Below are 115343 nucleotides of genomic sequence, written 5' to 3'. Positions count from 1 at the left end.
CCATCGAGGAGGCCGCCGAGGCCGCGATCGCGGGCGGCTGGGCGCGCATCCCGTGGGCGGACCTGCGCCCCGAGGGCGAGGCCAAGCTGGGCGAGCAGGCCGTCTCCGTGCGCTGCCTGATCGCCGAGGACGGGTCGGTTCCGGTGGCGGACGACGCCCCCGGTACCCTCGCGATCGTCGCGCGCTCGTACTGATGACTCCACGCCCCCGGTGTGCGGCCCCTGCCGCGCGCCGGGGGCGTTAGTCATCGTTACGTACCGACTCCTCCTGGGATCGGCGCACCCGTCCTCGTCAGGACGCATGAGACTGAACTGACTGGTACGTGCAAAAAATTTGGAATGGCCCGGAATCGGAACACCGGGGCACTCCGGCTCGTTGTCACGACGTGAGCACGACACCACCTGTTCTCGCCGCAGAGCTGGCGCAGGCGTGGGCCGACATTCAGCGGTACCACCCCGAGCTGCCTGACCTTGCCGCGCCAGAGTCCCTGATCGGAGAGTCCTCGTCCGCCTGTGGCGCCGAGCTCTCCTTCGAGCGACTGCTGCACGAGGCAGTCCACGGAATCGCCGCCGCCCGCGGGGTCCGAGACACCTCGCGCGCCGGCCGCTACCACAACCGCAGATTCCTCGCGATCGCCGAGGAGATGGGGCTGGACCACTCCGAAGAGCCGCACGCGAGCAGCGGCTTCTCGCTGGTCACGCTCAACCCCGAGGCGAAGCGCCGCTACCGCCCCACCATGGAGCGCCTCCAGCGGGCGCTGAAGGCGCACACGGCCGCCACGGCCGCCGACACCAAGCGCAGCTTCCGCGGACCGGCCGCCCGGCACGGGTCCTCCGGCGGCGGTGTGCGGGTCAAGGCGGTCTGCGACTGCGGGCGCAACGTACGGGTGGTCCCCTCCGTGCTCGCCCAGGCGCCGATCGTGTGCGGTGGCTGCATGAAGCCGTTCCGCATCCCCGAGGTCGCCGTCTCGGCCGCCGCCTCCTGACGCGACGGCGCGATGTCACTCCCGCTCCGGAGACCCCGGGCCGGGTGCGACGCGGCGTGGGCCACGGCTGCCGGGCGGTGATCCCCGATGGCTGAGCCCGCCGCAGGCGTATGGCACAATGGTCAGCTGTACTCGACAGTCGCATAGGACCCCTCTCTCCTCCGGCTGACGCGTCCATCGGGCACCCGAGTACCGCAACCCCACGTGGCATCTCATGTGCCCAACCACGTCAAGTTCAGGAGACACCACTCCAGTGGCAGTCAAGATCAAGCTCAAGCGCCTCGGCAAGATTCGCCAGCCGCACTACCGCATCGTCGTCGCCGACGCCCGCACCCGCCGGGACGGTCGCGCGATCGAGGAGATCGGTATCTACCACCCGACCTACAACCCGTCGCGCATCGAGGTCAACGCCGAGCGTGCGCAGTACTGGCTGTCCGTCGGCGCCCAGCCCACCGAGGCCGTGCTCGCCATCCTGAAGCTGACCGGTGACTGGCAGGCCCACAAGGGCCTCCCCGCCCCCGCGCCGCTGCTGCAGCCGGCGACGAAGGAAGACAAGCGTCGTTCCTTCGACGAGTTCGCCAAGGCCCTGGAGGGTGGCGACGCCAAGGGCGAGGCCATCACCCAGAAGGCGAAGAAGGCCGACAAGAAGGCGGACGAGGCTGAGGCCGCCGCCGAGTCGACCGAGGCCTGAGCATGCTCGAGGAGGCTCTTGAGCACCTCGTAAAGGGCATTGTGGACAACCCCGACGATGTGCAGGTCGCCTCGCGCAACCTGCGCCGCGGGCAGGTGCTCGAGGTCAGGGTTCACCCCGACGACCTCGGCAAGGTGATCGGCCGCAACGGCCGCACCGCGCGTGCTCTGCGTACCGTCGTGGGCGCCATCGGCGGCCGGGGGATCCGCGTCGACCTCGTCGACGTGGACCAGGTCCGCTGAGCAGTTGAATCACCGGCACGGGCCGGGGAGGGCGTTCGTTGCCCACCCCGGCCCGAGTCGTTTGTGCCCAAGGCCAGAGCAACCATTGATTGAGTAACCACGACGGCGAGGTACCACCTCCGCGAGAGCGGCGGCGGTTTAGCCGCAAAAGGGGAAGTAGTGGAGCTGGTTGTCGCGCGGATCGGCCGCGCCCACGGGATCAAGGGTGAGGTCACCGTCGAGGTGCGGACGGACGAGCCGGAACTGCGGCTCAGCCCCGGTGCCGTACTCCGGACGGAACCCGCGTCGGCGGGCCCGCTGACCATCGAGACGGGCCGGGTGCACAGCGGGAGGCTGCTCCTGCGCTTCGCGGGCGTCAAGGACCGCACGGGCGCCGAGGCGCTGCGCAACACCCTCCTCATCGCCGACGTGGACCCGGCGGAGCTGCCCGAGGAGGAGGACGAGTACTACGACCACCAGCTGATGGACCTCGACGTCGTCCTGGAGGACGGCACCGAGGTCGGCCGGATCACCGAGATCTCGCACCTGCCCTCGCAGGACCTCTTCATCGTCGAGCGGCCGGACGGCTCCGAGGTGATGATCCCCTTCGTCGAGGAGATCGTCGCCGAGATCGACCTGGAGGAGCAGCGCTGCGTCATCACCCCGCCGCCCGGGCTGATCGACGACCGCGCTGAGATCGTCTCCACGCGGGACAACGGGGAAGAGGCCTGATGCGTCTCGACGTCGTCACGATCTTCCCCGAGTACCTGGAACCGCTGAACGTGTCCCTCGTCGGCAAGGCCCGCGCCCGCGGCCAGCTCGACGTACACGTCCACGACCTGCGGAACTGGACGTACGACCGGCACAACACGGTCGACGACACCCCGTACGGCGGCGGTCCCGGCATGGTCATGAAGACAGAGCCGTGGGGTGAGGCCCTGGACGAGGCGTTGGCCGACGGCTACGAGGCGGGCGCCCGCGGGCCCGTCATGGTCGTCCCCACGCCCAGCGGCCGCCCCTTCACCCAGGAACTGGCCGTCGAGCTGTCCGAGCGGCCCTGGCTGATCTTCACGCCGGCCCGCTACGAGGGCATCGACCGCCGGGTCATGGACGAGTACGCCACGCGCATGCCGGTGTACGAGGTCTCCATCGGCGACTACGTGCTGGCGGGCGGCGAGGCCGCCGTCCTGGTGGTCACCGAGGCCGTGGCCCGGCTGCTCCCCGGAGTGCTCGGCAACGCCGAATCGCACCGCGACGACTCCTTCGCGCCCGGCGAGATGGCGAACCTGCTGGAGGGGCCCGTCTACACCAAGCCCCCCGTGTGGCGCGGCCGGGACATCCCCGACGTGCTGCTCAGCGGCCACCACGGCAGGATCGCCCGCTGGCGCCGGGACGAGGCCTTCCGCCGGACCGCGCAGAACCGTCCGGACCTGATCGAGCGCTGCGAGGCGTCCGCCTTCGACAAGAAGGACCGGGAGATCCTCTCCATCCTCGGCTGGGCGCCGTCCCCCGACGGTCGATTTTGGCTCCGGCCGCGGGCCGTGGAAGAATAGGCGGCTGCTGTGTGCTCGCGGACGCCCCTGCCACAGGGGGACCGTCGTCCGCCGGGTGGCACGGCTCCCGAATTCTCTACGGAAACCCGCACTGGCGACCTGTGGCGTCATGCGAAGAAAGCAGACGAAGAACATGTCTCACCTGCTCGATGGCGTCAACGCCGCCGCGCTCCGCTCGGACGTCCCGGCCTTCCGCCCGGGTGACACGATCAACGTGCACGTCCGCGTGATCGAGGGCAACCGCTCCCGTATCCAGCAGTTCAAGGGCGTAGTCATCCGCCGCCAGGGCGCCGGTGTCTCCGAGACCTTCACGGTCCGCAAGGTCTCCTTCAGCGTCGGCGTGGAGCGTACCTTCCCGGTCCACTCCCCGATCTTCGAGAAGATCGAGCTCGTCACCCGCGGTGACGTGCGCCGCGCCAAGCTGTACTACCTCCGTGAGCTCCGCGGCAAGGCCGCGAAGATCAAGGAGAAGCGCGACAACTGAGGTCCCCTTAGGGGTCCCGGGATGGCCGGATAGGCTCGCTCCCGATGGACACCGAAGCACCTCACACGGAACGCGACCACTCTTCCCCCCGCGCGGGGGAGGGGCGGTCGCGTTTCTCGTTTTCGCTGCGGCGGGCCGGAGTGCTCGGCGTGGTCCTCACCGCCTTCCTGCTGCTGCTCAGCAATTTCGTGGTCCAGCCCTTCCTGATCCCGAGCCGTTCGATGGAGCCCACGCTCCGGGTCGGCGACCGGGTGCTGGTCAACAAGCTGGCGTACCGTTTCGGCGATCAGCCGCGCCGCGGGGACGTGGTGGTCTTCGACGGCGCGGGATCCTTCGTGCGGGAGCGGCCCGAGGGCCATCCGATCGGTACGGTCCTGCACGGCGCGGCCTCGGCGCTCGGCCTCGCGGAGCCCTCCGACACCGACTTCGTGAAACGGGTCGTGGGCGTCGGTGGGGACGACGTGGTGTGCTGCGACGCCGGCGGCCGGGTCGAGGTCAACGGGGTTCCGGTGGAGGAGCCGTACCTGTACCCCGGCGACGCTCCCTCGAAGGTGCCCTTCCGGATCGTCGTACCACTGGGGACCCTGTGGGTGATGGGTGATCACCGGGCCCAGTCCCGGGACTCGCGGGACCACCTGGGGGAGCCGGGCGGGGGGATGGTGCCGGTGGACAAGGTGATCGGGCGCGCCGACTGGATCGGCTGGCCCGTCCCGCGCTGGGGTGCCGTCGGCGGTGGCCATGGGTAGCCGGGGGAGGCCGCGGCGCGAGCGCGAGCCGGAACCGGAGCCGGATCCCGTACCGAAGGCGGAACAGGTCCCGGCGGCGGGCGGCCGGGCCGAGCGGCGCCGGCTGGCCCGCAGGGTGCGGCGGCGCCGCCGCACGCGCCGTGCGGGCGAGGTGCCGCTGCTGGTGGCGGTGGCCCTGTGCATCGCCCTGCTCCTCAAGACCTTCCTGGTGCAGGCGTTCTTCATCCCGTCGGGCTCCATGGAGCAGACCATCCGGATCGGCGACCGGGTCCTGGTGGACAAGCTGACCCCGTGGTTCGGCTCCAAGGTCGAGCGCGGCGACATCGTCGTCTTCAAGGACCCCGGAGGCTGGCTCAAGGGCGAGGCGGCCAGGCCCGCCCCGGATCCCGTCGGCGTCAAACAGATCAAGCAGGCCCTGACCTTCATCGGTCTGCTGCCCTCGGCCGACGAGCAGGACCTGATCAAGCGCGTCATCGGCGTGGGCGGGGACACCGTCAAGTGCTGCGACGCCAGGGGCCGGGTCTCCGTCAACGGCTCGCCGCTCGATGAGCCGTACGTGAACGCGGGCAACGCCCCGTCGGAGATCCGCTTCGAAGTGCGGGTGCCCGCGGGCCGGCTCTTCGTGATGGGCGACCACCGGGCGAACTCGGCCGACTCCCGCTACCACCTCGACGAGGCCTTCGAGGGCACCATCGACGAGAACGGGGTCGTGGGCGAGGCCGTCGTGATCGCATGGCCGTACGACCACTGGCGCCGGCTGGAGCAGCCCGCGACCTTCCGGATGGTGCCCGATCAGTTACGGCGCGAGGGACGCGCCCGTCGGCGGCGGCGTAGTGACGCGCCGGTCGCATAGTGTGTCCTGGGTCTCCCGACCCCTGGGGAACTCCCGCTCGTTAGGGGAGGGGAGGGCCCGTATCCGATTCGGCGCGGGCGGCGAATTCCGAGTGAGGAGTGGATGTGGGGGACGTGGCGGTAGGCGCACGATCCGGACGCGACGAAGGCGACGAGCGGCCGGACGATGCCGTCAAGCGCGAGGCCGAGGAGGACGGCGGCACCAAGGCGCACCCGCACCGCTCCTTCTGGAAGGAGCTCCCGCTCCTCGTCGGCATCGCCCTGCTGCTGGCCCTGCTGATCAAGACCTTCCTGGTGCAGGCGTTCTCCATCCCGTCCGACTCGATGCAGGACACCCTGCAGCGCGGGGACCGGGTCCTGGTGGACAAGCTGACCCCGTGGTTCGGCTCCGAGCCCGAGCGCGGTGAGGTCGTGGTCTTCCACGACCCGGCGGACTGGCTCGCCGGGGAGCCCACCCCCGAGCCGAACTTCATGCAGACGATCCTCAGCAAGATCGGTCTGATGCCGGACGCCGCCGAGAAGGACCTGATCAAGCGGACCATCGCCATCGGCGGGGACACGGTCGAGTGCAAGAAGGGGGGACCGGTCGTCGTCAACGGCAAGGAGCTCGTCGAGCCGTACATCTTCCCCGGGAACACCCCGTGCGACGACGCCCCCTTCGGTCCGATCACCGTGCCCAAGGGCAAGATCTGGGTGATGGGCGACCACCGGCAGAACTCCCAGGACTCCCGCTACCACATGCAGGACTCCACCCAGGGCTTCGTCCCGGTCGACAAGGTCGTCGGGCGGGCCGTGGTCGTCGCCTGGCCGATCACCCGCTGGGCGACCCTGCCGATCCCGGACACCTTCGACCAGCCGGGCATCGGCAAGCAGAACAAGGCCGCCGCGCTCGCTCCGGTCGGGCTGGGTCCGGCCGCACTGGGGCTCACGGGGGCCGTGCCGCTCGTCATGTGGCGCCGGCGGAGGCTGACTCGGGGCCGTACCGCCGGGTAGGGTGCCGCCCAGGTCGACGATCTCCGAGTGTGGGGGCGCTGCAATGGGCGGAAAACAAGAGATACGCGGTAGCGGGGATGGCCGCGGCGGACTCGGCAACGTGCTGTCGGGTATCGCCGTGGCCATCGGTTTTGCGCTCTTCCTCGGCGGCTTCGTGTGGGGAGCGGTGGTCTACCAGCCCTACACGGTGCCGACGGACTCGATGATGCCCACGGTGCGCCCCGGGGACCGGGTGCTGGCCCAGCGCATCGACGGCGGTGAGGTGCGCCGCGGGGACGTGGTCATCTTTACTGATTCCATGTGGAGCGATTCGCCCATGGTCAAGCGGGTCGTCGGCATCGGCGGCGACACCGTGAAGTGCTGCGGCCCGGCCGGCGAGCTGACCGTGAACGGCACGCCCCTGGACGAGCCCTACATCGACGCCACCAAGCCCGACTCGGGCCTGGCCATGCCCGTCGGGGAGCCACCGGCGCCCGGGACCCCCTTCGAGGTGAAGGTGCCCGAGGACAACCTCTTCCTGCTGGGCGACCGGCGCGGCGCCTCCCTGGACTCCCGGGCGCACCTCCAGGAGGCCGGGCAGGGCACCGTCCCCCGGTCGACGGTCAGCGCCCGCGTCGACGCCCTGGCCTGGCCCTCCCAGGCCATGCTGGAGCGGCCGCGGACGTACGCGGGCCTGCCGGGCGGAGTCTCCCGGCCCGGGCCCCTGCGCCTCCAGGTGGCGGCGGTGGTCGCCGGGGCCGCGCTGGTGCTGCTGGGCGCCGCGTACGGCCCCCTCGTACGCGTCCTCGGGCGCGGGCGGCGGCAGGAGCGGGCCGGTGTCCGCTGAGGCGGCCGCCGACGGCGGCCCCCGCAAGGTGTCACGGGTGATCCTGCTCGACCCGGCGGACCGGATCCTGCTGCTGCACGGCTTCGAACCGGCCGACCCCGAGGACGACTGGTGGTTCACCCCGGGAGGCGGGGTGGAGGGCACCGAGAGCCGGGAGCAGGCCGCGCTGCGGGAGCTGGCCGAGGAGACGGGGATCACAGAGGTCGAGCTGGGGCCGGTGCTGTGGCACCGGTACTGCTCCTTCCCCTTCGACGGGCGGCGCTGGGAGCAGGACGAGTGGTACTTCCTGGCACGTACCGCCCAGACGGTGACCCGGATGAGCGGGCTCACGGAACTGGAGCGGCGCAGCGTCACCGGAGCCAGGTGGTGGACCTCCGAGGAACTTCTCTCGGCCCATGAGACGGTGTACCCGACCAGACTCGCCGAGCTGCTCCGAACGCTGCTCGACGACGGTCCTCCGGGTGCGCCGGTGGTCCTGGCTCCGGAAATCGTTTAGGGGCGCACGAGCCTGGCGCACAATAGGGGGACGCACGGCTGAAGGGGAACATGCCATGAGTGCCGAGGACCTCGAAAAGTACGAGACCGAGATGGAGCTGAAGCTCTATCGGGAGTACCGCGACGTCGTCGGGCTGTTCAAGTATGTGATCGAGACCGAACGCCGTTTCTACCTCACCAACGACTACGAGATGCAGGTGCACTCGGTCCAGGGCGAGGTCTTCTTCGAGGTCTCGATGGCCGACGCGTGGGTCTGGGACATGTACCGGCCGGCCCGGTTCGTGAAGCAGGTGCGGGTGCTGACCTTCAAGGACGTGAACATCGAGGAGCTCAACAAGAGCGACCTCGAACTGCCCGGCAGCTGAGTTCCCTCCCGGTCGCTCCCTCGTGTGGGTGACCGGGTTGTCCACAACGGCGGGGTTGTCCACCAAGATCCACGGGGTGGGCGGGGGCGCGGGATCGTCGGTACCGGAGGTGGTGCCGAATGAACGCGAAGGACGTGGCCGCGACGGACGTGGCACGGCAGGCATTGGGGCGGTACGGCGAGGAGCTCGCCGCGCGGCGACTGGCCGAGGCCGGGATGACCGTGATCGCCCGGAACTGGCGGTGCCGGGGCGGGGAGATCGACATCGTCGCCCGGGACGGTGACGCCCTCGTCGTGTGCGAGGTCAAGACCCGCCGGGCGGGAGACTTCGAACATCCCATGGCCGCCCTGCGGACCGTCAAGGCCGAGCGCTTACGGGGACTCGCCGGGCGCTGGCTCGCCGACCACGGGGGACCACCCCCGGGCGGGGTCCGCATCGACCTGGTCGGGGTCCTGTTGCCGCGGCGCGGTGCGCCCGTGGTGGAGCACGTCAGGGGGGTGGCCTGATGGGTTTCGCGCGAGCCTGTTCGGTCGCCCTGGTGGGCGTCGAAGGCGTGGTGGTGGAGGTCCAGGCCGACCTGGAGCCCGGGGTCGCGGCCTTCACGCTGGTGGGCCTGCCCGACAAGACCCTCGTCGAGAGCCGGGACCGGGTGCGGGCCGCAGTGGTCAATTCGGGCGCGGCCTGGCCGCAGAAGAAGCTCACGGTCGGCCTCAGCCCGGCCTCCGTACCGAAGTCCGGTGCCGGTTTCGACCTGGCCGTCGCGGCGGCCGTCCTGGGCGCCGCCGAGGTGGTCGCCCCCGGCGCGATCGCCGATCTCGTCCTGATCGGGGAGCTGGGGCTGGACGGCCGGGTGCGCCCGGTCCGGGGGATCCTGCCGGCCGTCCTCGCCGCGGCGGACGCCGGGTACCGGCAGGTGGTGGTCCCGCAGCAGTGTGCCGCAGAGGCGGCGCTCGTACCGGACGTCGCGGTGCTGGGCGTGCGCAGCCTGCGCCAGCTGATCGCGGTCCTGACCGACGGGGTCGTCCCGGAGGAGGCCCCCGATCCGCCGGGCCGCCCGGATCCGATACTGGCCGGGCTGGCCCTGCCGGGGGCGGGCCTGGGCACGGGCCTGGCAGCCGGCCGCTCCGGGCAGGGCGATGCCGGGGACTTCCCCGACCTCGCCGACGTGGCCGGCCAGCACACCGCCCGCCGGGCCCTGGAGGTGGCGGCCAGTGGGGGCCACCACCTCTTCCTCAGCGGGCCGCCCGGGGCGGGCAAGACCATGCTCGCCGAGCGGCTGCCCTGGATCCTGCCGCCGCTCACCCGCCAGGACTCCGTGGAGGTCACGGCCGTCCACTCGGTGGCGGGCATCCTCCCGCCCGGCGAGCCCCTCGTCGCCAGACCGCCCTACTGCGCCCCGCACCACTCGGCGACCATGCAGTCCCTGGTGGGCGGCGGCAACGGGGTCCCGAGGCCCGGAGCAGTGTCCCTCGCCCACCGGGGCGTGCTCTTCCTCGACGAGGCCGCCGAGTTCCACAGCCAGGCGCTGGACGCCCTGCGGCAACCCCTCGAATCCGGGCACGTGGTCATCGCCCGTGCGGCCGGGGTGGTCCGGCTGCCCGCCAGATTCCTCATGGTGCTCGCGGCGAACCCCTGCCCGTGCGGGCGCCACACCCTGCAGGGAGCCGGCTGCGAGTGCCCGCCCTCGGTGATCCGGCGCTACCAGGGGAGGCTGTCCGGGCCGCTGCTCGACCGGGTGGACCTGAGGGTGGAGGTCGAGCCCGTGACCCGCTCCGACCTGCTGGGGCAGGGCGGCCGCGGGGAGCCCACCGCCGCGGTCGCCGAGCGGGTGCGGGAGGCCAGGGAGCGCGCCGCCGCCCGGCTCGCCGACACCCCCTGGCGGCTCAACTCCGAGGTGCCCGGGCAGGAGCTGCGCACCCGCTGGCAGCCTGCCCCCGGAGCCCTGGCACAGGCCGAGCGGGACCTGGAGCGCGGACTGCTCACCGCCCGCGGGCTGGACCGGGTGCTGCGCGTCGCCTGGACCGTCGCCGACCTGCGGGGGCGGGACCGGCCCGACGCGCTGGACGTGGCCGTCGCCCTGGAACTGCGGACCGGCATCGCCCGCGGGGCGACCCTGGCGGCAGGGGCCGGGCCGTGACCCCGGAGGAGTTGGCGCGGGCCGCGCTGACGCGGGTGCTGGAGCCCGGGGACGAGCACGGCGGGCGCTGGCTGAGGGAGTACGGCGCCGTCGGGCTGATGCGGCTGCTGACGGCGCCGGATGCGGAGCCGGGTGTTCCGGGCGGGGTGGGGGAGGAGCGGCTCGCCGGGTACCGCAGGCGGGCCGCGCTGGCCGACCCCCGGCGGGACCTGGAGCTGGCCGCCGAGTCGGGGGGCCGGTTCGTGTGCCCCGGGTCGGCGGAGTGGCCGACCCAGCTCGACGACCTCGGCGACGCCCGGCCCGTCGGCCTGTGGCTCCGGGGCAGACCGAGCCTGCGTACCTGGGCGCTGCGCTCGGTCGCCGTGGTCGGGGCCCGCGCCTGCACCCCGTACGGGGCCCACATGGCTCAGACCCTGGCCGCCGGGCTCGCCGAGCGGGGCTGGGTCGTGGTCTCCGGGGCCGCCTTCGGGATCGACGGCGCCGCCCACCGGGGGGCGCTGGCCTCGGGCGGCGCCACCGCGGCGGTGCTGGCCTGCGGGGCGGACGTCGCCTACCCGCGGGGACACGCCGGGCTCCTCGGCCGGATCGCCGGCCAGGGCCTCGTCCTGGGGGAGCTGCCGCCGGGCAGCCACCCCACGCCCAGCCGCTTCGTCCTGCGCAACCGGGTCATCGCCGCCCTCACCCGGGGAACGGTCGTGGTGGAGGCCGCCCACCGCAGCGGTTCACTCGTCACGGCCCGGCGGGCCCGGCAGCTCGGGCGGATCACCATGGGGGTCCCCGGGCCCGCCACCAGCGGGCTCTCGGCCGGGGTGCACGAGCTACTCCGGGGTGAGGCGGCCCTCGTGACCGACGCGGACGAGGTGATCGAGCTGGTCGGTTCCATCGGCGAGCTGGCCCCCGAGCGCCGCGGCCCGGTCGTCGCGCGGGACCTGCTGGACCGGGAGACCGCCCGGGTGCTCGAAGCGCTGCCCGCCGGCAGACCGGCGGACGTGGAGCAAGTGGCACTTGCCTCCGGCACCGGCACCGATGAAGTCATCGGCAGACTGTACGAACTTCACTCTCTGGGGTTCGTCGAACGGCAGGGCGACGGCTGGCAGTTGACAAGGCAGACACCTGGAGGAGGCACACAAACCGGGGCCACCCGGCGAGGCGGTCATTGACCTGGGGCGTTCCGGTGAAAGAGTGAAACCGATGAGAGACGCGGTCTTCCCGGTGGCAGCCGCCGGGACCGTGCGCACGGCGCCGGTCCCGGGTTGCCCGCGCGAGTCGGAACGCCCCTGCGCCCCCGCGCCATCCCGTACTCTTCGCGCACCGCGACACTTCCGTCACGCTACGCTCCCAAGGAATCCGGCTCCGGCAAAGGCGAAGCATGCCCCAGCACACCTCAGGGTCCGACCGCGCTGCTGTGCCCCCCGCTGCCCGCGGCAGCGTGCGGTCCACCGCGCCCTCGTCCCTGGAGGTGCTCTGGCGCGCGTACAAGGACTCCGGTGACGAACGGCTCCGGGAGCAGCTGATCCTGCACTACTCGCCGCTGGTCAAGTACGTCGCCGGCCGCGTCAGCGTGGGCCTGCCGCCCAATGTGGAACAGGCCGACTTCGTCTCCTCCGGGGTCTTCGGACTCATCGACGCCATCGAGAAGTTCGACATCGACCGGTCGATCAAGTTCGAGACCTACGCCATCACCCGGATCCGCGGCGCGATGATCGACGAACTGCGGGCCCTGGACTGGATCCCGCGCTCGGTGCGGCAGAAGGCGCGGGCCGTGGAGCGGGCCTACGCCACGCTGGAGGCCCAGCTCCGGCGCACGCCGACGGAGGGCGAGGTCGCCGGGGAGATGGGGATCGCGGTGGACGACCTCCATGCCGTCTTCAGCCAGCTGTCCCTGGCCAACGTGGTCGCCCTGGAGGAACTGCTGCACGTCGGCGGCGAGGGCGGCGACCGGCTCTCGCTGATGGACACCCTGGAGGACACCGCCGCCGACGATCCGGTGGAGGTGGCCGAGGACCGGGAGCTTCGGCGGCTGCTGGCGCGGGCCATCAACACCCTGCCGGAGCGGGAGAAGACGGTGGTGACCCTCTACTACTACGAGGGGCTCACGCTGGCCGAGATCGGCAACGTGCTGGGCGTCACCGAGAGCCGGGTCAGCCAGATCCACACCAAGTCGGTGCTGCAACTGCGGGCGAAGCTGGCGGATGTGGGGCGGTGACCTTGCGGGACCTCCGTAGAGTGGACACGTGCCCAGGATTCGAGCGGCCTCCGTGGCCGAGCACCGGTCGATGCAGCGCGGCGCCCTCTTGGACGCCGCGCGTTCCCTGTTGTCCGAAGGCGGGACGGAGGCGCTGACCTTCCCCGCCCTCGCGGAGCGGACCGGGCTCGCCCGGTCCTCCGTCTACGAGTACTTCCGGTCCCGCGCGGCCGTGGTCGAAGAGCTGTGCGCGGTGGACTTCCCCGTGTGGGCGGCCGAGATCGAGGCGGCCATGCAGGAGGCGGAGTCGCCGGAGGCGAAGATCGAGGCCTACGTGCGGAGCCAGTTGGGGCTGGTGGGGGACCGGCGGCACCGGGCGGTGGTGGCGATCTCGGCGAGCGAGCTGGACGCCGGGGCGCGGGAGAAGATCCGCGCCGCCCACGGGGGGCTGGTGGCGATGATCGTCGAGGCGTTGGCCGCCCTTGGGCAGCCGGAGCCCCGGCTTTCGGCGATGTTGCTGCAGGGCGTGGTCGACGCGGCCGTACGGCGGATCGAGCTCGGAGCTGCCGAGGTTCCCGAGGTCGTCACGGAGACCGCCGTCGCCATGGCCCTGCGGGGCGTCCGGGGCTGAGGCCCCCGGGGCTCCGCCCCGGACCCCGCGCCTCAAACGCCGGCGGGCTGGGCGATGGCAGCAGCCGGGGAGTCGGGCGGGGGAGGAGGGTGAGGGGGTTGAGGTACACCTCGCCCGCCAGGAGGCCCCAGTGGAGGCACGGGGTCGGGCAGTGGGAGCCCGGCGTCAGGGTCGCGACCGCCTGGCCCGCCGTGACCTCCTCGCCCTCCGAGACCAGGGGGCGGACCGGCTCGTAGGTCGTGCGCAGGCCGTTCGGGAGGGTGAGGGAGAGGACCCCGCGGCCCGCGACCTGCCCGGCGTAGTGCACCCGCCCCGGACCGACCGCGCGGAGCTCCGCGCCCACCGGCGCGGACAGGTCCACACCGCGGTGGCCGGCCGCGTACGGGGTCGGGGGCGGGTCCCACCAGCGGGTCACCGTCAGGGGCGGCGGCAGCGGGCGGACCCCGGGGAGGGCCGCCTGGGCCAGAGCCAGCAGCAGGCTGAGCAGCAGTGTCGTCATGGGGCACAGCCTCCCCGCAGGCGCCGGGATCGCGGGCGGGCCTGTGGACGGCCCGGCGCATGGGGACAACGCCGTCACCCGGCATACCGCCGGGTCCCGTACACTTCTTGTGGCGATCCGGGTCACCGGGTCGACTTCGCACGCCCCGGCACCAGCCCGAAAGGGCCAGGTGACAGCGTCTCTCGGTCCCTCATGGGGGCAGGGCGCGGTGGGGCGTCAGGAACCAAACCGAGAAACCAAGGAGATGGCCATGGCCGTCGTCACGATGCGGGAGCTGCTGGAAAGCGGCGTCCACTTCGGTCACCAGACCCGCCGCTGGAACCCGAAGATGAAGCGCTTCATCTTCACGGAGCGCAACGGCATCTACATCATCGACCTGCTCCAGTCGCTGTCGTACATCGACCGCGCCTACGAGTTCGTGAAGGAGACCGTCGCCCACGGCGGTTCCATCATGTTCGTCGGTACCAAGAAGCAGGCCCAGGAGGCCATCGCCGAGCAGGCGACCCGCGTTGGCATGCCGTACGTCAACCAGCGCTGGCTGGGTGGCATGCTCACCAACTTCTCCACCGTCTACAAGCGCCTCCAGCGTCTGAAGGAGCTTGAGGCGATCGACTTCGAGGACGTCGCCGCCTCGGGTCTCACCAAGAAGGAGCTCCTGGTCCTCTCCCGCGAGAAGGCCAAGCTGGAGAAGACCCTCGGTGGTATCCGCGAGATGTCGAAGGTCCCCAGCGCCGTCTGGATCGTCGACACCAAGAAGGAGCACATCGCCGTCGGTGAGGCGCGCAAGCTCCACATCCCGGTCGTCGCGATCCTCGACACCAACTGCGACCCCGACGAGGTCGACTACAAGATCCCGGGCAACGACGACGCGATCCGCTCCGTCACCCTGCTCACCCGCGTGATCGCCGACGCCGTCGCCGAGGGCCTCATCGCCCGTTCCGGTGCCGCGACCGGTGACTCGAAGCCGGGCGAGAAGGCCGCCGCCGAGCCGCTCGCCGAGTGGGAGCGCGACCTGCTCGAGGGCGACAAGAAGGCCGACGACGCCGCTGAGGCCGCTCCGGCCGAGGCCGCCGCCGAGGCCCCGGCCGCCGAGGCCGAGGCCCCGGCCGCCGACGCCGAGCAGGCCTGACCCACTGAGAGCGCCCGGCGTTCACGCGCCGGGCACTCGCAGCACGGACGATGACGGCGGGGGAGCCGCGCCACAAGCGCGGCGCCTCCGCCGTTCACCCGTAGATCTACGACTTCGAGAGAGAATCACAGACTCATGGCGAACTACACCGCCGCTGACGTCAAGAAGCTCCGCGAGCTCACCGGCGCCGGCATGCTGGACTGCAAGAACGCGCTCGTGGACGCCGACGGCGACGTCGACAAGGCCCAGGAGGCCCTCCGCATCAAGGGTCAGAAGGGCGTCGCCAAGCGCGAGGGCCGTTCTGCCGAGAACGGCGCGGTCGTCTCCCTCATCGCCGACGACAACACCTCCGGTGTCATCGTCGAGCTGAAGTGCGAGACCGACTTCGTCGCCAAGGGCGAGAAGTTCCTGGCCGTCGCCAACCAGCTGGCCGCGCACGTCGCCGCGACCTCCCCGGCCGACATCGAGGCGCTGCTCGCGTCCGAGATCGAGCCCGGCAAGACCGTCACGGCCTTCGTGGACGAGGCGAACGCCAACCTCGGCGAGAAGATCGTCCTGGACCGCTTCGCGCAGTTCACCGGCGGTTACGTGACCGCGTACATGCACCGCACGATGCCCGACCTGCCGTTCCAGATCGGCGTCCTGGTCGAGCTCGACAAGGAGAACGCCGAGGTCGCCCGCGGCGTGGCGCAGCACATCGCCGCGTTCGCCCCGCAGTGGCTGTCCGCCGAGGACGTCCCGGCCGAGAAGGTCGAGTCCGAGCGTCGCATCGCCGAAGAGGTCACCCGCGCGGAGGGCAAGCCCGAGGCTGCCATCGCGAAGATCGTCGAGGGTCGCGTCAACGGCTTCTTCAAGGACGCCACGCTGCTCGGCCAGGCCTACGCCCTGGACAACAAGAAGTCCGTCCAGAAGGTTCTGGACGAGGCCGGTGTCACCCTGAAGCGCTTCACCCGCATCAAGGTCGGCATCTGAGTCCGTCCGTACGCGACGGACACCCGGACCCCGGTAGGGTCTGAGGCAGTCGTCCGCGCTCGCGCAGGACGACCGCAGATCTGACGAGGAGGCCATTGCCGCAGAGGGAACCGCAAGGACCCACCGGCAATGGCCTTCTTCGTATGTGCACGAGGAGATCTCCATGAATCAGGGCGTGGACCCCCACACCGCTTCCGACGACAAGAGCGACCAGGACAAGAAGGGCCGCCGCTTCATGCTGAAGCTGTCGGGCGAGGCCTTCTCGGGTGGCAGAGGACTGGGCGTCGACCCCGACGTCGTGCACGCCATCGCGCGCGAGATCGCCGCCGTGGTCCGTGACGGCGCGGAGATCGCCGTCGTGATCGGCGGCGGAAACTTCTTCCGCGGCGCCGAACTCCAGCAGCGCGGCATGGACCGGGCCCGCTCCGACTACATGGGCATGCTCGGCACGGTCATGAACTGCCTCGCCCTCCAGGACTTCCTGGAGAAGGAGGGCATCGACTCCCGCGTGCAGACCGCCATCACCATGGGCCAGGTCGCGGAGCCGTACATCCCGCTGCGCGCAGTGCGCCACCTGGAGAAGGGCCGCGTCGTCATCTTCGGCGCCGGCATGGGCATGCCGTACTTCTCCACCGACACCACGGCCGCCCAGCGCGCCCTGGAGATCGACGCCGAGGCCCTGCTCATGGGCAAGAACGGTGTCGACGGGGTCTACGACTCCGACCCCAAGAAGAACCCCGACGCGGTGAAGTTCGACGCACTGGAGTACGGCGAGGTCCTCTCCCGGGACCTCAAGGTCGCCGACGCGACGGCGATCACGCTGTGCCGCGACAACAAGCTGCCGATCCTCGTCTTCGAACTGCTCGCCGAGGGCAATATCGCGCGCGCCGTCAAGGGTGAGAAGATCGGCACGCTTGTCAGCGACCAGGGAACCCGGGCCTGAGCTGTCCGCCGCCGGGCCGGGCCCTGCCGGGCCCGCCCGTCCCGCCCGCCTGAACCATCCAATCAAGACATGCAGGAGCACGTGGTGATCGAAGAAATCCTCCTCGAGGCCGAGGAGAAGATGGAGAAGGCCGTCGTCGTCGCCAAGGAGGACTTCGCCGCGATTCGCACCGGCCGTGCGCACCCGGCGATGTTCAACAAGATCGTGGCGGACTACTACGGCGCCATCACGCCCATCAACCAGCTCGCCTCCTTCTCGGTGCCCGAGCCGCGCATGGCGATCGTGACCCCGTTCGACAAGAGCGCGCTGCGCAACATCGAGCAGGCCATCCGCGACTCCGACCTCGGTGTCAACCCGAGCAACGACGGCAACATCATCCGGGTGACCTTCCCCGAGCTGACGCAGGACCGCCGCAAGGAGTACATCAAGGTCGCCAAGAACAAGGCCGAGGACTCCAAGGTCTCGATCCGCTCCGTGCGCCGCAAGGCGAAGGACGCCCTCGACAAGCTCGTCAAGGACAAGGAAGCCGGCGAGGACGAGGTGCGCCGCGCGGAGAAGGAGCTCGACGACACCACCGCGAAGTACGTCGCGCAGGTGGACGAGCTCCTCAAGCACAAGGAAGCCGAGCTCCTCGAAGTCTGATGAACGACTCTTCCTGGCAGCCGGAGCCGGTTCCGGCGGGTCCCGCATACGATGCGCAGGTGGGCCCGCACACTCGGCCCATGCCCATCGTGCCCGATGCCGCCGGCCGTGACTTCGACGACCGGGAAGCACGCGATCGGGGGGCCGCACCGGACAGCGGCCCCCTCTTCCGCGACGAGACGCCGCCGCAGGAGCCCATGCCCAGCCCCCCGCCCCCGCCCTCGCAGGTACCGCAGGACGCCTCGCCCCCGCCGCAGAAGAAGCGCGCCGGGCGGGACCTGCGTGCCGCCATAGGGGTCGGCGTCGGCCTCGGCGCGGTGATCTTCGCTTCGCTGTTCATCGTCAAGGCGGTCTTCGTCGGCGTCATCGTCGTCGCGGTCGTCGTGGGCCTGTGGGAGCTCACCTCCCGGCTCCAGGAGAAGAAGGGCATCAAGGCCCCGCTGGTACCGCTCGCGGTCGGTGGCGCGGCCATGGTCATCGCCGGGTACGTCCGGGGAGCCGAGGGTGCCTGGGTCGCCATGGCCCTGACCGCGCTGGCGGTCCTGGTCTGGCGGATGACCGAACCGCCCGAGGACTACCTCAAGGACGTCACGGCGGGCGTCTTCGCGGCCTTCTACGTGCCGTTCCTGGCCACTTTCGTCGCGATGCTGCTCACCGCCGACGACGGGCCCCAGCGCGTGGTCACCTTCCTGCTGCTGACCGTGGTCAGCGACACCGGGGCCTACGCGGTCGGCTGGCGCTTCGGCAAGACCAAGCTCGCGCCCCGCATCAGCCCCGGCAAGACCCGCGAGGGGCTCTTCGGCGCGGTGGCCTTCGCCATGGCGGCCGGCGCGCTGTGCATGGAGTTCCTGATCGACGACGGCTCCTGGTGGCAGGGCTTGCTGCTGGGGCTGGCGGTCGCGGTCAGCGCCACCCTGGGCGACCTCGGCGAGTCGATGATCAAGCGTGACCTGGGCATCAAGGACATGGGCACCCTGCTCCCCGGCCACGGCGGCATCATGGACCGCCTGGACTCCCTGCTGCCGACGGCCCCGGTGGTCTGGCTGCTGCTGGCGGCCTTCGTCGGCACCGGCTGACCTGCGAAAAGGGGTCGCAACACGCCGGGCGGTTACTCTTGAAAGGCGCGCTGCTTCTGCGGCGCGCCTTTCGTCTTACAAGGAGTACCTGCCATGGCCCGCCCCGTTCCGGGAGAGCTCACCTTCGTCGCCCCTCGCGGGGCCAAGAAGCCGCCCCGGCACCTCGCCGACATGACCCCGGCCGAGCGCCGCGAGGCGGTCGCCGCGATCGGTGAGAAGCCGTTCCGGGCCAAGCAGCTCTCCCAGCACTACTTCGCCCGGTACGCGCACGACCCGGCCGAGTGGACCGACATCCCGGCGGGCTCCCGCGAGAAGCTCCAGCAGGAGCTGCTGCCGGAGCTGATGAACGTCGTCCGGCACATCAGCTGCGATGACGACACCACCCGCAAGACCCTGTGGAAGCTGCACGACGGCACGCTCGTCGAGTCCGTGCTGATGCGCTACCCCGACCGGGTCACCATGTGCATCTCCTCGCAGGCCGGCTGCGGCATGAACTGTCCGTTCTGCGCCACCGGCCAGGCAGGCCTGGACCGCAACCTGTCCACCGCCGAGATCGTGCACCAGATCGTCGACGGCATGCGCGCCCTGCGCGACGGCGAGGTCCCCGGCGGCCCGGCCCGCCTGTCGAACATCGTCTTCATGGGCATGGGCGAGCCGCTGGCCAACTACAACCGCGTGGTCGGCGCCATCCGCCGCCTCACCGACCCGGAGCCCGACGGCCTGGGCCTGTCGCAGCGCGGCATCACGGTCTCCACCGTCGGCCTGGTCCCGGCCATGCTGCGCTTCGCCGACGAGGGCTTCAAGTGCCGCCTCGCCGTCTCGCTGCACGCGCCCGACGACGAGCTGCGCGACACCCTGGTCCCCGTGAACACCCGCTGGAAGGTCCGCGAGGTCCTCGACGCGGCGTGGGAGTACGCCGAGAAGTCCGGCCGCCGGATCTCGATCGAGTACGCGCTGATCCGCGACATCAACGACCAGGCCTGGCGCGGCGACCTCCTGGGCAGGCTGCTCAAGGGCAAGCGCGTCCACGTCAACCTGATCCCGCTGAACCCGACGCCGGGCTCCAAGTGGACCGCCTCGCGGCCCGAGGACGAACGCGCCTTCGTGGAGGCCATCGCCCGGCACGGCGTGCCCGTGACCGTACGGGACACCCGCGGCCAGGAGATCGACGGCGCCTGCGGCCAGCTGGCGGCGAGCGAGCGGTAGGCTGGCCCGCGTACATCTGCATATTCCGACAGGGGAGCGCCACAGCGCTGAGAGTGCGGTAACCGTCAGGCCGCAGACCCTCTGAACCTTGCCCAGGTCATTCTGGGTAGGAAGTTCGGTCATCACCTCAAGCTGTTGCGCCCTGCCCCGGGCGCCCCGCTCGACAGAGCGCCCGGGGCAGGGCCGCGTCTTCTCCTGGTCACCCCAGGAGGAATGTTTACGTGAGCACCAAGAAGATCGTGGGGGCGGCGCTGGCCGCCGCCCTCGGCGTCACCACACTGGCCGCGTGCGGCGACGGCGGCAAGGACAAGACCGCGGGCGCGAGCGAAGCCCCGAAGTCCAAGACCGTCACCCTCGTCTCCCACGACTCCTTCAACGTGACCGAGGCGGTCCTCAAGGAGTTCGAGCAGCAGAGCGGCTACACCGTCAAGGTGCTGAAGTCCGGGGACGCGGGCGCCGCCCTGAACCAGGAGATCCTCACCAAGGGCTCCCCGCGCGGCGACGTCTTCTTCGGTGTGGACAACACCCTCCTCTCGCGCGCCCTCGACAACGGAATCTTCACGCCGTACGAGGCCAAGGGCCTGGCCGGGGTGAAGCCCGAGTACGTGCTCGACAAGGAGCACCGGGTCACCCCGATCGACTCCGGCGACATCTGCGTCAACTACGACAAGGCGTACTTCGCCGACAAGAAGATCGCCCCGCCGCAGACGCTGGACGACCTGGTCAAGCCGGAGTACAAGAACCTGCTGGTCACCGAGAACGCCGCGACCTCCTCGCCCGGCCTCGGCTTCCTGCTCGCCTCCGTCGGCAAGTACGGCGAGGACGGCTGGAAGGACTACTGGAGCAAGCTCAAGGCCAACGGCGTCGAGGTCGTCGACGGCTGGGAGCAGGCCTACAACGAGCGCTTCTCCGGCTCCGCGGGCGGCAAGAAGGCCAAGGGCGACCGCCCGCTGGTCGTCTCCTACGCCTCCAGCCCGCCGGTCGAGGTGCTCTACGCCGACCCGCAGCCGGCCGAGGCCCCGACGGGCGTCGCCACCGGCACCTGCTTCCGCCAGATCGAGTTCGCCGGTCTGCTGAAGGGCGCGAAGAACGAGGAGGGCGGCAAGGCCCTGATCGACTTCCTGATCGGCAAGAAGTTCCAGGAGGACATGCCGCTCCAGATGTTCGTGAACCCCGTGACGAAGGACGCTGCCCTGCCGGAGCTGTTCACGAAGCACGGCGTGGTGGTCGAGAAGCCCGAGAACGTGGCTCCGGAGACCATCGCCAAGAACCGTGAGCAGTGGGTCAAGGCATGGACCTCGCTCGTCGTGAAGTAGGCGGTACGCAGGAGTCGGGCGCGGCGTCGGGGGGCGCCGCGCCGGACCCCGGCCCCCGCGAGGGCGTCCGGGCGACGGCCGTGCGGCTCGCCCTGATGGCCGTGCCCCTGGCCTTCTTCGGGCTGTTCTTCGCCTACCCCGTCACGGCGATCGTCGGGCGGGGACTCAAGACCGACGCCGGCTGGCAGTTCGGCCGGATCGGCGAGGTGATCACCCGGCCCGACATCGCCGACGTGCTGTGGTTCACCACCTGGCAGGCGCTCGCCTCCACCGCGCTCACGCTGCTGATCGCACTCCCCGGCGCGTACGTGTTCGCGCGCTTCGAGTTCCCCGGCAAACAACTGCTGCGGGCCCTGGTGACCGTTCCCTTCGTGCTGCCGACCGTGGTGGTCGGCAGCGCCTTCCTCGCGCTGGTCGGCCGGGGCGGGCTGCTGGACGAACTGTGGGGCGTCCGGCTCGACACCACCGTGTGGGCGATCCTGCTCGCGCACGTCTTCTTCAACTACGCCGTCGTCGTACGGACCGTCGGCGGGCTCTGGGCGCAGCTGGACCCGCGCCAGGAGGAAGCCGCCCGGGTACTGGGCGCGGGCCGGTTCGCCGCCTGGCGGCGGGTGACGCTGCCCGCGCTGGGCCCGGCGGTGGCAGCCGCCTCGCTGATGGTGTTCCTGTTCACCTTCAGCTCCTTCGGCGTCGTGCAGATCCTCGGCGGACCCTCGTACGCCACCCTGGAGGTGGAGGTCTACCGGCAGACCGCGCAGCTCCTGGACCTGCCCACGGCCGCCGTGCTGACGATGGTGCAGTTCGCCGCGGTGATGCTGATCCTCGGCGTGCACGCCTGGACCGTGCGCAAGCGGGAGACCGCGCTGCGGCTGGTGGACCCTGGGCGGACCGCGCACCGGCCGCGCGGGACCGGGCAGTGGCTGCTGCTCGCGGGCGTGCTCCTGACGGTGGCCCTGCTCGTCGTGGCGCCGCTGGGCGTCCTGGTGGAGCGGTCCTTCGACGCGCCCGGCGGGTACGGCCTCGGCTTCTACCGGGCGTTGCAGGACGCGGGCGCCGGTGGCGGAACGTTCCTGGTGCCGCCGCTGGAGGCGATCTGGAACTCCCTGGGGTACGCCGCCACCGCCACCGCCATCGCCCTGGTCATCGGCGGGCTCGCGGCCGCGGCGCTGACCCGGCGCGGAGGCCGCTTCGTACGGGGCTTCGACGCGCTGCTGATGCTCCCGCTGGGCGTCTCCGCGGTGACCGTGGGCTTCGGCTTCCTGATCACCCTGGACAAGCCGCCGCTGGACCTGCGGACTTCGTGGATCCTGGTGCCGCTCGCCCAGGCACTGGTGGGCGTGCCTTTCGTCGTACGGACCATGCTGCCGGTGCTGCGTGCCGTGGACGCGCGGCTTCGGGAGGCCGCCGCCGTGCTCGGCGCCTCCCCGCTGCGGGCCTGGCGGGAGGTGGACCTGCCGCTGGTGCGGCGGGCGCTGCTGATCGCGGCCGGGTTCGCCTTCGCGGTCTCGCTGGGGGAGTTCGGCGCGACCGTGTTCATCGCGCGGCCGGACCGGCCGACGCTGCCGGTGGCCGTGGCGCGGCTGCTGGGGCGGGCCGGTGAGCTGAACTACGGGCAGGCGATGGCCCTGAGCACGATCCTGATGCTGGTGTGCGCGGTGTCCCTGCTGGTGCTGGAGCGACTGCGACCCGACAAGACCTCCGGAGAATTCTGATGACACTGCTTCAACTGGAAGGGGTGTCGGTCCGCTTCGGTGAACGAGCCGTTGGGTACGCCCTGGATCGCGTGGACCTCGCGGTCGCCGAGCACGAGATCGTGTGCGTGCTGGGGCCGAGCGGAAGCGGCAAGTCCACGCTGCTGCGGGTCGTCGCGGGGCTCCAGCCGGTGTCCGGGGGACGGGTGGTGCTGGGCGGGGCGGACCAGGCCGGCGTGCCCGTGCACCGGCGGGGCGTGGGCCTCATGTTCCAGGACCACCAGCTCTTCCCGCACCGCGACGTCGGCGGGAACGTCGCCTTCGGGCTGCGCATGCGGGGCCTTGCGCGCACCTCGTACGAGGCCCAGGTCGCGGAGCTGCTGGAGCTGGTCGGGCTCCCCGGAGCCCAGCGCCGGGCGGTGGCCTCCCTGTCGGGCGGCGAGCAGCAGCGGGTGGCGCTGGCCCGGGCGCTGGCCCCGTCGCCGCGGCTGCTGATGCTGGACGAACCGCTGGGACAGCTGGACCGCGGGCTGCGGGAGCGGCTGGTGGTGGAGCTCCAGGGGCTGTTCTCCCGGCTGGGCACGACGGTGCTCGCCGTCACGCACGACCAGGGGGAGGCCTTCGCGCTGGCCGACCGGGTGGTGGTGATGCGGGACGGGCGGATCGCGCAGACGGGGACGCCGCTGGAGGTGTGGCAGCGCCCGGCCTCGGAGTTCGTGGCGCGGTTCCTCGGCTTCGAGAACGTGGTCCCGGCGACGGTGTCCGGCCGTGCCGCGGCGACCGCGTGGGGCCGGATCCCGGTCCCGGAGGGCTCCCCCGAGGGGCCGCACCAGCTGCTGGTCCGCCCCTCCGGGGTGGTGCTCGCGGCGGCCGGCCTGCCCTGCGAGGTGGTCGCGCGGACCTTCCGCGGCACGCACGTCTCCCTCCGGCTGCGGCCGGAGGCGGGGCCGCAGCTGGAAGCCGAATGCGGGCTGGCCGGGGCGCCGGCGGTGGGCGACCGGGTCGCGGTCACCTTCAGCCCGGCCGAGGTCGTCGTCCTGAAGGCGGACACCCGCCGGGACACCCCCTAGGCGGGGAGGATCTTGTCGCAGCCGATCGGCAGGTGGCGCGGGCCGCGCAGGACCGCGTTCTGGCGGTAGGGCGGCGGGTCCTCCAGCAGCCGGGGGTTCTCCAGCCTGCGGGCCAGCTCGCTCAGGGCCAGCGCGGCCTCCAGCCGGGCCAGCGGCGCGCCGAAGCAGCTGTGGATGCCGCTGCCGAGGCCCAGGTGCTGGACGTCCGGGCGGTCCGGGTCGAAGCGGTCCGGGTCCTTGAACCGCCGGGGGTCGCGGTTGCCGGAGGCCAGGATCAGCCAGAGCGAGGAGCCCTTGGGGATGGTCACGCCCTCCATCTCGATGTCGGCCAGGGGAGTGCGCTGCGGCAGCAGCTGCACCGGGGGCTCGTAGCGCAGCAGCTCCTCCACGATCGGGACGGACAGCGCCGGATCGGCGCGCAGCCGGTCCAGGACCTCCGGATGGCGCAGCAGGGTGAGCATGCCGTTGGTGATCAGGTTGACGGTGGTCTCGTGCCCGGCGATCAGCAGCAGCGCCGCGGTGCTGAGCACTTCCATCGTGCTCATGGCGCCGTCCGGCCCCTGCCCGGTCGACAGCTCCGAGAGCATGTCCCCGGTGGGGTTCTTGTGCCGCTCCTCGATCAGCCCGGCCAGGTACATGCCGAGTTCCATGCGGGCGCCCTGCGTCTTCTTGACGCGTTCGGTGGGATCGGCGTCCGGATCGGGGTCCAGGCTCGCGGCGAGCGTGTCGGCCCAGACGTGGAAGCGGGCCTCGTCCTCGCTCGGCACGCCCAGCAGCCGGCAGATCACCGTGACCGGGAAGGGGTACGAGAACTCCTCGACCAGGTCGATCCGCCCCGGGTCGCCCCGCTCGGCGATCGCGTCGATCAGACCGGTGACGATGCCGCCCAGCTCGCCGCGCATGTCGTGGACGCGGTGCGGGGAGTGCGGCGGCCCGAAGGGGCGGTTCGTCATCCGGCGCAGCCGGTCGTGGTCGGGCGGGTCCAGCTTCAGGAAGGACGGGGGCAGGGCCGTCTGGCCTTCCTCCTCGTCCCCCTCGTTCAGCAGGTCGCCGGCGGTCGATGCCAGGTTGCGGGAGTCGGAGCTGATCCGCGGATCGTGCAGCAGGCTCTTGATCTCGTGATAGGTGCTGACGACGTACGGTCCGTCCCCGTCGTGGAACACCGGCCCGGTCTTGCGGAGCTCCTCGTACAGGGGATACGGGTTGGCCCGGCTGGAGTAGTCGAGGATCTGCCGCAGGATGCCTTCAGTCATGAGAGGTCCTCGTGCTCAGTTGTGCGCCGGCGTGAAGGTCATCCGCCGGTCGGCCGGCGAGTAACCGCTCAGGGTGATGGTCGGGCCGTGCGTCGGCACCGACGGGTCGGGGAAGTCCGGGTCCAGCGGCTTGTTCCCCTCGCTCCTGCGGTCCACCGTCGCGTAGGGCGGCGGGAACGGAGCGGTCTGCTCGATCTGCCGCTCGTAGAAGTCCAGCCAGCGGCACTGGTCGAAGGTGACGGCGCCGATGACGCGCCCCTGGTAGCCGTAGACGCCGACGAACCTGCGCTCGGCGCGCGACCCCTGCGCGATGAGGATCTCGGTCCCCATCGAGGGCACCCCGACCGACTTGATGTTCACCCCGAACTGGGAGGACCAGAAGGCCGGCACCCACACGTGGGGGCGGCGGTCCACGCCTTCGCTGAGCATGTTGTGCGCCGCCGTCTCGGCCTGGGCGACGGCGTTGCCCCAGTGCTCCAGGGAGAGGAACTGGTACCCGAACAGCGCGTGCGGGGAGCGTGCCACGTCACCCGCCACATAGATGTCGTCGGTGACGATGCCCCAGATGTTGAAGGCCCGGCAGCCCGCGTCGCAGGCGATGCCCCGCGGGCCCGCGCCCAGTCCGGATCCGGCCAGCCACTCGGTGTTGCGCTGGGCGCCGAGCCCCACGATCACGACGTCGGTCTCCAGGACGGTGCCGTCCGAGATGTGGGCGGCGCGCACCTGGCCCGAGGAGTCGCCCTCCAGCCCGGTGACCATGATCCCGGTCCGCAGATCCACCCCGTTCTCGCGGTGCATCTCGGCCGCGACCTCGCCGACCACCCCGCCCAGGGCCCCGACCAGGGGCGCGGCGCCCCGCTCGGCGACGGTGACCGCGAGATCCCGCTCCCGGCAGGCGGAGGCGATCTCGGAGCCGGTGAACCCGGCGCCGATGACCAGCACCCGGCGCGGTCCGGCCGCGAGCCGCCGCTCCAGGGCGGTGCCGTCGTCCCGGGTACGCAGGGTGAAGACGCCTTCGAGGGCCGCCTCCTCCTCGTTCGGCCACGGCCGGGCCCGTACCCCGGTGGCGATCAGCAAGCGGTCGTACTCCACCTCGTCCCCGTCGGCGAGCTTGACCCGTCTGCCCGCCATGTCCAGACCGGTGGCGGGTACGCCGAGCCGCCACTTGGCGTCGATGTCACGGCGGCGGGGGAGGGCCGTACGGTCCGCGGTCGCCTTGCCCAGCAGGACCTGCTTGGACAGCGGAGGGCGGTCGTACGGCTCGTAGGGCTCGTCGCCGATCATCGTGAGAGATCCGGCGAACCCCTTCTCGCGCATGGTCTCGGCGGCCCGCAGGCCGGCGAGGGAAGCGCCCACGACCACGATGCGGCCTTCGCGCTTGAGCCGCTCCAGGGCTGAGTCACCGCTCACCACTCGCCTCCGCGGTCGACAGGGAACCGTTCATCGCGTCCATCAGGATGGCCCTCACGGGGCAGGCGTGGACGGCGCGGACGACGTTCTCGCGGTGCTCCTCATCGGGCTGCGGGTTGTACAGCAGCGACTCGTCGCCGTGCATGGCGAACACGTCCGGGGCGAGGAACGCGCACTGGGCATAGCCCTGACAGCGGTTGAGGTCCACGACAAGTCTCATGAGGCGTCAGCCCTTCCGTGACCTGGTCACCCCCGCTACCGACCGGCCCCGAGACCCCCGAGCCCCGCCCCTGACTCTCCTTCTTCCAGCATGCGCGCGACGGCCAACCGGCGCCCGTCGGGACGCGGGCCCGGCAGCGGCGGGGCTCAGGCGGGCCGGTTCAGGCTCGTCCGCAGCACGTGGAGGCTCACGGCCAGCACCCAGAACGGGAAGACCAGCTCGGACCAGGGCACGCCGGGGGCGACGACCAGGAGCGCCAGCCCGCAGGCGAAGCCGAAGGCGGAGAGCGGGCGCGGGAAGACCCCGAGGCGGCGCCCGATGGTGGAGGTCGTGAAGACGAACACGGCGGCCATCCGCATCGCGTAGGTCGTGAGGACGGTGTACGCGAAGGGACGGCCGAAACCGGAAGGCGGTGTGGCCTCCCCCAGTACCGTCCCGGCCGCCGCGGCGGCGACGAACAGGGTGGCGGTGAAGACGAACCCGCTGCCCAGGAAGACCGTCGCGACGAACCGGTCCTCCCTCTCGCCCGCGTGCGCGCGCAGCGCCCCCATGAACCACAGGAAGAAGATCCCGGCGAACGGGACGATCTCCAGCGCCGTGCGGACCGCCCAGCGGTCCCCCTCGTCGACGGGGGCGTCGGCCGGGCTCCCCGAGGGGATGGCGATCCGCATGAGCACAATGGCCGCGGTCAGCAGGACCGCGAAGACGACCCCGGCCATCCCCGCGGCCCGGGGCGTCCGCATCCGCGTCGTGGTGGAGGAGTCCATGCCTCCAGCAGGGGGCAGCCGCCGCGCCCCCGCCACCCCGCGGACCCGGGGGAGTGAACCGGCGCGCCGACCGGATCGGGACGCGCGGGGCGGGGAGGCCGGGTCAGGAGACCGGGACCGGCTCCGGTGCTTCCTCCTGCGCTCCCTCGTGCTTGCCGTACCAGGCGACCGCCACCGCGCCCGTGACGGCCAGGACGAAGCCGAGGACCGCCAGCCAGGCCAGGCCCGGGCGGGAGGCGTCGCCGAGCCACAGGACGCCGATCGCGCCCGGCAGGACCGTCTCGCCGACGACCAGGGCCGCCGTCGCCCCGTTCACCGAGCCGATCTGGAGGGCGACCGTGTGCAGGTACATGCCGCCGATGCCCGCCAGCAGGATGGCGTAGAGGGCCGGGTCGGAGAGCAGGGTGCCGAGGTCGAAGGGGTCGACGCCGTCCAGGATCCGCACGCCGACGCCCAGCGCGCCGAAGCCCAGGCCGGACAGCAGACCCGCCAGGATCGCCGCCCCGCCGCCGAGGAGGCGTACGGCGACCGTGCCGCCCACCATCAGCAGCAGCGTGATCCCCAGTAGCCACCAGTGCGTGGACATCGGCGCGTGGTGGCCGCCCTCGTGGCCCGCCGCCGTCGCCAGCAGCACCAGCGCGGTGCAGACGACCCCGATCGAGGTCCACTCCTTGCGGCTCAGCCGGATGCCCAGCATCTTCACGCTCAGCACGGCCGTGATCACCAGGTTGGCGCTGATCACCGTCTGGGACAGGAACAGCGGAAGGAGCCGGGCCGCCAGCGCGCCGAGGCCGAAGCCCACGAAGTCCAGGATGGTGCCGACGATGAACTCCCAGGTCATGGCGGCTTTGGCGGTGGACGACAGGTTCGGTCCGCCATGTGCCGTCACCCCGGCCGAGGGCGGGGACTTCCGGGCGGCGCGCCGCGATCCGACGGCTTGCAGCACGGATCCCGTGCCGTAGCAGAGGGACGCCGCGACAGCGGTCAGCAGGCCTATGAGCACCGAGGGCTCCGTTCACGTCTGGCAGGTTTTGCGTACCTCTGCCAGACGTGTGAACGGGCCGGGAAGTTGCCTCCGGACGTCAGGCCATTGCGGCGAGGGCGTCCGGGACCTCGTCCACGGAGTCCACCAGGGCGATCCGGGACTCCATCGCCCGGCCGCGCGCCAGAGCCTGGAGCAGCGGCCACGTGGGGAGGTGCTCGGTCCAATGGGCCCGGTCGACCAGGACCATCGGCGCGGGCTCGCCCCGCGACTCGTAGTAGTTCGGCGTCGCGCTGTCGAAGATCTCCTGCACGGTGCCCGCCGCGCCCGGCAGGAACACCACGCCCGCGGTGGACCGGGCCAGCAACCCGTCCTCCCGGGTGGCGTTCGCGAAGTACTTGCCGATGTGCCCCGCGAAGGCGTTCGGCGGCTCGTGCCCGTAGAACCAGGTCGGGATGCCCACCGAATCGCCGCCGTCGGGCCAGCGCTCCCGTACGGCGAAGGCCGCCCGAGCCCAGTCGGACACCGACGGCGCGAAGGACGGGGCCTTGGCCAGCAGCTCCAAGGCCTCCGGAAGGGCCGCGTCCGGGGCCGGGGCCAGGTAGGCGCCGAGGTTGGCGGCCTCCATCGCGCCGGGGCCGCCGCCGGTGGCCACCGTGAGCCCGGACCGGGCCAGCACCCGCCCCAGCCGCGCCGCGCCGAGGTACTCCGTACCGCCGCGGGCCATGGCGTGGCCACCCATCACGCCCACCACCCGGGCGCCGGCGAGGTGCTCGTCGAGGGCGTCGGAGATGGCGTCGTCGTGGATGGAGCGGAGCATCGAGGAGAAGATGTCGCCGTCGGCCTTGGTCTCCTGGAACCAGGCGTAGGCCTGCGCGTCCGGAGTGGCCTCGTAGCCGCCCGACAGCCCCGCGAACAGCTCCTCGGGCGTGTAGAGCAGACCGCGGTACGGGTTGAACGGCAGGTCGGGGACCGGCGGGAAGACCAGCGCACCGTCCGCGCGGACCTTCACCGAGGCGTCGGGCTCCATCGCGCAGCCCAGGAACACGGCCGCCGAGGTGTCGGCGGACAGCAGCGCGAAGGTCCGCTCCAGCAGGTTGACCGACTGGATCCGGTAGCCGCTCAGCGAGCCCCGGGCCACGACCCGGTCGAACTCGGCGAGCGTCTCGATCTCGATGTCTGCGTTGACCATTCGGCCCACCCTAAGCGCTGCCCGCGTCAGCGGGTCAGCGCCAGGGACGTCAGCTGCGCCACACCCCAGCTGAGCGGTACGCACACGGCCGCCAGCGCGGTCGCCTCCAGACCCGCCGCCGTACGCAGGACCCTGGCCGGAGCGCCCATGCCGAGCAGCGCCTCACGGCCGGCGGCACGGACCTGCCGGGCCTCCACCGCGGATGTGAGAAGGGTCGCGGCGGCGCACAGGGCCACCAGGACCGCGGCCGGTCCGGTCAGCGGACCCAGCGGGACGAGCGGCCCGCCCCGGTCGCGCAGGGTCAGCGCGGTCAGGGCCCCCGCGCCGACCGCGCACAGCACCCCGAGGGGCGGGCCGAGGCGGGGCGCCTCCTCCTGGAGGGCCCGGCCGGCCAGCAGCCGGAGCGCGCCCGGACGGACCGCCTGCACCAGCGCCCCGCAGGCGTACGCCACGCCCGGCCCGGCGAGGGCGAGGCCGATCGCGGTGAGCGACCAGCCGGCGAGCATGCCGGGGCCGCCGCGTCCCGCGTAGGCCTCCACCGCGAGCCCGCAGGCGGTCAGTGCGATGCCCCAGGGCAGCCCGGTCTGCGGGGCGGGCGCGGTGCGCCGGCGCAGCGTGCAGGCGGTGGCGGCCGAGGCGGCCAGCGGGATCAGGGCCAACAGGGTGAGGGCGGCCGCCACGGGCAGCGGCCGGTCGGCGTGGAGGAGCCGGGCCCCGGCGCCGTCGAAGGGCAGCCCGGTGAGGTCGCCGCGCAGGTGGAGGAAGGCGGCCAGGGCCAGGGCGCTGCCCAGGGCGCACGCGACGGCGGTGGAGATCGCCGCGACCAGGGTGAGCCGTACGGGGCCCAGCCCGGCGGCGTCCAGCCCGTCCCGGGATCGGGCCGCCGGGTCGGTCCGGGCCACGGCGGCGGCGAACCGCACGGTGAAGGCGAGCGGGACCAGGGCCCACAGCAGGCGAGGGAACGATCCGGCGGGCTGCGCCACCGCCCCCGCGAGCACGTACAGGAGCAGGAACCCGGTACCGGCCGAGGCTGCGGCGACGAGCAGCCGGCGCAGCTGGACCAGCGGCCGGGAGCCGCGGGCTAGGCGGATAGCGAGCACGCGGCCTGGCCCTCCGTGGTGTCGGGGGCGGAGGCGGCGAGGGCGCTCGCGGCGGCGGCGGGGCGGCCGTCGAGCAGGGCCAGCTGCCGGTCGGCGACGGCCACGGTCTCCTCGTCGTGGGTGGCGACCAGCACGGTGATCGCGTGGGAGCGGGCCGCGGTGGTCAGCGTACGGAGCAGCAGGGCGCGCTCGGTCCGGTGCAGGGGAGCGGTGGGCTCGTCGGCGAAGAGCACGGCGGGCTCGTTGGCCAGGGCCCGGGCCAGGGCCACCCGCTGGCACTCGGCCCGGGTGAGGGCGGAGGGGCGCTTGCGGGCGAAGGCGCCGATGTCGAGGCGGTCCAGCCATTCGCAGGCGGCGTGCTTGGCGGCGCGGTGGGAGGCGCCTGCGAGCAGCAGGGGCAGGGCGGCGTTCTCCCAGACCTTCAGCTCGGGGAGCAGCTGCGGCTCGGGGCCGATCCAGCCGAACCGGTCACGGCGCAGCCGTTCCCGGGCCAGGGCGCCCATCCTGTGCACGGGCACGCTGTTGAACCAGACCTCGCCCTGCTCGGGCAGGAGCCGCCCGGACAGGCAGCGCAGCAGGGTGGTCTTGCCGCTCCCGCGGGGGCCGGTGAGGGCCAGGATCTCGCCCTGGCGGACTCCGACGGAGATCCCGATCAGGCCGGGGGAACCTCCGTGGGAGTAGTGAAGGGACCGTGCCCAGAGAACGTCATTGTCAGGCGGGGCAGTGTCCGGTGGAGCCACCATGGCGTACACCTCCGTCCGGGGGAACGAAGCGGAGCCCGTCGAAGTCACTGGCGCCGCACTGAGATGTAAAGAGATGAACGTCTTGGATGGTGACAGCACACGGCCCGGACCCCCGCGTTCTCACTCGAACGGAGGCTCCGGGCCGTGGGATGGGACGATTTAAAGCCTGGTCCCGGGGCTCTTTAGAGCTTGGTCCACGCCTCGGTGAGCACCGAGCGCAGGATGCCTTCGATCTCGTCGAAGGTGCTCTGGTCGGCGATCAGCGGCGGGGCCAGCTGGATGACCGGGTCGCCTCGGTCGTCGGCCCGGCAGTACAGACCGTTGTCGAAGAGCGCCTTGGAGAGGAAGCCGTAGAGCACGCGCTCCGTCTCCTCGTCCGTGAAGGACTCCTTGGTGACCTTGTCCTTGACGAGCTCGATGCCGTAGAAGTAGCCGTTGCCGCGGACGTCGCCGACGATCGGCAGGTCGTGCAGCTTCTGCAGCGTCGAGAAGAAGGCGCCCTCGTTGTCCAGCACGTGCTGGTTGAGGCCTTCCTTGTCGAAGATGTCGAGGTTGGCCAGCGCCACCGCGGAGGAGACCGGGTGGCCGCCGAAGGTGTAGCCGTGCAGGAAGGTGTTGTCGCCCTTGTAGAACGGCTCGGCGATGCGGTCCGAGACGATGCAGGCACCGATCGGGGAGTAGCCCGAGGTCATGCCCTTGGCGCAGGTGATCATGTCCGGGACGTAGCCGAACTTGTCACAGGCGAACATCGTGCCGAGGCGGCCGAACGCGCAGATCGTCTCGTCGGAGACGAGCAGGACGTCGTACTCGTCGCAGATCTCGCGGACCCGCTGGAAGTACCCGGGCGGCGGCGGGAAGCAGCCACCGGCGTTCTGCACCGGCTCCAGGAAGACGGCGGCGACGGTGTCGGCGCCCTCGAACAGGATCTCCTGCTCGATCTGGTCGGCGCACCAGCGGCCGAAGGCCTCGGGGTCGTCGCCGTAGATCGGGGCGCGGTAGATGTTGGTGTTCGGCACCTTGTGCGTACCGGGGACGAGCGGCTCGAAGGGGGCCTTCAGGGCCGGCAGGCCGGTGATGGACAGGGCGCCCTGCGGGGTGCCGTGGTAGGCGACCGCACGCGAGATGACCTTGTACTTGGTGTGCTTGCCCTGCAGCTTGAAGTACTGCTTGGCCAGCTTCCAGGCGGTCTCGACCGCTTCGCCGCCACCGGTGGTGAAGAAGACCTTGTTCAGGTCGCCCGGGGCGTAGTCGGCGAGGCGCTCGGCGAGCTCCACGGCCTTGGGGTGCGCGTACGACCAGACGGGGAAGAACGCGAGTTCCTGGGCCTGCTTGTAGGCGACCTCGGCCAGCTCCTTGCGGCCGTGGCCCGCGTTGACCACGAACAGTCCGGCGAGACCGTCGAGGTAGCGCTTGCCCTTGTCGTCGAAGATGTAGGTGCCCTCACCACGCACGATGGTGGGGACGGGCGCGTTCTCGTACGACGACATGCGGGTGAAGTGCATCCACAGGTGGTCATACGCGGTTTTGGAGAGGTCCTGGCTCACGGGCTATCGAGTTCCCCACATGTAGGTCTGCTTCTTCAGCTTCAGGTAAACGAAGCTTTCGGTTGATCGCACGCCGGGGAGCGTGCGGATCTTCTTGTTGATCGTCTCGAGCAGGTGGTCGTCGTCCTCACAGACGATCTCCACCATCAGGTCGAACGATCCTGCGGTCATCACCACGTATTCGCACTCCGCCATTGCGGTGAGTGCGTCGGCGACCGGGTCGAGGTCTCCCTCGACGTTGATGCCGACCATTGCCTGGCGTCGCAGGCCCACGGTGAGCGGGTCGGTGACGGCGACGATCTGCATGACGCCCTGGTCGAGCAGCTTCTGCACGCGCTGGCGTACGGCCGCTTCGGACAGGCCGACGGCCTTGCCGATCGCTGCGTAGGGACGGCGACCGTCCTCCTGCAGTTGCTCGATGATCGCCAGGGACACAGCATCGACCGAAGGGGACGGTTGTCTGTTCCTGGAATCTGCGCTTCGACTGACCACGACCTCACTGTGCACGAGGAGTCGTCTGTTCCGCAAGACGGAATCAATGAAATCCGTTGTTTGGCGTCGTGGATCTCACTGATTTCGTAGTTCACCGTGTCTGGCTCTGTCGAAAGCGTCCGCCGAGGGGCTACGCTTGGGTGGCAGTCTCAATCGATGGACATGTGATCAGGAGTGTGGCTGGAGTGACCACGGAACTGCGTCGTCTGCGCAACTACATCGGCGGGGAGTTCAAGGACGCCGCTGACGGGCGGACCACCGAGGTGGTCAACCCCGCCACCGGCGAGGTGTACGCCACCGCCCCGCTGTCGGGCCAGGCCGATGTCGACGCCGCCATGGCCGCCGCCGCGGCCGCGTTCCCGGGCTGGCGCGACACCACGCCCTCGGAGCGCCAGAAGGCCCTGCTGAAGATCGCGGACGCCTTCGAGGCGCGCGCGGACGAGCTCGTCGCCGCCGAGTCCGAGAACACCGGCAAGCCGCTGGGCCTGACGGCCAGCGAGGAGCTGCCGCCGATGGTGGACCAGATCCGCTTCTTCGCGGGTGCCGCCCGGCTGCTCGAGGGCCGCTCGGCCGGCGAGTACATGGAGGGGATGACCTCGATCATCCGCCGTGAGCCGGTCGGCGTATGCGCCCAGGTCGCGCCCTGGAACTACCCGATGATGATGGCCGTGTGGAAGTTCGCCCCGGCGATCGCCGCGGGCAACACCGTGGTCCTCAAGCCCTCGGACACCACCCCGGCCTCCACCGTCCTGATGGCGGAGATCATCGACTCGATCCTGCCCAAGGGCGTCTTCAACGTCGTCTGCGGCGACCGCGAGACCGGCAAGGCGATGGTCGAGCACTCCACCCCGGCGATGGCCTCCATCACCGGCTCGGTGCGCGCGGGCATGCAGGTCGCCGAGAGCGCCTCGAAGGACGTCAAGCGCGTCCACCTGGAGCTCGGCGGCAAGGCCCCGGTCGTGGTCTTCGAGGACGCCGACATCGCCAAGGCCGTCGAGGACATCGCGGTCGCCGGCTACTTCAACGCGGGCCAGGACTGCACCGCCGCCACCCGTGTGCTCGTGCACGAGTCGATCCACGACGAGTTCGTGACCGCGCTCGCCAAGGCCGCCGCCGACACCAAGACCGGCCAGCCGGACGACGAGGACGTGCTGTACGGCCCGCTGAACAACCCGAACCAGCTCAAGCAGGTCGCGGGCTTCATCGAGCGCCTCCCCGCCCACGCCAAGGTCGAGGCGGGCGGCCACCAGGTCGGCGACAAGGGCTACTTCTACGCCCCGACCGTCGTCTCCGGCCTCAAGCAGGACGACGAGATCATCCAGAACGAGGTCTTCGGCCCCGTCATCACCGTCCAGTCCTTCTCCAGCGAGTCCCAGGCCGTGGAGTACGCGAACGGCGTCGAGTTCGCCCTCGCCTCCTCGGTGTGGACCAAGGACCACGGCCGCGCGATGCGGATGTCCAAGAACCTCGACTTCGGCTGCGTGTGGATCAACACCCACATCCCGCTCGTCGCCGAGATGCCGCACGGCGGCTTCAAGAAGTCCGGCTACGGCAAGGACCTCTCCGCCTACGGCTTCGAGGACTACACGCGCATCAAGCACGTGATGACCTCGCTCGACGGCTGATCGGTCGCATCGATCACAGCAGAGCCTTGAAGGGGCGGGCAGTAGACAACATGTCTATTGCCCGCCTCTTCGCGTTCCCCGAGGCTGAGGCCATGCCTGAACTCGCCTTTTCCCGCCGCGCCGCGCTCCGCGGCCTCGGTGCCACGGGCCTCCTGGCCGCCCTCGCCGGCTGCGGGGTGCCCGCCGCCTACGTCCCCGAGGAACGGCGTCAGGGCGCCGACCGCTCCAGGCGGGACCGCAGCGTCGCCTTCTCCAACTGGCCGCTGTACATCGACACCGACGAGGCGGACGAGGAGCGCCGTCCGACCCTGGACGCCTTCTCGGAGCGCACCGGCATCGAGGTCCGGTACACCGAGGAGATCAACGACAACGACGAGTTCTTCGGCAAGATCAGCCCCGCCCTGATGAACCACCAGGAGACGGGCCACGACCTGGTGGTCGTCAGCGACTGGATGGCCGCCCGCTTCGTCCACCTGGGCTGGGCCCAGAAGATGGACCGCTCGGCGCAGTCCAACGTGGCCCGGTACCTGGACCCGCAGCTGCGTTCCCCCGCCTTCGACGAGGGCCGGCTGCACACCGTCCCCTGGCAGTCGGGAATCACCGGCATCGCCTACAACCGCAAGGCCCTGGGCCGGGAGATCAAGTCGGTCGCCGACCTGTGGCGACCGGACCTGGCGGGCAAGGTCACCCTCTTCTCCGGCCTCGACGAGTCCTTCGCCCTGCTGATGCAGGGCAACGGCGTGGACGTCACCCGCTGGACCGAATCCGACTTCCACCGGACGTGCGACCAGGTCGAGGCGCTGGTGCGCAAGAAGCACGTCCGCCGCTTCACCGGCAACGACTACACCTCCGATCTGAGCAAGGGCGATGTCCTGGCCTGCCAGGCCTACTCCGGCGACGCCATCCAGCTCCAGGCCGACAACCCGGACATCGAGTTCGTGATCCCGGAGGAGGGAGCCGAACTCTGGGCGGAGAGCCTGCTCGTCCCCAACCTCGCCCGCCACAAGGCCAATGCCGAGGCCCTGATCGACCACTACTACGCCCCCGAGGTGGCCGCGGAACTCGCCGCCTCCGTCAACTACGTCTGCCCGGTGCCGGCCGCCCGCGAAGTCCTGGCCGCCTCCGGCGACAAGGAGACCGCCGAACTCGCCGAGAATCCGCTGATCTTCCCGGACGGCGCGATGCGCGAACGGCTCGTCGTGGCCCGGGACATCTCCTCCGCCGAACGCCGGTCCCTCGCACAGCGCTGGAACGCGATCGTCGGACTGTGATCACGGTCCGGCCACAGAACTGAACATGTTCAGCATTTGTGCTGAACATGTTCAGAAATCTGCATAGGCTTCCTCCCATGAGCGAGAGAAGCGCCCTTCAGCGGCGGATCCGTGCCTGGCTGGTCCTGTTCATCGTCTGCCTGGTCCTCAGCGGGCTCACCGCCTTCCCCCTGGTCAGCGAACTCCACTGGGCCAACGCCCTGGTGGACAACGTCTGGCTGCGGCGGGTCGGCGACGGACTGGACCGGGCCGACGCGGACTACCCCTTCCTCCTCTACGGCACCGACTGGCTCGCCTTCGCCCACCTCGTCGTCGCCGTCTTCTTCTACGGGGTCCACCGCGATCCGGTCCGCAACATCTGGATCGTCGAAGCCGGCATGATCGCCTGCGCCGGCGTGATCCCCCTGGCCCTCATCTGCGGCCCGATCCGGGGCATCCCCTTCTGGTGGTCGGTCATCGACATGTCCTTCGGAGTCTTCGGCGTGATCCCCCTGCTGGTGCTCCGCCGCATGATCAAGCGGCTGGAGGCCCTGCCGGCCTGAGGCCCGCGCGCTACTTGGCGAAGGCCGCCGCCACGATGCCGAGGGTCACCGGGTTCATGTCCCGGCCCTTGGCGTCCGTGGAGTTCACCGAGTACACGAGGGTGCGGGACAGGTCGCGGGTGCCGCCGATCACCGTGCTGTAGCCGTGCCGGGAACCGGTCTTGCCGTAGGCCACCGTGCCGTCCGGCAGGACGAACTCCTTCATCCCGGCCGTCTGTACGGCGTGCTCACCGCTCTCGGCGTCCAGCACGTCGGGCACGGTGAACATCTCCCCCAGTTGTGCCTTCGGCACGACCCTGCCGCCGAACAGCGCCATCGTGAAGCGCTGCAGGTCCGCCGTGGTCGATATCAGGTCCCCGGCAGCCCAGTTGGACGAGGAGTTCCACTCGGTGACATCCACCAGCGAGCTGCTCCCGTCGGCCTGCTTCACCCTCTGGTAGCCGTGGTGGTGCGGGCCCGATATGCGGTTCTGGGTCCGGGACGGGAAGGAGGTGTGGCGCAGGCCCAGAGGCTTGATGATGCGGTTCTCGACGGCCTTCTCGTACGTCGAGCCCGTCACCTTCTCGATCAGCAGGCCCAGCACCGTGTAGTGGATGTTGCTGTAGCGCTGCTTGCTGCCCGGGTCGAACTCGGGCCCCTTGGCCACCGCATTGGAGACCAGCGCCCGCGGGTCGACCACGTCGAACCGGTGCGCGTACTCGTCCTCGAAGGTGTCCCCGGGGCCGTCGGCCGACTTCAGGCCGCTCGTGTAGTTCAGCAACTCCCGCACCTTGACCGGCGCGAAGCCGGGCAGCAGTCCGGGGAGGTAGTCCTGCACCGGCCGGTCCAGATCCAGCCTGCCCTCGGAGGCCAGCTGGAGCACCACCGCCGCGGTGAAGGTCTTCGTCACCGACCCGGCCCGGAAGCGGGCCTCCTCGATCGCCCCGCGCCCGCTGCGGATGTCCGCGACCCCGGAACTGCCCTGCCAGCTGCCGCTCTTACCGCCCACCCGGACCAGCGCGGCCGTCGCGTACTTGTGCTGCGCTCCGAGGCCGGCGATCGCCTTCTCCAGCGCCGCCGCGTTGGGCGGCGTGGAGACGGCCGGCGGGGCGACCCCCACCGAGACCGGCGCTGCGGCGGCGGGTGCGGCGTGGGCGGCGACCGCCGGGCCGGACGCGATGCCCAGGACCAGAGCAGCGGCGATCAGTGTGCGCGTCGTGGCGTTCATGATGTCTTCCCCCTGTGAGAACCCTCGGGGCCGCGTGCCCCGATGACCTCAATGCTGCTGGTCAGAGGAGTAGTCGTGGATCACCACAGAGAGGGGTCTTTGCCGGTACGACAACTCACCGGCCAGAGGGAGGCGACACGCCGCCCCTCACTCCTCAGAGGGAGATACCCCAGCGGACCCGGCCGCGATCAGCCCCGTCTCGTACGCGCAGATCACCGCCTGGATCCGGTCCCGCAGCCCCAGCTTCGCCAGCACGTTCCCCACATGCGACTTCACGGTGTGCTCGCTCACCACCAGCGCCGCCGCGATCTCCGCGTTCGACAGCCCCCGCCCCAGGTGCAGCAGCGTCTCCCGCTCCCGCGCCGTCAGCACATCCAGCCGGTCCGCCGGAAGAGTAGAGGAGGGGCGCGCCGTCGCCGCCGTGTACTCCTCGATCAGCCGCCGTGCCACCGACGGCGCCAGCAGCGACTCGCCCGCCGCCACCACCCGTACCGCGTGCACCAGGTCGTCCCGGCGCACGTCCTTGAGCAGGAACCCGCTCGCCCCCGCGTGCAGCGCCTCGTACACGTACTCGTCCGAGTCGAAGGTCGTCAGCATCACCGTCCGGCACGCACCCTGCGCGGCGATCTCCCGGCAGGCCTCGATCCCGTCCAGCACTGGCATCCGGATGTCCAGCAGCGCCACGTCCGGCGCCAGCCGGCGGACCGCCTCCACCGCCGCCGCGCCGTCCCCGACCTCCGCCACGACCTCGATGTCCTCCTGGACGTCGAGGATCATCGCGAATCCGCTGCGCACCAGCTCCTGGTCGTCGGCCACCACCACACGGATCGTCAACTTCCCACCTCCAGCGGCGAGGTTACAAGCACCACCCGCACCGAGAACCCCCGGCCGTCCGGCCCCGGACCCGCCTGCGCCGTCCCGCCGTGCGCCGTCGCCCGCTCCTGGATCCCGATCAGTCCGTGTCCCCCCGAGGCCTGCCCCGGGCCCCGCCCGTCGTCCGTCACCGTCACCGCGAGCTCCCGCGGCCCGTACTCCAGCCGCACCTCCACCGCCACGGCCCCGGCGTGCTTCACCACGTTCGTCAGTGCCTCCTGCACCACCCGGTACGCCGTCGCCTCCAGGGCCGCCGGCAGCTCGCGGACCTCTCCCGTCCGCTCGTACGACACCCGCAGCCCACCGCCCCGCACCCGGTCCAGGAGCGCGGGCAGCGCCCCGATCCCCGGCTGCGGAGTACGCGGAGCCACCTCGTCCGCAGGACTGCGGAGCACCCCCAGCATCGTCCGCAGCTGCGTCATCGCGTCCCGCCCGGTCTCGGCGATCGCCTCGAAGGCCGCCTCCGCCCGGGCCGGGGCCCGGCGCACCGCCACCGGACCCGCCTCCGCCTGCACGATCATGATGCTCACGGCGTGCGAGAGGATGTCGTGCATCTCCCGGGCGATCCTGGCCCGTTCGCGCGCCGCCGCCTGCTCCGCCTCGATCCGGTTCGCCCGCTCCAGCTGCGCCGCCCGGTCCTCCACCGCGGCCGTGTACGCCTGCCGGGTGGCCTGGAGCCGCCCCAGCACGAACGCCGCGGCGAACACGAACAGCGAGAACAACAGCTCCCTGGCCGTCTGGGTGTTGAGCGCGACGGAGGCGACGATCACCACGGCCAGGAGCACACCCATGACGAGCCGCACCCGCGCCGAGCACAGCAGCGCGATCGTGTAGACACCGATCAGCGGGGCGTACGGCAGCGGCTGTCCGGGACCGTCCAGCACCCGGTAGAGCGAGCCCACCACGATCATGCCGAGGACCACCAGGACCGGCGCCCGCCGCCGCCACACCAGAGGCGCGTTGCCCAGCGTGGTCAGCAGGTAGGCCGGCCAGGTGGCCGGTGAGTCCAGCGGGTCGCGGGGCACGACGAACGGAATGGTCGTCGCCACTTGCACCAGCAGTGTCAGCCCGAGGTCCTGCCAGCCCGGATCCGCCCGGCGGACGCGTTCGCCCAGCTCGCGTATCACCGGCCGAGCTCGGCCCGTACGGCGGCCAGCGCGTCCACCCGGTTCGTCGTGATCGAGTCCACCCCGGCCTCGACCAGTGCGCGCATCGTCCGCCTCGTGTCCGCCGTCCAGGCCGACACCAGCAGGCCGTCCCGGTGGAGCGCGTCCGTCAGCCCCCGGTCCACCAGCCCGAAGCGGTAGTTGAGCCAGCGCGGGGCAACCGCGTCGATCAGCACCCGGCGCGGCGGCGAGAGCGTGGTCCAGGTCAGCGCGATCTCCGCGTCCGGATCGGCGGCGCGCACCGCCAGCATGGTGTTCGGGCCCGCGCAGTAGTACGCGCGCTCGCGCGCCCCGCACTCGCGGACCAGGTCCACGACCGTCCGCACCGACTCGGCGCTCGCGCCCGGCAGGTCGAGCATCACCCGGCCCGCCCCGGCCGCCATCAGGGCGTCGCGCAGCGTCGGAACCCCACCCTCCGTCAACTCCTTCAGCTGTGGGGCCGTGACGGCGTCGAGCCGCACGTCATGGCCCCACAGTCGCTGGAGCGTCTCGTCGTGGAGGAGGACCGGCACCCCGTCGCGGGTCAGCCGTACGTCGATCTCCACCGCGTCCGCGCCGCGTGCGAAGGCGGAGCGGATCGAGAAGAGGGTGTTCTCACGGACACGGTAGGGATCGCCGCGGTGGCCGACGGCAGTCAGGGTGCGCATGGCCCCATTCTCAGGGCCGGAGGGACCGGCGGAAGGTCAGCGCGCGAGCCATTCGGCCGTGTACGTGTCGATCTCCTCGGTCAGCTTCGCCTTGCCCGCCGGGTCCAGGAAGGAGGCCTCGACCGCGTTCTTGGCGAGCTGCGCCAGACCGCGCTCGTCGAGGTCCAGCAGACGGGCGGCCACCGCGTACTCGTTGTTGAGGTCGGAGCCGAACATCGGCGGGTCGTCGCTGTTGATGGTGACGAGCACGCCCGCGGCCACCATCTCCTTGACCGGGTGCCGGTCGAGGTCCGTCACGGCACGGGTGGCGATGTTGGAGGTCGGGCAGACCTCCAGCGCGATGCGGTGCTCGGCGAGGTAGGCGAGGAGCTCGGGGTCCTGGGTGGAGCTGGTGCCGTGGCCGATGCGCTCGGCGCCCAGCTCGCGGATGGCGTCCCAGACCGTCTCGGGACCGGTGGTCTCGCCGGCGTGCGGCACGCTGTGCAGGCCGGCCGCGCGGGCCCGGTCGAAGTACGGCTTGAACTGCGGGCGCGGCACGCCGATCTCGGGGCCGCCGAGGCCGAAGGAGACCAGGCCCTCGGGGCGCAGGTCGACGGCGAGGCGGGCGGTCTCGGCCGCGGCCTCCAGGCCGGCCTCGCCGGGAATGTCGAAGCACCAGCGCAGGATGACGCCCAGTTCGGCCTCGGCGGCCTTGCGGGCGTCCTCGATGGCCTCCATGAAGGCGTGCTCGTCGATGCCGCGGCGGGTGGAGGAGTACGGGGTGATGGTCAGCTCGGCGTAGCGGATGTTCTGCCGGGCCATGTCGCGGGCGACCTCGAAGGTCAGGGTGCGTACGTCGTCGGGGGTGCGGACCAGGTCGACGACCGACAGGTAGACCTCGATGAAGTGCGCGAAGTCGGTGAAGGTGAAGTAGTCGGCGAGCGCTTCGGGGTCGGTGGGGACCTTCGAGTCGGGGTGCCGGGAGGCGAGCTCGGCGACGATGCGCGGCGATGCCGAGCCGACGTGGTGGACGTGGAGTTCCGCCTTGGGCAGCCCCGCGATGAAGGGGTGCAGGTCGGTCATGAGGGTGCCTCCGGGAGGACGTGCGTACGGGCAGGTCGGCTTCATCGTAGGCACGACGGTGACTGTCGGTGGCAGCGCTTAGCATGGCTGTACGAGAGGGGGGCGCCGCATGACCGAGAACAGTCCCGAGCAGCGAGACCCGTGGGCGCCGCCGGAGCGGCCGGTGGTCGATCTGGGCAAGCAGCGGGGCACCTCGGGGGAGCCCGGCGTGTCGGGTCCGCCGTCCGTGCACGACCAGCCGACGCTCGCGGGGATACCGGGCGACACCACGCCGACCCCGTCCGTGCCGCTCGCGTCGCCGCTCGCGTCGCCGGTCACCGAGCCCGCCCCGGCCGCCTACGGGTACCCCGGCCCGGCGACGCCGCCGCCCCTGCCGGGCTACGGATACCCCGGCGACGCGGGCTATCCCGGATACCCCGGCCAGCCGGGATACCCGGGTCAGCCCGCCTACCAGGGCTACCCGGGATACGCCGGATACCCGCCGTACGGAGCCCAGCCGAGCAACGGCTTCGGCATCACCGCCCTCGTCCTCGGCATCATCGGCGTGATCACCTGCTACCTGGGCCTCCTGTTCGGAGTCCCGGCGGTCATCTTCGGCGTCCTGGGCCGCGGCAAGGCCCAGCGAGGCGAGGCCGACAACGGTTCGATGGCACTGGCCGGCATCATCCTGGGCGCGATAGGCATCGTGATCAGCATCCTGATGATCGCGCTCGTCATAGCCGGTGTCATGCTCGGCGACCGGGGGAGCGATTCGGACTTCGACTCCCCGCCCTCGCGCACGCACGTCCGCGAGAAGGTCTGACCCCTACGGCATCCAGGGCCAGTCGGCGTTCCGGCCGCCCTCGATCAGGGACACCATGCGGAAGGCCGCGTCGGTGAGCCCGCCGAAGGTGTGCCGGTGCCCCGAGCCCGACGGCCCGTGCCCGACCCGGTAGCCGGCCAGGTTCCACGTGTACACCGGGACGGTGTCCGGGACCGCGGCCGTCGGATCGCCTCCGAACGAGGCGGTGGTCTGCTCGTCGGTGACGATCAGCACCCGGTCGTGGCCCCGGTAGTGCTCCTTCACGGCCTTGGCCGTGTAGGTACCGCCGAGGTCCCCGAACCGCTCCAGCACCTTCAGCACGGACTCGCCCCGGGTGTACGGGACGACGTGGCTGTCCGAGCCGAACTGCACCAGGTCGCCGTGGTCCGCGCGGAGCGCCAGCGCCGCCCCGAAGACGGCGGCCGCGTCCGCCCGGTTGAGCTGCGAGCGCTCCGAGAGCGGGGACCACATCGACCCGGAACGGTCGACGAGGACCAGCGTCCGCCCGGGCAGCGCCGGTACGTTCGCCAGCGAGTGGCCGAGGGCCCGCTCCAGCGGGTACGCCCAGCGCAGCGAGGGAGCGTGCTGGTAGGCGGCCAGGTAGCGGAAGGGGAACTGCCGGGACCGGGCCACGACTTCCGGGTCGGAGACCTTCGCCGCGACCCGCGCAGCCACCTCGTCCGAGACCCCGGCGTGGTCGAAGTTGCGCAGGTTGCGCAGCAGCGCCATCGGCCCCATGGACGGGATGACCGCCTCCCAGGCGGCCGCGTCCATCGGTCCCTGAAGCCATCCGGCCAGCGCCTCCCAGGTCATGCCCGCCTCGGCGAGGCGCTCGGCGCCGTCCGGCGCGGTGACGACCCCGCGCCGCTCGGAGACCGGCAGCTCCATCAGCGCCCGGTGCGCGGCCAGGGTCCGGTTGCCGTCCGGGACCTGCGCGGTCTCCGGGTTGTGCCGGCGGTCGAGGGCGTAGCGGAACAGCTCGCCCTGCCAGGGCTTGGCCGGGTCGGGGGAGGCGTGCACGAGGTTGAGGACGTCGCCGAAGCGGTAGCCCTTGGAGGCGGTGTCGTACTTCAGCAGCGAGGTGCCGGAGTAGAGGCGGCGTACGGCATCGGCGATGCCGCGCTTTACGGGCTTGGGCACGTTCCGCCCGTAGGTCTCCGTCCAGTAGGCCAGCAGCTCGCCGGGCTCGTCCGCCCGCCGCAGTACGGAGTCCACGACCTGGCGGTTCGACGGCCCGTCGGTGGCGCCCGCGTCGAGCCGGGCCTTGACGTACTCGGCGGCGCCGACGAGCGAGGCGGTCCGCATGTTCGCGTCCCCGCGGAGCCAGCCGAGCAGGCCCGCGGTCCACGCGGGATCCTCCACCGCGAGCCGGCGTACGAGGGCGCCGAAGCGGTCGTCGCGGGAGCCGCCGCTCTCGTAGAAGGTCTGCTGCGTCACGAAGTTGGCGACGGCGAGCAGGAACAGCTCGGAGCGGGGGTCGCGTTCGTGGCCCGCTCCACCCCCGTGGGTGCGGGCACGGCGGGACGAGCGCACGGGCGAAGTGGGCGAGGCGGGCGTGGACTTGAGCGCGCGCAGGTTGAAACGAGCCATGGTGGATCCCCCGAGGTGAAAGAAGACGGGGGAGGCGTGGCGTGAGGGATGCCCGAGATCGGGGTCGGCGGCGGACTGTAGCCCGGCGAGCTTCCTGACTGCTCCACCGGCCGTCGCCCTCGCGGGCGGGGCCGGGTGGGATTCGAACCCACGACCTCCGGGTCCGGGAAGTAACCGCTGCCTGCGCACCGGGCATCCCCCACGCACGGCCTCCCGAGATCAAGGTGGCGGCGGCCTGGTGTCTTGGCAAAAGAAGGAGCCGCAGCCTGCGCACCGGGAGGTGCGTGACGTAGGTGTCCAGAGATCGAGTTCGGCGAAACCACGTGGTGCTCTGCCAACTGAGCTACACCGGCCCGAGCCGGTGGCGGGACTCGAACCCGCGACCTCCCCATTAACAGTGGAAGTAGGTCTCGCCTTCGCACCTGGACAAGGATCACGTTAGGCGGCGGGCCGGGGCGCCGCCACGCAATTAGCTGCCCGTCAGACCCTCGCCGCCATCAGCAGCGTCGGCACCATGACCTCGCCGTCGGCGTTCCCGCGCGACAGCGGGACCCAGATGAGCCCGACCATCCGCGGGCAGTCGCACTCCATGTCCGGGTCGACACCGAGGACGGGCTCGCCGGGCTCGACGTCCACGCGGAAGCAGGAGGTCCAGCCCGACGGGTACGGCGAGTCGTACGCGTACCGCACGCCCAGGGCACGCAGCCCCACCTCCTCGGCCACCTCCCGCCGCACCGCATCCTCCGGCTGTTCGCCGGCTTCGAGCCCGCCACCCGGCAGGGTCCAGTACTCCGGCCCGTCGTGCCGACCCGTGGGCCCCCGCCCGCGCTCGCGCACCATGAGCACGCAGCCGTCCCGGACGATCACGGCGGCCACCCTGCGCCGCTCCGTCACTCCCCGCCCTCGCGCAACCGCTCGCGGGCCTCCATCAGCGCGAAGCCCAGGAGGTTCAGGCCGCGCCAGCTCGCCGGGTCCAGGGTGCGGTCGTCGTCGGGGGCCAGGCCGATGCCCCAGATGCGGTCCACCGGGCTGGCCTCCACCAGGACCCGGTCTCCGGTGGTCAGGAGGTACGAGCGCAGGGCCGGGTCGGAGGCGAACTTGTGCACGCTGCCCTCCACCACGATCCCGAAGCGCTCGCGCTGCCACACCGCCTCGTCGAAGCCGCGCACCAGGCGCCCGGCCTTCTTCGCCTCGGCCGGGGTCCGGGCCGCCAGGGCCGCCCGCTCCGCCTCCGCGTCCTCGAACAACCGAGCCTTCCCGGCCATCATCCAGTGCTCGGCCGTGGCGTATTCGACGTCACCCACAGTGAAAGCCGACGGCCACCACTGGCTGAGGCAGCTCGGCCCGAGCGTCCCGTCCGGCCTCGGCCGGTGTCCCCAGAACGGCAGGAACTTCACCCGCTCACCACGGCTGACCTGCTTGATCAGGTTGTCGATCATCTCCATGCACGCGAGTCTGACAGTCGCCACTGACACTTCGTACGGGATTTCGGGTGTGCCTCGACACATGGTCGACCGATTCCGTCGCGTAATCAAAAGGCAACAACGGAATCACTTGGCCGAGGGAATGTCCTCTGTCAGGATCGGCACTCAATTCGAGCTGTAGCTCGAACTGTAGCTACGGAGAGCGTGAGAGCGTGATGGGCAACCGCTTCCAGGTCAAAGACCGCTTCGCAGACGGCGCGCAGTACATCGACGGGCAGCTGAGGTCCGGCACGTCCGGGCAGTCACACACGGTGGTCGATCCCGCCACCGGCGACGAGGTCCTCACCTACGAACTCGCGAGCACCGCGGACGTCGACGAGGCCGTCGCCGCCGCCGAGAGGGCCTTCGCGGGCTGGTCCGCCGCGACCCCCGGGGAGCGGTCGGACGCCCTGCACCGGCTGGCCGCCGTACTGGCCGAGCAGGCCGAGGACTTCGCGTACGCCGAGTCCCTGCAGTGCGGCAAGCCGATCAAGCTGTCCACGGAGTTCGACGTACCGGGGACGATCGACAACACCGCCTTCTTCGCCGGCGCCGCCCGTCACCTCCAGGGGCAGGCGGCGGCCGAGTACTCCGGCGACCACACCTCCTACGTGCGACGCGAGCCCATCGGGGTCGTCGGCTCCATCGCGCCCTGGAACTACCCGCTCCAGATGGCTGCCTGGAAGATCCTCCCGGCCATCGCCGCCGGCAACACCATCGTCCTCAAGCCCGCCGAGCTCACCCCGCTGACCTCGCTCATGTTCGCGCAGGCGGCCAAGGACGCGGGCATCCCCGACGGCGTGATCAACATCGTCACCGGCGCCGGCCGCGACGCCGGCGAGCACCTGGTGGGCCACCCGGACGTGGTCATGACCTCCTTCACCGGCTCCACCGCCGTCGGCAAGCGGGTCGCCGAGATCGCCACCGCCACCGTCAAGCGGCTCCACCTGGAGCTCGGCGGCAAGGCCCCCTTCCTCGTCTTCGACGACGCCGACCTGGAGGCCGCCGCGCACGGCGCCGTCGCCGCCTCCCTCATCAACACCGGTCAGGACTGCACCGCCGCCACCCGCGCCTACGTCCAGCGCCCCCTCCACGACGCCTTCGTCGCCCGCGTCGCCGAGCTGATGGAGAGCGTCCGCCTCGGCGACCCCTTCGCCGCCACCACCGACCTCGGCCCCCTGGTCTCGCACGCCCAGCGCGACCGGGTCGCCGGTTTCGTCGAGCGCGCCCGTACGTACGCCACCGTCGTCACCGGCGGCGAGATCCCGGGCGGCGAGCTCGCCGAAGGCGCGTACTACCGGCCCACCCTCATCTCCGGCGCCGCCCAGGACAGCGAGGTGGTCCAGTCCGAGATCTTCGGGCCGGTCCTCGTCGTCCTGCCCTTCGACACCGACGACGAGGGCATCGCGCTGGCCAACGACACCCCCTACGGACTCGCCGCCTCCGCCTGGAGCCGGGACGTCTACCGCACCAACCGGGCCACCCGCGAGATCAAGGCGGGCTGCGTCTGGGTCAACGACCACATTCCGATCATCAGCGAGATGCCCCACGGCGGCTACAAGGCCAGTGGCTTCGGCAAGGACATGTCCGCCTACTCCTTCGAGGAGTACACGCAGGTCAAGCACGTGATGTACGACAACACGGCGGTGGCGGCCAAGGACTGGCACCGCACGATCTTCGGGGACCGATAACAAAACCACCGCCTGACCAGCGGTACACCTCCCGAAAGGGCACAGCGCATGGAGCAGTTCGAGCCCGACCGCCTCTCGGCGGCGCAACTCGCCGCGATGCGGCGCAGCCTCACCAGCGGGCGCGGCGCCCTCACCCGCCGCTCGCTGCTGCGCGCCTCCGGAGTCGGGGCGCTCACCCTCGGCGGCCTGTCCACCCTCGCCGGGTGCGGTATTCCGCCCGCCAAGCGCGCGGGCGACTCGGCGGCGGCCTCCGACGACCACTCGGCGCAGGAGAAGGAGATCAACTTCTCCAACTGGACCGAGTACATGGACACCAGTGACGACGAGAAGACCCGTCCCACCCTGGAGGAGTTCACCAAACGGACCGGGATCAAGGTCAAGTACACCGAGGACATCAACGACAACGTCGAGTTCTTCGGGAAGATCCGTCCGCAGCTCGCCGCAGGCCAGGACACCGGCCGCGACCTGATCGTCGTCACCGACTGGCTCGCCGCCCGCATCATCCGCCTCGGCTGGGCGCAGAAGCTGGACCCCTCGCACCTGCCGCACGCCTACGCCAACCTGATCCCGCAGTTCCGCACCCCCGACTGGGACCCGGGCCGCGCGTACAGCTACCCGTGGACCGGCATCGACACCGTCATCGCCTACAACACCAAGGCCACCGACGGGAAGAAGGTCGACTCCGTCACCCAGATGCTCGACGACCCCAGCCTCAAGGGCCGCGTCGGCTTCCTGACCGAGATGCGCGACAGCGTCGGCATGACCCTGCTCGACCAGGGCAAGGACCCCGCGAACTTCACCACCGCGGACTTCGACGGGGCGATCGGCCGCCTCCAGAAGGGCGTGGACACCAAGCAGATCCGCCGCTTCACCGGCAACGACTACACCGCCGACCTCGACAAGGGGGACCTGGCCGCCTGCCTCGCCTGGGCCGGCGACGTCATCCAGCTCCAGGCCGGCAACCCGGACATCCAGTACGCGATCCCGGCCCCCGGATACATCACCTCCAGCGACAACCTGCTGGTGCCCGCCAAGGCCCGCCACAAGGGCAACGCCGAGAAGCTCATCGACTACTACTACGAGCCCCCGGTCGCCGCCCAGCTGGCCGCCTTCATCAGCTACGTCTGCCCGGTCGACGGCGTCAAGGACGAGTTGGCCAAGATCGATCCCGCGCTCGCGGACAACCCCCTGATCGTCCCGGACAAGGCGATGGCCGCCAGGGCACACGCCTTCCGCTCGCTCACCAGCGAGGAAGAGACGGCCTACGAAGAGAAGTTCGCCAAGCTCATCGGAGCCTGACGCCTCGCGGCGAGCGCCCAGCCACTTGACCCTTCCCCCACCCAACCCCGGGACCCACCCATGACTGACAAGACCGCGGGCGGCGACGTCCGCCTCGCCGGGATCGGCAAGCACTACGGCACCTTCACCGCCGTGCACCCGCTGGATCTCACCATCCCCCAGGGCTCCTTCTTCGCCCTGCTCGGCGCCTCGGGCTGCGGCAAGACCACCACCCTGCGCATGATCGCCGGCCTGGAGGAGCCCTCCACCGGCACGGTGCACCTCGGCGACACGGAGGTGACCCACCTGCCGCCGTACAAGCGCCCGGTGAACACGGTCTTCCAGAGCTACGCGCTCTTCCCGCACCTGAACATCTACGAGAACGTCGCCTTCGGCCTGCGCCGCCGCGGCATCAAGTCGGTCAAGAAGCAGGTCGACGACATGCTGGAGCTGGTGCAGCTCGGCGAGCAGGCCGGCAAGAAGCCGCACCAGCTCTCCGGCGGTCAGCAGCAGCGCGTCGCCGTGGCCCGCGCCCTGATCAACCACCCCCAGGTGCTCCTCCTCGACGAGCCCCTCGGCGCCCTCGACCTCAAGCTGCGCCGCCAGATGCAGCTGGAGCTCAAGCGGATCCAGACCGAGGTCGGCATCACCTTCGTGCACGTCACGCACGACCAGGAGGAGGCCATGACCATGGCCGACACGGTCGCCGTGATGAACGGCGGGCGCGTCGAGCAGCTGGGCGCCCCCGCCGAGCTGTACGAGAACCCGGCGACCACCTTCGTCGCCAACTTCCTCGGCACCTCCAACCTCATCGAGGCGTCCGTGGAGTCCGCGGGCACCGAGGTGGTGGTCTCCGCCTCCGGCACGAAACTGCACCTGCCCGCGGCCCGATGTTCGACCACCCCCCGCGCCGGCGGGAAGCTGCTGGTCGGGGTGCGCCCGGAGAAGATCTCCCTGGTCCACGCCGATGAGGAGCACGCCATCGCGGCCGGCCGCAACACGGTCCGCGGCCGCATCGCCGACTCCTCCTTCATCGGCGTCTCCACCCAGTACGTCATCGACAGCCCGGTCTGCCCCGAGCTGGAGGTGTACGCCCAGAACATCGAGCGCGACGCCCGCCTGGTCCCGGGCGCCGAGGTGATCCTGCACTGGAACCCGGAGCACACCTTCGGCCTCGACGCCGCCCAGTCCATGCTTGCAGGGACGATGGGCGACGCGGGCATCGAGACGGTCGAGGAGAGCGCGTGACCGCCACCGCCGCGCCGCCCCAGGCGCCCGCCCCCGCCGAACCCCCGGTGCACAAGGCGTCGGTGCGCAAGCGGCTGGTCCCGTACTGGCTGCTGCTCCCCGGCATCCTGTGGCTGCTGGTCTTCTTCGTGCTGCCGATGGTCTACCAGGCCTCCACCTCGGTGCAGACCGGCTCCCTCGAAGAGGGCTTCAAGGTCACCTGGCACTTCCAGACCTACTGGGACGCCTTCACCGAGTACCTGCCGCAGTTCCTGCGCTCCCTGCTCTACGCGGGCACCGCCACCGTGCTCTGCCTGCTGCTCGGATACCCGCTGGCCTACCTGATCGCCTTCAAGGCGGGCCGCTGGCGCAACCTGCTGCTCGTGCTGGTCATCGCCCCGTTCTTCACCAGCTTCCTGATCCGCACGCTGGCCTGGAAGACGATCCTGGCCGACGGCGGCCCGGTCGTCGCCGTCCTGGGCAAGATCGGCTTCCTCGACGTCACCGGCTGGCTCGGCATCACCCAGGGCGACCGGGTGCTGGCCACGCCGCTCGCGGTCGTCTGCGGTCTGACGTACAACTTCCTCCCCTTCATGATCCTGCCGCTGTACTCCTCGCTGGAGCGCATCGACACCCGCCTCCACGAGGCGGCCGGGGACCTGTACGCGAAGCCCGCCACGGTCTTCCGGAAGGTGACCTTCCCGCTCTCCATGCCGGGCGTGGTCTCCGGGACCCTGCTGACCTTCATCCCGGCGAGCGGCGACTACGTCAACGCCGAGCTGCTCGGCTCCACGGACACCCGGATGATCGGCAACGTCATCCAGTCGCAGTACCTGCGCATCCTCGACTATCCGACGGCGGCCGCGCTGTCCTTCATCCTCATGGCCATCGTGCTGATCATGGTCACCATCTACATCCGCCGGGCGGGGACGGAGGACCTGGTCTGATGCGCACTCTCACCGGCTGGCTGCGGCGCAATCTCGTCGTCATCTTCGGCCTCGGCACGCTCGCGTACATGATCCTGCCGAACGTGGTCGTGACCGTCTTCTCCTTCAACAACCCCACCGGGCGGTTCAACTACGCCTGGCAGGAGTTCTCGCTCGACGCGTGGAAGGACCCCTGCGGGGTCGCCGACCTGTGCGGCTCCCTCTCGCTGTCGCTGCAGATCGCCCTGTGGGCCACCCTGGCCGCCACCGCCCTGGGCACCGCGATCGCCTTCGCGCTGGTCCGCTACCGCTTCCGGGCGCGCGGCGCGGTCAACTCGCTGATCTTCCTGCCCATGGCCATGCCCGAGATCGTGATGGCGGCCTCGCTGCTCGCGCTCTTCCTCAACATGGGCATCCAGCTGGGCTTCTGGACGATCCTGATCGCCCACATCATGTTCTGCCTCAGCTTCGTCGTCGCCGCCGTCAAGGCGCGCGTCCTGTCCATGGACCCGCGGCTGGAGGAGGCCGCCCGCGACCTCTACGCGGGCCCGGTGCAGACCTTCGTACGGGTCACGCTGCCGATCGCCGCGCCCGGAATCGCGGCGGGCGCGCTGCTCTCCTTCGCGCTCTCGTTCGACGACTTCATCATCACCAACTTCAACTCGGGCAACACCGTCACCTTCCCCATGTTCGTGTGGGGATCGGCCCAGCGCGGTACGCCTGTGCAGATCAACGTCATCGGCACGGCGATGTTCGTCATCGCGGTGCTGGTGGTCCTCGCCGGCCAGATGGTCGGCAGCCGCCGCAAGAAGGCACAGTCCAAGTAACACCCTGTAGGGAGTTGGAAGCCATGGCCCCAGTCGCCATGCGTAGTGTTGCGAAATCCCTTTCCGAAGCGAAGCCGGTCTCGTACTGGCTGGACGACCCCGGCAAGCCCGCCCCCCAGCCGGCGCTCACCTCCGACGAGCGCTGCGACCTGCTGGTCATCGGCGGCGGCTACAGCGGGCTGTGGACCGCGCTGCTCGCCAAGGAGCGCGACCCCGAGCGGGACGTCGTCCTGATCGAGAGCAAGGAGGCGGGCTGGGCCGCCTCCGGCCGCAATGGCGGTTTCTGCGCGGCCTCCCTCACCCACGGCCTCGCCAACGGCCTGGCCCGCTGGCCGGACGAGCTCGCCAAGCTGGAGGAGCTGGGCGCGCGCAACCTCGACGCCATCGAGGAGGCGGTCGCCCGCTACGGCATCGACTGCGACTTCGAGCGCACCGGCGAGATCGACGTGGCCACCGCGCCGCACCAGGTCGAGGAGCTCCGGGAACTGCACCAGGAGGCCGAGCGCCTCGGCCTGGGCGGCGGCGCCGAGTTCCTCGACGGCGACGCGGTGCGCGCCGAGGTGGACTCGCCGACCTTCCTCGCGGGCATGTGGGACCGCGACGGCGTGGCCATGCTCCACCCGGCGAAGCTGGCCTGGGGGCTCAAGCGGGCCTGCCTGGACCTCGGGGTGCGGATCTACGAGAACACCCGCGGCCTGAAGATGGCCTCGGCCGGCCGCGGGATGACCGTCCAGACCCCGTACGGCACGATCCTGGCGCGCCGGGTCGCCCTGGGCACGAACATCTTCCCGTCGCTGGTCAAGCGGATCCGCCCGTTCACCGTCCCGGTCTACGACTACGCGCTGATGACCGAGCCGCTGACCGAGGAGCAGCTGGCCGCCATCGGCTGGAAGAACCGGCAGGGGCTCGGCGACAGCGCCAACCAGTTCCACTACTTCCGGATCACCAAGGACAACCGGATCCTGTGGGGCGGCTACGACGCGATCTACCCCTACCGGGGGAAGCTCGACTCCGAGTACGACCACCGCCCCGAGACCTACCTCAAGCTCGCCGAGCACTTCTTCACCTGCTTCCCGCAGCTGGAGGGCCTGAAGTTCAGCCATGCCTGGGGCGGTGCGATCGACACCTGCTCGCGCTTCTCCGCCTTCTTCGGCACCGCGCACTCGGGCAAGGTCGCCTACGCGGCCGGCTACACCGGGCTCGGCGTGGGCGCCACGCGCTTCGGCGCGGACGTGATGCTGGACCTGCTGGACGGACTCTCCACCGAGCGCACGCGGCTGGAGATGGTCAGGTCCAAGCCGATGCCCTTCCCGCCGGAGCCCTTCGCGTGGACCGGGATCGCGCTCACCAAGTGGTCGCTGGCCCGCGCCGACGAACGCGGCGGCCACCGGAACCTGTGGCTGAGGACGCTGGACCGCTTCGGGCTCGGCTTCGACAGCTGACCGCCGCCGCACACGCCCCCGGCGCACGCCCGCCCGTCATCGTGTGACCCGCTTCACCCCGTCGGACCAACGGAACCCGCGTAATGGCCGCGCCCGGCCGCGCTCTCTCCCGGTGAGAAACCCTCACCGCTACGAGACGAACGGAGGCCGGGCGATGGCGGACCCGGAAACCAAGACGGCAGTGGAATGGCTGGTATCGGTGGCACCGGACCCCGAAGCCTGCCGGTGGGAGTGGGAGCGCAACCCCCTCGGGGTCGCCCTGCTGCCCGCCGGCCGGCGCTGGGACGTGCTGATCCTGCCCGGGGAGCTGGGGCAGGCCACCCTCGACGTGCTGAACCTGCTCCTCGCCCGGCCCGGCCCGGTGCTCGCCGATTTCGGCGACTCGCGGCTGGGCTTCTTCGTGCCCCCGGGCACGGCGTCCCGCTGGCTCGGGACGGGCGTACGGGGAGCCGGACGCGGGACCTGGATCGTGGTTCCGTACCCCGGCCGGTCCACGGGCGGGGTGCGCTGGCTGGTGCTCCCGGACGGGCAGGGGACGCTCACCGATCCGGCGGTGCTGGAGCTCGCGATGCACGAGGCGGCCGCGCGCGTGCTGGCGGAGGAGGGCCGGAAGTCTTGACAAGGGCATTGGTCTGGACCATCTTGGGCGCCTCCCCCAGCTACCGCTGGGAGGTGCCCCCAGACCCCCTCCATCCCCCCACGCACCGGAGGCAGTTGTGCGCAGAGCCAGGTCCCTCCTCACGGCCGCCGCACTCGCGGCGGCCGGCTTCCTCGCCGCGGGCCCGCCCGCCGCGGCGGCCGACGCCGACCTCGTACGCAACGGCGGCTTCGAGTCGGGCCTCACCGGCTGGAGCTGCTCGGCAGGCAGCGGAGCCACCGTCACCACCCCCGTCCACGGCGGCGGTTCCGCCCTCAAGGCCACCCCGGCCGGGCAGGACAACGCCCGCTGCTCCCAGACCGTCACCGTCAAGCCCGACTCCACGTACACGCTCGCTGCCTGGGTGCAGGGCGCGTACGTCTACCTCGGCGCGACCGGGACCGGCACCACCGACGTGTCGACCTGGACGCAGACCCCGGGCGCGTGGAAGCAGCTCACCACCAGCTTCCGCACCGGTCCGTCGACCACCTCGGTGACCGTCTACACCCACGGCTGGTACGGCCAGCCCGCGCACTTCACCGACGACCTCACCCTCCTCGGCCCCGACCCGGGCGGCCCCGTCGACCCCCGGCCCCCGGCCGCCCCCACCGGCCTGACGACGTCCGGCGCCACGGCGAGCACCCTGGACCTCTCCTGGTCGGCGGTCTCCGGAGCCACCGGCTACAAGGTCCACCGCGACGGAGCCGCGCCCCTGACCGTCACCGGAACCTCGGCGACGGTCACCGGGCTCGCCGCCTCCACGACGTACACCTTCCAGGTCAGCGCGGTGAACGCGGCGGGCGAGTCCGCCAGGAGCGCCCCCGTCTCCGGGACCACGACGAGCGGCGGCGGTGGCGGCGGTGGCGGCCTCCCCGCGCACGCGCTGGTCGGCTACCTGCACGCGAGCTTCGCCAACGGCTCCGGCTACACCCGGATGGCCGATGTGCCCGCCTCCTGGGACGTCATCAACCTCGCCTTCGGCGAACCGACTTCGGTGACCTCCGGAGACATACGCTTCCGGCTCTGCCCGGTCGCGGAGTGCCCGAACGTCGAATCCCCGGCCGAGTTCAAGGCGGCCGTCAAGGCCAAGCAGGCCGCCGGCAAGAAGGTCCTGATCTCGATCGGCGGCCAGAACGGCCAGGTCCAGCTCGGGACCACCGCCGCCCGCGATGCCTTCGTCTCCTCCGTCAGCGCGATCATCGACGAATACGGCCTCAACGGCCTCGACATCGACTTCGAGGGCCACTCCCTCTCCCTGGCCACCGGCGACACCGACTTCCGCGCCCCCACCACGCCGGTGATCGTCAACCTGATCTCCGCCGTGAAGACCCTCAAGGCCAAGTACGGCCCGGACTTCGTCCTGACCATGGCCCCCGAGACCTTCTTCGTCCAACTGGGCTACCAGTACTACGGATCCGGCCCCTGGGGCGGCCAGGACCCGCGCGCCGGAGCGTACCTCCCGGTCATCCACGCCCTGCGCGACGACCTGACCCTGCTCCACGTCCAGGACTACAACTCGGGCTCCATCATGGGCCTCGACAACCAGTACCACTCCATGGGCGGCGCGGACTTCCACATCGCCATGACCGACATGCTGCTGGCCGGCTTCCCGGTGGCGGGCGACACCGCCCGCGTCTTCCCGGCGCTGCGCCCCGACCAGGTCGCCATCGGCCTGCCCGCCACGACGAACGCGGGCAACGGCCACACCCCGCCCGCGGAGGTGAACAAGGCCCTGGACTGCCTGACGAAGAAGACGAACTGCGGCACGTACCAGACCCACGGCACCTGGCCCGCCCTGCGCGGCCTGATGACCTGGTCGATCAACTGGGACCGCTTCGGAGGCTGGGAGTTCAGCCGGAACTTCGACGGATACTTCGGCGGCTGAACCACCGCACCGCGAGGAGCAGCGGGGCGCACAGGAACAGGCTGGCCAGCACGTCCAGCGGCCAGTGCCAGCCCCGCAGGACCAGCCCGACGGCCGTCGCCCCCGTGAGCACGAGGGCGACGGCCGCCGGCCATGCCCGGCGCGTGTACGGGGCGACGAGCAGGGCCGCGCCGACGTAGGCGACGGCAGAGGTGGCGGTGTGGCCCGAGGGGTAGTACCCGGCGGCCCAGGGCTCCAGCGGGCCCGGGCGGGCCGTCCACTCCTTGAGCGGGATGATCAGGGCCGGCACCAGGGCCATGGCCAGGGCCGCGGCCGCAGCGCCGAGGCGATTGCCGTGCCAGGCGGCGTACGCGATCGCGAGGACCAGGACCGGGAGCGCGACCGGGACGTTGCCGAGGTCCGCCAGGCGCTCGGTGACGGAGTCCGGGACGGTGCGGACGACGGCGCGGCTGATGCGCTCGTCCGGGGCCAACAGGGGGCCCGCGACCAGGACCTGCCAGGTCATCAGGGCGAAGGCGGTCAGACAGAGCGCGGCCCGGATGATGGCCGGCCGTCCCGGAACAGGGGGGATGGTTCCGGGACGGCCGCCCGGATCGGGTTGCCGTGCGCCCCGGGGGGTTTGGGGCGGACGGCCGTCCGATCGGTGAGGAGTGTGCGCGAACGCATGCCCAATACGGCGCTGGGGAAGCCCGGTACTGGTGTCGCCCCCGATTTCCCGGGAGCGGGGTGTCTCACTCATCTGCAGAAACCGTACGGCAGAGAAAAGGGGACCGACAGCGGGAACGCGCTCCCGCCATCGGCCCCCCACACCTTCTTCACAGCGCCCGCCCGTTACCGCGGGTACCGGACGAGCGCTGCGATCAGGCGTTCCCGACGTTCGATCAGATGTCCGTGCCGATGGCCGCGAACGCGGCCTCGATGAGGTCCAGGCCCTCGTTCAGCAGGTCCTCGCCGATGACGATCGGCGGGAGGAAGCGGAGCACGTTGCCGTAGGTGCCGCAGGTGAGGACGAGCAGGCCCTCGGCGTGGCAGGCCTTGGCGAGCGCGCCGGCCGCCTCCGGGAAGGGGGTCTTGGAGACCGGGTCCTTGACGAGCTCGATCGCGATCATGGCGCCGCGGCCGCGGATGTCGCCGATGATCTCGTACTTCTCCTGCATGGCGGAGAGACGGGTCTTCATGATGGACTCGATCTTCTTCGCCGCGGCGTTGAGGTCGAGCTCCTTCATGGTCTCGATGGAGCCGAGCGCACCGGCGCACGCCACCGGGTTGCCGCCGTAGGTGCCGCCCAGGCCGCCCGCGTGGGCGGAGTCCATGATCTCGGCGCGGCCGGTCACGGCGGCGAGCGGCAGACCGCCCGCGATGCCCTTGGCGGTGGTGATCAGGTCCGGGACGATGCCCTCGTCCTCGCACGCGAACCACTGGCCGGTGCGGCAGAAGCCGGACTGGATCTCGTCGGCGACGAAGACGATGCCGTTGTCGTTGGCGAACTTCACGATCGCCGGGAGGAAGCCCTTGGCCGGCTCGATGAAGCCGCCCTCGCCGAGGACCGGCTCGATGATGATCGCGGCGACGTTCTCGGCGCCGATCTGCTTGGTGATGTTGTCGATCGCCTGGGCGGCGGCCTCGGGGCCGCAGTTCTCGGCGCCGGTGGGCCAGCGGTAGCCGTAGGCGACCGGGACGCGGTAGACCTCGGGGGCGAACGGACCGAAGCCCTGCTTGTACGGCATGTTCTTCGAGGTCAGCGCCATCGTGAGGTTCGTACGGCCGTGGTAGCCGTGGTCGAAGACGACGACGGCCTGGCGCTTGGTGTACGCACGGGCGATCTTGACGGCGTTCTCGACGGCCTCGGCGCCGGAGTTGAACAGGGCCGACTTCTTGGCGTGGTTACCCGGCGTCAGCTCGGCGAGGGCCTCGCAGACCTCGACGTAGCCCTCGTAGGGGGTGACCATGAAACAGGTGTGGGTGAAGTCGGCGAGCTGCGCGGAGGCGCGGCGCACGACGGCCTCGGCGGAGGCGCCGACGGAGGTCACGGCGATGCCGGAGCCGAAGTCGATCAGGCGGTTGCCGTCGACGTCCTCGATGATGCCGCCGCCCGCGCGGGCCGTGAAGACGGGAAGCACGGAGCCCACGCCACCGGCCACCGTCTCGAGGCGGCGGGCCTGCAGCTCCTGCGACTTGGGGCCGGGGATCGCGGTGACGATGCGGCGCTCCTGCGGGACAGCGGTCATAGAGGGCTCCTGGGGGGTGTTTTCGGACGCACTTGTGTCTTTGTCCGCAGGCTAGGCCCGGGAGAGGGGGTAGGGCATGCTCCATCCGGGAGTGGTGCCCGCGTGTCCTTGTCCGTGACGGCCATAGGAAGGAATCCGCGGCCCGTCCCGTGGATCACGACCGGGGAGGGGGCGACGGGTGGGTCGGGCCACTAGATTGAGCGCGCAGCACAGTGCGGCAACGGGCAGGGGGCACGGGTTACATGGACACCGACGGCACGCACGAGACGCGCCCGTCCAGCACCGGGCACATCCCCCGGCCGGCCTCTCCGCCGCCTCCCGGCCTCCCCCCGAAGCCGGCCCACGCGCCGACGGCGGGGTCCACCCTCGGGGACTGGCTGCGCGTCCCGCGCTCCTCGGACGGGCCGGGCGTCTGGTCGTACGGTCACGTGCCGCGCCCCGCGGAAGAGCCCGAGGTGACCCCGGTCCGCCAACTGCTCAGCGGGGCGCTGATCGCTCTGCTGGCCGGGCTGCTGCTGTGGTCCCTGTTGTGGAACGGCTACCTCGGCGGCTTCTGGCTCTGGCCGCTCTACATGTTCACGCCCGACTCCTGGGCCCACACCGACGCGTCGGTCGCGGCCGCCTACGTCTGGTACGCCATCGTCATCGGAGCCCTGGTCTTCGGCTTCGGGCGCCTCGGCCGCTGGCCCGAGCTGGCCCGCCGCATCATCGGCAGCCGCGCGGGACGGGCCGTACAGGCAGCGGTACCGGCCGCCCGGCCCGAACAGGGCGGCCCCGAGGACCCCGTGCGGTGGCCGCAGTTGCGGGCCGTCGGGCTTGGGGAGGTTGCCGATCGGCTGGGGGACGAGGTCGGGGGTGGGCGGATGAATGATGTGGACTATGCGCGGATTCGGCGGGCGTGGGAGTCCGTGACCGTTGATCCGTCGCGGCTGCGGGCCTTCACCGAGGCCGTGCGGGACAAGGGGGCCGGGGCCTGCGTGCACCCGTCCGGGGCGCGGGACCTGCCCGTGCGGGCCGCGCGGCACGATCTGCTCGCCCGTCAGGTGCTGCTGGGTACCGTCGAGGACGGGCCGCGCAATCCGTATGCCCGTCGGGGCACTTCCCTCGCGCTCGACCCCGACGTGCTCGGGACCTCCCTGCTCGCCGTCGGCCCCTCCGGCAGCGGGAAGACCGGCCGGCTCGTGCGGCCCGTCGTCGAGTCGCTCGCGCTGCAGGCGCTCGCCGGGCAGGCCGCCGTCGTCGCCGTCGGGGCGGCCGGGGCCGGGCTCGGGCCCGATGCCGCCTTCGACGTCGTGGTGCGGGTAGGCGATCCCGCCTCCGTCTACGACCTCGACCTCTACGGTGGCACCACCGACCCCGACGAGGCCGCCACCCTCCTCGCCGAGGCCTTCGTCGGAGACGTGCAGGGGATCGAGGTGCGCCGGGCCGCGACCGCCCTCGCCCAGCTGCTGGGGCCCTTCCGGGCCGCGTACGACCGCTTCCCCGCCGTGCCCGAGCTCCGCGAACTGCTCGACCAGGTCCCGGACGTGCTCGACGCGCTGCGCCGGGCACTGGCCGACGCCGGACAGCACGCGATGCTCCGCGAGCTGGACGCCCGGGAACGGCAGCACGGCGCCCACGGCGACCCCGGACCCGTCCTCGCCGACCGGGTGGCCCTCCTCGACCGGCCGGCCTTCGCCGGGTTCTTCGACACCACCGGCCAGGGCAGGCCCTTCTCGCTGCGCGCGCTGGAGCACCCGCTCCGCGTCCGCGTCGACCTCCCCGAGCGCGGCCACGCGGACGCCTCCCGCATGCTGGCCCGGCTGCTGCTCGCCCAGTTCAACGCCGCCGCGGCCGCCCGCACCGACCGCTCCCTCTTCGCCTTCCTCGCCTTCGACGACGCCTCCCACACCCTCACCCCCGAGACCGTCCGCGGCGTCCAGCGGCTGCGCTCCGCCAACGCCGGGGTCCTGCTCACGCTGCGCACCCTGGACGACGTACCGGAGGCGCTGCGGACCCCGCTGCTCGGCGCCGTCGGCTGCCGCATGGCCTTCTCCGGGGTCACCACCTGGGACGGCAAGCGCTTCGCCGAGACCTGGGGCACCGAGTGGGTGGAGACCCGCGACGTCACCCACCGCACCGTCTTCGCCGACCAGCCGCTGACCCGGGCCATCCACGCCTTCCGCAAGCTCGTCACCGGCAAGGCCGTCACCACGGACGCGGTCACCGTGCGACAGGTGGAGCGCGAGCGCTGGTCCGCCTCCGACCTGGCGCACGCCGTACCGCCGGGGCACGCGGTGCTGTCGCTGACCTCGGTCCGCGGGGAGCGGGCGGCTCCGCTGCTGGTCCGGCTGGCGGGAGCGGCAACGGCCTGATCCGGGCTGAGTCGACCCGTACGAGGTGGCAGAATCGAGGGGAGCCGTTCATACGACACGGCGAAAAGCGTCGGCGGCTCCTCTGCTGCTCTTCTCCCGCGGCGCTTTTCGGCCGCGCCCCCCTCTCCCCGCCCCCTCCCGCTAAGGCCCCTGGTACCCGATGCCGCTCACCCTCGCCTCGCTCGTCCAGCACTCGGCGCTCAAGCTCAGCGTCCGGGCGGGGGAGAGCCGCCTCGACACCCCCGTGCGCTGGGCCCACGTCAGCGAGCTCGCCGACCCCGTCCCCTACATGGAGGGCGGGGAGCTGCTCCTGATCACCGCGATGAAGCTGGACGCGGAGGATCCGCAGGAGATGAGCGCCTACGTACGGCGGCTCGCGGCGGCCGGGGTCGTCGGCATCGGCTTCGCGGTCGGCGTCAACTACGACGCGATCCCCGAGGCCCTGGTCGAGGCCGCGCGGGCCGAGGACATGCCGCTGCTGGAGGTCCCCCGGCGGACCCCGTTCCTCGCGATCAGCAAGGCCGTCTCCGCCGCGCTGGCGGCCGACCAGTACCGGGCGGTGACCGCCGGGTTCGAGGCGCAGCGGGAGCTGACCCGCGCCGCGCTCTCCGCCGACGGGCCCGCCGAGCTGCTGGCGAAGCTGGCGGCGCACGTGCACGGCTGGGCCGCGCTGTACGACACCTCGGGCGCGGTCGTCGCGGCGGCCCCCGACTGGGCCGCGCGCCGGGCCGCCCGGCTCACCCCCGACGTGGAGCGGCTGCGGGAGCGGCCCGCGCCGGCGAGCGCCGTGGTCGGCGGCTCGGAGGACCGGGTCGAGCTCCAGTCCCTGGGTACGGGCCGCCGGGCGCGGGGCGCCCTCGCGGTCGGCACCGGGGCCCCGCTGGGCACGGCCGAGCGGTACGCCGTCCACTCCGCGGTCGCCCTCCTCACCCTCACCACCGAGCGGTCGCGCTCGCTGCACGACGCCGAGTCCCGGCTGGGGGCGGCGGTGCTGCGGATGCTGCTGGCGGGGGAGGACGAGCACGCGCGGGAGGTCGCCGGGGACCTGTACGGGGCCCTGCTGGAGGCACCGTTCCGGCTGATCACGGCCGAGCCGGCACTGCCGGGGACGGCGCAGCCGGAGGGACTGGCGCTGCTGGCCGACGCGGTGGAGTCGGCGGCGGCCCGTACGGGCGAGACGCTGCTGGTGGTGCCCGAGCCGGGGCGGCTGGTGGTGCTGGCCGCCGACGCGGGGTCGGCCGTACAGGCGTGCGTGGACCACGCGGAGGCCATCGAGGCGCGGCGGGGGCGGGACACCGCCGGTCCGGAGCCGGACGAACTGGTGGTCGGCCTGTCCGCCCCGGCGGGCCCCGGCACGGTGGCGGCGGCCCTCAAACAGGCCGACCAGGCGCTGGCCGTGGCCCGGCGGCGGGGGCGCTCGCTGGTGGAGCACGAGGACATGGCGGCGGGGTCGGTGCTGCCGCTGCTGGCGGACGACGCCGTACGGGCCTTCGCGGACGGCACCCTGCGCGCGCTGCGGGAGCACGATGCGACCGGGCGCGGTGACCTGGTGGCATCCCTCCATGCGTGGCTCTCCCGGCACGGCCAGTGGGACGCGGCGGCGGCCGACCTCGGCGTGCACCGGCACACGCTCCGCTACCGCATGAAGCGGGTCGAGGAGATCCTCGGCCGCTCCCTGGACGACCCGGACGTCCGCATGGAACTGTGGCTCGCCCTCAAGGCCTCCCCGCCCCCGTCGTAGCCGCCAGCGGGGCTGGATGGGGTGCGGCCGAGTGGGCCCGCGCGCCTCAAGGACCGGGGCTCCGCCCCGTACCCCCGCGCCTCAATCGCCGGCGAGGCTGGATTTGCCCGCCCGAGTGCCACAGTGCGGCTACAGGCCCGGGGCTCCGCCCCGTACCCCGCTCCTCAAACGCCGGAGGGGCTGGATTTGGCCGGCCTCGGCTTGCCCGCAGGGCAATTTCAGCCTCGCCGGCGTTTGAGGCGCGGGGGTTCGGGGGCGGAGCCCCCGACAACGGCGCCGCGCACGGTAGGCACCGCACAACCCCCGCAGGGGCTCGGCACGGCCCCGCCGGCCCACGACACTGACAAAGCGGCGCAGCCCCATCGGCAGGTACTACACGCCGGATAAACACCGAATCCCCGGCGGAGTCCTACCGTGGAGGAGTCAACGACCCACCGCACACACTCGAAGGGCCGGGATTCGCATGACTTCCACCCACGCCTTCTGGCTCGCCGGCCGCCAGGCCACCGGCGAGGACAGCTTCGACGTCCACTCCCCGTGGGACGGCCGTCTCGTCGGCACGGTCAGCGTGCCCACCGACGCCCAGGTCGAAGAGGCCGTGGCCGCGGCGTACGCCGTGACGGCGGAGTTCTCCGCGACCCCGGCCCACGTGCGGGCCGCCGCCCTGGACCACGTGTCCAAGCGGCTCGTCGAGCGGACCGAGGAGATCGCCCAGCTGATCTCCGCCGAGAACGGCAAGCCCATCAAGTGGGCCCGCGGTGAGGTCGGCCGTGCGGTGTCCGTGTTCCGCTTCGCCGCCGAAGAGGCCCGCCGCTTCAACGGCGGAGAGGCCCAGCGCCTCGACACCGACGCCGGTGGCGTCGGCCGTCTCGCGCTGACCCGCCGCTTCGTCAAGGGTCCGGTCCTCGGCATCGCGCCGTTCAACTTCCCCCTGAACCTGTGCGCCCACAAGGTGGCCCCGGCCATCGCCGTCGGTGCGCCGATCATCCTGAAGCCGGCCCCGGCCACCCCGCTGTCCGGTCTGATCCTGGGCGAGCTGCTCGCCGAGACGGACCTCCCGGCCGGTTCGTGGTCCGTGCTGCCCGTCGCGAACGACAAGATGCCCGCCCTGGTCAAGGACGAGCGCCTCCCCGTCATCTCGTTCACCGGCTCCGACACCGTCGGCTACGCCATCCAGCAGTCGGTGCCCCACAAGCACTGCACCCTGGAGCTCGGCGGCAACGCCGCGGCCGTGGTCCTCGCCGACTGGGCCTCCGAGGCCGACCTCGACTGGGCCGCGACCCGTATCGCGACCTTCTCGAACTACCAGGCCGGCCAGTCCTGCATCTCGGTGCAGCGCGTGATCGCCGACGCCTCCGTCTACGACACCCTCGTCGAGAAGGTCGTCGCGAAGGTCCAGGCGCAGGTCACCGGCGACCCGTCCGACTCCGCCACCGACGTCGGCCCCCTCGTCTCCGAGGACGCCGCCAAGCGTGTCGAGTCCTGGGTCGACGAGGCCGTGTCGGCCGGAGCCAAGCTGCTCACCGGCGGCAAGCGCGAGGGTGCCTCCTTCGAGCCCACCGTGCTCGCCGAGGTCCCGGCGGGCGTCAAGCTCGCCACCGAGGAGGTCTTCGGGCCGGTCCTCACCCTCACCAAGGTCGAGAACACCGACGAGGCCTTCGCCGCCGTCAACGACTCGAAGTTCGGCCTGCAGACCGGTGTCTTCACGCGCGACATCCAGACCGCGTTCCGCGCCCACCGCGAGCTCGAGGTCGGCGGTGTGATCGTCGGCGACGCGCCGTCCTACCGCGCCGACCAGATGCCGTACGGCGGCGTCAAGCAGTCCGGTGTGGGCCGCGAGGGCGTCCGCTACGCGATGGACGACTACACGTACGAGCGAGTCCTGGTCCTGACCGGCCTCGACATCTGATCTCGTACGGCCAATGAGCCGACGGCCGGAGCCTACTGTGCGGGGGCTCCGGCCGTCCCCCTTTTCCATCCCGCCCACATTGGGTACGACTCACAGGTAGCACCGGCTGGTAATCCGGTGAACCACCCGACTCGGCGGCGAGGTGAGTCCCCTCATGTCCGCAACACAGCCCGCACAGCCCAAGGTGACCGAGCGCGAGGCACGGCAGGTCGCGGAAGCGGCCCGGGAGCAGGACTGGCGCAAGCCCAGCTTCGCCAAGGAGCTGTTCCTCGGCAGGCTGCGGCTCGACCTGATCCATCCCCATCCGCTTCCCGCGGACGAGGACGTCCGGCGCGGCGAGGCCTTCCTCGCCCGGCTGCGGACCTTCTGCGAGAACGAGCTCGCAAACGGCACCGCGGCCCGCATCGAGCGCGAGGCGCGGATCCCCGACGAGACCGTGCGCGGGCTGAAAGAGCTCGGCGCGCTCGGGATGAAGATCGACCCCAAGTACGGGGGCCTCGGCCTCACCCAGGTCTACTACAACAAGGCCCTCGCGCTCGTCGGCTCCGTCAGCCCGGCCATCGGCGCCCTGCTCTCCGCCCACCAGTCGATCGGCGTCCCCCAGCCGCTGAAGATCTTCGGCACGCAGGAGCAGAAGGACACCTACCTGCCGCGCTGCGCCACCACCGCCATCAGCGCCTTCCTGCTCACCGAGCCCGACGTGGGCTCCGACCCGGCGCGCCTGGCCACCACGGCGGTCCCGGACGGGACGGACGCCTACGTCCTCGACGGCGTGAAGCTGTGGACCACCAACGGGGTGGTCGCCGACCTGCTCGTGGTGATGGCGCGCGTGCCCAAGAGCGAGAACCACCGCGGCGGCATCACCGCCTTCGTCGTCGAGGCCGACTCGCCCGGCATCACCGTGGAGCACCGCAACGCCTTCATGGGCCTGCGCGGCCTGGAGAACGGCGTCACCCGCTTCCACCAGGTCCGGGTCCCCGCCGCCCAGCGCATCGGCGCCGAGGGAGCCGGGCTCAAGATCGCCCTGACCACCCTCAACACCGGCCGCCTGTCGCTGCCCGCGATGTGCGTCGGGGCCGGGAAGTGGTGCCTGAAGATCGCCCGGGAGTGGTCCGGCGTACGCGAGCAGTGGGGCCGACCCGTCGCGAAGCACGAGGCCGTCGGCGCCAAGATCTCCTTCATCGCCGCCACCACCTTCGCCCTCGAAGCGGTCGTGGACCTCGCCTCCCAGATGGCCGACGAGGACCGCAACGACATCCGCATCGAGGCGGCCCTCGCCAAGCTCTACGGCTCCGAGATGGCCTGCCTGATGGCCGACGAGCTGGTCCAGATCCGCGGCGGGCGCGGTTTCGAGACCGCAGAGTCCCTCGCCGCCCGCGGCGAGCGCGCCGTCCCCGCCGAGCAGATGCTCCGCGACCTGCGCATCAACCGCATCTTCGAGGGCTCGACGGAGATCATGCACCTGCTGATCGCCCGCGAGGCCGTCGACGCCCACCTGTCGGTCGCCGGCGACCTCATCGACCCGGAGAAGGCACTGGGCGAGAAGGCGAAGGCGGGCGCCCGGGCCGCAGGGTTCTACGCCCGCTGGCTGCCCCAGCTGGCCACCGGCGCCGGCCAGGTCCCCGGCACCTACCGTGCCTTCCACCCCAGCGGCCACCCCGACCTCGCCACCCACCTGCGCTATGTAGAACGCTGCGCCCGCAAACTAGCCCGTTCGACCTTCTACGCCATGTCGCGCTGGCAGGGCCGCATGGAGACCAAGCAGGGCTTCCTCGGCCGGATCGTCGACATCGGCGCCGAGCTCTTCGCGATGAGCGCGGCCTGCGTCCGCGCCGAGCACCTGCGCGCCTCCGGTGAGCACGGCCGCGAGGCGTACCAGCTGGCCGACGCCTTCTGCCGGCAGTCCCGGATCCGCGTCGAGGAGCTCTTCGGACGGCTCTGGACCAACACCGACGAGATCGACCGCAAGGTCGTCGAAGGCGTCCTGACCGGCACCTACACCTGGCTGGAGGAGGGCGTCCTCGACCCCTCGGGCGACGGCCCGTGGATCGCGGACGCCGCCCCCGGCCCCTCGACCCGCAAGAACGTGCACCGTCCCCTCCGCTGACCTGCGATCATCGCCGGACGTCGGACAGGCGTACGAGGATGAGTACGCGTACGGACACCCGTACGCGCACGAGCACGGGCAAGGCGGAGAGAGCGATGCCGACGGCCGAGGAAGACCGCGCCAGCCGACGGATGGCCTGGTGCGTGGCACACCTGCTGCGCCACGCACCGGACCACGTCGTCGCCGACCTGATCGGCCGACTCGACACGCCGACCCGCAAGTACCTGTGCCGCGACGAGTGGCTGTCGGCCTCCACCGTCACCCTGCTGCTGCGCCACGGCGGCGAGGAGGACCGGCAGTACGTCGCCCGCAACCCCCACGTCGTCGGAAGGCCCCTGCCCGGACTGCCCGGACCCGCGCGGTACGCCGCCCGCCCCGGGCCGTCGCCCGAGCTGCTGCGGCAGATCGGCCCCGGGCCGTTCACCACCGACGAGCTGATCGCACTGCTGCGCCGGCACGGCCGCCGGCCCCGGACCCCGATCACCCTGCTGCGGATGCCGCACGCCCCGCTCGACCACGGGACGCTGCTGCGCGAGCACGCCCGGGACCCCCTGCCGCCCACTGCGGTCGAGGCCCTGCTGCTGGCCGGCGGGCTGCCCCGCGAGGTCTGCCGGGCGCTGCTCGACGCGGGCACGCAGGACACCGAGGGGCACCTCTGGTACCGGCCCGCCGTCCGGGCCGTTCGGATGGGGCTGCTCACCTGCGACGAGCTCGTCGCCCACGTCGCCCCCGCGCACCGCACCCTGCTGCTCGCGGACATCCCCGAGACCAGGGGCCTGCGCTGGTCCCTGCCCGAAAAGACGGGCATGCGGACCTCCGTCGCCCGGGCGCTGCGCCCCCTGCGGGACGACCCCCGGCTCTGGGCCGAGCTGCTCCGCCACGCCCCCGGCTTCCGCGGCACCCTGCCGGTCCTCGTGGCCCGGATCGTGCGCGGCACCCTGCCGGCGGAGCCCGCCGCCGCCGCGCCGCACGTGTCCGGGCTCGACAGCACGGTGCGCTCCCTGGCCCCGCAGGCCGCCGAGCCCGTCGGGGGCGTGGACCGCGAACTGGCCCTGGCCAGCCTCGCGGTGCCCATGCCGACCGTCGAGGAGGACATCCGGTGGGTGCGGGACTGCCTGGCCCGCGGACTGCTCACCGGCGAGGACGTGATCCGGCACAAGGCGCCCGCCTGCTGGGCCCTGGACGAGGACCACTGGCTCGGCGACGTGGACCACCCCGACCGCCACGACTGGATCGCGCCCGTGCTCGCCGCGCGGTCCGAGGCGGACCGGCTGTTCGCGCTGGCCCTCGGCGCCGATCCGGACGCCTGGTGGCGCGTGGCGGTCACGCTCCCGGACTTCGCCGGAACCCTCCCGCACCTCCTCCTGCGGGTCACGGAAGGGGGCTCCGTGTCCGGCCGCTCCTGACTTCCGGCAACAATGGGGTGCATGAGCGACCGCCCAGCCCCCCTCGCCGATCCGCACCTCCTCTTCGACGCCGCGGCCGGCCCCCGGGACATCGTCATCCTCGGGTCCACCGGGTCCATCGGCACCCAGGCCATCGACCTCGCCCTGCGCAACCCCGACCGGTTCCGGGTGACCGCGCTGTCGGCCGCCGGCGGCCGGATCGGCCTGCTGGCAGAGCAGGCCCGGCTGCTCCGGGTCGAGACCGTGGCCGTCGCCCGCGAGGACGCCGTACCGGCCCTGAAAGAGGCGCTGAGCGACCGGTACGGGTCCGGCGAGCCGCTGCCCGAGATCCTGGCCGGGCCCGACGCGGCGGCCGAGCTCGCCGCCTCCGAGTGCCACACCGTCCTCAACGGGATCACCGGTTCCATCGGCCTCGCGCCCACCCTCGCCGCACTGCGGGCGGGCCGGACCCTCGCCCTGGCCAACAAGGAGTCGCTGATCGTCGGCGGCCCCCTGGTCAAGGCCCTCGCGAAGCCCGGCCAGATCATCCCGGTCGACTCCGAGCACGCGGCGCTCTTCCAGGCGCTCGCCGCCGGTACCCGCGCCGACGTGCGCAAGCTCGTGGTCACCGCGTCCGGCGGCCCCTTCCGCGGCCGCACCCGCGCGGAGCTGGCCGCCGTCACCGTCAAGGACGCCCTCGCCCACCCCACCTGGGCCATGGGCCCGGTCATCACGGTGAACAGCGCCACGCTGGTCAACAAGGGGCTGGAGGTCATCGAGGCGCACCTGCTCTACGACATCCCCTTCGAGCAGATCGAGGTCGTGGTCCACCCGCAGTCCTACGTGCACTCGATGGTGGAGTTCACGGACGGCTCCACCCTCGCCCAGGCCACCCCGCCGGACATGCGCGGCCCCATCGCGATCGGCCTCGGCTGGCCCCAGCGGGTCCCGGACGCGGCCCCCGCCTTCGACTGGACCAAGGCGTCCACCTGGGAGTTCTTCCCGCTGGACACCGAGGCCTTCCCGGCGGTGGACCTGGCCCGGCACGTGGGCACCCTCGGCGGCACCGCGCCGGCCGTCTTCAACGCGGCCAACGAGGAGTGCGTGGAGGCTTTCCTGGCCGGTCGGCTGCCGTTCACAGCAATCATGGATACCGTCTCTGCCGTGGTCGATGAGCACGGGACACCGGCGTCGGGAACTTCCCTGACCGTCCGGGACGTCCTCGAAGCGGAGACCTGGGCCAGGGCCCGGGCGCGGGAGATGGCGGCGAAGGCCGCCGTGGAGGCGGGCGCATGACGGTTCTGATGACGGTGCTCGGGGTCGTGCTCTTCGCGGTCGGCCTGCTGGTCTCCATCGCCTGGCACGAGCTCGGACACCTCTCCACGGCCAAGCTCTTCGGCATCCGGGTGCCGCAGTACATGGTCGGCTTCGGCCCGACCATCTGGTCGCGGAAGAAGGGCGAGACCGAGTACGGGATCAAGGCCATCCCGATGGGCGGCTACATCCGCATGATCGGGATGTTCCCGCCCGGCGACGACGGCAAGGTCACCGCCCGCTCCACCTCCCCGTTCCGGTCGATGATCGAGGACGCGCGCTCGGCGGCGTACGAGGAGCTCCAGCCCGGCGACGAGAGCCGGCTCTTCTACACGCGCAAGCCGTGGAAGCGCGTCATCGTGATGTTCGCCGGCCCGTTCATGAACCTGGTCCTGGCCGTGGCGATCTTCCTCACCACCCTGATGACCTTCGGGCTGAACACCCAGACGACCGTCGTCGGCTCGGTCTCGGACTGCGTCATCCAGCAGAGCGAGAAGCGCGACAAGTGCGCCCCCGGCGACCCAGCCGCCCCCGCCAAGGCAGCCGGCCTGGAGCAGAAGGACAAGATCGTCGCCTTCAACGGGCACCCCGTGAAGGACTGGTCCGCGCTCCAGAAGGACATCCGGGCCACCGTCGGTCCCGCCACGATCACCGTCGAGCGGGCCGGGCAGCGGCTCGACCTGCACGCCACCCTCATCGAGAACAAGGTCGCAAAGACCGACGGCAGCGGCAGGTACGTCAAGGACCAGTACGTCACGGCGGGCTTCCTCGGCTTCGCCCCCGCCTCCGGCTACGTCCCGCAGTCCTTCGGCCAGTCCGTCGACCGCATGGGCGAGATGATGCAGGCGGGCGTGCAGTCGCTCGTCGACCTGCCGTCCAAGGTCCCCGACCTGTGGAACGCGGCCTTCAACGGCGCCGAGCGCAAGCAGGACAGCCCGATGGGCGTCGTCGGCGCCGCGCGTGTCAGCAGCGAGATCTTCAACCTCGACATCCCCGCCCAGCACCAGCTGGTCTTCTTCCTCAACCTGCTGGCCGGCTTCAACCTCTCGCTGTTCCTGTTCAACATGCTGCCGCTGCTCCCGCTCGACGGCGGGCACATCGCCGGCGCCCTGTGGGAGTCGGTCCGGCGCAATGTCGCGCGGGTCTTCCGCCGCCCCGACCCCGGCCCCTTCGACGTGGCCAAGCTGATGCCCGTCGCGTACGTGGTGGCCGGACTGTTCATCTGCTTCACGCTGCTGGTGATGGTGGCGGACGTGGTGAACCCGATCAAGATCACCTAGCGCCCGACGGGACACCCCACGAGCACCGGAGCCGGGCACGCATCGTGCCCGGCTCCCTACGTTCGGGTGGCGCACCCCCCTCGGATGCGTGGAGCGCTCGGTGATTGGCGTAACCTCGAAGGCCGGAGCCCGCCGATCTCGGGACCTCGATCCACACCTTGGGGTTGCACAGCAGATGACTGCCATCTCTCTCGGAATGCCGGCCGTGCCGACGAAGCTTGCCGACCGCAGGGTCAGCCGCAAGATCCACGTCGGATCGGTCGCCGTCGGCGGCGACGCACCCATCTCGGTGCAGTCGATGACCACGACCCGCACCTCCGACATCGGCGCCACGCTCCAGCAGATCGCCGAGCTGACCGCCTCCGGCTGCAACATCGTCCGCGTGGCCTGCCCCACGCAGGACGACGCCGACGCCCTTGCCGTCATCGCGAAGAAGTCGCAGATCCCGGTCATCGCCGACATCCACTTCCAGCCCAAGTACGTGTTCGCCGCGATCGACGCCGGCTGCGCCGCCGTCCGCGTGAACCCGGGCAACATCAAGCAGTTCGACGACAAGGTCAAGGAGATCGCGAAGGCCGCGGGCGACGCGGGCACCCCGATCCGTATCGGCGTCAACGCCGGCTCCCTCGACGCGCGGCTGCTGAAGAAGTACGGCAAGGCCACCCCCGAGGCGCTGGTCGAGTCCGCGCTGTGGGAGGCCTCCCTCTTCGAGGAGCACGGCTTCAGCGACATCAAGATCTCGGTCAAGCACAACGACCCGGTGGTCATGGTCAACGCCTACCGCCAGCTGGCCGCCGCCTGCGACTACCCGCTGCACCTGGGCGTCACCGAGGCCGGCCCCGCCTTCCAGGGCACCATCAAGTCCGCCGTGGCCTTCGGCGCGCTGCTGTCCGAGGGCATCGGCGACACCATCCGCGTCTCTCTCTCGGCCCCGCCGGTCGAGGAGGTCAAGGTCGGCAACCAGATCCTGGAGTCGCTGAACCTCAAGCCGCGCCGCCTGGAGATCGTCTCCTGCCCGTCCTGCGGCCGCGCCCAGGTGGACGTGTACAAGCTGGCCGAGGAGGTCACGGCGGGCCTGGAGGGCATGGAGGTCCCGCTGCGCGTCGCGGTCATGGGCTGCGTCGTCAACGGCCCCGGCGAGGCCCGCGAGGCCGACCTCGGCGTGGCCTCCGGCAACGGCAAGGGCCAGATCTTCGTGAAGGGCGAGGTCATCAAGACCGTCCCCGAATCGAAGATCGTGGAGACCCTCATCGAAGAGGCCATGAAGATCGCCGAGCAGATGGAGAAGGACGGCGTCCCCTCCGGCGAGCCCAGCGTGGCCATCGGCGTCTGACCATCGGCGTCCGAGCAGCACGGCCCGCCCCGGCCCCGTTCCCGCAGCTCGCGGGCGGGGCCGGGGCTTTTTCACGACCCCTGCGACGCGGCATCCGCGAGCCGTGCCGGGTACAGTGCGGAGATCAGCAGACTTGCATGGTGAGGCCCCAGTGTTGACGCAGACCACCACCCGGGTCCTTGAGCCCAGTGATCTCGACGCCGCGCTCGAAGTCCTCGGACGCGAGCCGGTCGAGAACGCCTTCGTCACCTCCCGGGTCCAGGTCGCCGGACTCGACCCCTGGCGTCTGGGCGGCGAGATGTGGGGCTGGTACGCCGACGGCGAGCTCCGCTCCCTCTGCTACGCCGGCGCCAACCTGGTCCCCGTCTGCGCCGGACCCGACGCCGTACGCGCCTTCGCCGACCGGGCCCGCCGCACCGGCCGCCGCTGCTCCTCCATCGTCGGCCCCGCCGAGGCCACCCGGCTGCTGTGGCAGCTCCTGGAGCCCAGCTGGGGCCCGGCCCGCGACGTCCGCTCCCACCAGCCGCTCATGGTCATCGAGAGCCCGTCCACCACGGTCGACCCCGACCCCCTCGTCCGCCGGATCCGCAAGGACGAGATGGAGCTGATCATGCCCGCCTGCGTGGCCATGTTCACCGAGGAGGTCGGCATCTCGCCGATGGCGGGCGACGGCGGACTGCTCTACCAGGCCCGCGTCGCCGAGCTCGTCGGCAGCGGCCGCTCCTTCGCCCGGGTCGAGGACGGCAAGGTCGTCTTCAAGGCGGAGATCGGCGCCGCCACCGCCCGCGCCTGCCAGATCCAGGGCGTATGGGTGGCCCCCGAGTTCCGCGGCCGCGGACACTCCGAGACCGGCATGGCCGCCGTCGTCGAGTACGCCCTGCGGGACGTGGCACCCGTGGTCAGCCTCTACGTGAACGACTTCAACACCGCCGCCCGGGCCTCCTACCGGCGCGTGGGCTTCCGCGAGGTCGGCGCCTTCATGAGCGTGCTGTTCTGAGCCTCCCGTTGCGAACAGGCCGATGCCATACCGGCGGGCCCGTACCCCGCAGTAAGGTCGCCGCATGCTGCCTACCGGACTCCGCATCGGCCCCCTCGACCTCGCCGCCCGCGTGGACGAGGCCCTGCGCGTGCAGGCCGTCGCCTTCGGCCTCAGCGAGGAGGAGGTCGGCATCCGGCGCTACATCGTCCAGCGCCACATGACCTGCCGCGGCGCCCGCGCCCTCGGGGCGTTCACCGAGGACGACGCTCTCACCGGCTTCGTCTACGGGATGCCCAACGACCGGACCCACTGGTGGTCCACGATCGTCGAGCCCTATCTGCGGGCCGCCGGGCACGAGGACTGGCTCGACGGCTCCTTCGTCATCACCGAGCTGCACGTCCACCCCGGCTTCCAGGGCCACGGCGTCGGCCGCGCGCTCATCACCGGCATCACCGACAGCGCCGCCGAGAAGCGCTCCATCCTCTCCGCCATCGACACCGAGAGCCCCGCGCGCGGCCTCTACCGGGCCCTCGGCTACGCGGACCTCGCCCGCCAGGTCCACTTCCCGAGCGCGAGCCTCCCGTACGCCGTCATGGGCGCCCCCCTGCCGCTCCTGCGGCCCTGAAACCATTTCTGGCCCCCGTACGACCCCCGGTAGCCTCCCTGCATGTCTACGCAACACGTGCAGCGCATGTCCCGCCTCATGGCCAAGACCCTCCGCGAGGACCCGGCCGACGCCGAAACCCTCAGCCACCGGCTCCTGGTCCGCGCCGGCTACGTCCGGCGCAGCTCGGCCGGGGTGTGGACGTGGCTGCCGCTCGGCAAGCGGGTGCTGGAGAACGTCTCGCGCGTCGTCCGCGAGGAGATGGACGCGATCGGCGCGCAGGAGGTGCTGCTGCCCGCGTTGCTGCCGAAGGAGCCGTACGAGGTCAGCGGGCGCTGGTCGGAGTACGGGGACCTGCTCTTCCGCCTCAAGGACCGCAAGGGCGCGGACTACCTGCTCGGCCCCACCCACGAGGAGATCTTCACCCTGGTGGTGAAGGACCAGTGCACCTCGTACAAGGACCTGCCGGTCATGCTCTACCAGATCCAGACCAAGTACCGCGACGAGGCGCGGCCCCGCTCCGGGGTGCTGCGCGGGCGCGAGTTCCAGATGAAGGACTCCTACTCCTTCGACGTGTCCGACGAGGGCCTGGCGGAGTCCTACCGGCTCCACCGCGAGGCCTACATCCGCATCTTCGAGCGCCTCGGCCTGGACCACCGGATCGTGTCGGCGGTGTCGGGTGCCATGGGCGGCTCGGCGTCCGAGGAGTTCCTGGCGCCGGCGGAAGCGGGCGAGGACACCTTCGTGGACTGCCCGTCCTGCGACTACGCGGCGAACACGGAGGCCGTCACCTTCGCCCTGGCGCCGGCGGCCGGCGACGGGCACCCGGCGCTGGAGGAGGTGGACACCCCGGACACCCCGACGATCGAGACCCTGGCCGCGCACCTGGGGGTCCCCGCCTCGGCGACCTTGAAGAACCTGCTGGTGAAGGTCGACGGCGAGATCGTGGCCGTCGGCGTGCCGGGGGACCGCGAGGTGGACCTCGGCAAGCTCGGCGAGCACCTGGCCCCGGCGGTGGTGGAACTCGTGACGGCCGAGGACTTCGTGGACCGGCCCGATCTCGTACGGGGCTACGTGGGCCCGCAGGGCCTGGACAAGGTCCGCTACCTGGCCGACCCGCGGGTCGCGCCGGGAACGGCGTGGGTGACGGGCGCCAACCGCGTGGACACGCACGCCCGGAACGTGGTCTGCGGGCGGGACTTCGAGGTGGACCAGTACCTGGACGTGGTCGTCGTGGAGCCGGGCGACCCCTGCCCCCGCTGCGGTTCCGGCCTCAAGCTGGACCGGGCGATCGAGATCGGCCACATCTTCCAGCTGGGCCGCAAGTACGCGGACGCCTTCGGGCTGGACGTGCTGGGCCGGGAGGGCAAGCCGGTCCGGGTCACGATGGGCTCGTACGGCATCGGGGTCTCCCGGGCGGTGGCCGCGCTGGCCGAGCAGACGGCGGACGAGCGCGGGCTGTGCTGGCCGGCGGCGGTGGCCCCGGCCGATGTCCACGTGGTGGCGGCGGGCAAGGCCGTGCCGCTCGCGCTGGCGGAGCAGGCCGCTTCGGCCCTCGCCGACTCCGGGCTCCGCGTCCTGCTGGACGACCGGCCCGGCCTCTCCCCGGGCGTGAAGCTCACGGACGCGGAGCTGATCGGTGTCCCGTGGATCCTGGTCGCGGGCCGCCGCTCCGCCGACGGCGTGGTCGAACTCCAGAACCGCCGCACCGGCACCCGCGAGGAACTCCCCCTCCCGGAAGCCCTGTCCCGCCTCCGCTAGCCCTGCGGGGCTTCCCCCACCCCGCCCCTTCCCGAAACCGGGGCTTGCGACCCCGGCCGCCGCTACCGGGGCTCCGCCCCGGACCCCCGCGCCTCAAACGCCGGCGGGGCCGCCCCCAGGTCTTTGCGGGTCCGGGCAGCGCCCGGGGAACGAAGGAAGGGCGGTAGGGGACGGCTCCGCGCAGCGGCTACTCGGGGCGGTCGTCCGGGGGCGGCGAGCCGTCCAGGGTCAGGCCCGGGGTCGGGCCCGACTCGTCGGCCGTCCGGCCGGTGATGCCGGGGGGCTCGGCGTCCGCCGGCGGGCCGGGAGCGGGGGGAGGCGGCGGCTGCGCCGCATCGGCTTCGGCCGCCCCCGCCGGAGGCGGCGCGGCGCGTTCCAGGAAGCGGAGGAGTTCCACCGGGAAGGGCAGCACCAGCGTCGAGTTCTTCTCGGCGGCCACGGCCACGACCGTCTGCAGCAGCCGCAGCTGCAGCGCCGCCGGCTGGTCCGACATCACCGCCGCCGCATCCGCCAGCTTGTGCGAGGCCTGGAGCTCCGCGTCCGCGTTGATCACCCGCGCCCGCCGCTCCCGGTCGGCCTCCGCCTGCCGCGCCATCGACCGCTTCATCGTCTCCGGCAGCGAGACGTCCTTGATCTCCACCCGGTCGATCTGCACCCCCCACCCCACCGCCGGACTGTCGATCATCAGCTCCAGCCCCTGGTTGAGCATCTCCCGGTTGGACAGCAGGTCGTCCAGGTCCGACTTGCCGATGATCGACCGCAGCGAGGTCTGCGCCATCTGCGAGACGGCGAAGCGGTAGTCCTCCACGGCCACGATCGCGTTCGCCGGGTCGACGACCTTGAAGTACACGACCGCGTCCACCCGCACCGTGACGTTGTCCCGGGTGATGCCCTCCTGGGCCGGCACCGGCAGCGTCACGATCTGCATGTTGACCTTCCGCAGGCGGTCCACGCCCGGGACGATCACCGTGAAGCCGGGACCCCGGATGTCATCGCGCAGCCGACCGAAGCGGAAGACCAGGCCCCGCTCGTACTGCTTCACCACCCGCGCGGCGGCGCCCACGTAGGCCAGGATCCCCACACCGGCGGCGATTCCCGCGGTCAGCAGTTCTTCGACCATGACGGCCCCCTGCGGGACAAGCCGGACATACCTTCCTACCTACGGTATGCCCTACAGCCAGGCCGCGAACTCCAGCAGCTGCTCGGCGTCCCGCCGCCGCCCGGCCGCCAGCGCCCGGTTCCCCGACTCCACCGCCCGGAACACCGTCCAGCCCCGCAGCCGGTCCCGGTCCACCTCCAGGGCGTCGGCCAGCTTGTTCACCCTGCGCCGGGCGCCCGCGGCCCCCGCCGAGGAGGCCACCTGGTCCTCCAGCCGGTCCCGGACCAGCCGCGCCAGGTCGTACGCCCGCTCGCCGGTCAGCGGCTCCGGACCCACCGTCAGCCACGGCGCGCGCTCGCCCGCCAGGACCTTGCCCTGCCGGAAGTTCCCGTGCAGCAGGAGCTCCTCCGGCGGGGCCGCCACCAGCTCCTCGCGCATCGCCAGCGCCGTGTCCGCCAGGGCCCGCACCTCCGCCGGGGCCGCCCGCAGCGCCGCCGACTGCCGTTCGGTCCGCTCCGCCACCGTCTCCCAGTCGTGCCCGGCCGGCGGCGCCACCCACAGCCTGCGCAGCGTGCCGCTGGCCTCCAGCAGCGCCTTCGCCTCCGGCAGCGACCGCAGCGAGACCTCGGGGTGCAGCCGCTCCAGCAGCAGAGCCCCGTCCTCCTCGTGGTACCGGGTGTCCAGGACCCGTACGGCTCCAAAACCGCCCCAGTGCGCCAGCGCGGCCAGTTCCCGGTCGGGCCGGGCCTGCGGCGGCGCCAGCTTCAGGGCGGCCGGGGTCCCGTCGGCGTACCGGACGAGGACGACCAGACTGCTGCGCCCGCCCGGGGCCTGCACCCGCTGGGCCTCCACCCCGCGCCGGGCCAGCGCGGCTTCGGCGAGCTTCGGCAACTGCCGCAGCCAGTCCGCGTCCCGGTCCGATCCCGGCATCTCGCCGAGCGCCCGTACAAGCCGCTCCGGCGGTTCGAAAGCCATGCGTGCGTGGTCCCTTTCAGCTGATCAAGGCTCGTTATGCGCGTTCCGTGAGCCCAGGGAAGGCTACGCCGCCACCACGCCACCTCGCCGCGCGCACGGCCGCGGCGCTCAGCGCGTCGGCCGCCATGCGGCGCAGCGGGCCCTCCGCCGCCCGCACCAGATCGGAGTACGCGCCCGCCACCCGGTCCTCGATCTCGGCGGCCAGCCGCTCGGCGTCGGCGGGGGTGCGCACCTGGAACGGCAGGGCGTACGCGGCCTCCGCGGGCCGGGGCGCCCCGCCCAGCTCCCGCACGGTCCGGGCGAGCGCGTCACGCCGGGCGAGGTGGCCGGCGTAGGCCTCCCGGGCCTCCGTCGCACGGGCGCCGGCGGTCCGGGCGCCGATCACCCCGTAGCCGTACGCGGCCGCGTGCTCGGCGGCCAGGGCGGCCTGGGCGGCCTCCTGGGGCCGGCCGGCGGGGGAGGGTTCGGGGGTCACGACTTGGCTCCCGGGGTCGAGGTCAGCAGGTAGGCGTGGACGGCGCCGCAGGCGGCCACCGAGGCCAGCATCCGGGCCAGCTCCCCCGGAGCCCCGGCCAGGTCGATGGTCCGGGACTCCGACAGGCTGCGCTCGGCGTCGGCCAGGGCGGTCAGGGCGTCCTCGGCCTTGGGCGGCACCGGCTCCGCGCTCGGCGCGGGAGCGGCCGCCCCCGTGGCACCGGACGGGGGCGGCGACGCGGACCGGGACGCCGACGGCGAGCCGGCGGGTGTGGGGGACAGGGCCGCCGCGTGCGCGGCGACGGCGGCGCGCAGCGGGGCCAGCCGCCCCGCCAGGGCCGGATGGGCGGCGGCCGTGGCGTCGTAACGTTCCAGCAGTCGGCCGCTCTCACGAACGGCCGCCTCCCGCATCCGCCGTTCGAGTGGAATCGCGGGGTCACCGTCGGGCGAGGGGCCATCGGAGCACCCGGCGAGCAGGGCGGCACCGGCCGCGCCGGCGGCACCGGCGAGCAGGCTCCTTCTCGACGGCCGGGGTGGCAGGGTCCAGGGCACGGCGACGTCCTCGGGGGTGATGGCGGGGCAGGGTGTGATCACGGTACCCGGGGCCCTGTCCACAGGGCTGACGGCAACACCCTCCGCGACCGGATACCCTTTGACCTGACACACGACGAAACCACAACAGCACACGCGGCCGAGGAGTCACCCGGATGAGCACCACCCAGAGCGACAGGCTGCGCGGACTGCTGGAGCCGCTCGTCGCCGCCAAGGGCCTGGACCTCGAAGAGATCGAGATGTCCCGGGCGGGCAAGCGCCGGATGCTGCGCATCATCGTGGACTCCGACGAGGGCGTGGAGCTGGACGCGTGTGCCGAGCTGAGTCGAGAGGTCTCCGACCGGCTCGACGAGACCGATGTGATGGGCGAGGACGAGTACGTCCTCGAGGTGAGCTCGCCGGGCGCCGACCGCCCGCTGACCGAGCACCGTCACTACGTGCGGGCGATCGGCCGTCTCGTGAAGTTCCAGCTCTCCGCCGAAGGTGAGAAGGGTGCCGGGGAACTCATCGCCCGCGTCCTTGACGTGGACGAAGAGGGACTGGACCTCGAAGTTCCGGGCGTGAAGGGCCGCAAGGCGACCGCCCGCCGCATTGCTTTCACCGACATCGCCAAGGCGCGTGTCGAGATCGAGTTCAGCCGCAAGGACAAGAAGGAAGAGGAGGCGTAGTCGTGGACATCGACATGAGTGCCCTGCGGGGTCTGGTCCGGGAGAAGGAGATCTCCTTCGACCTGCTCGTCGAGGCGATCGAGTCGGCCCTCCTCATCGCGTACCACCGGACCGAGGGGAGCTTCCGCCGCGCCCGCGTCGTGCTGGACCGCACCAACGGTCACGTGGTCGTGTGGGCGACGGAAGACCCGAGGGACCTCGAAGAGGGACAGGAGCCCAAGGAGTTCGACGACACCCCGTCGGACTTCGGCCGGATCGCCGCGACGACCGCCAAGCAGGTGATCCTCCAGCGTCTGCGCGACGCCGAGGACGACCTGACCTTCGGCGAGTTCGCCGGCCGTGAGGGCGACGTCATCACCGGCGTCGTGCAGCAGGGCAAGGACCCCAAGAACGTCCTCGTCGACATCGGCAAGCTGGAGGCCATCCTGCCGGTGCAGGAGCAGGTCCCCGGCGAGGAGTACACGCACGGGCTGCGCCTGAAGGCGTACGTCGTGCGCGTGGCGAAGGGCGTCCGCGGCCCGTCCGTGACCCTGTCGCGCACCCACCCCAACCTGGTGAAGAAGCTCTTCTCGCTGGAGGTCCCGGAGATCGCCGACGGCAGCGTCGAGATCTCGGCGATCGCCCGCGAGGCCGGCCACCGCACCAAGATCGCCGTACGGTCCACCCGCTCGGGCCTCAACCCGAAGGGCGCCTGCATCGGCCCGATGGGCAGCCGCGTGCGCAACGTGATGGCCGAGCTGCACGGCGAGAAGATCGACATCGTCGACTGGTCGGACGACCCGGCGGAGATGGTCGCGAACGCGCTGTCACCCGCCCGGGTGAGCAAGGTCGAGGTCGTCGACTGGGACACCCGCTCCGCCCGGGTGACCGTGCCCGACTACCAGCTGTCGCTGGCCATCGGCAAGGAGGGCCAGAACGCCCGCCTCGCCGCGCGGCTCACCGGCTGGCGGATCGACATCCGGCCCGACACCGAGCAGCCGTCGGAGCAGGCCGGGGAATAAACCGGTACCGCGGGGGGCTACCCCAGCGGTAGACAGGGACCAACCGCGGGCCCCCACCGGGGGTCCGCGATTCAACAACATCCGTTCGATTTATCACCTGAAGGGGTGAGGTCGGTACGGGGAGGTAGACTTAGGCGTGTCTGGCCGGACGCAAGCCCGCGCATGCCCCGAACGCACCTGTGTGGGGTGTCGGGAGCGAGCGGCCAAGAGCGATCTGCTGCGCATCGTGGCGATCGAGGACGAATGCGCCCCCGATCCTCGCGGTACGCTGCCCGGCCGGGGTGCGTATGTGCACCCTGCCGTGGTCTGCCTCGACCAGGCGGTCCGCCGCCGGGCGTTCCCCCGGGCCCTTCGGTCCGCCGGAGCGCTCGACACGACGGAACTGCGCAAAGCCCTGGCCGTGGAGGCCGGGGCGACACCGTAAGAAGAAGTACGGCACGGATACCCCGTGCGGTCAGGTACCTCGCGAGTTGGAAGTAGGTCGAGATTGCGATGAGCACTCGATGAGTACGCGATGAGTACGCCCATGAAGTAGCGACGGTCCGGCGTAACCCGGACCTAAAAGGAGCGAAGTGGCTAAGGTCCGGGTATACGAACTCGCCAAGGAGTTCGGAGTTGAGAGCAAGGTCGTCATGGCCAAGCTCCAGGAACTCGGTGAGTTCGTCCGTTCGGCGTCCTCGACGATCGAGGCGCCGGTTGTACGCAAGTTGACTGACGCACTGCAGGGGCCCGGCGGCAACGCCGGCAAGACCGCTGCAAAGCCCGGCGCGCCCCGCAAGGCCGCGCCCGCCAAGCCCGCGGCGCCCTCCCCGGCCGCTGCGGCACGTCCCGCTGCCCCGAAGCCCGGCGCACCGGCCCCCAAGCTGGCCGCTGCCGAGGCCCCGGCCGTCAGCGCCCCGGTGACCCCGGCCGCCCCCGGCCCGCGTCCCGGCCCGAAGGCTCCGGCCGCCCCGAAGCCCGCTCCGGCGGCGCCCGTGGCGACCGAGTTCTCCGCGCCTCCGGCGGCTCCGGCCGCCCCGGCGCGCACCGAGCGTCCCGCCGCGGCCCCCGGTCCGCGTCCGGCGCAGCAGCGTCCCGCCGCCCCGGGCCAGCCGCAGGCCGGCGCCCGTCCCGGCGCCCCGCGCCCGGCCGGCGCCACCCCCGGTGCCGGCGCTCCGCGTCCCGGTGCCGCGGCCCCGCGCCCGCAGGGCGCCCGTCCGGCCGGTCCCCGTCCGGGCAACAACCCGTTCACCTCTGGTGGCTCCACCGGCATGGCGCGCCCGCAGGCGCCCCGTCCGGCCGGCGCCCCCCGTCCCGGTGCCCCCGGCGCCGGCGGCCAGGGTGCTCCCCGCCCGCAGGGTGGTCCCGGCGGCGCTCCGCGGCCGCAGGGTCCCGGCGGCGCCCGTCCGACCCCGGGCGGCATGCCCCGTCCGCAGGGCGGCGCCCCGCGTCCGGGCGGTGCTCCCGGTGGTAACCGTCCGAACCCGGGCATGATGCCGCAGCGTCCCGCTGCCGGTGGTCCCGGTCCCCGTCCCGGTGGCGGCCCCGGTGGCCGTGGTCCCGGTGCCGGTGGCCCGCGTCCCGGTGGCGCCGGTCGTCCCGGTGGCGGCGGCTTCGCCGGCCGTCCGGCCGGTCCCGGCTCGCGTCCCGCGGGCGGCGGCGGCTTCGGCGGCCCGCGTCCCGGTGGCGGCGGCTTCGGCGGCGGTCCGGCCGGTGCCGGTGGCGGCGGTCGTCCCGGCTTCGGCGGGCGTCCCGGTGGTCCTGGTGCCCGTGGTGGCACGCAGGGTGCCTTCGGCCGTCCCGGCGGTCCGGCCCGTCGCGGTCGCAAGTCCAAGCGCCAGCGTCGCCAGGAATACGAGGCCATGCAGGCCCCGTCCGTCGGCGGCGTGATGCTGCCCCGCGGCAACGGCGAGACCGTTCGCCTGTCGCGCGGTGCCTCCCTCACCGACTTCGCGGAGAAGATCAACGCCAACCCGGCGTCGCTCGTCGCCGTGATGATGAACCTCGGCGAGATGGTCACGGCCACGCAGTCCGTGTCCGACGAGACCCTCCAGCTCCTCGCGGGCGAGATGAACTACGAAGTTCAGATCGTCAGCCCGGAGGAGGAGGACCGCGAGCTCCTCGAGGGCTTCGACATCGAGTTCGGCGAGGACGAGGGCGGCGAGGAATTCCTTATGCCGCGTCCGCCGGTCGTCACCGTCATGGGTCACGTCGACCACGGTAAGACCCGCCTGCTCGACGCCATCCGCAAGACGAACGTCGTCGCGGGCGAGGCCGGTGGCATCACCCAGCACATCGGTGCCTACCAGGTCTCCACCCAGGTCAACGACGAAGACCGTCGCATCACCTTCATCGACACCCCGGGTCACGAGGCGTTCACCGCCATGCGTGCCCGTGGTGCCAAGTCGACCGACATCGCGATCCTCGTGGTCGCGGCCAACGACGGCGTCATGCCGCAGACGATCGAGGCGCTCAACCACGCCAAGGCCGCCGGCGTCCCGATCGTCGTCGCGGTCAACAAGATCGACGTCGAGGGTGCCGACCCGGTCAAGGTGCGCGGTCAGCTCACCGAGTTCGGTCTGGTCGCCGAGGAGTACGGCGGCGACACGATGTTCGTCGACATCTCCGCCAAGCAGGGTCTGCACATCGACTCCCTGCTCGAGGCCGTCGTCCTCACCGCCGACGCCTCGCTCGACCTCCGCGCCAACCCGGAGCAGGACGCTCAGGGTATTGCGATCGAGTCCCACCTCGACCGCGGCCGCGGTGCCGTCGCCACCGTCCTCGTCCAGCGCGGTACCCTCCGCGTCGGCGACACGATGGTCGTGGGCGACGCCTACGGCCGAGTGCGCGCCATGCTCGACGACAAGGGCAACAACGTCGAGGAAGCGGGTCCGTCGACCCCCGTCCTGGTCCTGGGTCTCACCAACGTCCCCGGCGCCGGCGACAACTTCCTCGTCGTCGACGAGGACCGCACCGCCCGTCAGATCGCCGAGAAGCGTGCTGCGCGCGAGCGCAACGCCAACTTCGCCAAGCGCGTCCGCCGGGTGTCCCTGGAAGACCTCGACTCGGTCCTGAAGGCCGGTCTGGTCCAGGAACTCAACCTCATCATCAAGGGCGACGCGTCCGGTGCGGTCGAGGCCCTCGAGTCCTCGCTGCTCCAGCTCGACGTCGGTGAAGAGGTCGACATCCGCGTCCTGCACCGCGGTGTGGGTGCGGTCACCGAGTCCGACATCGCCCTGGCGATGGGCTCCGACGCCATCGTCATCGGTTACAACGTCCGTGCGGCCGGCCGTGCCGCGCAGATGGCGGACCGCGAGGGCGTCGACGTCCGCTACTACTCGGTGATCTACCAGGCCATCGAGGAGATCGAGGCGGCCCTGAAGGGTCTCCTCAAGCCGGAGTACGAAGAGGTCGAGCTCGGTACGGCGGAGGTCCGCGAGATCTTCCGCTCGTCCAAGCTGGGCAACATCGCGGGTGTTCTCATCCGCTCCGGCGAGGTCAAGCGCAACACCAAGGCGCGCCTGCTGCGCGATGGCAAGGTCATCGCGGAGAACCTCACCATCTCCGGTCTGCGCCGCTTCAAGGACGACGTCACCGAGATCCGCGAGGGCTTCGAGGGTGGTATCAACCTCGGTTCCTTCAACGACATCAAGGTCGACGACGTCATCGCGACGTACGAGATGCGGGAGAAGCCGCGCGCGTAAGCGCGGGGCGGTTCACACCGTGTCGTAACGCGTAACACCGGGGCCGGTCGACGGAATATCCGTCGATCGGCCCCGGCTGTTGCGTGTACGGTTCTGGTGACCCTGCCGAGCGACGGCCGGCAGGCCACCTAACCCGCACCGGCGGGATATCCGGAACTGCATGTACGTGGGGACTCTGTCCTTCGACCTGCTCCTCGGCGATGTCCACTCGCTGAAGGAGAAACGCTCCGTCGTCCGGCCCATCGTCGCCGAGCTCCAACGCAAGTTCTCCGTGAGCGCGGCCGAAGTGGGCGACCAGGACCTGCACCGCAGGGCCCGCATAGGGGTCGCTCTGGTGAGTGGGGACGCGGGGTTCCTCTCGGACGTACTGGACCGCTGTGAGCGGCTGGTCGCGGCGCGTCCGGAAGTGGAGCTGCTGTCCGTGCGACGGCGCCTCCACGGTGATGAAGACTGATTGCTTGTCTGCAAGAAAAAAGAAGGAGACGGACCAGTGGCCGACAATGCGCGGGCGAAGAAGCTGGCGGACCTCATCCGGGAGGTGGTGGCCGAGAAGCTGCAGCGTGGTGTCAAGGACCCCCGCCTCGGTACGCACGTGACCATCACGGACACCCGGGTCACCGGCGACCTGCGGGAGGCCACGGTCTTCTACACGGTCTACGGCGACGACGAGGACCGGGCCAGCGCGGCGGCGGGCCTGGAGAGCGCCAAGGGCGTCCTGCGCTCCGCGGTCGGCCGGGCGGCGGGCACCAAGTTCACGCCCACCCTGACCTTCGTCGCGGACGCCCTCCCGGAGAACGCCAAGACCATCGAGGACCTCCTCGACAAGGCGCGCGCCTCCGACGCCCAGGTGCGCGAGGTCTCCTCCGGCGCGACGTACGCCGGCGACGCCGACCCGTACAAGAAGCCGGGCGACGAGGACGACGAGGACGCAGCCGCGGAATGAGCAGCAACGCAGGGAAGACTCCGGACGGCCTGGTCATCGTCGACAAGCCGTCCGGATTCACTTCGCACGACGTGGTCGCCAAGATGCGCGGGATCGCCAAGACCCGCCGCGTCGGCCACGCCGGCACGCTCGACCCGATGGCGACGGGCGTGCTGGTCCTGGGCGTCGAGAAGGCCACCAAGCTCCTCGGCCACCTCGCGCTCACGGAGAAGGAGTACCTCGGCACCATCCGCCTGGGCCAGAACAGCCTGACGGACGACGCCGAAGGCGAGATCACCTCCTCCACGGACGCCACCGGGGTCACCCGCGAGGCCGTGGACGCGGGCATCGCCAAGCTGACCGGCGAGATCATGCAGGTCCCGTCCAAGGTGAGCGCCATCAAGATCAAGGGCGTGCGCTCCTACAAGCGCGCCCGGGACGGCGAGGACTTCGAGATCCCCGCCCGGCCGGTGACCGTCTCCTCCTTCCAGGTCTACGACATGCGGGAGGCGGAGGCCGAGGACGGCACCAAGGTCGTCGACCTCGTCGTCTCCGTCGTCTGCTCCAGCGGTACGTACATCCGCGCCCTCGCCCGTGACCTGGGCGCCGACCTCGGCGTCGGCGGGCACCTCACCGCGCTGCGCCGCACGCGCGTGGGCCCGTACAAGCTCGACCGGGCCCGGACGCTGGACCAGCTCCAGGAGGAGCTGACCGTCATGCCGATCGGCGAGGCGGCGGCCGCGGCGTTCCCGCGCTGGGACCTGGACGCCCGGCGGGCCTCGCTGCTCGCCAACGGCGTGCGGATCGCCATGCCGGAGGAGTACGAGGCCGGCCGGACCGTGGCGGTCTTCGGGCCGGACGGAACGCTGATCGGGCTCGTGGAGAGCAAGGGCGGCAAGGCGAAGTCCCTGGCGGTCTTCGTCTGACGTCCGCGTGACGTCCGCCTGACGTCCGCCGACTGTTGACGTGGAGCGGTGAGCGCACATCGATTGCTGCTCACCGCTCCACGACCCCCCTCGGGTAGGTCTCTATCCACCCGGAGCCCGTTATTCACCCGTCCGAGCAGGCGCTCGGAGTGAATGGAGGGAGCGTAAGGGGGCGCGTTCGCCTCGCGTGCTTTTCGTGCTGATCTTCACCTGCCTACCGTCGTGAGCACGGGGCGTTGCGGGGGAGTGGTGCGGCCATGTCGGAGCTGGTCAGGATCTGCGATCTTGCCGGGCGGCCGCGCGGCAGCGGCTTCGTCGCCGACGACCGCGGGACGGTCGTCACCAGCCACGAGGCCGTGGACGGGCTGACCCGGGTGGTGCTGCACGGGCCGGGAGCGGCCGGGCGGACCTGGCTGGCGGAGGCGCACGACGTGACCGCGCTCCCGGGGCTGGCGCTGGCCCTCGTACGGACCGACGGGCTCGGGGCGCGGCCGCTGCCGGTGGCGCTGCGCGAGGCGATCGCTCCCGGGACGTACGTACGGCTGCCCGCCCGGGGATGGCGGCAGGCGCGGGTGCTCGGCCGCGCGGAGGTCACCTATGCGGCGACGGACCGCTGCCACGTGGTGCCCGCGGGGACGGCGCTGGAGCTGGCGATCGGGACGGACGGGCGCGACGCGCTGCGGTTGGGCGGGGAGGCCTGCGGGGGCCCGGTCCTCGACGCGGAGACCGGAGCGGTGCTCGCGGTCCTGGGCACCGCTCTGCAGGCGGAACACCGCTCCGGCGGCTTCGCCGTGTCCCTGCGGGCGGCGGCCGCGGCCGACCCGGGCGGCCCCCTGTCCGTCCTGCTGGAGCGCAACGGCGCGACCGTGCCGGCGTACGGCGCGGACCTGAACCTCGCGGGGGCCCTGGAACTGACCGGGACCACCGTGGGCGCGGCCTTCCCCCCGGACGAGACCGGGCCCGCGCCCGTGGACCGGCCGGGCGTGGCGGCCGAACTGGAGGCCTTCACGGCGGGGGACCGCCTGGTCCTCGGCCTCGTCGGAAACCCGGGCACGGGCCGCACCACGGCCCTCTCCACCCTGGCCGCCCGCCGGTCCCGCGGCCCCCTCCCGGCCCCCACCCTCTGGCTCCGCGGCGCGGACCTGCGAGGCCAGGACACCTCCCTCGCCGACGCGGTGACGCGTGCGCTGACCTCTGCGGCCCGAATCCTCGCGACCCCGGACCCGCCAGCCGGTTTCGCCGGGGAGGGCGCTGTCCCGGGAGGACCCGTGCAGGGCTCCGAGCCCGACTGGACCCGGCCCGGTGCGTCCGCGCCCGCCCCGTCCCCCGCCTTCGACGGGGACGGGGGTGCGCCGGGGCGCCCCCGCAGGGCGCCGAACGCAACCCCCGCCCTGCTCTCCGGCCCCTCGTCACGTTCGGCGCCCGAGGAGGTGCCCCGGTGCACCACCGTCCCCGGCGGAGCCGGCCCGGTCCCGCCCGGCCGGCCGCAGACCGCACCACCCCCCGGGCACGGACAGGGCCCCGGGTCGGGCCTCGGGCCATGGCAGCCCGACCGGCCGGAGGCCCCCGCCCCGGACGGGATCGCCGAGGCGGTGGCCAGGGCGGCCGTGGGCGCCGGGCGGCCGGTCCTCGTGGTGCTCGACGCCCCAGAGGAGATGCCGCCGGAGCTCGCACACCGCCTCGGGCCCTGGACCGCGGCCACCGCCGCGTGGCTGCGCGGCGCGGCGGCCCGGCTGGTGGTCGCCGCCCGGCCCGAGTACTGGGAGCGGGCCGGCGCCCTCTACCCGCCCGACGTACTGCACACCCCCGCCCGCCCGGCCCGCCGGCTGCCGCCTGCCCTCGGCCTCGGTGACCTCACCCCCGCCGAGGCCGAGACCGCGCGGGCCCGCCTGGGGATCCCCGCCGACGCCGTCCGGGAGGCCGACGCCCGCCACCCCCTCACCCTGACCCTGCTCGCCGGGATCCGCGCCGCCGAGGTCACCTCCGGACGCCCCGGCCGCGACGAGGTCTTCGCCGCCCACCTCGACCTGCTCTGCCTGCGCGCGGCCGTCCGCATCGCCGCCGACGGGGCCGGCCCCGCCGGGGTGTACGGCCCCGGGGTCAGACGGCTCGCGGCGCGCGTGGCCGGCCGGGTGCACGAGGCCGCCCGCCGGTGCCTGGGCCCCGGGCAGGGCGGGCTGGACCGCGCCTCCTTCGAGGAGCTGTTCCCCTGGCGCACCGGCTGGGCCTCCGCCGTGCTCACCGAGCGGCTGCTGGTGCCCGCCGGGCCCGGCTACCGCTTCGCGCACGAGGAGCTGTCCGACTGGATCCAGGCCGGCCACCTGGACGTCCCGACCGCCCTCGCCTCCCTCGTCCACCGCCCCGCCGGGCCCGGCCTGCCCGTGCCCCGGCACCGGATCGGGCCCGTCCTGGAGGCCCTGAGCAGGCTGCCCGCCGACCGGCTGGGCAGCGAGCTCATGGCCCTCGTCCACCGCCTGGGCGCGCTCGCCGAGGAACCGGCGGAGCCCGGCCCGGACCGGGCCTGGTGGGCCGCCCGGCTGCTGCGCGAGACCCTGCTCCGGGCCCCCGACGCCCACCCCCACCTCCCCGTCCTGCACGCCCTCGCCGAGCACGTGGCCCGCTCCGGCCCGGGCGAGTTCGGCGGCTGGTTCTGGAACCGGCTCCGGCTGCCCGAGCCCGACCGCCTCGACCTGCTGCGCCGCCTGCTGCCCGCCGACCCCGCCGAGGCGGTCCCCGGCGACCGTTACCTCGACGCCGCCGCCCGCCGCCTCGCCCGCGACCCGCAGGGCGCGCAGCCGCTGCTGTGCGCCTGGTTCACCGACGGGCGGCGACTGCGCGGGCGCCCCGGGGCCACCGTCGCCACCGCCGCGCAGGCCCTGCTGCACACCCACCGTCACCTCGCCCTGGACGACCTCACCGAGGCCCTGGTCGGCGCCGCGCACCCGCGTGCCGACGAGCTCCTCGCCGTCCTCGCCGAGGAGGAGCCCTCCGCCCTGTGCCGGGCCGTGGACCGCTGGGCCCACGACGAACGGCCCGGGCGGCGGGTCGCGGCCGCCGCCTACGGGCTCGCCACCGCCCCGCACGTGCGCACCCCCGCCGACCGCGAGCTGCTGCGCTACGCCGCCCAGGCGCTCCTCGCCCGCCCCGCCGACGCCACCCTGCACGGCAGCGCCCTCGCGATGCTGCTCCGCGACCCGCAGGCGCGCGGCCGCTACCTGCCCGACGCACTCGCCTGCTTCCGCGACCCCGAGCAGGGCTCCCGGCTCCCCGCCGCGGCGCTGGTCGCGGCCCTGCCCGTGCTGCCCGATCCGGACGCGGTCTTCGCCGCCCTGCGGGACCGGGCCGACGGGGAGGTCGTGCGGGCCCTGGCCGCGCTGACCACCCCGGGGCTGGCCCGCCGCGCGGGTGACCTCGTACGGGAACACCTGGCGCGGCGGCCCGAGGACGCGGCGCACGCCGCCGCCTTCGTCGACCGGCGCCTGGAGCAGGGACCGGCCGCCGCGTCCGTCCTGCGCCCACTGGTCCTGGACCTGCTGCGGTCCGCCCCGTCGGCGGTGCGGGCCGCGCTGGCCGGCGTACTGGGCGCGCCCGGCGGGGAGCCCTCGTACGCGCTGCGGGCCGAGCTGGCCGACGTACTGCTCGGCGAGGAGACGGATCCGCTGGTGCTCGACGCCTTCCTCGGGGCCCTCGCGGCCGGGGCCGCCGCACGCCCGGAGGACCGGACGAGGGAGCTGCTGCGGCGCACCGGGCGGCAACTGCTGGCCGCACCGGGCGGCCCCGCGGTGTTCGAGCGGCGGACGGTGGAGCTGGCGCGCCGCGAACCGGTCTTCGGGGCGCTCGCGGCCCGCTGGCTGGCGCAGGCGGGCGCCGAGGCGGCGGCCCTGCTGGGCCCGAGTGCGCGGCGGACGGTGGAGACCCTCGGCAGGGCCGCGCCGGATGTGACGTGACGTCGATGCCGATGCGGGGCAGCGGGCACCGGCATGGCAGTCTTAGACCTGTAATCGGCAATCAGTACAAGGCCTACAGGGTTCGGGCGAGGAGCGGTCACAGTGCAGCGCTGGCGTGGCTTGGAGGACATCCCCCAGGACTGGGGACGCAGCGTCGTCACCATCGGCTCCTACGACGGTGTGCACCGCGGGCATCAGCTGATCATCGGACGGGCCGTGGCGAAGGCGCGCGCGCTCGGAGTCCCCTCCGTCGTCGTCACCTTCGACCCGCACCCGAGCGAGGTCGTCCGCCCCGGCAGCCACCCGCCGATCCTGGCCCCGTACGACCGGCGCGCCGAACTCATGACCGGACTGGGCGTCGACGCGCTGCTGATCCTGCCGTTCACGGCGGAGTTCTCGCAGCTGTCCCCGGCCGACTTCATCGTCAAGGTGCTCGTCGACAAGCTGCACGCGAAGGCCGTCATCGAGGGCCCCAACTTCCGCTTCGGCCACCGGGCCGCCGGGAGCGTCGACTTCCTGCGCGAGCTGGGCTCCACCTACGACTACGAGGTGGAGGTCGTGGACCTGGTCGAGCGGGGCGAGGCGGGCGGCGGCGTGCCGTTCTCCTCGACGCTGGCGCGCAGGCTGGTGGCCGAGGGCGACATGGAGGGCGCGGCCGAGATCCTGGGGCGGCCGCACCGGGTCGAGGGCGTGGTGGTGCGCGGTGCGCAGCGCGGGCGCGAGCTCGGCTACCCGACGGCGAACGTCGAGACGCAGCCCCACACCGCGATCCCGGCGGACGGGGTGTACGCGGGCTGGCTGACGGCCGGCGGCGAGCGGATGCCCGCGGCGATCTCGGTGGGGACGAACGTGCAGTTCGACGCCACCGAGCGGACCGTGGAGGCGTACGCGATCGACCGGATCGGGCTGGACCTGTACGGGATGCACGTGGCCGTCGACTTCCTCGCCTACGTGCGGGGGATGGCGAAGTTCGAGTCGCTGGACGGGCTGCTGGAGGCCATCGCGGACGACGTGAAGCGGGCGCGGGTCCTGACGGACGCCTACGACATGCAGCGCTGACGAACGCGCGACGGGCGAGGGCCCGTACCGCCCGGGGATCGTGAACCGATCCGGGGTGGTACGGGCCCTCGCCCGTTCGCGCTGTGCTCAGCCGAGGCGCGGGTCGCGCGGCGGCTGCTGGGGGTGCTGAGGTGCCTGCGGCTGCTGCCAGGGCTGGCCGGGCTGCGGGTAGGGCTGGCCGTAGGGCTGCTGCGGGGGCTGCGGCTGCTGGTGCGGCTGCGGCTGGTACGCGGGCTGTCCCTGGCCCTGCCCGTAAGGCTGCTGGGGCGGCTGGGGCTGCTGGGGCGCTCCCCAGTGGCCCTGCGGGGCCTGCTGCTGGGCCCGAACGAAGTCCTCGGCCACCAGGGCGGAGAGGTTGAAGTACGCCTCGCGCGTCTTGGGACGCATCATGTCGAGGTCCACCTCGGCGCCGGCCGCGAGGTGTTCGTCGAAGGGCACCACGACGACCCCGCGGCAGCGGGTCTCGAAGTGCTGCACGATGTCCTCGATCTTGATCATCTTGCTGGTCTCGCGGACCCCCGAGATGACGGTGAGGGAGCGGGAGACGAGGTCCGCGTACCCGTGGGCGGAGAGCCAGTCGAGGGTGGTGCTGGCGCTGCTCGCGCCGTCCACGGACGGGGTCGAGATGATGATCAGCTGATCGGCCAGGTCGAGGACGCCGCGCATGGCGGAGTAGAGGAGGCCGGTGCCCGAGTCGGTGAGGATGATCGGGTACTGGCGGCCCAGGACGTCGATGACGCGGCGGTAGTCCTCGTCGTTGAAGGTCGTCGAGACGGCCGGGTCCACGTCGTTGGCGATGATCTCCAGACCGGAGGGCGCCTGGGAGGTGAACCGCCGGATGTCCATGTACGAGTTCAGGTACGGGATCGCCTGGACCAGGTCCCGGATCGTGGCCCCGGTCTCGCGGCGGACGCGGCGGCCGAGGGTGCCGGCGTCCGGGTTCGCGTCGATCGCAAGGATCTTGTCCTGGCGCTCGGTGGCGAGGGTGGCGCCGAGGGCGGTGGTGGTCGTGGTCTTGCCGACGCCGCCCTTGAGGCTGATGACGGCGATGCGGTAGCAGGACATGACCGGGGTGCGGATCAGCTCCAGCTTGCGCTGGCGGTCCAGTTCGGCCGCCTTGCCGCCGAGCCGGAAGCGGCCGCCGGCGCCACCGTTGTTCTTGGGCTTCTGCTTGCCCCGCAGCAGGCGGTCCGAGGACAGCTCGACGGCGGCGGTGTAGCCGAGCGGCGCCCCGCCGGCGGTCTGGCCGGCCGAGTAGCGGGGGTCGTGCGGCTGGGGCGGCTGCGGGTGGTGGGGCTGCTGCTGGTACTGAGGTTGCTGCTGGTACTGAGGTTGCGGCTGCGGCTGCGGCTGGTGCTGCTGCGCGCCTACGGGCCACTGCCCGGCGGAGCGCGGGTCGTGCTGCGGGGGCTGCGGCTGAGCCGGGGCGGGCGGCTGGATGGCGTACGGGTCCTGGGACGCGAACGCGGCTGGCAGCGGCGGCAGTTCGGCGGCGGGTCCCCCGAACGGGGTCTCCGCGGGGTTGACCGGCGGAGCCGAGCCCTCGGCGGGCGGCAGCACCGCGATCCCCTCGGCGGGGGTGTCGTGCGGCCCCGTCACCGCCCCGGGGACGGGAACGGGGACGGGAACGGGGACCGGAACCAGCGCCGGAGCCGCGTCCTTGCCGGCTGCGGGCAGCTCGGCCCGCGCCGGTGCCCCCTCCAGGGCCACCGGGCCGCCGTCGACCGGCGCGGGCGCGTCGGCCTGCGGCGCCGGAGCAGCGGCATCGACGGGAGCGGCCGGGGCCACCTCGAACGGCGCGGGCGCCTCGAGGGGAGCCGGGGCCGACAGGGCGAACGGTGCGGACGCCGAGGCCTCGACGGGTGCCGGAGCCGCGAACGGCGCGGGCCCGTCCGCCGGGGCGGGGTCCTGGTGCGCGGGCGCCGGTGCCGGTGTCTCGAACGGCGCGGGCGCGTCGACCGGGGCGGGGGCCTGGTACGCCGGGGCCGGTGCCTCGAAGGGGGCGGGCGCGTCGACCGGGGCAGGAGCTTGGTGCGCCGGGGCCGGAGTTTCGAAGGGCGCCGGCGCCTCGGCGGGGGCGGGCACCTGGTACGCGGGGGCCTCGGTCGGGGCGGGTGCCTGGTACGGCGGAGCCGGGGCGGCCGCCTCGATCGGCGTGGGGGAGGTCACAGGGGCCGGCAGACCCGCGCCGTCGGACGGGGTCCGCGGCGCCGGCGGAGCGATCCGCATCGTCGGGGGCGAGGCCACCTCCGACGGACGGTGGGGCTCGAAGCCGCTGCCCTCGGGCAGCCCCGGCACCTGGGCGGCCGGAGCGGCCCCCTGCGTGTACCAGGCCGGCGGGGTGTAGTCGATGGTGAACTCGCCCGTCAGCTCGGGCTCCGCGTCGGACTGATCGTCCGTCGGGACGTCCCACGTCCCGCCGCGCCTCTCGTTCCGATCGCCGCTCACTGGTCCTCCTGGTCTGTCGAACACTGGTCCGGCGCCCACCTCGACGCCGCGGCCACGCTCAGCCTAATCGCGCCCCGGCACCGGTGTCCGCCCCCGTCGGCCCGCCCCCCAGCCGCTGGCTCCACGCGGTACGGGCCACCCCCATACTGCCCCCCTGCGACGGCGGGCCGTGCCCCGGCACCCGGCGGGTCAGTCGATGCGGCGGGCCGGGCCGAGCAGCCCCGCTTCCGCTTCCGTGCCCTGGGTCATCACGAACTGCCGGTCCCGCGGCGTGCACCACATGGTCACCCCGTCGCCGAGCGTCGGCAGGGAGTCCACCGCCCGCCGCGACAGGTTCATCAGACGGCCGATCTGCTCCGCCTCGTCCGGGGACACCCGCTGCACACCCACCAGCGAGGACTGCTGGAGCAGCCGCGGCGCCGTCGGGCTCAGATACGGCAGCAGCGTCAGCACCGACTGCCAGGGCCCGGCCACCACGCGCCCGCGCGGCGGCCGCATCCCGCAGTCGCGGATCACCAGCACCGGACTGCCCGCCGAAGCGCCCTGCGGCGGAACCCGGCCCACCTCGTGCAGGGTCACGCACTGCTGCCCGCCGCCCGCGGCCTGGGCCAGCCCGGACCACACGTGCCCGCGCCCGGTCTCGACCGCGACCCGAGCACCCGTGGCCGCCGCGCGCAGCGCCAGCACCTGGGCCGTCCACAGACCGCCGATCAGCGTCACCTCGTACGGCGTCGGCCGGTTGATGCCGAGTACCGCCGGCCGCCCCTCGGCGTCCACGCCGATGACGACCCCGTCGTCCCCGACGGGCAGCGCGAGCACGTCCAGGTCCGCGGAGGGCACCACGTGCCGCTCCCGGCGCGGGCCGACCAGCCCGAAACCGCCCCTCATCGCGCTCCTCCCAGCGGCAGCGAGGCCAGCAGCCCCGGCACCTGTTCACGGTCGAGCCGGACCAGCCCGGTCTTCACGCCCCGCGCCGTCCGCTCCAACTCGCGCCGGGCCGCGACCAGTTCCTCGTCGCTGCGGCCCGTCACCCGGACGTGTCCGGTCAGGGTCACGCCCTGCCGGTCCGCCGGGGCCATCGTCAGGCTGAAGTTCGTCGCGAGGGCGGGCAGCGAGGTCAGCAGCGCCACGAACTGCGGCAGCGCCGCCCCCGCCCCGCCCAACTGCGGCCAGCGGCCTATCCAGTACGTGGTGTGCCGCCGGTCGTCGCAGCGCCAGGTCCGCGGGGTCTCCTCCGTACGCCGCCCGGTGCTGGCCGACCGCCCGGCCTGGGTGATCGCCATCGGGTTCGCGCACGAGGAGGTGGCCAGGGCGGCCGTCAGCTCCTGCTCGGTGAGCACGGTCGCCTTGAACCCGGCGCCCGTCAGCCGGCTCGCCAACTGGTCCGCCGCCCGCACCACACACCGCTGGGCACCCGCCATCCCGCCACCGCGCGCGGTGACCGCCTCGGGGCACAGCTCCGGGTCGAGCTTGAGGGCGATCCAGGTCAGCCGCACCGCCGGGGTGCCCGTCCGGGCCTGGAGCGGCGCGTAGTTGCGCGTGGCCATGGACTGGGCCGGCAGGTGCGGGGCGGGCGCCGGCTGGGTGTGCTGCACCAGCTGCGCGGACTCCAGCCGGATGCCGTCCACTTCGAGGATGTCCCGTACGAGGGCCAGCGGCAGCGGCCGCGCGCCCCGCTCGGGACGCAGCGCGGTGGCGTCCGTGTCCACCTGGACGACCGCGGTCAGGAAGGTCCCGTCGCCGATCATCCCGACCGGGCGCCGGTCCCGGTCGCTGAACGTGAGGGTGCGCAGCGCCGGATCGGCCTCGACCAGCGGGGCCAGCCCCGGCTCGGTGCCCGCGGGCACGGCCAGCGAGGCGGCCCGGCGCCGGCGCGCGCGCAGGGCGAGGGCGCCGCCGATCCACTCGGGCAGGGAGCGCTGGTGCCTCCGTACGACCGCGAGCACCACCAGAACGAGTGCCAGGACACCGGCGGGCACCAGCAGCAGCGGGTCGACCACCCAGGCCACCAGCAGCACGGCCGCGGCGACTTGAAGCAGTACAAGCTGTTGCAATCGGAACGGACCGAAGCGGCCGGGGCTCGACTCCGGATGCGGCGTCACCCCGCCCCGTGCGGGTGCGGCCGCACCCGTCCGCGGCTGCGTCGCAGTGGCCATCACTCGCACACCTCCCCTTTCAGGGGGCGGATCGCGTGAGTCCCGGCACTGTGCGACACCTGCCGCATGGCCCCGGAATCTCCCCAATCCACCCCAACCAGCCTTGATTGCCCCGGTCCGGGAGGCGCTGAGTGGCAACCTCACCCTACCCGGCCCCTGCATACCGTCCGTCAAGAGGCATAGTAGGTGCCCGGTCCGACAATCGAGGCCCGGGGACCGTACTCACCGGCCGGGCCGTGCGGGGAGAAGCAGGCGGTCATGGCATCACGACGTGATGAGCTCAACGCGTACACCTTTGCGAAGCGGCGCACGGTGGCTGCGTTCCTCCAGCCGTCCGCGACGGGGACCGAGGAGGGCGCCCCGCGCCCGCTGCGCGCGGTCCTCCCGGGCCTGATCGTCGGCGCGGTCGTGATGGCCGCGTTCGGCGCCTGGGGCATGTTCAAACCGACGGCCCCCAAGGGCTGGGCGGACCCGGGCACCCAGGTCATCGTGGGCAAGGACTCCACCACCCGCTACGTGGTCCTGACGACCAAGGTGGACGGCAAGGAGCAGACCAGGCTGCACCCGGTGCTCAACCTCGCCTCCGCCCGACTCCTCCTGGATCCCTCGAAGTTCAAGGTGATCCAGGTCGACGACAAGGTCCTGGACGCGGGCAAGCCGCCGCGCGGCCCCATCATCGGCATCCCGTACGCCCCCGACCGGCTCCCCGCCAAGGACGACGCCGCGAAGGCCAAGCGCTGGGCCGTCTGCCAGCAGCCGGGCGGCAACGGCCGCGGCGTGCAGACCGCCACCTTCGTCCTCGCCGACCGCGACACCCACCTGACGGACGACGCCCGCAGGCTCACCGAAACCCAGTCGCTGTACGTGCAGAGCACCGGCCCGGGCAAGGAGCGCTACCTCGTCGACGCGCTGGGCACGAAGTACAAGTTCCCCGAGGGCACCCCGGCCGCCGGGACGATGACCACCGCCCTGGTCGGCACCGGCGCCACCCCGCAGCAGGTCACCGAGCAGTGGCTGGCGACCCTCAACTCGGGCGACGACCTGGCCTTCCCGCAGCTGCCCGGCAAGGCCGGCGACCCCGCCAACGTCAAGGGCCTGGTCACCAACGACAACAAGGTCGGCATGGTGCTCAAGGCCCAGACGGGCTCCGGCACCCAGCACTACGTGGTCCTGCCCGGGAAGGTCGCGCCGGTCTCCGACTTCGCCGCCTGGCTGCTGATCTCGGCCCCCGCCACCGACGGCCTCAACATGCACGGCAAGGCCCGCGAGATCGACCTCCAGTCCCTCAACCCCGACCCCACCCCCTTCGCCGGCGACCGCAAGTGGCCGCAGGAGAAGACGGACCGGATCAACCAGACCGCTCCGGCCGCCGGAACGCAGGCGAAGGAGTCCGGCGACCGCGACACCGTCTGCAACGTCCTGCGCTCGGTCGACGCGCAGGGCGGCCAGACCCTGAGCACCTGGGCCGGCACCGGCTTCCCCGTCGACATCACCGCCAGCGGCACCAGCGCCTACGTCACCCCCGGCTCGGGGCTGCTCTACACCCAGGTCCAGGGCAAGCAGACCACCGCCGGCGGCTCCCTCTTCCTGGTCACCGACACCGGCCTGCGCTACGCCGTGCAGGCCAACGGCGACAGCGACGCCGAACAGTCGAAGATCGGTGCCCCCGACCAGCAGGCCAAGGGCGGCACGCCCGGCGCCCCCGAGCCCAGCCAGGCCCAGATCCGGCTCGGCTACGCTGGCGTCACGCCGGCCATGGTGCCCAAGGCGTGGTCCGACTTCCTCTCCAAGGGGCCGCGCCTGGACACCAACTCCGCCCGCCAACCCCAGGGTTCGTGAGGAAGCCGCCGATGACCCAGCTCACGGAGCGGCGGCGCGCGCTGCTCGCCGCCGCCTTCACCCTCGCCGCGCCGGCCCTCGCCCTGCCGGCCGCGGCCGCTCCCGCCGCCGCCGCGCCGCAGGCCCCGTACGCCTCGTACGGATTCCCCCTCGACGGCGCCGGCGAGTGCACCTTCCCCATGAAGAAGCAGATCGAGGACCGCCCCTGGGCCCTCCAGCGGCTCCTCCTCGACGAGCTCTGGGCGCAGACCAAGGGCAAGGACAAGGACGGGAACAGCGTCCGCGTCGCGGTCATCGACACCGGAGTCGACCGGGCGAACCCGCAGCTTGCCGGCGCCCTCGACACCGGCGCCGGCAAGGACTTCATCGACCCCAAGGGCGGCGACGGCACCAACGACACCGTCGGCCACGGCACCAAGGTCGCCGGGCTGATCGCGGCCCGCGCCCAGCAGGGCACCGGCTTCGTCGGCCTCGCCCCGGAGTCCACGATCATCCCCATCCGGCAGAACGACGGGCAGGGCAAGGGCAACGCCAAGTCCCTGGCCGACGCGATCGACCACGCCGTGTCCAAGGGCGCCCAAGTGATCAATATCTCCCAGGACACCGACGTACCGCTCTCCGCCGACTCCGACCTCGGCAAGGCCGTCCAGAAGGCCATCGACGCGAAGGTCGTGGTCGTGGCCTCCTCGGGCAACGACGGCCTGAGCGGCGAGAAGCGCAAGACCTACCCGGCCGCCTTCCCCGGAGTGCTCGCGGTGGGCGCCTCGGACCGCAACAACGAGCGCGCCGCGTTCTCCCAGCCCGGCGACTTCATCGGGGTGGCCGCGCCGGGCGTCGACATGGTCTCCACGGTCCCGGGCTTCGGCCAGTGCATCGACAACGGCACCAGCTTCTCCGCGCCTTACGTCGCCGGGGTCGCCGCCCTGCTCCGCGCCAAGCACCCGGACTGGTCCCCCCAGCAGGTCGTCTGGCAGATCCAGAACACCGCCGAACGCTCGGTCAAGGGCCGCGACGACTACGTCGGCTGGGGCATCGTCGACCCGGTGGCCGCGCTCAGCCAGGACCACGAACCCCCGAAGGCCCCCGTACCGGACCCCGGCCCGCCCCCGGCGGCCGCCCCGGACGCGGCCGCGCTCAAGCTCACGGAGACGGCCCAGGAGCGCGAGGAACGGTTCGGCACGTACGCTCTCGGCATCGGAGCCGTCCTCATCGCCGTCATCGCGGGCGCCGCGACCGTCATCCGGGATGCCCGGAACCGACGACGCCGTTTGCAGTGAACGGTCACAGTTCATCGACAGAAGCAGACCACCGGTGTTGGGCCGGGACGATGAACTGGCTAGAGTGACACCAGGCTTCACGACTGTGATCGGGGGATTCGCGTGAAGCGGAGGGGGATGGCCGGGCGCGTGGCTCAAAACCGCGCCGGCGAATGTCCGCTCCGCGACGCAATCCGCCGGTTCTGCCGGCGAATTGAGAAGTGAGGAGCTTCGGATGAGCAACAATTTCGGACTTGCAGACGATCCGATCGTCCAGGCCAAGAACAAGATCTCCGAAACGGCCGATGCCGTCACCACCCAGGCCCGCGAGCTGGCCGACATCCTCGCCACGGTGAGCGCCGGCTGGACCGGTGTGGGTGCTTCGGGGTTCATCAGCGCCCAGACGGTGGTCAACGAGGACCACGACGAGATCCGCCGCCTCCTCGGCGTCCTGCACAACGCGGTGGCGCAGACCAAGAACCTGAGCAACGCCCAGGACGACGACGTGCGTGCGGCGTTCAAGACCGTTCAGGCGAGCGCGGGCGGCAACGGCTCCGGCCTCAACTCCATCTGACCCCCGCCGTTTCCCGGTAACCCGCTCAGCGCGAAGGAGAAGAACATGGCAGGTACTGACGGCCACACCAAGGTCCAGTACGAGAGCGTCCAGCAGATGGCCAACCGCATCCGTGCGGTCTCCAAGAAGATCGTCGACGACCTGTCCGCCATGGACCAGGCGCTGAAGGTCGTCACGGACACCTGGGACGGCGAGGCCCACCAGTCGTACGTCCAGCTCCAGGCCAAGTACAAGGGCAAGGCCGAGCACATGAAGAACACGCTCGAGCAGGTCGCCCAGCTCATCGAGCGCGGCAAGGACGACTACCGCGCCACCGACCAGAAGGCCTCGCGCCTGTTCACCGAGGCCTTCTGAGCCCGGTCCGTACGGTCGGACGTACGGGGTCTTTCCGCGCCGAAGGGGCGCGCCCGCACCGGGCGCGCCCCTTCGGCGTGTGCGCGTGTGTTCGTGTGTGTACGGGCCTCAGGGCTGGTGGCGGTCCAGGTCGAACTCACCGTCCCGGGCCCCGAGCACGAAGGCCTCCCACTCGGCCGCCGTGTACCGCAGCACCGTCTCCCGGTCCAGGGAGGAGCGCATCGCCACCGCGCCCTCGGGGAGCCGGGCGATCTCGACCCGCTCCTCGTCCGGGCTGGTCCCGGGCGGGCCCTCCCACTCCACGCCGCTGATGTCGAGCGCGTACAGCTCGTCCTTCTCCTGCTGGGTGCCCATGTGCGGCCTTTCCCTTCGGTGGCGCGGTCTTCACCGCGATTATCGGTGCTGCGCCACCGAGGGGAACAGCTTTCCTCACATCCCCGGCATCCGCCCCAGCTGCACCAGCGAGGTGCCGCGCCTGCGCGAGGCGAAGTACGCCCGGCCCGGCGGCATCGGACGCGGCCGCACGTTGCCGACGAGATCGCCCTCGGACGGGTCGCCGGACAGGACCAGACCCTGCGCGCCCAGCTCCTTGATCCGCTGCATGAACGGCTCGTACATCGAACGCGAGGCACCAGCCGAGTTCCGCGCGATGATGAAGCGCACGCCCGTGTCCCGGGCGAAGGGCAGGAACTCCACCAGCGGCGCCAGCGGATTGCCCTGGCTCGTGGCCACCAGGTCGAAGTCGTCGATGATGATGAACACGTCCGGGCCCGTCCACCAGCTGCGGTCGCGCAGCTGCTGCGGAGTGACGTCGGTCGGCGGCTGCCGACGCGAGAACACCCCGCCCAGCGCCTCCATGTGCATCTGCAGGGAGCTCGCCATCGGCGCGTACTCCAGCAGGTGCGCCTCCGGCAGCGCCCCGAGCAGGCTCCGCCGGTAGTCGCCCACGACCAGGCGCGCCTGGTCCGGCGAGTAGCGCTCCGAGATCTGCTGGGCGATGAGCCGCAGCAGGTTCGTCTTGCCCGACTCGCTCTCGCCGAAGACGAGGAGGAAGGGGTCGGACTCGAAGTCGACGAACAGCGGCTCCAGGTCGGTCTCGTCGATGCCGATCGCGATCCCGCGGCCGGGGTGCTCCCCGCCCTTGGGCAGCTGGTCGGCGTGGAGCAGCCGCGGCAGCAGCCGTACGCCGGGAGCCGCCGGCCCCGCCCAGTTCTGCTTCACGGCCTCCACGAAGGCCGCCGTAGCCTCCGACAGGTCCCCGGCGTCGTGCGAGCCGTCGATCCGCGGCAGCGCGCCCAGGAAGTGCAGCTTCTCCGCGACCTGACCCCGACCCGGCATGCCCGCCGGGACGTTCGCCGCCACCTTCCGGTCGAACTCGGAGTCCATGACGTCGCCGAGCCGCAGCTCCAGCCGGCTCAGCATCTGGTCCTTGAGCGCCGCCCGCACCTCCATGTAGCGCGCGGCGGTGATCACCACGTGGATGCCGTAGCCCAGACCGCGGGCCGCGATGTCGGTGACGACCTGCTCCAGGCCCTCGTACTCGCCGCGGAAGCCGCCCCAGCCGTCGATGACGAGGAACACGTCGCCCCACGGCTCACCGGGCAGCTCGCCCGCGGCCCGCCGGCGCCGGTAGGTGCCGATCGAGTCGATGCCGTTCGACCGGAAGAACTCCTCGCGGCGGTTGAGGATGCCCCCCACCTCCGCGACCGTGCGCCGCACCCGCTCCGGGTCCAGACGCGAGGCGATCCCGCCCACGTGCGGCAGCTCGGCCACCGCGGACAGGCTGCCGCCACCGAAGTCCAGCCCGTAGAACTGCACCTCGCGCGGGGTGTGCGTGAGCGCGAAGGAGGAGATCAGCGTGCGCATCAGCGTCGACTTGCCCGACTGCGGACCGCCGACCACCATCATGTGGCCCGCCGCACCCGAGAAGTCCCGGTACAGCACCTCGCGCCGCTGCTCGAACGGCTTGTCGATGAGGCCGAGCGGTACGACGAGCCCGCCGGGCCGCGTGTACCCGTCCGCGTGCAGCCCGCGCTCCGCGCTCGGCGCCAGCGCCGGCAGCAACTGGTCCAGCGGCGGCGCCTGGTCGAGCGGCGGCAGCCACACCTGGTGCGCCGGCACCCCCTGCCCCTCCAGCCGGCTCACGATCACGTCCAGCACCGTGTCGGCGAGCGCGTCGTCCTCGCGCGTCGACTGCGCGGCCAGGTACGCCGGGTCCGGAGCCGCGTACACCACCGGCACCGGGGCCGCCGTGAACAGCGCGGGCCGCCGCTCCACCGGGAACAGGCCCACCGACAGGTCCGGCCCGCCCGAGCGGTAGGTACCCGAGACGTACGCCGCCTTGAAGCGGGTCATCTCGTCCGTACCGAACTTCAGGTAGCCCGAACCGGGCACCGACGGCAGGTGGTACGCGTCCGGCACACCGATCGCGGTCCGCGACTCCGCCGCCGAGAAGGTCCGCAGACCGATCCGGTACGAGAGGTAGGTGTCCAGCCCGCGCAGCTTGCCCTCCTCCAGGCGCTGCGAGGCCAGCAGCAGGTGCACGCCCAGCGAACGGCCGATGCGGCCGATCTGGATGAACATGTCGATGAAGTCGGGCTTCGCCGTCAGCAGCTCGGAGAACTCGTCGATGACCAGCACCAGCGAGGCCAGCGGCTCCAGCGGGGCACCCGCCGCGCGCGCCTTCTCGTAGTCGTGGATGTTCGCGTAGTTGCCCGCCGCGCGCAGCAGCTCCTGCCGGCGCTGCAGCTCACCGCGGATCGAGTCGCCCATGCGGTCCACGAGCGTGAGGTCGTCCGCCAGGTTGGTGATGACCGCCGCCACGTGCGGCATCTGCCCCATGCCGGTGAAGGTCGCACCGCCCTTGAAGTCGGCGAGTACGAAGTTCAGCGTCTCCGAGGTGTGCGTGACCGCCAGGCCCAGCACCAGCGTGCGCAGCAGCTCCGACTTGCCGGAACCGGTCGCGCCCACGCACAGGCCGTGGGGGCCCATGCCCTCCTGCGCGGCCTCCTTGAGGTCCAGCATGACCGGAGCGCCGTCCTCGCCGACACCGATCGGCACGCGCAGCCGCTCACCGGCCGACCGCGGCCGCCAGGTCCGCGCCACGTCCACCGCGGCCGCGTCGCCCAGGTTCAGCAGGTCCGTGAAGTCCAGATTGGCCAGCAGCGGCTCGTCGTCGTCCCCGCCGCCGGTGCGCAGCGGTGCCAGCTGCCGTGCCAGGGCCTCCGCCGCGGGCAGCGACAGGGTGTCCGGGGTGCCCTCGTACGCGACGCCCCCGCCCGACTCCAGGCGCAGCCGGCCCGGACGCACCACGACCGACAGCGAGCCGCGCGGCTCGTCCAGCTCGCCCGCGACCACCTCGACGATGGTCACGCCCTGCAGCCCCTCGGCCGCCGCGAACACCGAGTCCGGCGGCACCATCCCGCCGTCCAGCACCACCACCAGGTGCGGCTGGTCCAGCACCGGGGACACCTCGCGGCTGAACCGCGGACGCCCCTCCAGCCGGGAGCCCAGCAGCCCCTCCAGCTCGGCGAGGTCGTCGCCGAACAGCCGCTTCGTACCGGCCCCGTCGACCTGCCCGGGGACCTGCGTGTGCGGCAGCCACTTCGTCCAGTCCCACGAGGCCACCGCACCGGGCGCGGCCACCACGGCCACCATCAGGTCCTCGGGGGAGTGCAGCGTCGCCAGCTGCGCCACCAGCGCCCGCGCCGTACTGCGCGCCGACTCCGGCTCACCCGACACCGTCACGTGGTAGAACGCCCGGATCGACACCGCCACCGGCAGCCCGTCCAGCGAGGAGTGCACCTTCAGGAAGCGCTGCATCGCGCCCGCCGTCAGCGGCTCCAGCTCGTCCACCGGCGCCGTGTCCGGAGCCACCAGCGGCGTCGCCAGACCCTGCGAGCCCAGGCCCAGCCGGGCCTGCCCGAAGTCCGCGTCGCCGACCCGCCGCTCCCACAGCCGTGAACCCTCGGCCACCACCGACCACAACTGCTCGGGAGCCGGGTGCAGATACAGCTGCGCGTCGCGCTGGGCCCGCGCGGTCCGGCGTACCTGACGCCGCGTCTGCGAGAGGTATTTGAGGTAGTCCCGGCGCACATCGGCCATTTGCCCCTGCGTACCCCGGCGGTGCCGGACCAGCTGGGCAATGATCATTCCCACCGTGGACGCCAGCATCAGCACGCCCATGATGCGCATGATGGGCATCGGCGTCATGAAGAAGAACACGACGGAGGAGCCCATGCCGAGCATCGGCAGGAGCTGCATCAGCATGCCCTCCTGCTGCCCCCGCGGGAGTTCCGGCGGAGCCTCCAGCCTCAGCTCGTCCGAAGGCACTTCGGGCGGCAGGGACCGTGGCGGGCGTTTGACGACGATCTGGCTCACCGGAGCATCAATCCCTCGAAAACGGACGGGACGTCGCAACCGGCGGCCCCAAGTCCCGGGCGCGAAGGGGGTCTCCTCCGCGCGACGGTGATCCTACTTGCCGACAGTCGGGCATTGGCCCGGTAGGGTGGCGCGCGCAGCATGCGCATCCGCGAATCGTCCGCCGACGCGGGCACCAACAAGGGGGGTCACACAGGTGAGTACGGCCGCAACGACGGGCTTCTGCAGGGTCACCGTCGTGGCCCCGGACAGCCGGATCGACGTCGCCCTCCCCGAGGACATCGCCGTCGCCGACGTCTACCCGGAGCTGCTGCGCCTCACCGGCCAGACCCAGCCCGTGGGCGCCCCCACCGGCTTCCACCTCGTACGCCGCTCCGGCACCGTCCTCGACGGCGCCCGCACCCTCGCCGCCCAGCAGGTCCTCGACGGCGAGGTGCTCAGCCTGCGCCCCTTCGCCGAGTCCCTGCCGCCCGCGGTCTTCGACGACGTCTCCGACGCCGTGGCCTCCGCCGTCGTCCGCGACCGGCACCGCTGGACCGACGACATGCTGCGCGGCGCGGGCCTGGCCGGCGCCGCCCTGCTCCTCGTCATGCTCGGCTTCGTCCTCTGGTACGCCGACCCCCTGCGCCACGACATGCACGGACTGCCCGGCATCATCGCCGGCGCCGCGGGCGTCCTGCTCACCGCCGTCGCCGGAGTGCGCGCCCGGGTCTACCGCGATCGCGGCTCCGCCGTGGCGCTCGGCCTCGGCGCCCTCCCGCACCTGCTGATCGCCGGCTCCGGGATCATCGCCCCCGCAGCCGGCCACGGCCCCGGCCGGCTCCAGTTCCTCCTCGGCTGCGTCTGCGTCCTCATCGCCTCCGTCGCCCTGGTCGCCCTGACCCCCAGCGGGGACGCCCCCTTCGTGGCGGCCACCTTCGTCGCCGCCACCGGCACCCTGGCCACCTTCACGGCCATCGCCACCGAGGCCTCCGCGACCGACGCCGCCGCCGTCTGCGCCCCCGTCGCCATCGGCCTCGTCGCCTTCCTGCCCGGGCTCTCCGCCCGCTTCGCCCGCCTGCCGATCGGCTACGCGGCACCGCAGAGCGCCACCGAGGACTACGAGACCCCGGACCGCTACGAGACCGAGCCGTACGGTGACCAGTCCGGCTCCGACCAGTACGAGCAGGGCGCCCCGCTCGACGCCGAGCAGATCGCCGCCCAGGCCCGCCGCGGCCACGAGATGCTCCTCGGCCTCGTCGGGGGCTGCGCCGCGGTCGCCGTCGGCGCCGCCGCCGTACTCGGCTTCTCCGACAACACCTGGGGCCGCCTGCTGGCCCTCACCACCGGCCTCGCCATGCTGCTGCGCGCCCGGCTCTTCCGCTACACCTCCCAGGTCGTCTGCACCCTGGCCGCCGGTCTCACCGCCATCGCCCTGCTGATCCTGGGCCTGGCCCTGCACCCGCCGGCCGACCTGCTCGAAGCCCTGGTCGTGAAGCACGACCACAGTGGCCTGGACCTCCGTACGATCTGGCTGACCGCCGCCGTCGCCGCCGGCGCTGCCCTCCTCACCGGAATTGCGCTGGTCATTCCCCGCAAGGGTCTGTCACCCTTCTGGGGGCGCCTGCTCGACCTCACCGAGGCCGCGGTGCTGCTCAGCCTGGTCCCGCTGACCCTGGCCGTCCTCGACGTCTACTCCCGGGTCCGCGCTCTCACCAGCTGAGACAAGGGGCTGCGGCAGCCTGGTACCCTGGCTGACGGCCGTTTGTGTACGCGTCTTCCGGATTCCTCGACAGAGGGTCTGTGGACTGCGCTCAGCGGACCCCGCCTCCCGAGTAACGGAAGCTCCCCAGAGACAAAGACCTGGGGCACTCGGTGGCAAAGAAGACCTGATACGAGGAGTAAGCGTGCCGCTCGACGCCGCTACGAAGAAGCAGATCATCGCCGAATTCGGTGCCAAGGAGGGCGACACTGGCTCTCCCGAGGTCCAGGTCGCGATGCTCTCGAAGCGCATCTCGGACCTGACCGAGCACCTCAAGACCCACAAGCACGACCACCACTCCCGTCGTGGTCTGCTGATCCTGGTCGGCCAGCGTCGCCGCCTGCTGCAGTACCTGGCCAAGAAGGACATCCAGCGCTTCCGTACGCTGGTCGAGCGCCTCGGCATCCGCCGCGGTGCGGCCGGCGCCAAGTAAGACGCCGTGAAGGGAGCGGTTCCCACATCCGGGGGCCGCTCCCTTTGCTGTACGTGCGGACCGGACCGGACCCTTTGTAGTCTGGAACGGACGCACGTGTACGTCTGAGCGGACGCAAGGCGTCGCACGGGACGTACGAAGACGTGCACAACTGAAGAGGAGGAGCGCCCTCCCTACGCCGCCGGTCCTCGGTAGTGGCATCCGGAAAGCCCCCAAGGGCAACGAACCGGGTGCTTCGATCGAAGACCGGCCCCAGGCCAGGCGCGCTTCTCCGCAACCGTCCACCGCCACACGGGCGGCGGACGGAGACGACGAAAATGGAGAAAACGCTAGTGGAGAACGAGACCCACTACGCCGAGGCCGTCATTGACAACGGTTCCTTCGGCACCCGCACCATCCGCTTCGAGACGGGCCGTCTGGCCCGCCAGGCCGCCGGCTCCGCCGTTGCCTACCTGGACGACGACACGATGGTGCTGTCCGCCACCACCGCGTCCAAGAAGCCCAAGGACCAGCTCGACTTCTTCCCCCTGACGGTGGACGTCGAGGAGCGCCAGTACGCGGCCGGCAAGATCCCCGGCTCGTTCTTCCGCCGCGAGGGTCGCCCCTCCGAGGACGCGATCCTCACCTGTCGCCTGATCGACCGCCCGCTGCGCCCGTCCTTCAAGAAGGGCCTGCGCAACGAGATCCAGGTCGTCGCCACCGTCATGGCGCTCAACCCCGACCACCTGTACGACGTCATCGCGATCAACGCCGCGTCCGCGTCCACGCAGCTGGCCGGCCTGCCCTTCTCCGGCCCGATCGGCGGCGTCCGCGTCGCGCTGATCAAGGGCCAGTGGGTGGCCTTCCCGACGCACACCGAGCTCGAGGACGCCGTCTTCGACATGGTCGTCGCGGGCCGCGTCCTGGAGGACGGCGACGTCGCGATCATGATGGTCGAGGCCGAGGCCACCGAGAAGACCATCGCCCTCGTCAAGGGCGGCGCCGAGGCGCCGACCGAGGAGATCGTCGCCGCGGGCCTCGAGGCCGCGAAGCCGTTCATCAAGGTCCTGTGCAAGGCCCAGTCGGACCTCGCCGCCAAGGCCGCCAAGCCCGAGGGCGAGTTCCCGGTCTTCCTGGACTACCAGGACGACGTGTACGAGGCCCTCGCGGCCGCCGTCAAGGGCGAGCTCTCCCAGGCGCTGACCATCGCGGGCAAGCAGGACCGCGAGGCCGAGCTGGACCGCGTCAAGGAGATCGCCGCCGAGAAGCTCCTCCCGGCCTTCGAAGGCCGCGAGAAGGAGATCTCCGCCGCGTACCGCAGCCTGACCAAGGCCCTGGTCCGCGAGCGCGTCATCAAGGACAAGGTCCGCATCGACGGCCGCGGGATCACGGACATCCGTACCCTCGCCGCCGAGGTCGAGGCCATCCCGCGCGTGCACGGCTCGGCGCTGTTCGAGCGTGGCGAGACCCAGATCCTGGGCGTCACCACCCTCAACATGCTCCGCATGGAGCAGCAGCTGGACACCCTCTCCCCGGTGACCCGCAAGCGCTACATGCACAACTACAACTTCCCGCCGTACTCCGTCGGCGAGACCGGCCGCGTCGGTTCGCCGAAGCGCCGCGAGATCGGCCACGGCGCGCTCGCCGAGCGCGCGATCGTGCCGGTCCTCCCGACCCGCGAGGAGTTCCCCTACGCGATCCGCCAGGTGTCCGAGGCCCTCGGCTCCAACGGTTCGACGTCCATGGGCTCGGTCTGCGCCTCCACCATGTCGCTGCTGAACGCCGGTGTGCCCCTCAAGGCCCCCGTCGCCGGTATCGCCATGGGCCTGATCTCCCAGGAGATCGACGGCAAGACCCACTACGTCGCCCTCACCGACATCCTCGGTGCGGAGGACGCCTTCGGCGACATGGACTTCAAGGTCGCCGGCACCAAGGAGTTCGTCACCGCCCTCCAGCTCGACACCAAGCTGGACGGCATCCCGGCCTCCGTCCTGGCCGCGGCCCTCAAGCAGGCCCGCGACGCCCGCCTCCACATCCTCGACGTGATGATGGAAGCGATCGACACCCCGGACGAGATGTCCCCCAACGCCCCGCGGATCATCACGGTCAAGATCCCCGTGGACAAGATCGGTGAGGTCATCGGCCCCAAGGGCAAGATGATCAACCAGATCCAGGAGGACACCGGCGCCGAGATCACGATCGAGGACGACGGCACCATCTACATCGGTGCCGCCGACGGCCCGGCCGCCGAGGCCGCCCGCGCCACGATCAACGGCATCGCCAACCCGACCATGCCGGAGGTCGGCGAGCGCTACCTGGGTACGGTCGTCAAGACCACCACCTTCGGTGCCTTCGTCTCCCTGCTCCCGGGCAAGGACGGCCTGCTGCACATCTCGCAGATCCGCAAGCTCGCCGGTGGCAAGCGCGTGGAGAACGTCGAGGACGTGCTCGCGGTCGGCACCAAGGTCCAGGTGGAGATCGCCGAGATCGACCAGCGCGGCAAGCTCTCCCTGATCCCCGTGATCGACGGCGAGGCCGCCGGCGACGAGGCTGACAAGGACGACTCCGACAAGTGATGTCGCGTAGTTCCCGTGTGACGGCCCGCCCCTCTTCGGAGGGGCGGGCCGTCGCCCGTACCCAAACCCTCCTCAAGGGGCAGAACGGCATCGGCACCGTCCGGCGCACGGTCCTCCCCGGCGGACTGCGCATCGTCACCGAGACGCTGCCCTCCGTCCGCTCCGCCACCTTCGGCATCTGGGCGCACGTCGGCTCCCGCGACGAGACGCCCACGCTGAACGGCGCCACGCACTACCTGGAGCACCTCCTCTTCAAGGGCACGCACAAGCGCAGCGCCCTCGACATCTCCGCCGCGATCGACGCGGTCGGCGGCGAGATGAACGCCTTCACGGCGAAGGAGTACACCTGCTACTACGCACGGGTGCTCGACACCGATCTGCCGCTGGCCATCGACGTCGTGTGCGACATGCTCACCGGCTCGCTGATCCGCGAGGAGGACGTCGACGCCGAGCGCGGGGTCATCCTCGAAGAGATCGCGATGACCGAGGACGACCCGGGCGACTGCGTGCACGACCTGTTCGCGAAGACCATGTTCGGGGACACCCCCCTCGGGCGTCCCGTCCTCGGCACCGTCGACACGATCAACGCCCTCGGCGCCGACCGGATCCGCCGCTTCTACAAGAAGCACTACGACCCGACCCACCTGGTCGTCGCAGCCGCCGGCAACGTCGACCACAACAAGGTCGTACGCCAGGTCCGCGCCGCCTTCGAGAAGGCCGGCGCGCTGACCCGCACCGACGCCGAGCCGATCGGCCCGCGCACCGGAGCCAAGCGCATCCGCACCGCCGGCCGCGTCGACCTGGTCAACCGCAAGACCGAGCAGGCCCACGTGGTCCTCGGCATGCCCGGCCTGGCCCGCACCGACGAGCGCCGCTGGGCCCTGGGCGTACTGAACACCGCCCTCGGCGGCGGCATGTCCTCGCGCCTCTTCCAGGAGGTCCGGGAGAAGCGCGGCCTCGCCTACAGCGTGTACTCGTACACCTCGGGCTTCGCCGACACCGGACTCTTCGGCGTCTACGCGGGCTGCCGCCCCAACCAGGTCCAGGACGTGCTCCGGATCTGCCGCGACGAACTCGACAAGGTCGCCTCCGACGGGCTGAGCGACGACGAGATCAAGCGGGCCGTCGGCCAGCTCTCCGGATCCACCGTCCTCGGACTGGAGGACACCGGCGCGATCATGAACCGCATCGGCAAGAGCGAGCTCTGCTGGGGCGACCAGATGTCGGTCGACGACATGCTGGCCCGGATCGCCTCCGTGACCCCGGACGACGTCCGCTCGGTCGCCCAGGATGTACTGGCCCAGCGGCCCTCGCTCGCGGTGATCGGCGCGCTCAAGGAAAAGCAGGCCGCCCGCCTCGACGAAGTCGTCGTCGCCTAGTCCCGTACGTGAGTGAAGGAAGCAACATGAGCAAGCTGCGCGTGGCAGTCCTCGGCGCTCAGGGCCGCATCGGCTCCGAGGCCGTCAAGGCGGTCGAGGCCGCCGACGACATGGAGCTGGTGGCGGCCCTCGGCCGCGGCGACAAGCTGGAGACGCTGGTCGAGGCCGGCGCCCAGGTCGCGGTCGAGCTGACCACCCCCGCCTCGGTGATGGAGAACCTGGAGTTCCTCGTCCGCCACGGCATCCACGGAGTGGTCGGCACCACCGGCTGGAACGAGGACCGCCTCGACCGGCTGAACACCTGGCTCGCCGGTTCCCCGGAGACCGGTGTGCTCATCGCCCCGAACTTCTCCATCGGCGCCGTCCTCACGATGAAGTTCGCCGCGCAGGCCGCCCGCTACTTCGAGTCGGTCGAGGTCGTCGAGCTGCACCACCCGAACAAGGTCGACGCGCCGTCCGGCACGGCGACCCGTACGGCGCAGCTCATCGCGGCCGCCCGCGCCGAGGCCGGCTGCGCCCCGCAGCCCGACGCCACCGCCACCGCCCTCGACGGCGCGCGCGGCGCGAACGTCGACGGCGTCCCGGTCCACGCCGTCCGCCTGCGCGGTCTGCTGGCCCATCAGGAGGTGCTGCTCGGCGCCGAGGGCGAGACCCTGACCATCCGTCACGACTCCCTGCACCACAGCAGCTTCATGCCGGGCATCCTGCTCGGCGCCCGCCGCGTGACGCAGACCCCCGGCCTCACCTTCGGCCTGGAACACTTCCTCGACCTCGGCTGATGAGGCAGTAGCACCATGCGCGCGAAGATCACGTACTTCCTCACGGCCGCCGTCCTGGTCGTCTACTTCGTCCTGGTCGGCAGCCGGGGCCTGCTGTTGATCCGGCACGGCACCTGGCTCACCGTCACCTTCGGCGTGGCCGTGCTGATCCTGCCGGTCATCGGCGTGTGGTTCCTGTGGAAGAACACCCAGTTCGTAACCAAGGCCAACCAGCTCGGAGCCGAGCTGGAGAGCGAGGGCGGACTTCCCGTCGACGAACTCGAACGGGACCGGTACGGCCGGATCCTGCGCGACTCCGCCGACGAGGTCTTCGCGCGCCGCAAGGCCGAGACCGAGGACGCGCCGGGGGACTGGCGCACCTGGTTCCGGCTCGCGGTCGCCTACCACGACGCCCGCGACACCCCGCGGGCCCGCAAGGCCATGCAGCGGGCGATCGCCCTACACGACAAGAAGCCCGTACAGGTCTGACACCTGTACGGGCTTCCCGTGCGCGCTGTTCGACGCCTCAGGCGGGCAAGGGCCGGTACTCGTCCGCCCAGGCCCCGACCTGGTCGGCGGCCCGGTCGAAGGCCTCGGCCCGCGACAGGAAATCGGCGTTGTGGTCGGTCAGCAGCACTGGCAGCTCCGCGCCACCGCGCCCGGCCGCCATCAGCGCCTGACCCTGTACGGTCCGCGGCAGACCGAGCCAGCGCACCGGCTGCTGCACCGTACGGAGCTCGTCGATCTCGCTCCACGCGATCGAGCGGGTCCGGAAGAACCCCACCCGGCGCAGCCCCGTACGGCTCACCCAGACGCCCGCACGCAGCAGCTGCACCGCCGTTCCGACGACGGCGAGCGCGGCGGCCAGGCAGACCGTGGCCCCGGCCAGGGCGCCCGCGAAGGCCACGATCATCGTCGCGAGCAGCATGAAGGCGGACAGCAGGAGCAGCAGGGCGGCACCGGCCACCCGCCAGGGGCCCGGCCGGTAGGGCCGGCGCCAGCGGTCGTGGTCGTCGTGGGCCAGGGCTTCGTCGCCGTCGTCACCCGCGTCGGACACACCGTCGGCCGTCAGGAAGGGCAGGGGCACGGCTGGACCTCACTCACATGCACGTTCGGTTGGGCTGTGACCGTGAGGCTACCGCCCCTCGGACGCCTCCGACTGCTGCGACTTCGCCGGCGCCTTGGCGGGCTCCAGTGCGGGCATACCGAAGAGCAGCGAGCCGGCGAGCCCCGCGACCACGGTCAGCCCGACCAGACTACGGGCGGCGATCTGCATCTTGCTCAGACTCTCGCGCGGCGGCGGAGTGACGTTGCTCCGGAAACGGTCGGCCTCGGCGACGAAGGCGAACGGGACGGGTTCGCGCCGGCGAAACATGAAGGGACGCTCCTCACTCTTCACGATCAGTGGTTGCCATCAGGTAGGACGTGCGAACCGCACAATCGGTGCCGGAATTCGGGACATTAACCAAATTTTATGGCTGTGCGTCAGCTGACCGCGCGCCCGAGCCGCCCCCGCAGCCTGCGCCGGCAGCCACGAGGAGCGCCGTAGAGTGGGCGCGCCCCATGAGAGACCCGTTCGGAAGGACCCCCCGGTGAGCGAGACCGCCGCTTCAGATCTGAAACCCAGCTTCCGCAGTGATGTGACGGTGGAGCTGGTGAAGCACTCCGCCGCCGACTCCGACGTGCTGTGGGCCGCCCGGGTCTCCACGGCCGGCGAGCAGTCCCTGGAAGAGCTGCAGAAGGACCCGGAGCGCTCGAAGGGTCTGATCAACTACCTGATGCGCGACCGCCACGGCAGCCCCTTCGAGCACAACTCGATGACCTTCTTCATCAGCGCCCCGATCTTCGTGTTCCGCGAGTTCATGCGCCACCGCGTCGGCTGGTCCTACAACGAGGAATCGGGCCGCTACAGGGAGCTGGAGCCGGTCTTCTACGTCCCGGACGCCGAGCGCAAGCTCGTCCAGGAGGGCCGCCCGGGCAAGTACGTCTTCGTCGAGGGCACCGAGGCCCAGCAGGAGTTGACGGGCCGCGTCATGGAGGACTCGTACCGCCAGGCCTACGAGGCCTACCAGGAGATGCTCGCCGCGGGCGTCGCCCGGGAGGTGGCCCGTTCGGTCCTGCCCGTCGGACTTTTCTCCTCGATGTACGCCACCTGCAACGCCCGCTCGCTGATGCACTTCCTCGGTCTGCGGACGCAGCACGAGCTCGCACGCGTCCCGTCCTTCCCGCAGCGGGAGATCGAGATGGTCGGCGAGAAGATGGAGCAGCACTGGGCGAAGCTCATGCCGCTCACGTACGCGGCCTACAACGCCAACGGCCGCGTTGCCCCGTAAGGGCTGGTTCGACTGCGACGTACAGATGTACGGAGTCAAGTCCTAAGTGTCCGTATTGCGACGTTTCGTAAAGTTCATCTAGGCTGATCAAACGGACCCGGCACTGCTTGAACCCCCGAGCAGGCAGTGCCGGGCTCCAACGCCCCCAGCTACCGCTGGGAGGTACCCCCGGTTGACGGTCCCCCGAGGGGACACCGCGAGCATGGCAGCGAGTAGCGTGTTACCCATGGCTCCGATCTCGACTCCGCAGACCCCCTTCGGGCGGGTCCTCACCGCCATGATCACGCCCTTTACGGCGGATGGCACTCTCGACCTCGACGGCGCGCAGCAGCTCGCCGTCCACCTGGTGGACGCAGGCAACGACGGCCTGATCATCAACGGCACCACCGGTGAGTCGCCGACCACCACCGACGCGGAGAAAAACGACCTCGTACGAGCCGTCCTCGAAGCCGTCGGAGACCGCGCCCACGTGGTCGCCGGCATCGGCACCAACGACACCCGCCACACCCTCGAGCTGGCCCGCCAGGCCGAGGCCACCGGCGCCCACGGCCTGCTGGCCGTCACCCCGTACTACAGCAAGCCGCCGCAGGAAGGCCTCTACCGGCACTTCACGGCGATCGCCGACGCCACCGGCCTGCCGGTCATGCTCTACGACATCCCCGGCCGCAGCGGTGTCCCGATCGAGACGGAAACCCTGGTCCGGCTGGCCGAGCACCCCCGTATCGTGGCCAACAAGGACGCCAAGGGCGACCTCGGCCGCGCCAGCTGGGCCATCGCGCAGAGCGGCCTGGCCTGGTACTCGGGCGACGACATGCTGAACCTGCCGCTCCTGTCGGTCGGCGCGGTCGGCTTCGTCTCCGTGGTCGGCCACGTGGTCACCCCCGACCTGCGCGCCATGCTCGACGCCCACCTCGCCGGGGACGTCCAGAAGGCCGCCGAGATCCACCAGAAGCTGCTCCCCGTCTTCACCGGCATGTTCCGCACCCAGGGCGTGATGACCACCAAGGCCGCCCTGAACCTGCAGGGCCTGCCCGCGGGCCCGCTGCGGCTCCCGCTGATCGAGCTGACCGCCGAAGAGACGGCCCAGCTCAAGATCGATCTTGCCGCCGGCGGGGTACAGCTCTGACAACAGACTTCACAACTGAATAAGCATGATCAAAAAAGACAACAGCAAGTGCACGAATGACCTGCGCGCCACGTGCCTTCCGAGGTACGTGGCGTGCGTGGTGAGGAGAGACTTTTGAGCCATCCGCATCCGGAACTCGGTCCGCCGCCCAAGCTGCCCAAGGGCGGCCTGCGGGTCACCCCCCTGGGTGGCCTCGGCGAGATCGGCCGCAACATGACCATCTTCGAGTACGACGGCCGTCTGCTCATCGTCGACTGCGGTGTCCTCTTCCCCGAGGAGGAGCAGCCGGGCATCGACCTGATCCTGCCGGACTTCACGTCCATCCGGGACCGCCTCGACGACATCGACGGCATCGTCCTCACGCACGGCCACGAGGACCACATCGGCGCCGTCCCCTACCTCCTCCGGGAGAAGCCGGACATCCCGCTGATCGGCTCCAAGCTGACGCTCGCCCTCATCGAGGCCAAGCTCCAGGAGCACCGCATCCGCCCCTACACCCTCGAGGTGAAGGAAGGCGAGCGCGAGAACCTCGGCCCCTTCGACTGCGAGTTCATCGCGGTCAACCACTCCATCCCGGACGCCCTGGCCGTCGCGATCCGGACCGGCGCCGGCATGGTCGTCGCCACCGGCGACTTCAAGATGGACCAGCTCCCGCTGGACAAGCGCCTCACCGACCTGCACGCCTTCGCGCGTCTGAGCGAGGAGGGCATCGACCTCCTCCTCTCGGACTCGACGAACGCCGAGGTCCCGGGGTTCGTCCCGCCCGAGCGCGAGATCTCCAACGTCCTGCGCAACGTCTTCGCGAACGCCCACCACCGGATCATCGTGGCCAGCTTCGCCAGCCACGTGCACCGCATCCAGCAGATCCTCGACGCCGCCCACGAGTACGGCCGCCGGGTCGCCTTCGTCGGCCGCTCGATGGTCCGCAACATGGGCATCGCCCGCGACCTGGGCTACCTGAGGGTCCCGCCGGGCCTCATCGTGGACGTCAAGACCCTCGACGACCTGCCTCCCCACGAGGTCGTCCTGGTCTGCACGGGTTCCCAGGGCGAGCCGATGGCGGCCCTGTCCCGCATGGCCAACCGCGACCATCAGATCCGGATCGTCCCGGGCGACACGGTCATCCTGGCCTCGTCCCTGATCCCGGGCAACGAGAACGCGGTCTACCGCGTGATCAACGGCCTGACCCGCTGGGGCGCCAACGTGGTCCACAAGGGCAACGCGAAGGTGCACGTTTCCGGCCACGCGTCGGCGGGCGAGCTCCTGTACTTCTACAACATCTGCAAGCCGCGGAACCTGATGCCGGTCCACGGCGAATGGCGCCACCTGCGCGCCAACGCCGAGCTCGGCGCCATGACGGGCGTCCCGAAGGACCGCATCGTCATCGCCGAGGACGGCGTGGTCGTCGACCTGATCGACGGCAAGGCCCGCATCGCGGGCAAGGTCCAGGCCGGCTACGTGTACGTGGACGGCCTCTCGGTCGGCGACGTCACCGAGGCCTCGCTCAAGGACCGCCGGATCCTCGGCGACGAGGGCATCATCTCGGTCTACGTCGTGGTGGACAGCACCACGGGCAAGGTCGTCAGCGGCCCGAACATCCAGGCCCGCGGCTCCGGCATCGAGGACTCCGCCTTCGGCCCGGTCGTCGCGAAGATCGAGGAGGCCATCGCACGCGCGGCCTCGGACGGCGTGGCGGAGCCGCACCAGATCCAGCAGCTCATCCGCCGCACGATGGGCAAGTGGGTCTCGGACAGCTACCGCCGCCGCCCGATGATCCTCCCGGTCGTGGTCGAGGTCTGACCCGCGCGCTAGCGGCGTCACCGGAGCGGGGCAACCGGATTTGCATCCGGGGGCCCCGCTCCAGTACGTTTACGTCTCCACCCCGCACGACACCCGGGCACACACGTGTGCCCGTACCTGTCGCGTGGGCGGGTGGCAATCAGCACTCAGGTAGACCTGATAAAGTCTGATCCACCCGAAAGGGAAAGGCCCCCCGAAGGCCATCGGAATTCCAATCCAGTCGGAAACGGCAGGGAAACGAATCTGATAGAGTCGGAATCGCCGGAAAGGGAAAACGCGAAAGCGTAGAACCTGGAAAGCGCCGAGGAAATCGGGCCCGAAAGAGTCTGATAGAGTCG

Annotated in this window: 104 protein-coding genes and 1 riboswitch (1 of these 105 running past the window's edge); of the genes, 72 read left to right on the top strand and 32 right to left on the bottom strand. The window is 71.8% G+C overall.

What is annotated here, in order from left to right:
- From proS to ACGFYU_RS27150, 18 genes are all read left to right on the top strand, one after another.
- Positions 1-194, top strand: partial view of a proline--tRNA ligase gene (gene proS / locus ACGFYU_RS27235; protein WP_393829941.1) — the end only. The gene continues 1219 nt to the left of window position 1, outside the view; 194 of the gene's 1413 nt are visible here — the last part of the coding sequence; its start codon lies off the left edge, out of view; the stop codon is at positions 192-194.
- Positions 195-385: 191 nt separating this feature from the next.
- On the top strand, positions 386-985 hold the full coding sequence (locus tag ACGFYU_RS27230) for a hypothetical protein (protein ID WP_393829940.1): 600 nt from the start codon (positions 386-388) through the stop codon (positions 983-985).
- Between the two features lie 253 nt (positions 986-1238).
- Positions 1239-1676, top strand: a complete 438-nt coding sequence (gene rpsP, locus ACGFYU_RS27225) for a 30S ribosomal protein S16 (RefSeq protein ID WP_351318398.1) — start codon at positions 1239-1241, stop codon at positions 1674-1676.
- Positions 1677-1678: 2 nt separating this feature from the next.
- Positions 1679-1918, top strand: a complete 240-nt coding sequence (locus ACGFYU_RS27220) for an RNA-binding protein (RefSeq protein WP_007266827.1) — start codon at positions 1679-1681, stop codon at positions 1916-1918.
- A 159-nt stretch (positions 1919-2077) separates the two neighbouring features.
- Entirely contained in the window at positions 2078-2629 is a 552-nt protein-coding gene (gene rimM / locus ACGFYU_RS27215) for a ribosome maturation factor RimM (RefSeq protein ID WP_393829939.1), read from the top strand.
- A complete protein-coding gene (trmD, locus tag ACGFYU_RS27210) occupies positions 2629-3450 on the top strand; it encodes a tRNA (guanosine(37)-N1)-methyltransferase TrmD (RefSeq protein WP_393829938.1) in 822 nt (273 codons plus the stop codon). Before rimM ends, trmD begins: the two co-directional genes overlap by 1 nt.
- Before the next feature lie 133 nt (positions 3451-3583).
- The gene (rplS, locus tag ACGFYU_RS27205) at positions 3584-3934 is read left to right on the top strand and encodes a 50S ribosomal protein L19 (protein ID WP_073911044.1); all 351 of its coding nucleotides are present in this window, start codon (positions 3584-3586) and stop codon (positions 3932-3934) included.
- A gap of 44 nt (positions 3935-3978) precedes the next feature.
- Positions 3979-4680, top strand: coding sequence for a signal peptidase I (gene lepB, locus ACGFYU_RS27200; RefSeq protein ID WP_393829937.1), 702 nt, complete (start codon positions 3979-3981; stop codon positions 4678-4680).
- The gene (lepB, locus tag ACGFYU_RS27195; protein ID WP_393829989.1) at positions 4673-5533 is read left to right on the top strand and encodes a signal peptidase I; all 861 of its coding nucleotides are present in this window, start codon (positions 4673-4675) and stop codon (positions 5531-5533) included. Before lepB (ACGFYU_RS27200) ends, lepB (ACGFYU_RS27195) begins: the two co-directional genes overlap by 8 nt.
- A gap of 113 nt (positions 5534-5646) precedes the next feature.
- Complete coding sequence (gene lepB, locus ACGFYU_RS27190; RefSeq protein ID WP_393829936.1) at positions 5647-6525, top strand: signal peptidase I; 879 nt, start codon at positions 5647-5649, stop codon at positions 6523-6525.
- A gap of 61 nt (positions 6526-6586) precedes the next feature.
- Positions 6587-7351 (top strand): signal peptidase I, encoded by a 765-nt coding sequence (lepB, locus tag ACGFYU_RS27185; protein ID WP_393829988.1) that lies wholly within the window; start codon positions 6587-6589, stop codon positions 7349-7351.
- Positions 7341-7847: an NUDIX hydrolase gene (locus ACGFYU_RS27180; protein WP_393829935.1), complete on the top strand. Its 507-nt coding sequence runs from the start codon at positions 7341-7343 to the stop codon at positions 7845-7847. Before lepB (ACGFYU_RS27185) ends, ACGFYU_RS27180 begins: the two co-directional genes overlap by 11 nt.
- A 55-nt stretch (positions 7848-7902) precedes the next feature.
- Positions 7903-8211, top strand: coding sequence for a DUF2469 domain-containing protein (locus ACGFYU_RS27175; protein ID WP_005311352.1), 309 nt, complete (start codon positions 7903-7905; stop codon positions 8209-8211).
- 119 nt (positions 8212-8330) lie between these two features.
- Complete coding sequence (locus tag ACGFYU_RS27170; protein WP_393829934.1) at positions 8331-8717, top strand: YraN family protein; 387 nt, start codon at positions 8331-8333, stop codon at positions 8715-8717.
- Positions 8717-10348 (top strand): YifB family Mg chelatase-like AAA ATPase, encoded by a 1632-nt coding sequence (locus tag ACGFYU_RS27165; RefSeq protein ID WP_393829933.1) that lies wholly within the window; start codon positions 8717-8719, stop codon positions 10346-10348. The genes ACGFYU_RS27170 and ACGFYU_RS27165 overlap by 1 nt, the downstream gene beginning before the upstream one ends.
- Positions 10345-11508: a DNA-processing protein DprA gene (gene dprA / locus ACGFYU_RS27160; protein ID WP_393829932.1), complete on the top strand. Its 1164-nt coding sequence runs from the start codon at positions 10345-10347 to the stop codon at positions 11506-11508. The genes ACGFYU_RS27165 and dprA overlap by 4 nt, the downstream gene beginning before the upstream one ends.
- Before the next feature lie 209 nt (positions 11509-11717).
- Complete coding sequence (whiG, locus tag ACGFYU_RS27155) at positions 11718-12554, top strand: RNA polymerase sigma factor WhiG (protein WP_393829931.1); 837 nt, start codon at positions 11718-11720, stop codon at positions 12552-12554.
- A 52-nt stretch (positions 12555-12606) separates the two neighbouring features.
- Positions 12607-13164, top strand: a complete 558-nt coding sequence (locus tag ACGFYU_RS27150; protein ID WP_393829987.1) for a TetR/AcrR family transcriptional regulator — start codon at positions 12607-12609, stop codon at positions 13162-13164.
- Here the strand turns inward: ACGFYU_RS27150 and ACGFYU_RS27145 are convergent.
- Entirely contained in the window at positions 13118-13663 is a 546-nt protein-coding gene (locus ACGFYU_RS27145) for a M23 family metallopeptidase (protein WP_393829930.1), read from the bottom strand. The two genes, ACGFYU_RS27150 and ACGFYU_RS27145, sit on opposite strands and share 47 nt — an antisense overlap.
- A 250-nt stretch (positions 13664-13913) precedes the next feature.
- Between ACGFYU_RS27145 and rpsB the strand changes: the two genes are divergently transcribed.
- From rpsB to ACGFYU_RS27100, 9 genes are all read left to right on the top strand, one after another.
- On the top strand, positions 13914-14792 hold the full coding sequence (gene rpsB / locus ACGFYU_RS27140; RefSeq protein WP_365174640.1) for a 30S ribosomal protein S2: 879 nt from the start codon (positions 13914-13916) through the stop codon (positions 14790-14792).
- A gap of 135 nt (positions 14793-14927) precedes the next feature.
- Positions 14928-15764, top strand: a complete 837-nt coding sequence (gene tsf, locus ACGFYU_RS27135) for a translation elongation factor Ts (protein ID WP_030718538.1) — start codon at positions 14928-14930, stop codon at positions 15762-15764.
- A gap of 163 nt (positions 15765-15927) precedes the next feature.
- Positions 15928-16707 carry a UMP kinase gene (pyrH, locus tag ACGFYU_RS27130; protein WP_073913371.1) on the top strand — a complete coding sequence of 260 codons (780 nt, stop codon included), beginning with the start codon at positions 15928-15930 and terminating at the stop codon, positions 16705-16707.
- An 84-nt stretch (positions 16708-16791) separates the two neighbouring features.
- Positions 16792-17349 (top strand): ribosome recycling factor, encoded by a 558-nt coding sequence (frr, locus tag ACGFYU_RS27125; protein WP_393829986.1) that lies wholly within the window; start codon positions 16792-16794, stop codon positions 17347-17349.
- Positions 17349-18425, top strand: coding sequence for a phosphatidate cytidylyltransferase (locus tag ACGFYU_RS27120; RefSeq protein WP_393829929.1), 1077 nt, complete (start codon positions 17349-17351; stop codon positions 18423-18425). Before frr ends, ACGFYU_RS27120 begins: the two co-directional genes overlap by 1 nt.
- Before the next feature lie 93 nt (positions 18426-18518).
- Positions 18519-19631, top strand: coding sequence for a 23S rRNA (adenine(2503)-C(2))-methyltransferase RlmN (gene rlmN, locus ACGFYU_RS27115; protein ID WP_393829928.1), 1113 nt, complete (start codon positions 18519-18521; stop codon positions 19629-19631).
- A 20-nt stretch (positions 19632-19651) separates the two neighbouring features.
- A riboswitch (TPP riboswitch) is annotated at positions 19652-19762 on the top strand.
- Positions 19763-19852: 90 nt separating this feature from the next.
- Entirely contained in the window at positions 19853-20947 is a 1095-nt protein-coding gene (locus tag ACGFYU_RS27110; protein WP_393829927.1) for a thiamine ABC transporter substrate binding subunit, read from the top strand.
- A gap of 95 nt (positions 20948-21042) precedes the next feature.
- Positions 21043-22659 carry an ABC transporter permease gene (locus ACGFYU_RS27105; RefSeq protein WP_393829985.1) on the top strand — a complete coding sequence of 539 codons (1617 nt, stop codon included), beginning with the start codon at positions 21043-21045 and terminating at the stop codon, positions 22657-22659.
- Complete coding sequence (locus ACGFYU_RS27100; protein ID WP_393829926.1) at positions 22659-23708, top strand: ABC transporter ATP-binding protein; 1050 nt, start codon at positions 22659-22661, stop codon at positions 23706-23708. The genes ACGFYU_RS27105 and ACGFYU_RS27100 overlap by 1 nt, the downstream gene beginning before the upstream one ends.
- Here the strand turns inward: ACGFYU_RS27100 and ACGFYU_RS27095 are convergent.
- The 10 genes from ACGFYU_RS27095 to ACGFYU_RS27050 form a co-directional block, all read right to left on the bottom strand.
- A complete protein-coding gene (locus ACGFYU_RS27095) occupies positions 23705-24961 on the bottom strand; it encodes a cytochrome P450 (RefSeq protein WP_393829925.1) in 1257 nt (418 codons plus the stop codon). The genes ACGFYU_RS27100 and ACGFYU_RS27095 overlap by 4 nt on opposite strands.
- A gap of 15 nt (positions 24962-24976) precedes the next feature.
- Entirely contained in the window at positions 24977-26371 is a 1395-nt protein-coding gene (locus ACGFYU_RS27090; protein WP_393829924.1) for an NAD(P)/FAD-dependent oxidoreductase, read from the bottom strand.
- The gene (locus ACGFYU_RS27085; protein WP_393829923.1) at positions 26361-26591 is read right to left on the bottom strand and encodes a ferredoxin; all 231 of its coding nucleotides are present in this window, start codon (positions 26589-26591) and stop codon (positions 26361-26363) included. Before ACGFYU_RS27085 ends, ACGFYU_RS27090 begins: the two co-directional genes overlap by 11 nt.
- A 146-nt stretch (positions 26592-26737) precedes the next feature.
- The gene (locus tag ACGFYU_RS27080; protein ID WP_393829922.1) at positions 26738-27358 is read right to left on the bottom strand and encodes a hypothetical protein; all 621 of its coding nucleotides are present in this window, start codon (positions 27356-27358) and stop codon (positions 26738-26740) included.
- A 103-nt stretch (positions 27359-27461) separates the two neighbouring features.
- On the bottom strand, positions 27462-28361 hold the full coding sequence (locus tag ACGFYU_RS27075; protein WP_393829921.1) for a hypothetical protein: 900 nt from the start codon (positions 28359-28361) through the stop codon (positions 27462-27464).
- A gap of 79 nt (positions 28362-28440) precedes the next feature.
- Positions 28441-29532: an LOG family protein gene (locus tag ACGFYU_RS27070; protein ID WP_393829920.1), complete on the bottom strand. Its 1092-nt coding sequence runs from the start codon at positions 29530-29532 to the stop codon at positions 28441-28443.
- A gap of 26 nt (positions 29533-29558) precedes the next feature.
- Complete coding sequence (locus ACGFYU_RS27065; protein WP_393829919.1) at positions 29559-30632, bottom strand: hypothetical protein; 1074 nt, start codon at positions 30630-30632, stop codon at positions 29559-29561.
- Complete coding sequence (locus ACGFYU_RS27060) at positions 30614-31384, bottom strand: ABC transporter ATP-binding protein (protein ID WP_393829984.1); 771 nt, start codon at positions 31382-31384, stop codon at positions 30614-30616. The genes ACGFYU_RS27065 and ACGFYU_RS27060 overlap by 19 nt, the downstream gene beginning before the upstream one ends.
- 173 nt (positions 31385-31557) lie before the next feature.
- A complete protein-coding gene (locus ACGFYU_RS27055; protein WP_393829918.1) occupies positions 31558-32919 on the bottom strand; it encodes an aspartate aminotransferase family protein in 1362 nt (453 codons plus the stop codon).
- Positions 32920-32922: 3 nt separating this feature from the next.
- Positions 32923-33426, bottom strand: coding sequence for an Lrp/AsnC family transcriptional regulator (locus ACGFYU_RS27050; protein ID WP_031144106.1), 504 nt, complete (start codon positions 33424-33426; stop codon positions 32923-32925).
- 170 nt (positions 33427-33596) lie between these two features.
- On the opposite strand from ACGFYU_RS27050, the gene ACGFYU_RS27045 reads away from it, so the two are divergent.
- The 3 genes from ACGFYU_RS27045 to ACGFYU_RS27035 all read left to right on the top strand — a co-directional run bounded on the left by ACGFYU_RS27045 (position 33597) and on the right by ACGFYU_RS27035 (position 36849).
- A complete protein-coding gene (locus ACGFYU_RS27045; protein WP_393829917.1) occupies positions 33597-35036 on the top strand; it encodes a gamma-aminobutyraldehyde dehydrogenase in 1440 nt (479 codons plus the stop codon).
- A 92-nt stretch (positions 35037-35128) separates the two neighbouring features.
- Positions 35129-36307, top strand: coding sequence for a PotD/PotF family extracellular solute-binding protein (locus ACGFYU_RS27040; protein ID WP_393829916.1), 1179 nt, complete (start codon positions 35129-35131; stop codon positions 36305-36307).
- 77 nt (positions 36308-36384) lie between these two features.
- Complete coding sequence (locus ACGFYU_RS27035; protein WP_393829915.1) at positions 36385-36849, top strand: hypothetical protein; 465 nt, start codon at positions 36385-36387, stop codon at positions 36847-36849.
- Positions 36850-36859: 10 nt separating this feature from the next.
- On the opposite strand, the gene ACGFYU_RS27030 is transcribed toward ACGFYU_RS27035, so the two are convergent.
- From ACGFYU_RS27030 to ACGFYU_RS27010, 5 genes are all read right to left on the bottom strand, one after another.
- On the bottom strand, positions 36860-38056 hold the full coding sequence (locus ACGFYU_RS27030; RefSeq protein WP_393829914.1) for a serine hydrolase domain-containing protein: 1197 nt from the start codon (positions 38054-38056) through the stop codon (positions 36860-36862).
- Positions 38057-38203: 147 nt separating this feature from the next.
- Positions 38204-38890, bottom strand: coding sequence for a response regulator (locus tag ACGFYU_RS27025; protein WP_393829913.1), 687 nt, complete (start codon positions 38888-38890; stop codon positions 38204-38206).
- Entirely contained in the window at positions 38887-40056 is a 1170-nt protein-coding gene (locus ACGFYU_RS27020) for a sensor histidine kinase (protein WP_393829912.1), read from the bottom strand. Before ACGFYU_RS27020 ends, ACGFYU_RS27025 begins: the two co-directional genes overlap by 4 nt.
- Positions 40053-40742: a glycerophosphodiester phosphodiesterase gene (locus ACGFYU_RS27015; RefSeq protein WP_393829911.1), complete on the bottom strand. Its 690-nt coding sequence runs from the start codon at positions 40740-40742 to the stop codon at positions 40053-40055. The genes ACGFYU_RS27020 and ACGFYU_RS27015 overlap by 4 nt, the downstream gene beginning before the upstream one ends.
- 36 nt (positions 40743-40778) lie before the next feature.
- Complete coding sequence (locus ACGFYU_RS27010) at positions 40779-41804, bottom strand: adenosine deaminase (RefSeq protein ID WP_393829910.1); 1026 nt, start codon at positions 41802-41804, stop codon at positions 40779-40781.
- Between the two features lie 109 nt (positions 41805-41913).
- Here ACGFYU_RS27010 and ACGFYU_RS27005 point away from each other — a divergent pair, with 109 nt between their 5' ends.
- The gene (locus ACGFYU_RS27005; RefSeq protein ID WP_393829909.1) at positions 41914-42606 is read left to right on the top strand and encodes a DUF4190 domain-containing protein; all 693 of its coding nucleotides are present in this window, start codon (positions 41914-41916) and stop codon (positions 42604-42606) included.
- A 3-nt stretch (positions 42607-42609) separates the two neighbouring features.
- Here ACGFYU_RS27005 and ACGFYU_RS27000 read toward each other — a convergent pair whose 3' ends face one another.
- The 3 genes from ACGFYU_RS27000 to ACGFYU_RS26990 form a co-directional block, all read right to left on the bottom strand.
- Complete coding sequence (locus ACGFYU_RS27000) at positions 42610-44196, bottom strand: TROVE domain-containing protein (RefSeq protein WP_393829908.1); 1587 nt, start codon at positions 44194-44196, stop codon at positions 42610-42612.
- Between the two features lie 480 nt (positions 44197-44676).
- The gene (locus ACGFYU_RS26995; protein ID WP_393829907.1) at positions 44677-45072 is read right to left on the bottom strand and encodes an NUDIX hydrolase; all 396 of its coding nucleotides are present in this window, start codon (positions 45070-45072) and stop codon (positions 44677-44679) included.
- Positions 45073-45086: 14 nt separating this feature from the next.
- Complete coding sequence (locus ACGFYU_RS26990) at positions 45087-45641, bottom strand: NADAR family protein (protein WP_393829906.1); 555 nt, start codon at positions 45639-45641, stop codon at positions 45087-45089.
- A gap of 194 nt (positions 45642-45835) precedes the next feature.
- Between ACGFYU_RS26990 and ACGFYU_RS26985 the strand changes: the two genes are divergently transcribed.
- The 8 genes from ACGFYU_RS26985 to ACGFYU_RS26950 all read left to right on the top strand — a co-directional run bounded on the left by ACGFYU_RS26985 (position 45836) and on the right by ACGFYU_RS26950 (position 55572).
- Positions 45836-47350, top strand: coding sequence for a gamma-aminobutyraldehyde dehydrogenase (locus tag ACGFYU_RS26985; RefSeq protein ID WP_393829983.1), 1515 nt, complete (start codon positions 45836-45838; stop codon positions 47348-47350).
- A 48-nt stretch (positions 47351-47398) separates the two neighbouring features.
- Positions 47399-48649, top strand: a complete 1251-nt coding sequence (locus ACGFYU_RS26980) for a spermidine/putrescine ABC transporter substrate-binding protein (protein WP_393829905.1) — start codon at positions 47399-47401, stop codon at positions 48647-48649.
- A gap of 60 nt (positions 48650-48709) precedes the next feature.
- Positions 48710-49876 carry an ABC transporter ATP-binding protein gene (locus tag ACGFYU_RS26975; protein WP_393829904.1) on the top strand — a complete coding sequence of 389 codons (1167 nt, stop codon included), beginning with the start codon at positions 48710-48712 and terminating at the stop codon, positions 49874-49876.
- Positions 49873-50802, top strand: a complete 930-nt coding sequence (locus ACGFYU_RS26970) for an ABC transporter permease (protein ID WP_393829903.1) — start codon at positions 49873-49875, stop codon at positions 50800-50802. Before ACGFYU_RS26975 ends, ACGFYU_RS26970 begins: the two co-directional genes overlap by 4 nt.
- Positions 50802-51608 (top strand): ABC transporter permease, encoded by an 807-nt coding sequence (locus ACGFYU_RS26965; RefSeq protein ID WP_393829902.1) that lies wholly within the window; start codon positions 50802-50804, stop codon positions 51606-51608. The genes ACGFYU_RS26970 and ACGFYU_RS26965 overlap by 1 nt, the downstream gene beginning before the upstream one ends.
- A 23-nt stretch (positions 51609-51631) precedes the next feature.
- Complete coding sequence (locus ACGFYU_RS26960; RefSeq protein WP_393829901.1) at positions 51632-53050, top strand: NAD(P)/FAD-dependent oxidoreductase; 1419 nt, start codon at positions 51632-51634, stop codon at positions 53048-53050.
- 154 nt (positions 53051-53204) lie between these two features.
- Complete coding sequence (locus tag ACGFYU_RS26955; protein ID WP_393829900.1) at positions 53205-53669, top strand: hypothetical protein; 465 nt, start codon at positions 53205-53207, stop codon at positions 53667-53669.
- 97 nt (positions 53670-53766) lie between these two features.
- Positions 53767-55572 (top strand): chitinase, encoded by a 1806-nt coding sequence (locus ACGFYU_RS26950; protein WP_393829899.1) that lies wholly within the window; start codon positions 53767-53769, stop codon positions 55570-55572.
- Here the strand turns inward: ACGFYU_RS26950 and ACGFYU_RS26945 are convergent.
- Together ACGFYU_RS26945 and gabT are read right to left on the bottom strand one after the other, a co-directional pair.
- Positions 55538-56077: a phosphatase PAP2 family protein gene (locus ACGFYU_RS26945; RefSeq protein ID WP_393829898.1), complete on the bottom strand. Its 540-nt coding sequence runs from the start codon at positions 56075-56077 to the stop codon at positions 55538-55540. The two genes, ACGFYU_RS26950 and ACGFYU_RS26945, sit on opposite strands and share 35 nt — an antisense overlap.
- Before the next feature lie 376 nt (positions 56078-56453).
- A complete protein-coding gene (gabT, locus tag ACGFYU_RS26940; protein ID WP_393829897.1) occupies positions 56454-57800 on the bottom strand; it encodes a 4-aminobutyrate--2-oxoglutarate transaminase in 1347 nt (448 codons plus the stop codon).
- 242 nt (positions 57801-58042) lie between these two features.
- Between gabT and ACGFYU_RS26935 the strand changes: the two genes are divergently transcribed.
- From ACGFYU_RS26935 to ACGFYU_RS26885, 11 genes are all read left to right on the top strand, one after another.
- Positions 58043-60154: an ATP-binding protein gene (locus tag ACGFYU_RS26935; RefSeq protein WP_393829896.1), complete on the top strand. Its 2112-nt coding sequence runs from the start codon at positions 58043-58045 to the stop codon at positions 60152-60154.
- A gap of 160 nt (positions 60155-60314) precedes the next feature.
- The gene (locus ACGFYU_RS26930; protein WP_393829895.1) at positions 60315-61895 is read left to right on the top strand and encodes a PucR family transcriptional regulator; all 1581 of its coding nucleotides are present in this window, start codon (positions 60315-60317) and stop codon (positions 61893-61895) included.
- Between the two features lie 463 nt (positions 61896-62358).
- Positions 62359-63804: an aldehyde dehydrogenase family protein gene (locus ACGFYU_RS26925; protein WP_393829894.1), complete on the top strand. Its 1446-nt coding sequence runs from the start codon at positions 62359-62361 to the stop codon at positions 63802-63804.
- Positions 63805-63958: 154 nt separating this feature from the next.
- The gene (locus ACGFYU_RS26920; RefSeq protein ID WP_393829893.1) at positions 63959-65911 is read left to right on the top strand and encodes an acyl-CoA dehydrogenase family protein; all 1953 of its coding nucleotides are present in this window, start codon (positions 63959-63961) and stop codon (positions 65909-65911) included.
- A gap of 38 nt (positions 65912-65949) precedes the next feature.
- Positions 65950-67317, top strand: a complete 1368-nt coding sequence (locus tag ACGFYU_RS26915; RefSeq protein WP_393829892.1) for a hypothetical protein — start codon at positions 65950-65952, stop codon at positions 67315-67317.
- A gap of 21 nt (positions 67318-67338) precedes the next feature.
- Positions 67339-68592: a 1-deoxy-D-xylulose-5-phosphate reductoisomerase gene (gene dxr / locus ACGFYU_RS26910; RefSeq protein WP_393829891.1), complete on the top strand. Its 1254-nt coding sequence runs from the start codon at positions 67339-67341 to the stop codon at positions 68590-68592.
- Entirely contained in the window at positions 68589-69890 is a 1302-nt protein-coding gene (locus ACGFYU_RS26905; protein ID WP_393829890.1) for a M50 family metallopeptidase, read from the top strand. Before dxr ends, ACGFYU_RS26905 begins: the two co-directional genes overlap by 4 nt.
- Before the next feature lie 175 nt (positions 69891-70065).
- Entirely contained in the window at positions 70066-71223 is a 1158-nt protein-coding gene (gene ispG / locus ACGFYU_RS26900) for a flavodoxin-dependent (E)-4-hydroxy-3-methylbut-2-enyl-diphosphate synthase (RefSeq protein ID WP_393829889.1), read from the top strand.
- Positions 71224-71374: 151 nt separating this feature from the next.
- The gene (locus ACGFYU_RS26895; protein WP_393829888.1) at positions 71375-72220 is read left to right on the top strand and encodes a GNAT family N-acetyltransferase; all 846 of its coding nucleotides are present in this window, start codon (positions 71375-71377) and stop codon (positions 72218-72220) included.
- A gap of 64 nt (positions 72221-72284) precedes the next feature.
- On the top strand, positions 72285-72827 hold the full coding sequence (locus ACGFYU_RS26890) for a GNAT family N-acetyltransferase (protein ID WP_393829887.1): 543 nt from the start codon (positions 72285-72287) through the stop codon (positions 72825-72827).
- A 42-nt stretch (positions 72828-72869) separates the two neighbouring features.
- On the top strand, positions 72870-74567 hold the full coding sequence (locus ACGFYU_RS26885) for a proline--tRNA ligase (protein ID WP_393829886.1): 1698 nt from the start codon (positions 72870-72872) through the stop codon (positions 74565-74567).
- A gap of 187 nt (positions 74568-74754) precedes the next feature.
- Here ACGFYU_RS26885 and ACGFYU_RS26880 read toward each other — a convergent pair whose 3' ends face one another.
- The 4 genes from ACGFYU_RS26880 to ACGFYU_RS26865 are packed head-to-tail and all read right to left on the bottom strand — an operon-like array spanning position 74755 to position 77709.
- Positions 74755-75687 carry a slipin family protein gene (locus tag ACGFYU_RS26880; protein WP_393829885.1) on the bottom strand — a complete coding sequence of 311 codons (933 nt, stop codon included), beginning with the start codon at positions 75685-75687 and terminating at the stop codon, positions 74755-74757.
- Between the two features lie 51 nt (positions 75688-75738).
- Complete coding sequence (locus tag ACGFYU_RS26875) at positions 75739-76641, bottom strand: aminoglycoside phosphotransferase family protein (RefSeq protein WP_393829884.1); 903 nt, start codon at positions 76639-76641, stop codon at positions 75739-75741.
- A gap of 34 nt (positions 76642-76675) precedes the next feature.
- Positions 76676-77116 (bottom strand): ferritin-like domain-containing protein, encoded by a 441-nt coding sequence (locus ACGFYU_RS26870; protein ID WP_393829883.1) that lies wholly within the window; start codon positions 77114-77116, stop codon positions 76676-76678.
- Positions 77113-77709 carry a hypothetical protein gene (locus tag ACGFYU_RS26865; protein ID WP_393829882.1) on the bottom strand — a complete coding sequence of 199 codons (597 nt, stop codon included), beginning with the start codon at positions 77707-77709 and terminating at the stop codon, positions 77113-77115. Before ACGFYU_RS26865 ends, ACGFYU_RS26870 begins: the two co-directional genes overlap by 4 nt.
- Positions 77710-77822: 113 nt before the next feature.
- On the opposite strand from ACGFYU_RS26865, the gene rimP reads away from it, so the two are divergent.
- The 9 genes from rimP to ACGFYU_RS26820 all read left to right on the top strand — a co-directional run bounded on the left by rimP (position 77823) and on the right by ACGFYU_RS26820 (position 89873).
- On the top strand, positions 77823-78335 hold the full coding sequence (gene rimP / locus ACGFYU_RS26860; RefSeq protein ID WP_393829881.1) for a ribosome maturation factor RimP: 513 nt from the start codon (positions 77823-77825) through the stop codon (positions 78333-78335).
- Positions 78336-78337: 2 nt separating this feature from the next.
- Positions 78338-79336 carry a transcription termination factor NusA gene (gene nusA / locus ACGFYU_RS26855; protein ID WP_393829880.1) on the top strand — a complete coding sequence of 333 codons (999 nt, stop codon included), beginning with the start codon at positions 78338-78340 and terminating at the stop codon, positions 79334-79336.
- A 136-nt stretch (positions 79337-79472) separates the two neighbouring features.
- Positions 79473-79760, top strand: a complete 288-nt coding sequence (locus ACGFYU_RS26850) for a YlxR family protein (protein WP_393829879.1) — start codon at positions 79473-79475, stop codon at positions 79758-79760.
- Positions 79761-79908: 148 nt separating this feature from the next.
- Positions 79909-83019: a translation initiation factor IF-2 gene (infB, locus tag ACGFYU_RS26845; RefSeq protein ID WP_393829878.1), complete on the top strand. Its 3111-nt coding sequence runs from the start codon at positions 79909-79911 to the stop codon at positions 83017-83019.
- A gap of 160 nt (positions 83020-83179) precedes the next feature.
- Positions 83180-83473, top strand: a complete 294-nt coding sequence (locus ACGFYU_RS26840) for a DUF503 domain-containing protein (protein WP_030651158.1) — start codon at positions 83180-83182, stop codon at positions 83471-83473.
- A 36-nt stretch (positions 83474-83509) separates the two neighbouring features.
- Positions 83510-83962: a 30S ribosome-binding factor RbfA gene (gene rbfA, locus ACGFYU_RS26835; RefSeq protein ID WP_382642359.1), complete on the top strand. Its 453-nt coding sequence runs from the start codon at positions 83510-83512 to the stop codon at positions 83960-83962.
- Positions 83959-84867 carry a tRNA pseudouridine(55) synthase TruB gene (truB, locus tag ACGFYU_RS26830; protein WP_393829877.1) on the top strand — a complete coding sequence of 303 codons (909 nt, stop codon included), beginning with the start codon at positions 83959-83961 and terminating at the stop codon, positions 84865-84867. The genes rbfA and truB overlap by 4 nt, the downstream gene beginning before the upstream one ends.
- A gap of 257 nt (positions 84868-85124) precedes the next feature.
- Complete coding sequence (locus ACGFYU_RS26825) at positions 85125-88814, top strand: serine protease (protein WP_393829876.1); 3690 nt, start codon at positions 85125-85127, stop codon at positions 88812-88814.
- A 102-nt stretch (positions 88815-88916) separates the two neighbouring features.
- A complete protein-coding gene (locus ACGFYU_RS26820) occupies positions 88917-89873 on the top strand; it encodes a bifunctional riboflavin kinase/FAD synthetase (protein WP_393829875.1) in 957 nt (318 codons plus the stop codon).
- 87 nt (positions 89874-89960) lie between these two features.
- On the opposite strand, the gene ACGFYU_RS26815 is transcribed toward ACGFYU_RS26820, so the two are convergent.
- The 3 genes from ACGFYU_RS26815 to eccE all read right to left on the bottom strand — a co-directional run bounded on the left by ACGFYU_RS26815 (position 89961) and on the right by eccE (position 94477).
- Positions 89961-92321, bottom strand: coding sequence for an SCO5717 family growth-regulating ATPase (locus tag ACGFYU_RS26815; RefSeq protein ID WP_393829874.1), 2361 nt, complete (start codon positions 92319-92321; stop codon positions 89961-89963).
- Between the two features lie 189 nt (positions 92322-92510).
- A complete protein-coding gene (locus tag ACGFYU_RS26810; protein WP_393829873.1) occupies positions 92511-93209 on the bottom strand; it encodes a hypothetical protein in 699 nt (232 codons plus the stop codon).
- Positions 93206-94477, bottom strand: a complete 1272-nt coding sequence (eccE, locus tag ACGFYU_RS26805; protein WP_393829872.1) for a type VII secretion protein EccE — start codon at positions 94475-94477, stop codon at positions 93206-93208. Before eccE ends, ACGFYU_RS26810 begins: the two co-directional genes overlap by 4 nt.
- Before the next feature lie 258 nt (positions 94478-94735).
- Between eccE and eccB the strand changes: the two genes are divergently transcribed.
- The 4 genes from eccB to ACGFYU_RS26785 all read left to right on the top strand — a co-directional run bounded on the left by eccB (position 94736) and on the right by ACGFYU_RS26785 (position 98500).
- Complete coding sequence (gene eccB, locus ACGFYU_RS26800) at positions 94736-96316, top strand: type VII secretion protein EccB (protein WP_393829871.1); 1581 nt, start codon at positions 94736-94738, stop codon at positions 96314-96316.
- 11 nt (positions 96317-96327) lie between these two features.
- Entirely contained in the window at positions 96328-97593 is a 1266-nt protein-coding gene (gene mycP / locus ACGFYU_RS26795; RefSeq protein ID WP_393829870.1) for a type VII secretion-associated serine protease mycosin, read from the top strand.
- Positions 97594-97807: 214 nt separating this feature from the next.
- The gene (locus ACGFYU_RS26790; protein WP_382648397.1) at positions 97808-98146 is read left to right on the top strand and encodes a WXG100 family type VII secretion target; all 339 of its coding nucleotides are present in this window, start codon (positions 97808-97810) and stop codon (positions 98144-98146) included.
- 45 nt (positions 98147-98191) lie between these two features.
- Entirely contained in the window at positions 98192-98500 is a 309-nt protein-coding gene (locus ACGFYU_RS26785) for a WXG100 family type VII secretion target (RefSeq protein ID WP_393829869.1), read from the top strand.
- A 108-nt stretch (positions 98501-98608) separates the two neighbouring features.
- On the opposite strand, the gene ACGFYU_RS26780 is transcribed toward ACGFYU_RS26785, so the two are convergent.
- A complete protein-coding gene (locus ACGFYU_RS26780; protein WP_189973222.1) occupies positions 98609-98854 on the bottom strand; it encodes a DUF397 domain-containing protein in 246 nt (81 codons plus the stop codon).
- Between the two features lie 75 nt (positions 98855-98929).
- Positions 98930-102880: a type VII secretion protein EccCa gene (eccCa, locus tag ACGFYU_RS26775; RefSeq protein ID WP_393829868.1), complete on the bottom strand. Its 3951-nt coding sequence runs from the start codon at positions 102878-102880 to the stop codon at positions 98930-98932.
- 196 nt (positions 102881-103076) lie between these two features.
- Between eccCa and eccD the strand changes: the two genes are divergently transcribed.
- The 6 genes from eccD to ACGFYU_RS26745 all read left to right on the top strand — a co-directional run bounded on the left by eccD (position 103077) and on the right by ACGFYU_RS26745 (position 110235).
- The gene (eccD, locus tag ACGFYU_RS26770; protein ID WP_393829867.1) at positions 103077-104582 is read left to right on the top strand and encodes a type VII secretion integral membrane protein EccD; all 1506 of its coding nucleotides are present in this window, start codon (positions 103077-103079) and stop codon (positions 104580-104582) included.
- Between the two features lie 184 nt (positions 104583-104766).
- Complete coding sequence (gene rpsO / locus ACGFYU_RS26765) at positions 104767-105054, top strand: 30S ribosomal protein S15 (RefSeq protein WP_136213493.1); 288 nt, start codon at positions 104767-104769, stop codon at positions 105052-105054.
- Between the two features lie 332 nt (positions 105055-105386).
- A complete protein-coding gene (locus ACGFYU_RS26760; protein WP_393829982.1) occupies positions 105387-107609 on the top strand; it encodes a polyribonucleotide nucleotidyltransferase in 2223 nt (740 codons plus the stop codon).
- Positions 107606-108988, top strand: a complete 1383-nt coding sequence (locus ACGFYU_RS26755) for a M16 family metallopeptidase (protein WP_393829866.1) — start codon at positions 107606-107608, stop codon at positions 108986-108988. Before ACGFYU_RS26760 ends, ACGFYU_RS26755 begins: the two co-directional genes overlap by 4 nt.
- Before the next feature lie 26 nt (positions 108989-109014).
- Positions 109015-109767 (top strand): 4-hydroxy-tetrahydrodipicolinate reductase, encoded by a 753-nt coding sequence (dapB, locus tag ACGFYU_RS26750; protein ID WP_393829865.1) that lies wholly within the window; start codon positions 109015-109017, stop codon positions 109765-109767.
- Between the two features lie 15 nt (positions 109768-109782).
- On the top strand, positions 109783-110235 hold the full coding sequence (locus ACGFYU_RS26745; RefSeq protein ID WP_393829864.1) for a hypothetical protein: 453 nt from the start codon (positions 109783-109785) through the stop codon (positions 110233-110235).
- A gap of 37 nt (positions 110236-110272) precedes the next feature.
- Here the strand turns inward: ACGFYU_RS26745 and ACGFYU_RS26740 are convergent, their stop codons facing one another.
- Both ACGFYU_RS26740 and ACGFYU_RS26735 read right to left on the bottom strand, forming a co-directional pair.
- Complete coding sequence (locus ACGFYU_RS26740; RefSeq protein WP_393829863.1) at positions 110273-110833, bottom strand: PH domain-containing protein; 561 nt, start codon at positions 110831-110833, stop codon at positions 110273-110275.
- Positions 110834-110881: 48 nt separating this feature from the next.
- Complete coding sequence (locus tag ACGFYU_RS26735) at positions 110882-111121, bottom strand: hypothetical protein (protein ID WP_393829862.1); 240 nt, start codon at positions 111119-111121, stop codon at positions 110882-110884.
- Between the two features lie 217 nt (positions 111122-111338).
- Here ACGFYU_RS26735 and thyX point away from each other — a divergent pair, with 217 nt between their 5' ends.
- The 3 genes from thyX to ACGFYU_RS26720 all read left to right on the top strand — a co-directional run bounded on the left by thyX (position 111339) and on the right by ACGFYU_RS26720 (position 115005).
- Positions 111339-112079, top strand: coding sequence for an FAD-dependent thymidylate synthase (gene thyX, locus ACGFYU_RS26730; protein WP_393829861.1), 741 nt, complete (start codon positions 111339-111341; stop codon positions 112077-112079).
- Between the two features lie 226 nt (positions 112080-112305).
- Positions 112306-113205 carry a 4-hydroxy-tetrahydrodipicolinate synthase gene (gene dapA, locus ACGFYU_RS26725; RefSeq protein WP_393829860.1) on the top strand — a complete coding sequence of 300 codons (900 nt, stop codon included), beginning with the start codon at positions 112306-112308 and terminating at the stop codon, positions 113203-113205.
- 114 nt (positions 113206-113319) lie between these two features.
- Positions 113320-115005: a ribonuclease J gene (locus ACGFYU_RS26720; protein WP_393829859.1), complete on the top strand. Its 1686-nt coding sequence runs from the start codon at positions 113320-113322 to the stop codon at positions 115003-115005.
- Positions 115006-115343 lie beyond the last annotated feature (338 nt).

It is taken from the genome of Streptomyces sp. NPDC048337, from assembly GCF_043201175.1.
In the GTDB taxonomy this organism is placed as follows: Bacteria; Actinomycetota; Actinomycetes; order Streptomycetales; family Streptomycetaceae; genus Streptomyces.
The sequence above is the reverse complement of the archived record's forward strand: the minus strand, read 5'-3'. Positions and strand labels throughout refer to the sequence as shown.

Bases quoted from the DNA above. Each gene is read 5' to 3' on its own strand.
- ACGFYU_RS27220 (WP_007266827.1), top strand. From the start codon at position 1,679: ATGCTCGAGGAGGCTCTTGAGCACCTCGTAAAGGGCATTGTGGACAAC.
- trmD (WP_393829938.1), top strand. From the start codon at position 2,629: ATGCGTCTCGACGTCGTCACGATCTTCCCCGAGTACCTGGAACCGCTG.
- rplS (WP_073911044.1), top strand. From the start codon at position 3,584: ATGTCTCACCTGCTCGATGGCGTCAACGCCGCCGCGCTCCGCTCGGAC.
- lepB (WP_393829937.1), top strand. From the start codon at position 3,979: ATGGACACCGAAGCACCTCACACGGAACGCGACCACTCTTCCCCCCGC.
- lepB (WP_393829989.1), top strand. From the start codon at position 4,673: ATGGGTAGCCGGGGGAGGCCGCGGCGCGAGCGCGAGCCGGAACCGGAG.
- ACGFYU_RS27175 (WP_005311352.1), top strand. From the start codon at position 7,903: ATGAGTGCCGAGGACCTCGAAAAGTACGAGACCGAGATGGAGCTGAAG.
- ACGFYU_RS27170 (WP_393829934.1), top strand. From the start codon at position 8,331: ATGAACGCGAAGGACGTGGCCGCGACGGACGTGGCACGGCAGGCATTG.
- ACGFYU_RS27165 (WP_393829933.1), top strand. From the start codon at position 8,717: ATGGGTTTCGCGCGAGCCTGTTCGGTCGCCCTGGTGGGCGTCGAAGGC.
- whiG (WP_393829931.1), top strand. From the start codon at position 11,718: ATGCCCCAGCACACCTCAGGGTCCGACCGCGCTGCTGTGCCCCCCGCT.
- ACGFYU_RS27145 (WP_393829930.1), bottom strand. From the start codon at position 13,663: ATGACGACACTGCTGCTCAGCCTGCTGCTGGCTCTGGCCCAGGCGGCC.
- rpsB (WP_365174640.1), top strand. From the start codon at position 13,914: ATGGCCGTCGTCACGATGCGGGAGCTGCTGGAAAGCGGCGTCCACTTC.
- tsf (WP_030718538.1), top strand. From the start codon at position 14,928: ATGGCGAACTACACCGCCGCTGACGTCAAGAAGCTCCGCGAGCTCACC.
- pyrH (WP_073913371.1), top strand. From the start codon at position 15,928: ATGAATCAGGGCGTGGACCCCCACACCGCTTCCGACGACAAGAGCGAC.
- ACGFYU_RS27120 (WP_393829929.1), top strand. From the start codon at position 17,349: ATGAACGACTCTTCCTGGCAGCCGGAGCCGGTTCCGGCGGGTCCCGCA.
- rlmN (WP_393829928.1), top strand. From the start codon at position 18,519: ATGGCCCGCCCCGTTCCGGGAGAGCTCACCTTCGTCGCCCCTCGCGGG.
- ACGFYU_RS27105 (WP_393829985.1), top strand. From the start codon at position 21,043: ATGGCCGTGCCCCTGGCCTTCTTCGGGCTGTTCTTCGCCTACCCCGTC.
- ACGFYU_RS27100 (WP_393829926.1), top strand. From the start codon at position 22,659: ATGACACTGCTTCAACTGGAAGGGGTGTCGGTCCGCTTCGGTGAACGA.
- ACGFYU_RS27095 (WP_393829925.1), bottom strand. From the start codon at position 24,961: ATGACTGAAGGCATCCTGCGGCAGATCCTCGACTACTCCAGCCGGGCC.
- ACGFYU_RS27085 (WP_393829923.1), bottom strand. From the start codon at position 26,591: ATGAGACTTGTCGTGGACCTCAACCGCTGTCAGGGCTATGCCCAGTGC.
- ACGFYU_RS27080 (WP_393829922.1), bottom strand. From the start codon at position 27,358: ATGGACTCCTCCACCACGACGCGGATGCGGACGCCCCGGGCCGCGGGG.
- ACGFYU_RS27070 (WP_393829920.1), bottom strand. From the start codon at position 29,532: ATGGTCAACGCAGACATCGAGATCGAGACGCTCGCCGAGTTCGACCGG.
- ACGFYU_RS27040 (WP_393829916.1), top strand. From the start codon at position 35,129: ATGCCTGAACTCGCCTTTTCCCGCCGCGCCGCGCTCCGCGGCCTCGGT.
- ACGFYU_RS27035 (WP_393829915.1), top strand. From the start codon at position 36,385: ATGAGCGAGAGAAGCGCCCTTCAGCGGCGGATCCGTGCCTGGCTGGTC.
- ACGFYU_RS27030 (WP_393829914.1), bottom strand. From the start codon at position 38,056: ATGAACGCCACGACGCGCACACTGATCGCCGCTGCTCTGGTCCTGGGC.
- ACGFYU_RS27015 (WP_393829911.1), bottom strand. From the start codon at position 40,742: ATGCGCACCCTGACTGCCGTCGGCCACCGCGGCGATCCCTACCGTGTC.
- ACGFYU_RS27010 (WP_393829910.1), bottom strand. From the start codon at position 41,804: ATGACCGACCTGCACCCCTTCATCGCGGGGCTGCCCAAGGCGGAACTC.
- ACGFYU_RS27005 (WP_393829909.1), top strand. From the start codon at position 41,914: ATGACCGAGAACAGTCCCGAGCAGCGAGACCCGTGGGCGCCGCCGGAG.
- ACGFYU_RS27000 (WP_393829908.1), bottom strand. From the start codon at position 44,196: ATGGCTCGTTTCAACCTGCGCGCGCTCAAGTCCACGCCCGCCTCGCCC.
- ACGFYU_RS26990 (WP_393829906.1), bottom strand. From the start codon at position 45,641: ATGGAGATGATCGACAACCTGATCAAGCAGGTCAGCCGTGGTGAGCGG.
- ACGFYU_RS26985 (WP_393829983.1), top strand. From the start codon at position 45,836: ATGGGCAACCGCTTCCAGGTCAAAGACCGCTTCGCAGACGGCGCGCAG.
- ACGFYU_RS26980 (WP_393829905.1), top strand. From the start codon at position 47,399: ATGGAGCAGTTCGAGCCCGACCGCCTCTCGGCGGCGCAACTCGCCGCG.
- ACGFYU_RS26975 (WP_393829904.1), top strand. From the start codon at position 48,710: ATGACTGACAAGACCGCGGGCGGCGACGTCCGCCTCGCCGGGATCGGC.
- ACGFYU_RS26965 (WP_393829902.1), top strand. From the start codon at position 50,802: ATGCGCACTCTCACCGGCTGGCTGCGGCGCAATCTCGTCGTCATCTTC.
- ACGFYU_RS26960 (WP_393829901.1), top strand. From the start codon at position 51,632: ATGGCCCCAGTCGCCATGCGTAGTGTTGCGAAATCCCTTTCCGAAGCG.
- ACGFYU_RS26955 (WP_393829900.1), top strand. From the start codon at position 53,205: ATGGCGGACCCGGAAACCAAGACGGCAGTGGAATGGCTGGTATCGGTG.
- ACGFYU_RS26945 (WP_393829898.1), bottom strand. From the start codon at position 56,077: ATGACCTGGCAGGTCCTGGTCGCGGGCCCCCTGTTGGCCCCGGACGAG.
- gabT (WP_393829897.1), bottom strand. From the start codon at position 57,800: ATGACCGCTGTCCCGCAGGAGCGCCGCATCGTCACCGCGATCCCCGGC.
- ACGFYU_RS26935 (WP_393829896.1), top strand. From the start codon at position 58,043: ATGGACACCGACGGCACGCACGAGACGCGCCCGTCCAGCACCGGGCAC.
- ACGFYU_RS26930 (WP_393829895.1), top strand. From the start codon at position 60,315: ATGCCGCTCACCCTCGCCTCGCTCGTCCAGCACTCGGCGCTCAAGCTC.
- ACGFYU_RS26925 (WP_393829894.1), top strand. From the start codon at position 62,359: ATGACTTCCACCCACGCCTTCTGGCTCGCCGGCCGCCAGGCCACCGGC.
- ACGFYU_RS26920 (WP_393829893.1), top strand. From the start codon at position 63,959: ATGTCCGCAACACAGCCCGCACAGCCCAAGGTGACCGAGCGCGAGGCA.
- ACGFYU_RS26915 (WP_393829892.1), top strand. From the start codon at position 65,950: ATGAGTACGCGTACGGACACCCGTACGCGCACGAGCACGGGCAAGGCG.
- dxr (WP_393829891.1), top strand. From the start codon at position 67,339: ATGAGCGACCGCCCAGCCCCCCTCGCCGATCCGCACCTCCTCTTCGAC.
- ACGFYU_RS26905 (WP_393829890.1), top strand. From the start codon at position 68,589: ATGACGGTTCTGATGACGGTGCTCGGGGTCGTGCTCTTCGCGGTCGGC.
- ispG (WP_393829889.1), top strand. From the start codon at position 70,066: ATGACTGCCATCTCTCTCGGAATGCCGGCCGTGCCGACGAAGCTTGCC.
- ACGFYU_RS26890 (WP_393829887.1), top strand. From the start codon at position 72,285: ATGCTGCCTACCGGACTCCGCATCGGCCCCCTCGACCTCGCCGCCCGC.
- ACGFYU_RS26885 (WP_393829886.1), top strand. From the start codon at position 72,870: ATGTCTACGCAACACGTGCAGCGCATGTCCCGCCTCATGGCCAAGACC.
- ACGFYU_RS26880 (WP_393829885.1), bottom strand. From the start codon at position 75,687: ATGGTCGAAGAACTGCTGACCGCGGGAATCGCCGCCGGTGTGGGGATC.
- ACGFYU_RS26875 (WP_393829884.1), bottom strand. From the start codon at position 76,641: ATGGCTTTCGAACCGCCGGAGCGGCTTGTACGGGCGCTCGGCGAGATG.
- rimP (WP_393829881.1), top strand. From the start codon at position 77,823: ATGAGCACCACCCAGAGCGACAGGCTGCGCGGACTGCTGGAGCCGCTC.
- ACGFYU_RS26840 (WP_030651158.1), top strand. From the start codon at position 83,180: ATGTACGTGGGGACTCTGTCCTTCGACCTGCTCCTCGGCGATGTCCAC.
- truB (WP_393829877.1), top strand. From the start codon at position 83,959: ATGAGCAGCAACGCAGGGAAGACTCCGGACGGCCTGGTCATCGTCGAC.
- ACGFYU_RS26825 (WP_393829876.1), top strand. From the start codon at position 85,125: ATGTCGGAGCTGGTCAGGATCTGCGATCTTGCCGGGCGGCCGCGCGGC.
- ACGFYU_RS26810 (WP_393829873.1), bottom strand. From the start codon at position 93,209: ATGAGGGGCGGTTTCGGGCTGGTCGGCCCGCGCCGGGAGCGGCACGTG.
- eccE (WP_393829872.1), bottom strand. From the start codon at position 94,477: ATGGCCACTGCGACGCAGCCGCGGACGGGTGCGGCCGCACCCGCACGG.
- eccB (WP_393829871.1), top strand. From the start codon at position 94,736: ATGGCATCACGACGTGATGAGCTCAACGCGTACACCTTTGCGAAGCGG.
- mycP (WP_393829870.1), top strand. From the start codon at position 96,328: ATGACCCAGCTCACGGAGCGGCGGCGCGCGCTGCTCGCCGCCGCCTTC.
- ACGFYU_RS26790 (WP_382648397.1), top strand. From the start codon at position 97,808: ATGAGCAACAATTTCGGACTTGCAGACGATCCGATCGTCCAGGCCAAG.
- ACGFYU_RS26785 (WP_393829869.1), top strand. From the start codon at position 98,192: ATGGCAGGTACTGACGGCCACACCAAGGTCCAGTACGAGAGCGTCCAG.
- ACGFYU_RS26780 (WP_189973222.1), bottom strand. From the start codon at position 98,854: ATGGGCACCCAGCAGGAGAAGGACGAGCTGTACGCGCTCGACATCAGC.
- dapB (WP_393829865.1), top strand. From the start codon at position 109,015: ATGAGCAAGCTGCGCGTGGCAGTCCTCGGCGCTCAGGGCCGCATCGGC.
- ACGFYU_RS26745 (WP_393829864.1), top strand. From the start codon at position 109,783: ATGCGCGCGAAGATCACGTACTTCCTCACGGCCGCCGTCCTGGTCGTC.
- ACGFYU_RS26735 (WP_393829862.1), bottom strand. From the start codon at position 111,121: ATGTTTCGCCGGCGCGAACCCGTCCCGTTCGCCTTCGTCGCCGAGGCC.
- dapA (WP_393829860.1), top strand. From the start codon at position 112,306: ATGGCTCCGATCTCGACTCCGCAGACCCCCTTCGGGCGGGTCCTCACC.